Below are 95,712 nucleotides of genomic sequence, written 5' to 3' on the forward strand. Positions count from 1 at the left end.
TACGCCTCCCCCTCCCCCCCTTCCCCCCCCCCCCCCCCCCCCCCCCCCCCCCCCCCCCCCCCACCCCCCCCCCCCCCCCCCCCCCCCCCCCCCCCCCCCCCGCCCCGGCAGGAGCGCGTCCTTACTGCTTCTGCGACAGGCGCTTGTTGAGCTCGCCCTCGACCTGCTTGGCGGCGGCGTCGTTCGACTTACCGTTCAGCACCGCGGTCATGTAGCTCTTGATCGGGTTCGGCGGGTTCTCCACCGCCGCCCACTCCGGGATCAGCGGGGTGGTGCCGCCGCCGGCGGTCGCGGGGGCCATGGCCTCGGCGGCCGGGTTGCCCTTGAGCTGGGCCTCCAGAGCCTGCTTGTTCGGGATGACGCCGCCTTCCTTGGCGAGCGCACCCTCGAACTTGTCGTTCAGCGCGATCTTCAGGAACTCCTTGGCGAGATCCTGCTTCTTGCTGGTCGCGGCGACGGCGAGGTTCGAGCCGCCGAGGAAGACGCCCTCGGGCTTGTCGGCCGTGGCACCGGGGATGGTGAAGTAGCCGATGTTGTCCTTGAACTTCTTGTCCTTGCTGGCCTCGATCGCGGTCGCGGCCTCCCAGCTCATGCCGATGAAGGCGCCGGTCTTGCCCTTGGCGAAGACCTCGGCCTGCTGCGGGGTCGCCTCGTCCTTGTTCTTGGGGGCCTTGGAGAGGTCGGCGAACTCCTTGTACGTCTTCATGGCCTTGGCGACCTTGGGGTCGGTCAGGTTGGAGACGTACTTGTCGCCGTCCTTCTTGACCAGCTCGGCGCCCTCACCAATGGTCAGGCCGACGAAGTGGTACCAGTTCTGGCCCGGCAGGTAGATCGGCTCGGCGTCCGTCTTGGAGTCGATCGCCTTGAGGTCCTTGAGGAACTCGGCGCGGGTCTTGGGGGTCTCCTTGATGCCGGCGTCGGCCCAGACCTTCTTGTTGTAGATCACCACGCGGTTCAGGACGAACCACGGGGCCGCGTACTGCTTGCCGTCCACGATCGAAGACTTGTTGATCGACTCGGTCCAGTCGGCGCCGAGCCCTTCCTTGAGGTCGCTCAGGTCGGCGAGGCCGCCGGTCTTGGCGTACGCGGCGGTCTGGGTGTTGCCGATCTCGAAGACGTCCGGCGGGTTCTCCTCGGAGAGGGCGGTCGTCAGCTTCTGCTGGATGCCGTTCCACTGCTGGACTTCGAGCTTCAGCTTGGCGCCGGTCTTCTTCTCGAAGGCGGCCTTGACGTCCTTGGTCCAGCCCTCGGGCGTGGAGCCGTCCATCGCCCAGAGCGTCAGGGTCTCCCCCTTGAAGCCGTCCGCTCCGGCCTTCTTGTCGTCGCTGTCGTCGCTGCCACAGGCCGCGATCGAGACCAACATGCCAGCGACACCGATGGCCGCTATGAGCTTGCGCTTCACGTCACCCTCCTCAAGGGATGCCAGTCAACCCCCCACCCGCAGCGACCAATAGGACCGAGATCTGCCCGTGGGACTGGAACCTGGTCTTTAATGGTGTAGACCAGTACGGGGAGCTTGGCCTAGACCTTTAGGGGTGTCAAGGGTGTATAAGAAGGGCTGTCAGGTCCGTTATCGGACCGACACCTGAGCGGGCACGGCCCCCTCAGCCCGGTACGTGCCACGATGTGAGCCGCGACAGACGGAGGAGCCGGTGACGGCAGCAGCACAGGAGCCGGGAAGGCAGCGGATGGGCACTGACGCAGGGAGCACAGAGACCGACGCGGGCGGCGCCCCGAGCGTCGGCCGCACCGCGCGCGTGCCCAAGTACTACCGCCTGAAGCGGCACTTGCTCGACATGACGGAGACGCTGCCGCCCGGCACCCCGGTCCCTCCGGAGCGCACACTGGCCGCGGAGTTCGACACCTCGCGCACGACGGTGCGCCAGGCCCTGCAGGAGCTGGTCGTCGAGGGCCGCCTCGAGCGGATCCAGGGCAAGGGCACCTTCGTGGCCAAGCCCAAGGTGTCCCAGGCGCTGCAACTCACCTCGTACACCGAAGACATGCGGGCCCAGGGCCTCGAACCCACCTCCCAGCTCCTGGACATCGGCTACATCACCGCCGACGACACCCTGGCCGGACTGCTCGACATCAGCACGGGCGGCCGGGTGCTCAGGATCGAGCGGCTCCGGCTCGCCAACGGCGAGGCCATGGCCATCGAGACGACGCACCTCTCGGCCAAGCGCTTCCCGGCCCTGCGCCGCTCCCTGGTCAAGTACACCTCGCTCTACACGGCACTCGCCGAGGTGTACGACGTCCACCTCGCGGAGGCCGAGGAGACGATCGAGACCTCCCTGGCGACCCCGCGCGAGGCGGGCCTGCTCGGCACGGACGTGGGCCTGCCGATGCTGCTCCTGTCGCGGCACTCCCTGGACGGCGGCGGCCAGCCGGTGGAGTGGGTCCGTTCGGTCTACCGGGGCGACCGCTACAAGTTCGTGGCACGCCTCAAACGCCCCACGGACTGACGCACCGCTCCGCTCCGATTGACCCACTTCACCCCACCGATCGACCCACTTCTCCTCATCGACCGGCCCACCGCTCCCCACCGACCGACGCCGCCCCGCCCACTGACCCTCGTCCGGGGTCTGGCGCCAGATCACCGTGCTGCTCTACGGTCCTCCCGTCATCGCATGATGAGCGTGATGAACGGGAGGACGACCCGGTGCGCACAGCGAATCCCCGATCCATCGTCATCTGGACCCTCGTCGCCCTTGTGGGCGCCGCGGGCTGGGCCGTGCTTGCGCTCTCGCGCGACGAGGAGGTGTCGGCCGCCTGGATGGTCGCCGCGGCCCTCGGCTCGTACGCCATCGCCTATCGCTTCTACTCCAAGTTCATCGTCAACCGGGTCCTGAAGGTCGACAAGAACCGGGCCACTCCGGCGGAGCGCCTGGACAACGGGATGGACTTCCATCCGACCGACCGCCGCGTCCTGCTCGGCCACCACTTCGCGGCGATCGCGGGCGCGGGACCGCTGGTGGGGCCCGTACTCGCCGCGCAGATGGGCTATCTGCCGGGCACGATCTGGATCATCGTCGGGGTGATCTTCGCGGGCGCCGTGCAGGACATGGTCGTCCTCTTCTTCTCCACGCGGCGCGACGGCAAGTCGCTCGGCCAGATGGCGCGCGAGGAGATCGGCCCCTTCGGCGGGGCCGCCGCGCTGCTCGCCGCGTTCGCCATCATGATCATCCTGCTCGGGGTGCTCGCGCTCGTCGTCGTCAACGCGCTCGCGGACTCGCCTTGGGGCACCTTCTCCATCGCGATGACCATCCCGATCGCGTTGTTCATGGGCTTCTACCTGCGGATCCTGCGCCCCGGGCGGGTCAGCGAGGTCTCCCTCATCGGGATCACGCTGCTCCTGATCGCGCTCGTCGCCGGGCGCTGGGTCGCCGAGTCGTCGCTCGCGGACACCTTCACGCTCGCGCCGTCGACGCTGGTCATCTGGCTGGTGGCGTACGGATTCATCGCCTCGATCCTGCCGGTGTGGATGCTGCTCGCGCCGCGCGACTACCTCTCCACCTTCATGAAGATCGGCACGATCCTGCTGCTCGCGATCGGCGTCGTCGTCACGCTGCCGACGCTGAAGATGGACCCGGTGACCGACTTCGCCTCGCGCGGCGACGGGCCCGTCTTCGCCGGATCGCTCTTCCCGTTCGTCTTCATCACCATCGCCTGCGGGGCCCTGTCCGGTTTCCACGCGCTGATCTCGTCGGGCACGACGCCGAAGATGGTCCAGAAGGAGACCCAGATCCGGATGATCGGCTACGGCTCCATGCTGATGGAGTCGGCCGTCGCGATCATGGCGCTCGTCGCGGCGAGCATCATCGACCCGGGGCTCTACTTCGCGATGAACGCACCCGCCGGGGTCATCGGGGACAACGTCCAGGCCGCGTCGCAAGCCGTCGCGGGCTTCGGATACTCCATCTCCCCCGAGGATCTGGCACAGGCCGCCAAGAACGTGGAGGAGTCCTCGCTGCTCTCGCGCACCGGTGGCGCCCCCACGCTCGCGATCGGTGTCTCCGAGATCTTCTCGAAGGTCACCGGCGGCTCCATGAAGGCGTTCTGGTACCACTTCGCGATCATGTTTGAGGCGCTGTTCATCCTGACCGCGCTCGACGCGGGCACGCGCGTGGGCCGCTTCATGCTCCAGGACATGCTCGGGAACGTCTACAAGCCCTTCAAGAGGGTCAGCTGGAAGCCAGGGCTCATCATCACGAGCGCGGTCGTCACCGGTCTGTGGGGGTACTTCCTCTGGGTGGGCGTGCACGAGCCGCTCGGCGGGATCAACCAGCTCTTCCCGATCTTCGGCATCTCCAACCAGCTCCTCGCCGCGGTCGCGCTCACCGTCTGCACGACGCTCCTGGTGAAGTCGGGGCGTCTCAAATGGGCCTGGATCACCGGGATTCCGCTGGCCTGGGACGCGACGGTGACGCTGACCGCGAGCTGGCAGAAGGTCTTCTCCAGCGACCCGCGCGTGGGCTTCTTCAAGCAGCGCTCGATCTACCAGGACGCGATCGACGACGGAAAGATCCTGCCGCCCGCCAAGTCCATGGACGACATGCACACCGTCGTCACCAACTCCACGGTGGACGGCGTCCTCTCGGCCGCACTCGCCCTGCTCATCGTCATCGTGATCGCCGACGCGGCCCGGATCTGCGTGAAGCACGTCCGCGATCCGCGGTCGTCGAGACTGAGCGAGGCCGAGTACGTGGAGTCGAAGCTGACCGCGCCGGCCGGGCTCGTGCCGACCCAGGAGGAGAAGGCGGAGCTGGCGGCGGCGAAGGCGGCGACCGACGCGAAGGTCCCGTCATGACGTGGGTGCTTCGCGGGCTGCGGTGGGTGCGGTGGTACGCACGGGAGTTGACCGACGAGTCCGCGTACGACCGTTATGTCGCGCACACACGGAAGACGCATCCCGGGGCATCCGTCCCCTCCCGGAGGGAGTTCGAGCGAATGCGCACGGATCGGCAGGAGTCGGATCCGCGGCAGGGGTTCCGCTGCTGCTGAACAGGCGCTGAACAGGTGTTGAGCAGAGGCTTCGACACGTCCGTTATCCGGACGGGGGTTCCATAGATCAACACTCTCGCTTAGATTTCCCGCACGTTAAAGGTGAGATAAGCGAGGGAGCGGAACCGCAAGTGTCAGATGCGCCTGAAGTGAGCAGACCGGTGATCACGCCGGTCCGCGTGGTCATTGCCCTCTGTCTCGCAGCGCCGTTCGTGGCGATGCTCTGGGTGAGCTCCTACGCGAAGGTCGAACCGACCTTCATCGGCATCCCGTTCTTCTACTGGTACCAGATGCTGTGGGTGCTCATCTCCACCGCTCTCACCATGATCGCGTACAAGCTGTGGCAGCGTGACCAGCGCGCCCGCAAGGCCGAGCAGGCCCAGGGGGGTGCGACCCGATGAACGAGCTCGCAGCGGACACGGGCGGCGTCAACGGCATCGCCCTCGCCGTCTTCATCTTCTTCTTCGTCGCCGTCACGGCGATGGGCTTCCTGGCCGCGCGCTGGCGCAAGGCCGAGACCGAGAGCCTGGACGAATGGGGCCTCGGCGGCCGGTCGTTCGGCACCTGGGTCACGTGGTTCCTGCTCGGCGGCGACCTCTACACGGCCTATACGTTCGTGGCCGTCCCCGCGGCGATCTACGCGGCGGGCGCGGCCGGCTTCTTCGCCGTGCCGTACACGATCCTCGTCTACCCGCTGATCTTCACCTTCCTGCCGCGCCTGTGGTCCGTCTCGCACAAGCACGGATACGTGACCACCTCCGACTTCGTGCGCGGACGCTTCGGCTCCAAGGGGCTCTCCCTTGCCGTCGCGGTCACCGGCATCCTCGCCACGATGCCGTACATCGCGCTCCAGCTCGTCGGCATCCAGGCCGTGCTCGACGTGATGGGCGTCGGCGGCGGTCCGGACACGAACTGGTTCATCAAGGACCTGCCGCTCCTGATCGCGTTCGCGGTGCTCGCCGCGTACACGTACTCGTCGGGTCTGCGCGCCCCCGCGCTGATCGCGTTCGTGAAGGACGGCCTGATCTATCTCGTCATCGCCGTCGCGATCATCTACATCCCGATCAAGCTCGGCGGCTTCGACAGCATCTTCCAGGCGGCGAACGAGAAATTCTCGGCGGCGAACGAGGCGGCGGGCAAGCCCGTTGCGGGTCTCGCGCCGGGCCACACCGGGCAGTGGACGTACGCCACGCTCGCGCTCGGCTCCGCGCTCGCGCTGTTCATGTACCCGCACTCGATCACGGCGACCCTCTCCTCCAAGAGCCGCAACGTGATCCGCCGCAACACCACGATCCTGCCGCTCTACTCCCTGATGCTCGGCCTGCTCGCGCTGCTCGGCTTCATGGCGATCGCGGCCGGGGTCAAGGTGGAGAACGGGCAGCTGGCGATTCCGCAGCTGTTCGAGAACATGTTCCCCGACTGGTTCACGGGCGTGGCCTTCGCCGCCATCGGCATCGGCGCCCTCGTGCCCGCCGCCATCATGTCGATCGCGGCAGCGAATCTCTTCACCAGGAACATCTACAAGGACTTCCTCAAGCCGGACGCGACACCCGAGCAGGAGACCAAGGTCTCCAAGCTGGTCTCGCTCCTGGTGAAGGTCGGCGCGCTCGCCTTCGTCCTCACCATGGACAAGACGGTCGCGATCAACTTCCAGCTCCTGGGCGGCATCTGGATCCTGCAGACCATGCCCGCGCTGGTCGGCGGCCTGTTCACGCGGTGGTTCCACCGCTGGGCGCTGCTCGCGGGCTGGGCGGTCGGCATGGTCTACGGGACGGTCGCCGCCTACGGTGTCGCCTCGCCGACGCAGAAGCACTTCGGCGGCTCGTCCGACGAGATCCCCGGAATCGGCGAGATCGGCTACATCGGCCTCACGGCGTTCGTCCTGAACCTGGTGGTCACCGTGGTCATGACGTTCGTCCTGCGCGCCGCCAAGGCACCTGACGGCATCGACGAGACCTCTCCCGGCGACTACACGGCGGACGCGGGCGACCCCGGCGTCGTGGAGGAGCTTCCGCCGGCCACGGTGGGGGCGCCGGGCGGGCACTGAGTCCCCCGCGTACACCGATCACCGTCTGACACGGGCCGCCGGTTCTCCGGCGGCCCGTTGGCGTTCCCGTGTCCTCACAAGGCCACACCGACACAAGATATGGGGCTGCCGCCCAGAGCCAGCACAAGATGTATGCTCGTGCTCGCTGTCGCCGCAGGGGAATCCGGTGCAAGTCCGGAACTGTCCCGCAACGGTGTATGAGTACGCATTTGTCGTGCCCACGAGTCCGAAGACCTGTCGACAGCGCACCCGTTCCGTCCGGTCCGGGTGCCGACGACGTCCGGGCCTCGTGGAATGGGCTGGTGGACGCGGAGCGCAGCCCTGCCCTGGGCGCCCCCGTGTGTCACTCACCCCTCCCCAAGGCCCAGAGCCGAGCGAGGGAGTGCTCCACGTGACCATCGCGCCAGCCGAACCTGCGTCAGCGCAGACCACCGACGGGCAGCAGACCACCGTTGGTCAGCAGACCGGCGACGGCCCGGGAACCGCGCTGCTGCGCACCCTGACCGACCTCACCGCCGACCTCCCCGACGCCGACCCCGGCCGGGTCGCCGCCGCCGCGCTGCGCGGCCGTTCGGCCAAGGCGGATCTGGCGGAGCTGCGGGAGCTCGCGACCGAGGCGGCCGCCGGGCTCATCTCCGAGGACCCGACGTACTCGCAGCTCGCGGCCAGGCTCCTCAGCCTCAGCATCCGGGACGAGGCCGCGTCGCAGGGCGTGCGCTCCTTCTCCGACTCGGTCGCCGTGGGGCACCGCGAGGGCCTGATCGCGGACCGCACCGCCGCGTTCGTCGTCGACCACGCGGACCGTCTGGACGGTCTCGTGGAGGACGCCCTTCAGGACGGCGCCGACTTCCGCTTCGGCTACTTCGGCCTGCGCACCCTGCACAGCCGCTATCTCCTTCGCCACCCGATCACCCGGCACGTCATCGAGACCCCGCAGCACTTCATGCTGCGCGTCGCGAGCGGTCTCGCCGAGACTGCATCTGATTCAACGACGGTCAGCGCGCGCTCGGTGGACGAGGTCGCATCCCTGTACCGCCTGATGAGCCGCCTGGACTACCTGCCGTCATCGCCGACGCTCTTCAACTCCGGCACCCGCCACCCGCAGATGTCCTCCTGCTACCTCCTCGACTCGCCCCTGGACGAGCTGGACTCCATCTACGACCGCTACCACCAGGTCGCGCGCCTCTCCAAGCACGCGGGCGGCATCGGCCTCTCGTACTCCCGCATCCGTGCCCGCGGTTCGCTGATCCGCGGCACGAACGGGCACTCCAACGGCATCGTGCCGTTCCTCAAGACCCTGGACGCCTCCGTCGCCGCCGTGAACCAGGGCGGCCGACGCAAGGGCGCCGCCGCGGTCTACCTGGAGACCTGGCACTCCGACATCGAGGAGTTCCTGGAGCTGCGCGACAACACGGGTGAGGACCAGCGCCGTACGCACAACCTCAACCTCGCGCACTGGATCCCGGACGAGTTCATGCGCCGGGTCGCAGCCGACCAGGACTGGTCGCTGTTCTCGCCCGCCGACGTGCCCGAGCTGGTCGACCTGTGGGGCGACGAGTTCGACGCCGCCTACCGCAAGGCCGAGGCCGCAGGGCTCGCCCGCAAGACCATCCCCGCCCGCGATCTGTACGGCCGCATGATGCGCACCCTCGCGCAGACCGGCAACGGCTGGATGACCTTCAAGGACGCCGCCAACCGCACCGCCAACCAGACGGCGGAGCCCGGCCACACCGTCCACTCCTCCAACCTCTGCACGGAGATCCTGGAGGTGACGGACGACGGCGAGACGGCCGTCTGCAACCTGGGTTCGGTGAACCTCGGCGCCTTCGTGGACAAGGCCGCCGGTGACATCGACTGGGAGCGGCTCGACGAGACCGTCCGCACCGCCGTCACCTTCCTCGACCGCGTGGTCGACATCAACTTCTACCCGACCGAGCAGGCCGGGCGCTCCAACGCCAGGTGGCGTCCGGTGGGCCTGGGCGCCATGGGGCTGCAGGACGTCTTCTTCCAGCTGAAGCTGCCCTTCGACTCCCCCGCCGCGCGCGCCCTTTCCACGCGCATCGCCGAGCGCATCATGCTCGCCGCGTACGAGGCCTCCGCCGATCTCGCCGAGCGCAACGGCCCTGTGCCCGCCTGGGAGAAGACGCGCACCGCGCGCGGCGTGCTGCACCCCGACCACTACGGCGTCGAGCTGACCTGGCCCGAGCGCTGGGCCGCGCTGCGGGAACGTATCGCCACGACCGGTATGCGCAACTCGCTGCTCCTCGCCATCGCGCCGACCGCCACGATCGCCTCCATCGCGGGCGTCTACGAGTGCATCGAGCCGCAGGTCTCCAACCTCTTCAAGCGCGAGACGCTCTCCGGCGAGTTCCTCCAGGTCAACGCCTACCTGGTGGAGGAGCTGAAACGGCTCGGCGTCTGGGACGCGCAGACCCGCGAGGCGCTGCGCGAGGCCAGTGGCTCCGTGCAGGGCTTCAGCTGGATCCCGGCGGAGGTGCGCGACCTCTACCGCACCGCGTGGGAGATCCCGCAGCGCGGTCTGATCGACATGGCCGCCGCGCGCACGCCGTTCCTCGACCAGGCGCAGTCCCTGAACCTGTTCCTGGAGACGCCGACCATCGGCAAGCTCTCGTCGATGTACGCCTACGCCTGGCAGCAGGGTCTGAAGACGACGTACTACCTGCGTTCGCGCCCGGCGACCCGGATCGCCCGCGCGGCGGCGGGCCGCACCGAGGCCGCCGAGCCCGCTCCCGCCAACGCCCCCGTACCCGCCCAGGTCTCGGCCGAAGAAGCCGTCGCCTGCTCCCTGGAAAACCCCGAGTCCTGCGAGGCCTGCCAGTAATGTCCAGCACCACCAACTCCGAGAAGAACCTCCTCGACCCGGGCTTCGAGCTGACCCTGCGTCCCATGCGCTACCCGGACTTCTACGAGCGCTACCGGGACGCGATCAAGAACACCTGGACCGTCGAGGAGGTCGACCTCCACTCGGACGTCGCCGACCTCGCCAAGCTCTCGCCCGGCGAGCAGCACATGATCGGCCGCCTGGTCGCGTTCTTCGCGACCGGCGACTCGATCGTCTCCAACAACCTCGTGCTCACGCTCTACAAGCACATCAACTCCCCCGAGGCCCGGCTCTACTTGAGCCGCCAGCTCTTCGAGGAGGCCGTGCACGTCCAGTTCTATCTGACGCTGCTCGACACCTATCTGCCCGACCCGGAGGACCGCGCCGCGGCCTTCGACGCGGTCGAGGAGATCCCCTCCATCCGCGAGAAGGCGGAGTTCTGCTTCAAGTGGATGGACTCCGTCGAGAAGATGGACCAGCTGGAGAGCAAGGCCGACCGGCGCCGCTTCCTGCTGAACCTGATCTGCTTCGCGGCGTGCATCGAGGGGCTCTTCTTCTACGGTGCCTTCGCCTACGTCTACTGGTTCCGCTCGCGCGGTCTGCTGCACGGCCTGGCGACCGGCACGAACTGGGTGTTCCGTGACGAGACGATGCACATGAGCTTCGCCTTCGACGTCGTCGACACCGTCCGCAAGGAGGAGCCGGAGCTCTTCGACGACGCGCTCCAGACGCAGGTCACCGACATGCTCAAGGAGGCCGTCGAGGCCGAGCTGCAGTTCGCGCGCGACCTCTGCGGTGAGGGCCTGCCCGGCATGAACACCGACTCGATGCGTGAGTACCTTCAGTGCGTCGCCGACCAGCGGCTCCAGCGGCTCGGGTTCGCGCCGGTCTACGGCTCCTCAAACCCGTTCTCGTTCATGGAGCTCCAGGGAGTCCAGGAGCTGACCAACTTCTTCGAGCGGCGCCCGTCGGCCTACCAGGTCGCGGTCGAGGGTTCGGTCTCCTTCGACGACGAGTTCTAGCCCCACCGAGCTGCGGGAGACGGCGGACGCCGCCTCCCGCAGCTCGCGGTCGATCCGGCGGTCGTGGACGTACCCGACGAGCGAGGGTACGGCCAGGAGGAGGAAGACGGTCAGGACGGTCGCGTAATCGAGGATTGCGTTCATGTCCTTACTGTCCTGCGGTCCCGGCGGAAGCGTCAGTGGCAGGACTGCCACACACCATCGACTTACTGCCAGCCCTGCGGCACACTGGCAGACATGCTGAGGAACGTGGCCGTCGTGCTGCTCGACGGTGTGAATCCCTTCGAACTCGGCGTCGTCTGCGAGGTGTTCGGCCTCGACCGGAGCGACGCGGGTCTTCCGGTGTACGACTTCGCGGTGGTCGCCGCGGAGGACGGACCCCTGAGCAATCACGCGGGGTTCACGATCACCACTCCGTACGGCCTCGACCGGCTCGAAGAGGCCGACCTCATCGCCGTGCCCGCGGGCCAGGAGTTCGTGGACCGCGCCTACCCCGAGGATCTGCTCGCCGCCCTGCGCCGCGCGGTGGACCGCGGGGCCCGCGTCCTCTCCGTCTGCTCCGGCGTCTTCGTGCTCGGCGCCGCGGGGCTGCTCGACGGCCGCCGTTGCGCCGTGCACTGGCGGCACTCCGCAGAGCTCGCGGTGCGTCATCCGCGGGCCCGGGTGGAGCCCGACGTCCTGTACGTGGACGAGGGCCCGGTCATCACATCGGCCGGCACCGCCGCCGGGATCGACGCCTGCCTGCACATCGTGCGCCAGGAGCACGGCATCGAGGTCGGCAACGCCATCGCACGGCGCATGGTCGTACCGCCCCATCGCGACGGCGGCCAGGCCCAGTTCGTGGAGCGCCCGCTGCCGCGCACGTCGTGCGACACCGTGGGCGGGGTGCTCACCTGGATGGAGCGCCATCTGGACAGGGACATCACCGTCGAGCTGCTCGCCGAGCGCGCGCACATGTCACCGCGCACCTTCGCCCGCCGCTTCCAGCAGGAGACCGGCACCACGCCCTACCGCTGGCTCCTGCGCCAACGGGTTCTTCTGGCACAGGAGTTGCTGGAGGGATCGGACGAGACGGTGGACGCCATCGCCGGGCGTGCCGGGTTCGGCAACGCCGCGGCGATGCGCCACCAGTTCCTTCGGGCGCTCGGCACCACACCGAACGCCTACCGCCGCACCTTCCGCGGACCGGTGGCCATCAGCGCCTCTCGGCTTTCAGAACCAGCCTCTTCGGTTGCAGGGTGATGCCGATCTTCGTGTCGGCGTCGGTCTCCGCGATCGGCGCCAGGTGCCACTTCGGAGCCACCGTGGCCAGAATGATGGCGAGTTCGGCCAGGCTGAAGTGGTCACCCGGGCACTTGCGGTTGCCCGTACCGAACGGCATCATCGCGAACTCCGGCACATCTGAAGCACGTTCCGGATTCCAGCGGTCCGGGTCGAAGCGGAGATGCTGCTCGAAGGAACGCGGATCGCGTTGCATCGCATACACGCTGTAGACGATGTCCGCATCGGCCGGAATGCGGTAGCCGCCCAGAGTGGTCTCTCCCACCGACCGGCGCGTGAATATCCAGGCAGCGGGTTGTATGCGCATCGCCTCGGTGACGACATTCCGGGTGTGCGGAAGGTCCTTGAGGTCGGCGAATGTGATCTCCCGGTCCGGTGCGACGGCATTTACCTCTTCAACCAATCGCCTTTCCTGCTCGGGGTGTTCGGCCAGCAGATGGAACGTCCACGCCAAGGTCGACGCGATATTCTCGGCGCCCGCCACGACAAGGGAGATCACATGGTCATGGACCTCCTGATCACTGAGCGGCTGACCTGATTCATCGTGCGCCCGCAGCATTTCGGCCAACAGGTCGTCCCGGTCCGCGCCCGCCGCCCTTCCTTCGGCGATGATCTCGTCGACCAGGGCGTGCAGATCGGCGAGCGCGCTCTGGAAGCGGCGGTTGCCCTGGGTCGGCACGCGGTACAGCGGCCCGACCGAGAGCACCATCCTGCGGTAGAGCCCCTCGAAGACGGTGTGCAGCGAATCGGCGATGCGGTCCGCCTTCTCACCGATCGCGTCGACCTCCAGGAGCGAGCGGGACACGACGCGCACGGCCGTACGGAACATGTCCGCGTTGATGTCGACCGTGTCGCCCTCGCGCCAGCGCGCGGCCGTGGCGCGGGCCTCCTCCTCCATCACCTTGGCGTAGTCGGCGATCCGCTCGCGCCTGAACGCGGGCTGCATCATGCGCCGTTGACGCTTGTGCAGCTTGCCGTTGCTGGTCGCCACGCCCTTGCCGAGCAGCACTTCCAGGGTGTCCCAGAGGGGCCCTCCGACGATGTAGTCGGGGCTCCGCAGGAGCTGCCCGACCAGCTCCGGGTCGCAGACCGCGTACGCCGTCTTGGGGCCGAGCCTGATGCGGACGAGATCACCGTGGTCCCGCAGCGCGGCGAAGAAGCCGAGCGGGTCGCGTACCAGGTTCCAGGCGTGTCCGATGAGCGGGGCACCACCGCTGACAAGCGGTGGCGTTACCGCGGGAGTCGCGGGTATCGCGGATTCGACGCTCATTCCTCACCTACCAATTCAATTTCAGCCAAGTCGCTCATTCCCGCGTCACTCACGTACGGAGGAATGGACCGGTCGTCCCAGCTGTCCACCCGATAGCGACCGGATTCGTGGTGGAACCAGTACACGGAAGAGAACCAGTTCCGCATGTTTGCGACGCACGACTCCACCGCGTCCGAGATTTCCTTGCCGTACGCACTTCCGTCGGCCAGCTGACCTGCGAGACGCAATACCTCTTCCTCCGCCACGAGGAAATCCGATATGCATCCGGTCACCCGCCTGTGGACTTCCGCCACGGCCTCTTCGAGGGAAAGTCCCTCGTGCTGGATCAGACTGATCCCGAGATTGTGCAGTTCATCTCCCGCGAGTTCTTTGGGAAGTGAGCACAGGTCGTTGTACCAGGCGGAGAAATCCTGCGTGGCGAGCGCCGCCCGCCGATATGCGGGATGCTTCCGCACGTCCTGCGGCAGCTCGCGCCGCGCCGTGGGTTCGAGCAGGTCGATCCACGTCCAGTGCGCGAACGTCAGCCTGCGCAGCTCGATGTAGGCCTCGACCGTCGGCACCGTGCCGGTCCTGCGGTTCCTGAACTCCAGGTCGTAGGCCTCGATCACGCTGTGGAAGTGCCGGGCGAACCGGGCGTTCCAGCTGGCCCCCAGCTGCGAGTACAGCCGAAGGACGCAGTCGGCGAACCCCGCGACCAGAGGGTCGCGGTGGTGCAGTTGTTGCCGGGGTGCCCGGAGTGTCTCGTGGAGGCCGCGGCACAGGCGGCGCCACTGCGCGGCCCTGCCGTGCACCGAGTCGCGGTCGTGCCGGTCGTCCCACGCGAAGAACCAACTACTGAGGTCGGCTATCGCGCTGAGCAACTCATCGGACGCGCCAATGTAGTAGCCCGCCACCAGGTCCGTGTAGCACAGGCTGTCGGCGTACCGCTCCACCTTGTCCGCGGGCATGAGGCGCATTTCGCGCAGCCATGTCCTGGATTTTTCCTGAAGCTCCGGCCAATACGGATGTAGTCGTCGCGGAAAATCTGCCTCGATCACCGGGAGCGCCAACGCCGGCGGCACGGATACCGCCGGGGTCTGTGACTGTGTCGGTGAAGTGCCAAATGAATATGCAGGCACGAACTGGCCCCTCTCAGTCGCTTGAGGACGTACGCCCCTCCCGCCGTACCGGGCGCGCGCCGTTGCGTTTCCCCGCGCTTTCCATTCAGCACCACAACTGACCGTTCAGGGAACAGATTTGCGCCATTCACTACCCCCCAGTGCCGAAAAAATCCACGTACGTGACTAATTTTGGATCATCATGAGCCTGTTTTGCTCGCACAGTTGACCGGTCCTTGCGAACAGCGCATGCGAACGGCCCCTGGACGGGAGGGAGATCCCGACCAGGGGCCGCAGGTGGCTCGCTTGCTCGCTGTGCTCAGTCGTTCGGCACCACGGGGTAGCGCGGAGTGCCCTCTTCCATCTGCCGCAGCGCGTCCTTGCGGTCGCGCTTGGAGAGGCGGTCGATGTAGAGGTAGCCGTACAGGTGGTCCGTCTCGTGCTGGAGGCAGCGCGAGAAGTAGCCGGTGCCCCGCACCTTGATGGGGTTGCCCTTCTCGTCCTGCCCGGTCACCTCGGCGTAGTCCGGGCGGGCCAGGTCGGCGTAGGCGGTGGGCACGGAGAGGCAGCCCTCGCCCGCCTCGTCCAGGCGGCGGCGCTCGGCGGGGAGCTCGCGCACCACGGGGTTGCAGACCACGCCGACGTGCCGCTTGCCCTCGTCGTCCATGCAGTCGTAGACGAAGACCTTCAGGTCGACGCCGATCTGGTTGGCGGCAAGGCCCACGCCCTCCGCGGTCCGCTGGCTGGCGAACATGTCGTCGACGAGCCGCGCGAGCTCGTCGTCGAAGGCGGTGACGTCCTTGCACTCCTTGTGCAGCACAGGGTTGCCGACGACCGTGATGGGCCGGGACGTGCCGCGCTCGCGGTAAGCCGTCTCCCGCTCCTCGCAGTCCTCCGTGTCGATGACGAAGCCCTCGTCGTCCACGGGGAGGACCCCGCCCGAGGTCTGCTTCTCAGTGTCCTGCGCCATTGTCCGACGTACGCCTTCCTGGGAACCCACAAGAGATGTGCCGGTACAGCCTACGGCCAGGAGTCAGCAGACCTCTTCCAGATCCCGCCAGTCACGGGAGTCCGGGCTGTCCGCGACCCAGCCGTCCAGGAGCCCGCGCACCAGTGCGGCGGGTGCCGCGATGCCGCACTCGCGCTCGGGCACCCACAGGGCGCCGGGGCTGCGGTGACCGAGCGGTCCTGGGTGACCGGGCTCGCTGTGGTCGTGCGGGTCCAGGTGTTCGCCGTCGCCCTCGTCGCTCGGCATGCGGCTCTCGGAGCACATGCGGCAGAGCAGCCGTACGGACGACGACCAGTCCTCGGCGGCGAAGCCCGCGTCCGCGGCGAGCCGCTCCAGGGCGTTCCTGTCGTCCTCGGTGGCCGCCTCCAGGAGGACCACCCAGGTGGGGACCGGCGAGGGCGCCCACAGCTCGATCTCGTCGAAGACGGGGTACGAGTCCCCGGCCCCCGTCGTCCGCTCGCCGTGCGGGACGCCGTCGTGCAGCACGACCTCGCCCCAGCGGCGCCCGGAGGAGGGCAGCGGGATGGAGAGGATCTCGATCCTCGCGGGGTCGAGCCTGCGCCCCCACACGACCTCGGCCTCACCCTCGGGCGAGAGCCGCACGGCGGCGCTGCCCAGGTCCATGCCGGTGGGCTCCCCCGAGGCGGCCACACCGCCCGGAACGCGCAGGCCGTACGCCTGCCAGGCGCGCCGGGCAAGGGGCCAGTCCTGCAAGGCCGTGGCGGCGATCCCCACGTTCCACCAGTCGGGGGCTCCGGCCGACCGGTCGAGCAGCGCGACGGCCCGCAGGCCCGCGGCGCGCGCCTGCTCCCAGTCGTGCCGGAACTTGTGGAGCAGCGCGAGGTTGAACCAGGACTCCGAGAGCCACGGCTCGAGATCCGCCGCGCGGGTAAGCAGCGCACCCGCGTCCTCGTACCGCCCGTCGCCGATCAGCGTGAAGGCGCGGTCGGTGGCCTGCCGCCATGAGGCGGAGGGCCGATGCCGTCCCTTGCCGAAGATCCTCACGATTCCCGCCTGCCGATTACTGAGTTCCTGTGGTCCCGCCGTGCCCCTGAGGGCCCTCTTCGCATCCAACCACGTACGGTCGGACGGCCGCTCATTACCCATGGGTTACCCAACCGGAGGCAAGCTATGACCGCCCCGCGCAAGGACCCGGGCCAGGGCTTCCACCACTTCGGGCTGGTAGTCGCGGCCGGTGCCCAGGCGCAGCCGCTCCAGGGCGTTGAGCGGGCCCCCAGGACCTTCTCCCCTCGCCATCTCGTCGTACGCGTTGGCAGCTCGCACGATACGGGCGGTGAGCGGCTGCTCGCGATAGGGGTCCGCCTGCCGCTCCACGACCACGGCGACGTCGCCGTTCACCCCCGTCTGACGCACGACGGCGCCCCCGAGCAGGGCGATGCGCCGCTGTTCCGCGTCCGGCAGGGCCGCGGTGGCGCCCGCGGGCACGGGGTCGATGAGGGAGAGCTGCCCGATGTCGTGCATCAGCGCCGCGTACTCCAGGACGGCGAGGTCCGGCGCGGAGAGACCCAGCTCACGCCCGACCGCCCTGCTGAGCGCGGCGACGCGGCGGGCATGCCCCTGGGGGGTGTACCCGGCGATCTCGGTGGACCGGGCGAGCGAGGTGATGGTCTGCCGGTAGGTGGTCCGCACGGCGGCGTACCGCCCGAACGACAGCTGGGTCAGGAGCAGCGGCAGGCTGAACACCGGAAGCGCCCAGAGCCCCGCGACGGCGACCGCGAGCGCCATGACGGCCCCCGTCGCGCACACGGCGGACCCGATGCCGAGCATGGCCCGCAGCTCGTCGCGCAGGAGCGGGCCGAACGGCCAGCGGGTACGGGCGTGCGCCATGGCCGCGGCGAGGACCGCGTCGCACAGGGCGGTCAGGACGAGCAGCGCGACGATGACGACGGCGAAGGCGGGCCCCTGCCCGGCCCACTCCTCCAACTTCCCCGCGTTGTAGAGCGGTTGGAAGCACGCGGCGGCGAAGCCGACCGTGAGCACGCGCCGCGCCACATGGTCGAGAGCGGGCCCCTTGCCGAGCGCCACACTCGGCACGGCCCCGACGAGCGCGGCGGCCACGACGACGGCGATCACCTGGCACACACCGTGGTGCGTGGGCCGTCCCCCGACCTCCCCGAGCAGCGCGTACGCCAGCGCGCCCGCGGCACCGAGCGGCGCGGGCTCCCGATCGCTTCCACCGGCGCCCCACCGGGCAAGCTCCCCCACCACCACGAGCCCCCCGAAGGCCAGCGCGACCCCGCCTTCGGCGACACCGCGCCAGAGGGTCCAGCAGAGGGCGAGCAGGGTGAGAATTCCGGCAGATCCGTAGACCAGTGCCGCCACCGCCGTGGGCAGACGTTCCGCGGGGCGAGCGGGGCCTCCCCTGCCCGGGCGAAGCCGAGAGCTCGGGGAAGGGTGGGCGCGACCGTCTGCGCCGGGTTCCGACAGAGCGGCGCTCATCGTGCTCCCGCCCCCGGGGCCGCGGGAACGCCGGGCTCCCCCCGGCGGGGCGAGGGCACGCCCCCCGCCGCGACGTCGGCAGTCACCTCGGGGTGCCACCCGTGCCGGCCCAGCGCCCGTCGCAGCGCGGCGACCATCACGGGGTCGAACTGCGACCCCGCGCACCGCGCCAACTCGGCCACGGCGGCATCGACAGGCCGCCCCCTCCGGTAGGACCTCGTGGACGTCATGGCGTCGAACGCGTCCGCGACGGCCACCACCCGCGCGAACTCCGGAATCTGCCGCCCCACGAGCCCGTACGGGTAGCCGCTCCCGTCGATCCGCTCGTGGTGGTGGAGGATCGCCGCCCGCGCCTCCCCGAGAAACCCGATCCCCCGCACCATCTCGTGCCCGTACTCGGGATGCAGCTCGATGACCCGCCTCTCCTCCGGGGTCAGCGGCCCGTCCTTGCGCAGCAGCCGGGTCGGTACGCCGAGTTTGCCGACGTCGTGGAGGATTCCGGCGAACCGCAGGCTCTCCACCCTCTCGTCCGCCATTCCCAGCTCCCGCGCGATCAGCACGGAGGCCCGTCCCACGCGCTCGCTGTGCCCGCGGGTGTAGCGGTCCTTGATGTCGACGGCCTGCACGAGCGCCCGGATCGTGGCCTGGTGGGCGGCCCGCTCGCGGTGGTACTGCGCGAAGACCCAGCAGGAGACGCCCATCGGGAGCAGCACGAGGAGCGCGGCGAGCGGCCCGTACGGACTGCGCCAGAGGACCGCCATCATCAGACCGGCGAGGCCGTGCACCGCGACCGGCGCGAACGACCGCAGGAAGAGCCCCCGCCAGGCGGTCCGCACCGGCACCCGTTCCGCGGTGGCCAGGATGCCGCCGTCCAGGGCGGTCAGTACGGCGGAGAAGGCGAGGACGGCTGCTCCGGCGGGCACGAGGGCGTACGGAAAATGGGGCGCGGCCACCGCCTCGTTCCCGCCGAGCGCTCCGTACACCCACGCCGAAGCCCAGGCGGCCAGGACCAGTTGGGCCGCTCGCCAGACCCTGCGCACCCACCGGGGACTCCGCTCGACGCGGGCGAGCAGCGCCCCCGGCACCGCGACGAGCGCGGCGGCGGCGGGCGGCAGCAGGAAGACGGCGGCGAGCAACACGGGGAAGAAGGTGCCGAGGCCGTTCGGGCCGCGGCGGCCGATGACCCGGCACCGCGATGCCTGCTCGCACCCCGCGTAGAGCGCGGCGAGGAGCCCGAGCGCGGCCCACGGCGTGCGCGAGGTCACCGCGGGCGCGGCGCAGGCGACCGCGGCCAGGGCGGCGCACAGGATGTAGGCGCGCGCCCACGGAGCGATGGACCGCATGGCACCGCCTCCTCCCCCATGACTCCCCGGTGGCCGCTCCCGGGGACCACGGTCCTCAGGAATCGCGTTCCAAGGTCCGGAGACTAGAACGGCCGCACCCCGCTCCGAGCCCCGCTCGCGGAAATTGGCACGTACGAGTGATGGAGGACAGAAAAAAGCAGGCCGTGACGGAGTCCCGTCACGGCCTGCTCAGACTCAACCGCCTCAACTGGCGAAAGTTCAGGCTTCCTTGGCCCGCAGGCCCTTGGCCGGCGCACTGCTCTCGGAGGCCACCGTCTCCACCGTCACGTCGTGCTCGGGCACGGCCTCGCCCGAGCGGATCAGGTCGATGCGTCCCATGACCTTGGAGCGCAGGTCGACCGGCACGTCGTCCTGACCGCAGCAGCGCTTCACCAGTTTCTTGACCGCCTGCTCGAGGCCGTACTTCTCCAGGCACGGAGAGCACTCCTCGAAGTGCGTCTCGAACTTGGTGCAGTCGCTGTCCGGCATCTCTCGGTCCAGGAACTCGTAGAGATGGTCCAGGACCTCACTGCAATCCGTCTCGTGCGGCTCTCCGCAGCTCATGAGCCTGAGCCTTTCGCTTCGTTCGACGACTCTGACGCAGCGCCGGCGGGGACGAGGCCGCGGTCACGGGCGTAGTCCTCGAGCATGCCGCGCAGTTGGCGACGGCCGCGGTGCAACCGGGACATCACCGTACCGATGGGTGTCCCCATAATGTCCGCGATCTCCTTGTACGCAAAGCCCTCTACATCGGCGAGGTAGACGGCGATGCGGAATTCCTCGGGGATCGCCTGCAGCGCGGACTTCACGTCCGAGTCCGGCAGGTGATCGAGCGCCTGCGACTCGGCCGAGCGCAGACCGGTGGACATGTGCGACTCGGCGCGTGCGAGCTGCCAGTCCTCGATCTCCTCGGCGGCGCTGCGCTGGGGCTCGCGCTGCTTCTTGCGGTACGAGTTGATGAACGTGTTGGTGAGGATGCGGTACAGCCACGCCTTGAGGTTGGTGCCCTCACGGAACTGGTGGAACGACGCGTACGCCTTGGCGTAGGTCTCCTGCACCAGGTCCTCCGCGTCCGCCGGATTGCGCGTCATGCGCAGCGCCGCCGAGTACATCTGGTCGAGGAAGCCCAGGGCGTCCCGCTCGAAGCGGGCCGTGCGCTCCGCCGATGTCTCAGCGCTTCCGTCGGGTCGCTCCGCCTGGCCGTGCTCGGCCCCTGCGTCGGTCCCAGTGACCGGACCCACCTCCTCCGAAGACGTGGTGAGACCGAAAGCAGTCCCACTCGAATCGGAGGATAGACGACGATCCGGTCCCGCCGCCGCTCGAATAGGGGCGGTCTTGGGCGCGCTCAGCACCGTCCACTCCAGGTCAGAGGCGCTGGAGCGGGGAAAAGAAGAGGCCGGGCTCTGCCCGTCCGCAGAAGGGCGGTGGTGGGAGACGGGCGGGCAGATGGTCGAACCCATGCGGCGGACTTCCTCTCGTACGAACAGCGTTCATCGTCTGTTCCGCACAACAGAGGTCACGCACCCAACATTCCCGCCCACTGGATGACGCCATCCGTGATGAGCGTCATGGCATCGCTCTCGGTGATGTCCGCGCGTTTCGGAATGGCGAAGCCATGATCGCCGTAGGGGATCTCCACCAGTTCGTACGTCCCGTCGGGGAACTCGGCGGGCTTCCCGAAGGGGTCGTTCCCGCCCTGCACGACGAGCGTGGGCACCCCGGAGCCGAGCAGCTCGTCCGCGCGCGACTTCTCCGGCTTGCCCGGCGGGTGCAGGGGGAAGCTGAGGGCCAGTACGGCGGCTGCGCCGAGCTCCGTGGCGGTACGGCAGGCGACGCGGGCCCCGGCGCTACGGCCGCCCGCGATCACCGGGAGGCCTGGCTTGGCGAGCGCGGGCCACAGGCCACGCCAGCCCGTGTCCAGCGTCTTCGGGGCGGGTGCCAGCTTCTTGCCCGCCACCCGCCAGGGCTGCTCCACGAGGGCGACGGTGACGCCGTGCGCGGGCAGGGCGGCGGCGATGGCCCGCAGGTCGCGGGCCTCGATACCGCCGCCTGCGCCGTGGCTCACGGCGAGCACCATGCGGGCCTTGTTCTTGGGGGCGGGGTGCCAGGTGATGCGCGCCTCACCGGCGTCCGTCTCGACGATCTCGCTCTTCACCATGTGCTGGGTCACATCAGAAGAGTGTGCCCTCCTCGGGCCCCTCAAGCTCCTTCAGCAGCTCAGGGCCGTTGTTGCGTACGTTGCTGACCGCCGTCGACACCGGGTAGGCCCGCATCAGGCCGTGCGGCGGCGGCTCCAGGAGCGTCCGCAGGTCCTCGGGGTCCGTGCGGGACGGGTCGAGCCAGGCGTCCCAGCGGTCCGGCGTCAGCATGAGGGGCATGCGCGGGTGGATGTCGGCCAGCGAGCGCGGGCCTTCCGCAGGTGCCTTCGCCAGGGGCGAGTTCTCCGCCTCCGTGGTGATCACCGTGCACGTCACCCACCAGGCGAGGGGGTGCTCGTCGGGGAGCGTCTTGTCGCGCCAGAACTCGTACAGGCCCGCCATCGCGAAGACCGAGCCGTCGGCGGGCGTCACGAAGTACGGCTGCTTGCGGGGGCGCTTCTTCTTGCCCTCGACCTCCAGATCCCGCTCGCCGGAGCCGGTGACCCACTCGTAGTAGCCGTCGGCCGGGATGACGCAGCGACGGGACGTGAAGGCCCGGCGGTACGAGGGCTTCTCGTGCACGGTCTCCGCGCGGGCGTTGATCATCCGGGCGCCGCCCTCGGGCGTCTTCGACCAGGACGGCACGAGACCCCACTTGAGCGTGCGCAGCTGGCGAACCGGGCGGCCCGTGACGGAGGAACTAGGAGAAACGGTTTCGGCGTCTTTCACCGGACGGTCCAGAACCGCGTAGACCTCCTTCGTGGGGGCCACGTTGAAATCGGGGGCGAGCGCCTCTTTTGGCTCCCACTTCTCGATCTCAAAGATTCCTGCGAGATCCTCGGGCCTACGACTCGATGCATACCGTCCGCACATACGTGCCAGACTGCCAGACCCCGTACACCCAGAGGAGCCGGTCCCGACCATGGCCAGAGCAATGGAAGCCACCGCGAACGCCAGCCTGACCGACCTCTGGGACCGCGTCTTCGGCACACAGGCCGCCCCCGACGAGTGGCTGGTGATCATCACCGGCCTCGTGGCGCTGGCTGTGGTCGTCCCGCACGGCGTCTGGCGGATAGCCCGCAACGCGATCACCATCGCGCACGAGGGCGGCCACGGCCTGGTCGCCCTGCTCACGGGGCGCCGCCTCGACGGCATCCGGCTGCACTCCGACACCAGTGGCCTCACCGTCTCGCGCGGCAAGCCCACCGGGCTCGGCATGATCCTCACGGCGGCCTCGGGCTACACCGCGCCGCCCCTGCTCGGCCTGGCGGGCGCCGCGCTCCTGGCCGCCGACCACATCACGGCGTTCCTGTGGATCGCGACGGCGCTGCTCCTCGTGATGCTCGTCATGATCCGGAACGCGTACGGCGCACTCACCATGGTCATCACCGGTGGCGCGTTCCTGCTCGTCTCCTGGCTGACCAGCTCGCAGGTGCAGGCGGCGTTCGCGTACGCGGTGGTGTGGTTCCTGCTCCTGGGAGGCGTGCGGCCCGCCTTCGAGCTGCAGTCCAAGCGCAGGCGCGGCGGCGCGGGCGACTCGGACGCAGACCAGCTGTCCCGGCTCACGCACGTTCCCGCGGGGATGTGGCTCTTCCTCTTCCACGCCGTCTCGCTGTGCTCGCTGATAGGCGGCGGTCGCTGGCTGCTCGACCTCTGAGCAGCGCCGACTGCACCATTACCGTGAGCCACTAAAGTGTGGGCATGACCGTAAACCCAGCGCACAGCACCCTCTGGCCAGCCCCGCACGCGAGCGGAGCCGTCGCCGCGACGGTCCATGTGCCCGGGTCCAAATCGGTCACCAACCGCGGCCTCGTCCTCGCCGCCCTCGCCGCCGAGCCCGGCTGGCTGCGCCGCCCGCTGCGCTCCCGCGACACCCTGCTGATGGCGGGTGCCCTGCGCGCCCTCGGCGTCGGCATCGAGGAAGGCGTGGGCCCGGACGGCTCCGGTGAGGCCTGGCGGATCATCCCCTCCCGGCTGTACGGCCCCGCCACCGTCGACGTGGGCAACGCGGGCACGGTCATGCGCTTCCTGCCCCCGGTCGCCGCCCTCGCCGACGGAGCGATCCGCTTCGACGGCGACCCCCGTTCCTACGAGCGTCCGCTGCACGGCGTGATCGACGCCCTGCGCGCCCTCGGCGCCCGCATCGACGACGACAGCCGAGGCGCTCTGCCGCTGACCGTGCACGGCAGCGGCGCCCTCGACGGTGGCCCGGTCGAGATCGACGCCTCATCGTCCTCCCAGTTCGTGAGCGCCCTGCTGCTCTCGGGCCCCCGCTTCAACCAGGGTGTCGAGGTACGTCACACCGGCTCCGCCCTGCCCTCCATGCCGCACATCCGGATGACCGTCGACATGCTCCGCGCGGCCGGCGTCCAGGTGGACACCCCGGAGTCGGGCGGCGAGCCGAACGTGTGGCGGGTCACCCCCGGCGCCCTGCTCGGCCGCGACCTGACCGTCGAGCCCGACCTCTCCAACGCTCAGCCGTTCCTGGCCGCCGCGCTGGTCACCGGCGGTCAGGTGACCATCCCTGACTGGCCCGCGCACACCACGCAGCCCGGCGACGAGCTGCGGCGGATCTTCACCGAGATGGGCGGTTCCTGCGAACTGACCCCGCAGGGGCTCACGTTCACCGGCTCCGGCTCCGTCCACGGCATCGACGTGGACCTGAGCGAGGTCGGCGAGCTGACCCCGGGCATCGCGGCCGTCGCGGCCCTGGCCGACTCCCCCTCGACCCTGCGCGGCGTCGCCCACCTGCGGCTGCACGAGACGGACCGCCTCGCGGCCCTCACCAAGGAGATCAACGCACTCGGCGGCGACGTCACCGAGACCTCCGACGGCCTGCACATCCGTCCGCGCCGCCTGCACGGCGGGATCTTCCACACCTACGACGACCACCGCATGGCCACCGCCGGCGCCATCATCGGCCTCGTGGTGGAGGACGTACAGATCGAGAATGTCGCGACGACGGCGAAGACGCTGCCCGACTTCCCCGCCCTCTGGACCGGAATGCTCGGGAACTGACGGGCGGATCCAGAACATGCGCCGCTACGGAAAGAACCCCGACGAGGACGACATCCGCGTCCGCCCCAACCGCAAGGGCAACCGCCCGCGCACCCACATCAGGCCCAAGCACGAGGACGCGTCCGACGGCATGGTCCTCACCGTCGACCGGGGCCGCCTCACGGTGCTGGTCGACGACCGGATCGTCCTGGCCATGAAGGCCCGCGAACTGGGCCGCAAGGCCGCCGTGGTGGGCGACCAGGTCTCACTCGTCGGTGATCTCTCCGGCAAGAAGGACACCCTCGCGCGCATCGTGCGCATCGCGCCGCGCACGTCCGTCCTGCGGCGCACGGCCGACGACGACGACCCGTACGAGCGGGTGGTCGTCGCCAACGCCGACCAGCTCGCCATCGTGACCGCCCTCGCCGATCCGGAGCCCCGCACGCGCCTGATCGACCGCTGCATCGTGGCGGCGTACGACGGCGGTCTCACGCCGCTCCTCGTCCTGACCAAGTCCGACCTGGCGTCCGCCGACAAGATCCTGGAGACGTACTCCACGCTCGACATGCCCTATGTCGTCACCAGCCGCGAGGAGTTCACCGACGGCGCGGAGCTCGCCCGGGTGCACGAGGTGCTCGACGGCAAGATCACCGCGTTCGTCGGCCACTCCGGAGTGGGCAAGACGACGCTGGTCAACGCGCTGGTCCCGGAGGATCGTCGGCGCAGCACCGGGCACGTCAACGCCGTCACGGGCCGCGGCAGGCACACCACCACGTCGGCGCTCGCGCTCCCCCTTGCGGGCTCACAGGGCGGCTGGGTGGTCGACACGCCCGGCGTACGGTCCTTCGGCCTGCACCACGTCGACCCGTCCCGCGTCATCCTCGCCTTCCCCGACCTGGTGCCCGGCACGGAGGACTGTCCGCGCGCGTGCAGTCACGACGAGCCGGACTGCGCGCTCGACGCGTGGGTGGCGGAGGGGCACGCGGACCCCGCGCGCCTCTACTCACTGCGCAGGCTGCTCGCGACCCGTGAGCGACGCGAGGGCGACTGACCCCGCCGTTGTGTGCGCCCCGAGCGCCGCGGCAAGGGCATAATCGCACCAAGCCTGATTCAAGCCAGACGAAGCGGTCACCGAACGTACAGATGCGGGAGGCAGATACATGGCGTGGCTGCTGGTCATCGTCGCGGGGTTCCTGGAGACCGGGTTCGCGGTCTGCCTCAAGCTCTCGCACGGCTTCACCCGGCTCTGGCCGACGATCACTTTCGCCGCCTTCGCGCTCGGCAGCTTCGGTCTGCTCACGCTCGCGCTGCGCAAGCTCGACGTGGGACCGGCGTACGCCGTCTGGACGGGTATCGGCGCCGCAGGGACCGCGATCTACGGAATGATCTTCCTCGGCGACGTGGTCTCCACGCTCAAGCTCGTGTCGATCTCGCTGGTGATCGTCGGCGTCATCGGCCTGCAGCTCTCGGGCTCCGCCCAGTAGCCGCACGTCTCGTCAGGCGTTGATCCAGCGCCCGAGCACCCCGCGCACCAGCTCCACCGGATCCTCGCCCGCGGGTGAGGGCGCGACGACGTACGACAACGCCATCCGCACGGCGCTCTCGCAGGCCATGGCCAGCTCTTCCGTGTCCTTGGGGCGTGCTCTGCCGTCCAGCGCGTTCACCGCCTTGTCCCGGACGAGGACGAGCAGTTCGGCGGGCGAGGGGACACCCGCGTCCGCGCGCCTCTGCGCCGGTACGGGCGAGGCCGAGACCCCGGGCCTGCTCGGCGCGGGCAGGCGTTCGCCCCAGCAGCCGGTGAGCATGGCCCGGGTGAGTGCGTTCCCGCGCGCGGTGGCGATCGTCCACGCGCTCACGGCGGCGAGCCGGTCCACCGGGCCGCCCTCCACGCCCAACGCCCGCTCCACGCCGTGCAGATAGGCGTCGGTCTCCCGCCGGAGCAGGGCGCGCGCGAGGCCGTCCTTGCTGCCGAACTCGTTGTAGAGGGTCTGCCGGGACACTCCGGCGGCGGCCGCGACATCGACCATGCGGACTGCCGGCCACGGTCGGCGGGCGAGCGCCGTACCAGCCGCGTCAAGTAGGGATTCCCGTGCTGCAGGCATCGTCGCCTCCCGGAGCCGAAGCGGCCCTGCGGCCAGAGTTGACGGGCTCGGAGGCGGTGTCAATAGCCTCGGCGCGACCTGGCACCGGATACGTCAGGTCCCGGAACAGCCCGGACATACGGCGCTGTGGCTCAGGTACAACGAGATCGATACTGTTCACTCATGCCCGACTACCACGATGATCTGCGTCTTGCCCATGTCCTCGCGGACGCCGCCGACGCCGCGACGATGGACCGGTTCAAGGCTCTCGACCTCAAGGTCGAGACCAAGCCGGACATGACGCCGGTGAGCGAGGCGGACAAAACGGCCGAGGAGCTGATCCGGTCGAACCTGAAGCGGGGGCGGCCGCGCGACGCGATCCTCGGCGAGGAGTTCGGCGTCGAGGGCACGGGCCCCCGCCGCTGGGTGATCGACCCGATCGACGGCACCAAGAACTACGTACGCGGGGTGCCGGTCTGGGCCACGCTGATTTCCCTGATGGAGGCGGGCGAGGGCGGCTTCCAGCCGGTGGTGGGTGTCGTGTCGGCGCCCGCGCTCGGCCGGCGCTGGTGGGCGGCGAAGGGTGCGGGGGCGTTCACCGGACGCAGCCTGACCTCCGCGACCCGGCTCAAGGCGTCCAAGGTCTCGCGGCTCCAGGACGCGTCCTTCGCGTACTCCTCGCTCTCGGGCTGGGAGGAGCAGGGCCGCCTCGACGGGTTCATGGACCTCACGCGCGCCGTCTGGCGTACGCGTGGATACGGCGACTTCTGGCCGTACATGATGGTCGCCGAGGGCTCCATCGACATCTGCGCGGAACCCGAGCTCTCGCTGTGGGACATGGCGGCGACCGCGATCATCGTGACCGAGGCGGGCGGCACCTTCACCGGCCTCGACGGCGCCCCGGGCCCGCACAGCGGCAACGCGGCGGCGTCGAACGGCCTGCTCCACGACGAGCTGCTCGGCTATCTCAACCAGCGCTACTGAAGCGACTTACTTCCTGACCTGCGCGTTTCCCCCATTCTCAACCCCCCTGGGCCGTCGTGGGGCCGTCATCGGTCTTGGGGTCGTCCTCAAAGGCGCGGTTCACCGCCTCCCGCGTGCGCTTCTCACTGCTCGGCATCAGGTGCGTGTACGTCCGCAGTGTGAAGCCGGGATCATGGTGCCCCAGGTACTCCGACAACGCCTTGATGCTCTCTCCCGCATCCAACAGAACGGACGCGTAGAAGTGCCTCAGCGCGTGCATGCCGTTCTCCCTGCCGCGCGGGATACCCGTCTTGTCGAGAGCGGGCCGCCACGCCTTGAGGTTGAAGGTGAAGCGATTCACCGCGCGCCCCTCGGCATTGGGAAAGAGCAGGGGCGTCGTGACCGGTGAGCCGTCGACCGACCGCCACGGCAGCGTCACCGCCAAGGGCGGATGCTGCGCGATGTGAGCCTCAAGCGCGCGAGCGACGCTCTCCGGCAGGGGGACCGTACGCGCCTTGCCGCCCTTGGGAAGCGCGAACACCTGCTTCGCGGCAATGAGCTTGACTTGGCGGACGATGTGAACGACTCCTTCCGCAAAGTCCACATCGTCGACGGCCAGGCCGAGCACTTCGCCCTGCCGCATACCGCACCCGCCCGCCACGTCCACCATGGCCCGATACCGCTCCGGTAGTGCCGAGCGCACGGCGAGGACTCGCTCAGGCCTCCACGGCGCAATCCGACGAGGTTCAGGTTTGGGCGCCTTCACGGACGACGAACGGCACGGGTTGTGCGGGATGAGGCGATCGTCGACGGCGGCCGCCAACATCGCGTTGAGGTTCGCGAAGATGACCCGCTGATAGGCGGGGGCCAATCCCGCGTCTTCGAGCTTCCGCAGCCACTCACGGACGTGAATCGGCCTCAGCGAGTCGAGCGAGCAGCCGCCCAGATACGGCAGGACATGCAAGCGAACACGCATCTCGGTGCCCACGAAGGTGCCGGGGTCCATCGTGAGGGACGCCAACCAGCGTTCAGCGTGCTGCCGCACGGTGAGGCGACCAGCCCGAGGGTCGATGTACTGCCCGCGCGTCATGTCCGCGTCGATCTGGGCCAGCCACTTCTCAGCGAGTCGCTTCTGTCCATCGGGGAAGCTCTTGGACTTCTCAGTGCCGTCAGGGCCGATGTACCGGGCGCGGTAGCGCATGCCGGTTCCGTGGCGGTCGGTTTTGACGCGGATGGTCTTGCCGTCAGCGTTGATCTCGGTCTTGAACCAGCGGTCTTGGATGTGGCCTGCCATGTGGCGGTGGTCCTCTCGATACGCAGCAGGGGGAGCCGCTGGGTAGCGGCTCCCCCTGCTGTCTGTGGTGGGTGTTGTGCTAGGCGGCGTCTTGGTCGGCGCTCTTGCGCTGGGTGATGTAGGCCCCCACGTCGGCGGGGTCGTAGCGGATGTACTTGCCGATGCGGAAGCCGGGTGGACCGGTGCGCTTCTTGCGCCACTGGTAGACGGTCTCCTTGGGCACCTCGAACATCTCCGCGATGTCGTCGGGGGTGAGGTACCGGTCGGGGAGGCCGCCCCGGAGGGTGGCGCGGGGGTCTGGTCTGGCGGGGGCGGGTGCGCTCACGGGAGTCTCCGTACTGGTGGCAGGGCCGCATTCCGCTGACAGAACTGACAGAACCTAGCCGTTAAGCCGCTGAACTGCAGTTTTGATGGGTTCTGGATCTTTGACAGAACTGAATTAAAACCTGACAGAACCTCGCCGGGGGAGGTTCTGTCACAGGACACCCGGCGACGGGGTCGGGAGTTCTGTCGAGTTTTAATTCAGTTCTGTCAGAACCGCGATCATGGTCGTTTATGCAGGTCAACGGCTTGCGTGGGGGGTTGTGTCAGTTCTGTCAGTGGTCTGGGGGTTGTGTCAGGCTCCGCGTGCGATGCGCGGGTGGCTCTCGTAGCGGGGCGAGGGCGGTCGGCCGCCGCGACCGGTGCGCGGGGGCGGTGGCTGCTGGCGGATCCAGCCGTGTTCTTCGAGCAGGGTCAGGGCGGGGTCCAGGTCGCCGATGGCGGGGAACTCTGCCCGGCGCAGCATCCGGAACAGCTCCCGCTTGGTGAACTGTGCGGGGTTGCTGGAGACGAGCTGCGCGAGGACGGTCACGGCGGATTCGTGGGCGGGGTCGGCGCTCATGACGCTGAACACGTCCAGGGCGTGCGCGGTGAAGTAGACGCCCAGTTCGGTGGCGGCGGCCATGGTGGACGCCTCGATGGGCTTGTGCCACCCGTCCTCGGGGTGAGCGGCCAGGTGCAGGAGTCCGGCGATGCGGGCCACGGCGCCGTCTCGCTTGGACGCCCATTTCACGATCGGTGCGAAACTCCCGTCCGGACCGAGCCGGGACTCGGTGACCTTCTGGAAGGCCAGCAGGACCGCGTCTGCTTCCGGGGTGAGCTGGATGAGGGCGGGGTCGGTCCAGTCCGCCAAGGCGAGCGTCAGGCCCGCGAGGTGCTTGGCGTAGGTGGCGGCCACCTGCTCGTCCAGGAGGGCGGGGGTCAGGTTGCGGGAGCCGACCAGGGACAGGGGCTTGGAGTAGAGGAAGCGGGCGAGGAGCCCGCGTCCGTCTGCTCCGTCGATGCGACTGAGCGCGTCCAGGACTTCCGGCTGCACGGCCAGACCGATGGTGACCGCCGGGGAGTCGACGTGCTGGGCACTGCGGCCTTGGCGGTTGACCCGGAGCATGTCCCCTGCGTGGCCCTTGAGGAACATCCCCATGTTGGGCTTGCCCGTGTAACGCCCGGCGATGATGTCGAACAGTTCCCCCTCGGCGCTCAGACAGGAGATGCGCCCGCCCTGCTCGTCCAGGAGCGTGCCGACGTTTTCCGGCGTCACGTCGTCCGCGACGAGCTGCGGTTCGGCGGGAACCCTCATGGTGTCCGCGTCCTGGGCCAGTTGGACGGCTTCGGCGGTCAAGGTGTCGCGGTGTTCGGGCTCCGCACTGGCTGCCTTGCCTGCGGCCTTCTCGGCTGCGGACTTGGCCAGCCTCGCCAGGGTCTCCGCCTCCGCCCTCACCGGTCCGGAGAGTTCGATCAGGGCCTTCTCCGCATCGAGCAGCGGCTGAACCATCAGGTCGAACACGGCAGACTTGCGGTTGCCGGGGGGCAGGGCGATGGCGGTGTAGATGTTCACGGGCTCACGCCAGTGGCCGCGTACGCACACCTTGACCCGCCCGCCAGCAGCGGTGGCCAGGACCGCCAGGGCCAGGCATCCGGCAAGGTCCGCCGGGGTCTGGGTCTCCTCGGCCACACCACGCACCATGCTGCCCAACCAGGCGGGCAGGGCCTCCACGGGGAAGTCCGGGAGCGGCGGACGGGCCTTCAGGGGTACGGGTTCGTCCCAGGCGGGGCCGGTGATCTGCTCGGGTTCGATGTGCTCGAACCCTTCCCACAGATCCGCGTTGGCGTCGTTGGTCGTCATGCGGCGGCCCTGCCTTCCGGGGTGTCGTTCAACAGCGGGCATGCGGTGCGGTGTTCGCCATGAGCGGCGACCAGTTGCAGGACGGCGGCGCGGCCGATGGCGTGGCGCTCATAGCCGCAGGTGCACCAGGAGCGGGCGGAGGGGGTCACGCCCCAGGACGGCGGCGCGACTATGTCGAGCCAGGCCGCAGGGCGGCGCCCGTCATCCCAGCGCGGGTCAGGACGAACAGCAATGGGGACGCCTTCGGCGACGCCCGTCGACTCGCCCACGGCAGGACCGTCCACAGGCTGTGCAGCGTCCTGCGGGCCGTCCGGGGTGGTGGTGATGCTCTTCAGGGAGGGGCGGCGAGGGGTGCTCATGCCGCATCCCGGCGGCGCTGGTTGTGGGCGATGGACCAGTTCAGTGCGCTGCGCAGGGTGGCGCGGCACTGGGACGACGGCAGTCCCGCCGCCCCGCCCGCCTCCTGAAGAGCGTCCTCGACCGTCGATCGGGGGAGGTCGCCCCACGCGATGAACCGCCCCAGGGCTCGCGCTGCCGTGAACAACTTCGCCTCACGCTCGCCTGGTTGAGCGCCAGAGACGTTGCGGACTTCATTGACGAGCGCGATGTCAGCGTATCGACGGGATTGCGCCGTTACCGCCACTGAGGGGGCCTGTGACGGCTTGGGGGCGGGCTTAAGGATGCTCAACAGCCACGCGGGCAGTGGAGCCGCTACAGGGGCTCCTACGGCTTCATAGTCTCCGGCAGGGGTGATGCTGCCCGCCGCGACGACGTATCCACCCCATGCCCGGGTGTCGACCAACGGGGCGATCGTGCCTGCCGTGTTGGTCAGCCGCACACCGGGCGGAGCAGCGAAGTACAGGTGCTGTCCACCGCTCGCGGTCCGCGTCCGGCACGTGTCAGGGACGCTGTGACCGGTGCGCTCGCAGAGCGCCTTGAAGGTCGTCACGCCGCAAGGCGTGTCCCCATTGCTGTTGTCCTTGGGCATGTCGAGATCGACGACCAGGAGCCCGGACGGGCCGGTGGCGATGCCGACGTTGAAGACGCCGTGCGACCAGGTGGCGCGGATGCGGCTCGCGTCGGTGGTGGCGCGCTGCTCCCACTTGCGGTGACCGCTCGCGCAGACTCCAGCGCGGGGGCAGGCAGCTTCGCCGTGCAGGGCGGGGCGCTTGGTCCCGGGGCGAAGCGGGAAGACGTGCCAGCCGCGAGCGGCGGCATCCAGGGCGGCTGTTAACAGGCCCTCTCGCCGGTTGGCGGTCGGTTGCGTCATGCTGGGTTCCTCCACAGTTCTGGTTGGGACTGGAGACAAGGGCGGCCCTGGACTTTGGCGAGACGGGGGCCGCCCTTGGCGTAGCTAGTGGTTCTTGGCCCAGAGGGCGTACTGCTGGCGGACGTAGTGGCGTGAGTCGCAGATGACGGGCGTGTCATCCAGGTCCATCAGGTGCAGCGCTGCGGCGTCGGCGGCGTCCGTCGCGTCGGTGCGTGGGGTGGCGGGGTCGTCCTGGAGCGCGATGCGGTCCAGGACTGCGGCCTTGCGCAGGTAGAACTCCCGCTCTAGTTCGGTGAAGCACTCAGCAGCGGCCACGGTGCGGGCGGTGCGGGCGGTCCAGCCGATTTCGCTGACGATGCTGGGGGCGTCCGTGTAGGCCTGCTCGGGGGTGGGCCAGTGGTTCTGGTCGGTCGGTGTGGCGGTGGGCAGGTGGTCGGCGTGCAGGTAGAGGCGGTGCTGCGTGCTGTCTGGGTTGGGGTAGACGGTTACGGTGCCCGCCTGGAAGGTGCGATCCAGGGCGGCGACGACGTGGTCGGTGTCGGCGGGGGCGCAGATGACACGGATCTCGAACACGGGGGCTCCTGTCAGCCGAAGTGGTTGCGCTTGATGACGGCCTTGCGGATGTTGAAGGTGTTGCCGCCGGAACCACGTGGGGCGAGGACCTGGGCGGCGATGAAGCCGCCGAAGATGACGGCGGCCAGGATGATGAGTTGGGTGATGAGTGCGGTGAGTGCGGCGATGAATGTGGTGAGCAGGAGCAGGCCGCCGCAGATGGCGCCGAAGCCGATGCCGCCGAGCGCGATGTTCACCGCCGCCCGCGAGACGAGCGGCTTGGCGACGGCCGGTTCGGGCTTGGCGGCGTCGATGGCGTAGCCGGTGACCACGCGGCCGTCGGGCAGCACGATGGACTGCACGGCCGCCACCTGGCCGTTGGCCGGAGCGGGCACGAGCGGCGCGGCCTGTACCGGGGTGATGGAGGTGGGTTGGTGGACGGTCACGGCCCGTTCCATGGGCACGTGCGGGCGGTGTTCGGGTTGCATGCGGAATCCCTTCCGGGGCGGGGTCAGGGAGGCGGAGGCACCCCCTGCCGGGGTGCGTGTGGAGGGGGTTTCAGGGGTGCTGACCTGCGGGCCTCCCTGCCTCCCTGAACGATCATTCGTGCAGGTCAGGGCCAGGGAGGCGGGTCAGGGAGGCGGTCAGGGAGTTCTCCCTGCCTCCCTGACCCGAGAGAGTGCGCCTCCCTCTACTTCGCGGTGGAAGCGGAACCCTCGTCGTCGCGGTTGGCGAGGGCGCGGGCGAGGCGGTCGGCGGCGATGACCCTGCGGCCATCCGACTTGTAGGGCTCGGCCCCGGTGCCGTCCAGAACGCGCGTCAGGTCGACGAACGACCAGCCGCCGTAGGCGTCTTCGCTCAGTGCGGTGAGCCGCTTGAGGACGTCTTGGGTGAGCAGCCGCGGGGCGTCGCCGAGCACGGCGGCGATGTCGGCGAGCGGGTCGCGCTGCTCACCGCGCTCGATGACGTGCAGGGTGGTGACCCCGTCGCGCAGCCGCTTGGCGCGCTCGGCGATCTCGAAGGCCTGCGGGTCGGTGTCGATGAAGTGCGTGCGCACCGTCACCGATGCCTGCCCGTCGGGGATCTCGATGCCGTCAGAGGCGACCACGAGAGTGCCCTTGTCCTTGCCGGGGCGCAGCAGGTGCGGGGCGGCCCCGCCGTCCACGGCCTTGTCGCCCAGCGCCATGCGGGCCTGGGGTTCGCTGCCCAGGGCGAGCGAGGCACGCGTGTGGGCGCCCTCGCGGACCAGCTTGGGCAGGTTCTGGTCGGTGGGGTCCTGGGTGCCCTGCCACAGCAGGACGTTGACCGCGCGCCCCTGGTTATGAATCTTGCGGGCGGCCATGTAGTAGCGGGAGGTGGCCTTGGAGCCGCCGTAGGGCTTCTTGTGCTCGTCCACGGCCGGGCACATGAACGCCACCTGTGCCTCGTCCACGATGATGACCAGGGGCGGGAACTGGGTTCCGGGCGGTGCCTGGATGCGGCGGTTCATCTCCTGAACCCCGTCCTCAACCATCTCGGTCACCTCGATGACGTGGTCATCGGTCGGCCCTTGCATGAGCCTGGTGGCCAGGCCATCGAACATGGCCCAGTCACCCACGCCCTTGAGGTCACCGACCCAGAACTGAACCGTGCGATCCAGCGCGAGCCACAGCGCGAGCGCCCGCAGGGCGGCGGTCTTGCCCTGGTTGGACAGCCCCGTGACCAGCACGTGGCGCTGATACAGGCTCAGTGCGGCGGCATCCCCGCGCAGGTCCTGGCCCCAGGGGGCGCGGCCCTTGGTGTAGTCGGCGGTCATCGTCTCGTCCGTGGCCAGCGGGGAGGGGCCGATCGGCTCGTCCAGCGCGCCGGAGTCGGCGACCCACAGCCGGACCGTACGGGCGGCCTGGGGGATGGTGATGAACACTTCGTGCTCGTGCCGGGCCAAATTTTCGGCGAGCTTCTGCCGGCGCTTTTGGACCTCGATCGTGGAGACCCCGGAGGGGAGGGTGACGTCGACCTCGACGCCGCATCCGGCGATCGTGATCGGGCCCAGCATCGCGGCCCCGGCATCGCCCATCTCCTTGATGGCGTTGCGCAGTGCGGGCACTCCCAGATCCCGCAGTGCCTTGACCACGATCGAGGGGGTGATGGGCTCACCGTCGCCGTTGCGCACCCGTTCCGGCAGTGCCCAGTTCGGGGCGGCCTGCTGATGACGGCCCACACCCCACAGGGCGAGCAGCGCCATGAACGGGCCGAGGGTGACCAGTGGTCCCCAGACGACGGTGACGATGGTGATGAGGAGCTTGATGAGGCCGATGACGGCCATGAGCGGCGTGAGGGTGTCGGCGACGTCCTCGTTGGCGATCGCCAGGGCCACGCCGAGTGCGATCAGGGCGCCGATGCTCATGCCGGTGCCGACCGCCACACCCTTGGCCGCATCCACCGGGGAGCGCAGCAGGTCCATGCGGCGCTGGTGGCGGGCGGCGCGGAACTGGCGCCCGCGCTCCTCCCACTCGGCCGCCACCTCGTAGTTCCCGGCCGCTTCGGCGGCGCGGAGCATGCGTTCGTAGCGGGCGGCGGTCTTGCCGTCCCAGGTGCGGCGGGCCACGATCCGCGTGCCGCCCGCGACGTACATGGTGTGGCGCACCGCCAACCGGCCCGCACCCTTGGTGCGTTCGTGGGTGGCCGCCTGCCGCAGGGCGCGTCCGGAGCGCACCCACAGCGGCACGATCGGCACGGGCGAAGCGTCCGGCATGGGCGGGACGACGGTCAGTGTCGGTGGGGTGTCGGTGGTGGGAGGGTCGGGGTTCTTGTGCAGGTGAACGACGTTCTCGCTCATGACGGAGCGACTCCTGACTACCCCTGTCGGGGCGGGAAGTTGAGGGGCACCGGGGCACCGGTGAAGGAGGGGCCGCCCCGGCGGGGGCACGCTCACCACCAGCCGGAAGACTTCTTGGCGGCCTTGGCGGCGGCGGCCTCGTTCACGACGCGCTGCCGCTCGACCTGCAGGGCGGCGATCTCGGCGTTGAGGCGGGTGGCGGCCGCGCCCCAGGTGGTGTCGGCCTGCTCCTCGCTGCGGGCTCCGCTCTTGCCGCGTGCGACCTTCACGGAGCCGCTCGCGGCGGCGGCGAGCAGGGCACGCCGCTCACGGCCGGTCAGCGGCCACATCTGGCGCTGCTCGGCCGCTTCGAGCTTGCGGGTCGTCGCCCGGATCTCGCGGTCAAGGCGGCGGGTATCGGGCTTGCCCATGGTCAACCCCTCCTCAGAGGCATGCGGGTGACGGACGAGTACGGGGTGGCGGGCATCAGGCCACCGCCCCAGCGCGCTCGGCGCGCAACGTCTCGCGCAGGGTGCGGGCGTTCTTCGGCGACGTGCGCACCGCCAGGCGGATGCCTTCGGCCGTCAACTTCGCCTCCGGCCATCCGGCCGTCACCGTGCGCGCCTCATCGAGCAGCTGCTCCGGGGTGCGCCTGGGCCGGGGCGATCGGGCGACATCGGGGACCCGACCAGTGGCCCGACGCGATCGGGGCGACTCGGCGGCCACCGCCCGCGACTCGATCGGCCCGACCGGGCTCAGCTCGATCGCCGGGACGGGCTTGAGCGGCAGGGCCGACTTCAAGAAGCCGACCGATACCGGATCCGGCAGCGACACGGGGTTCGCGGTGATCGGCTTAGGGGTCGATACCGGCAGGTCAGCGGTAGACCGATTCCTCATGGTCTCGGTAGATTCCTCCGCAATCGCGGTCGGCTGCTCGATCGGGGCGGGGCGGTGGTGCAGGACCTTGGCGACCAGATCGGAGCCGAAGTAGATCGACCCGACCGGCAGCGACGTCGCCAGCAGCACCAGCGCCCAGTTGGCGGGGTCCCAGTCGGCGAGCCGTCCCCAGTCGACCGTGCGGCCGTGCAGCTCGGGAACCAGTCCGTGCACGTAGTTGAGGACGAGTGAAGCGAGCGTGTAGGTGCCCAGCACCCGCAGCGCAAAGGTCCGGTCCCGACCGGCGAGGACAAGCGTGGCGACCAGGGCCAGCGCCATCAATCCGTCGACCACGAACGGGTAAAGCGTCGCAGCCGTGTGGTCGGCGCCCACCGCGCCCGCGATGTCGCGCAACGCGTTCCACGAGACGCGAAAGGCCATGGCGACCACCGCGACGAGTGCGGCGACCAGGAGGATCTTTCCCTTGCGGTTCATGCCGCGCCCCCGATCGCGAGCAGTGCGGCGAGGACGAGCAGCGCGCCGCCCGCACAGGTCAGGTCGACCGCCCGCTTCAGCCCGGTGAACTTGGCGACGGCGATGCGGGACAGGCCCGCGATGTCCGCGCTCAGGTCCGTGGCCAGGGTGGCGCTGATCTCCTCAGCGGTGAGCGTGGCCCACAGCGGGAAGCCGTGACGGCCACCCAGGTTGGGGCGCACCGACCGCAGCAACAGACCGGCCGCAGCGAGCAGCAGCGCCGTACCGAGCCCGCCCACCAGATAGGCGGGCGGCGTGAGGGGCGTGTCCTTGGCGACCGTCCAGGTTCCGGCGAGCAGCGCGCCCACGAAGGCGAGCAGCAGACTGGTCTTGGTGTCGGTCCGCGCGATCTCGGCCTTCACCTCGGCGTGCGCGGCCGTCAGCTTCGACTCGATGGCACTCACGCGCCCACCCCCGCACCGACCGTGGCGGCGGCGTTGGCGAGGGCCACGCGGGCGGCGAGGGCCTGGCGGCGGGCCCGGCGAAGGCGCCGCGCATCCAGCTCGGTGGGCGTGCGGTCGATGGTGATGATCTGCGCGTCCAGCAGCTCGACATCGGCCAGGATGACGGGCATCTCCAGCTCGATGGAGTCCAGCTCAGCGACCGTGGGCTCCCTCCACGGCTCGAAGGCGGTAACAGCGTCCTGAACAGTGACGATGTGCTTCATGGGTCGTGTTCTCCCTAGCAGGTGGCAACGGCCCCAAAAGCACCCCCGGAGTTACAGCTCCGGGGGTGCGCGCCGTTGAAGAGAAGCCGCTCAGAGTGCGGCGATGCGGTCAGCGAGTGCGACCGCCGTGCCCCGACCGGGAGTCGAACCCGGCCTTGCGACCATCGGGGCGATCGTGCGGGGGCGGCGGTCTAGCGGTTGAAGGTCATGTTGAGTCCGCCGTGGTGGTCGCCGTTGATCACGTGCGCGGTGCTGTTCTCGCCGGTGACCACGACGCTGTTGTTGATGACCTGGCCACCACCCGTACTGACGACCTGGGCGCCGTTGGCGTCGGTGACCGTTCCCGCGTCGCCGTTGTGGATCTCGTTGTGCTGGGCCATGAGGTATCTCCATCTCAGAGGTGCGGTGCATGAATGAGCAGTGCAGTGCGAAATGCCGGGGCGGGGGGAGGCTGGCTTAGATCGGGTGGTTGGGCTGCCAGGTACCGGCCTTGGCCCGCGCCAGCTCGTCGAGGTACTCGTCGGTGGCCTCTCGCATGCTCTGCGCGCGGGGCGCACCGACCTCTTCCAACGCCTTCGCGGCACCGTGCGCCGAGACGATGTCCGCCTTGATGTCGGCGATCAGATCGGCCTGGGCGATGCTTCCGGGCTTCATGAAATGGCGTGCGGTCACAGCGGCCTCCTTGGCTGAAGGTGCGGAGCGGGCGGGCTGACGGCTCCCCTTGCCGCCCGGGTCACCGGGCGACGCGGGCAGCCGTCAGCGCTGCACGACGGCCTTGGCCAGGTCCCGGTGCAAGACGGTCACGGAGTGCCCGGCGGCGGTGAGCTGCTCGGCCAGGGCGCGGGCGAAGGTGGGGGCGCGGTGGCGGCCACCCGCACATCCGTCGGCGACGGTGATGGTTCCGGCGCTCGGCCCGGAGGCGAACGCGGCGACCGCCGTGGCGGTGGCGTTCACCAGGTCGGTGATGCCGTGCGTGCCGAGCACGGCGGTACGTACCGGCTCGTCGTCGGCGGTCATGTACCGCAGTTCCGGCGAGACGTGCGGGTCGCGGAAGTGGTGGCGCAGGTCGATGGTCAGATGCGCGGCGGGCGGGGCGTCGTGCAGGTAGCCGAACGAAACGATCTCAACAGCACTCATGAAGGTCTCCCAGGAAGCGAAGGGGTGTTCCGGCTCCCCTCAGCGCTGCTCGTACGAGACGAGCAGCGGAGGCAACCGGCGCAGCGCTGAACTGCGGGGATGCGAGGTCTTGCGGATGTCTCCTTCCGGGAACACGAGCTCCCGGTGCAGGCGTATGGAGACGTGACCTTTCGGTCTAAGCCCTCCGGCTGACAAGGCGCCGGGAACCTCCCCCCGTCCGATGCGGGGCTCCTGGATGTGCACCACCGCCGGAAGCGAGTCCGCCATCTGGTGCGCACCAAAATCATGCAACTGGTGCGCACCAGAGTCAAGAAGCTTCGCCGATTCGAGTGGCGCTCGACCCTGCGGTGCATCTACAGAAGACCGGTTCGGGGAAGGGTCCCGGTAGTCAACAGGGCTTAACTTCCTTTCTGTTAACCCCTGTTGACCTGCGGCGATGTAAGGCATGCTGAAAAGATCAGTGAGTGGATCTATCGCCGGAGGGCGGCCTGTGAGTTCAGGACTTCGGAGTGCACGAACGGCGCGAGGCTGGTCTCAGGAGCGACTGGTTCGCGAGATCGAGCAGTACGCCCGATGGCACATCACCGATGTCGCCTCGACTGCGAGTCTGCGCGTGTACGTCTCCGAGTGGGAGAACGGCAAGCGCACCATCTCGGACCGATACGCGACAGTCCTGCGGCAACTTCTCGGGATCACTGACACAGAGTTGAGGGGTGGTCCGCTCGCGGCCGCTCCATCGACGACCGACGGGTACGACGACCTGTTGAGCAGGATCGACTCGGCTCACAGCGTCGGGGAATCGATGGTGAAGACGTTCAACGATCAGACCGAGCTACTGCGCACCATGGACCGCCAGATGGGCGCCGCCGGTCTCGTGGACCAGATGGCGGGGCATCTCGCAGCTCTTGAAGACGCGCTGAACTTCGCAGTGCTCCCTAGCGCGCGCCGACCGGTGGCGCTTGCGCTCGCCGGAGCGTCGACGCTTGCCGCATGGCAGGCCATCGACTCAGGGGCCGTCGAGCGGGCCTGGAAGCACTACGAGCTCGCCAAGCGGGCAGCGCGCGATGCCGAGGCTCCGATGTACCTCGCTCACGCGATGGGAGAGCAGGCGTACGTGCTCTGCGAGGCGGGTCGGCCGGCACTCGGGCTGGAGCTCGTCCGTGATGCTCAACGTGCCCTTGGTCAGAACGGGTCGCCTCGCCTTTGGGCGTGGTTGTACGCCGCTGAAGCAGAGCTGTGCGCTCATGCTGGAATGCCTGATGACTGCCGACGCGCACTCGACGCGGCGGCGGCGAGCATCCCAACGGGGGCTGGGGACAGAGATCCGGACATGCTGAGCATCTTCCTCAACGGCGGTCACCTCGCCCGATGGCGAGGCAACGTCCTTGGCCTGTTGGGTGACGCCGAAGCGGTCACCAGCCTGTACGGGGCCCTAGAGGTGGTGGACCCGACCTTCGTCCGTGCGCAGGCCGGACTCCACACAGATCTCGCTCAAGCTCACTTGGCGCGGGCCGAGTACGACGACGCGAGCACCAATCTGAGAAAGGCGCGGCTACTGGCGAGCCGCACCGGTTCGGTGCGGCAGCGCCGCCGTGTCGACCTCCTCAGCGAGCGGCTGTAGCCCCCTGCTTGCCCCGGCTCGCGAGGATGTGGAGCAAGGCCACGAGGGTCCCAGAGCCCATCAACTCACCTCGGGCCATGAGCCCCGGAATGTCGGCCAGTGGTACCCACTCGATGTGGCCCGCTTCTTCGAGATCCGTCGGAGCGCCAACCCGCTCGGCGCCGTGGCCAACGAAGATCTCATGGGGCGAGTCGACCATGCCGACCATGGGCTGATAGGTGACGACGTGTTCGACAGACTTCGGGCGCCACCCTGTCTCTTCCTCGACCTCCCGGAGCGCCGTGGCCGCAGGGTCTTCCCCCTCGTCCACGATGCCGCCCGGAAGCTCCCATCCCCACTGCTGCGGAACGAAGCGGTAGCGCCACATCATCAACACTCGGTCCTGGTCGTCCAGAACCGCAGTGACAGCTACATGGTGCAGCTTCACCACGTGATGCTCGAATCGCTTCACACCAGGCGGCTCCACGTCCCAAAGCTGGAGCTTGACCCAGCGGTTGTCGTAGAGATCCCGCTCACCGTGGATGATCCACGGTTCCAACCCCTCAGGCGTCTCGACACTCACCGCGCCGGGCACGCGGTACGAACTCCTGCCTCGAACCTCCAAGGCGCCTTCTGTCACGAGTCGGGCGAGGACCTGTCGGAGCGCCGTCCGGCCGATGCTGAGCTCATCCGAGAGCGTTCGCTCTGAGGGCATCTTGTCGCCGGGGGCGTAGTCGCCTGAGGCGAGTCGAGCACGAATCGTCTCGTAGACCTTGGCCGTCTTCGGTCCCATCCGTGGAGCACTCTCCATTCTGAGGTGGTGCGTACCAGCGTAACGGGCAAGGGCCGCGTCACTTCCGGGTGCGTTTATGAGCGAACCTCCTGAGGTTCTCAAGGTCGAGGCGAGCCATGGAGTGGAATCGCCTACCTGATGTCGATGACGTGGGCACGACGGGCGCGAACAGGTCAGCCCCGACTCAGGGGAGATTTGGCCGAATTGCCTGGAATGGCCCCCATGCGATGTTCGCCCCTCTGCCAACCCCTAGGGTATTGAATTCAACACTCCCATTAGTCACCTGCATTTCCCTAAAAGATATATCACCAGCTTCAAATCGAGCATTTTCAAAAGTGAATATCCCGCCGTCGATTCGCGCTCCAACGAATGAAAGTTTCGCTCCTTCCGCCACCTGTGCACTTCGGAATGAAACCTCACACCTTTCGAAGTGTGGGGAATTGAAGACAATCCCGCCACCGCGAATCTTGATTCCATCGAATGATATATCGCTACCCCCGAAACGCGTAAGGTGAAAACGCACCGCCCCATTCACGAAATGAGCGCGAGAGAAGTTGACTGTATCGCAATCAAAAAATGCTATAAAGAATACAACTTCACCCCCCAGGAACTTCGCATCGCTAAAGTCGAGATACCTTCCGATGAACCGAGTATTCACGAACGAGACGCTCCCCGAATCTCCCCCTTCGAAGCGCGCTCCCTTAAAAGAGAAATTGCCTAAGAATCGAACAGCGCTAAAGGAGACCTCACAGTCAGTGAACCACGATCCACCCAGGTCACCGCCGTCAAAAATAGCTCCACTGAAGTCCAGAGGGCGGCCACACCACGTTGTCGGAGATTCTGGATCATTAAGATGGTCACGGATACTTCGAATTATGGTAAGCCGCACCTCCTGCTCACCTTCTTTGAATCCATCCTCGACAGGATCAAAGACATAAGGCATGCGTAAGTAGGCACAAAATACATCGATGCAGACCTGTCGCTGTTCCGGCCAGTCATCTGCTAGACGTGCCATCGCATAGACACCTGCAAGCCTTACCGCTGCTCGCTCATGACCTAGCTGTTCAGCCGCTGTGGAATACCGATCGGCAAGCTGACCGGCGTCCGCCCTGTGTGAATCACCTTCACTCAGGAGTTGCTTTCGGTAGGCATAGACGCCAGCCAGCACAGCACCTACCAGCGTTAACGCCGTGACCGTCGCTTTAATGGCATCATTAACGTCAACCGACTTACCGCTCTCCTTTCCCGTTTCGAGTAGTGCATAGACGCCTTGATAGATGCCGTAGGCGAGTAATCCCGCGACGATCAAGACCCCGGGGGCTACAAGCCACACCGGCCATAGGTTGGGGGTGTGCCGACCTTGCTGCAATTGTCGACGTCGTCGGAAACCAGGCATGTTCCGAAGCATGAAGCACCCAGCCGCTGTCCGGAACGGAGAGTCAGGGTCGATGACGGCAGTCGATGACGCCAACAGAGGTGAACATCGCGGGATCTGAGCGGGCACTCGCACACGCTGTGGAGCCGGGATCCACCCCTCAGGGCAGGTCGGTGGACACCGGGCCGAAACTTGTAAGGCAGGTGTCAACGGTTCGGCCTATCCACGATCCAACACGAGAGGGGCTCGACCGATGGCGGCCGAGGCGGATTGAATTCGGACTCTCACCAGCAACGGCAACCCTCCATCGCCGGGCCGTCCGTGGGCCGTCCGAGGGTGGCCCAGGACGACCAAGAACGACCAACGACAACGGCTACCGAGCAGCTCCGCAGCGGGATGCCGGGCAGCACTGCATCCCGCTGCAAGGGCAGTTCAATACCAGCGCTACTGAGGCGCACGTCCCGCACACCCCTCGCGCGCACACGCCCTGAACCGGCAGCACGCGCCCCCTTGTTGACGCACCGCATGGCTGCGACTCTGAGAGTCCCCCCACTTGTGAACTTGTGAATCGCTTCTCTTGCGGTCCACTCAGGAGGTGGCTCAGCCCATGCTCGTCCGCGACGCCATGAGCACGACGGTCCTCACCATCGGCCCCGCCCACACGCTGCACCAGGCGGCCCGTCTGATGTCGACGCGCCGCGTCGGCGCTGCCGTCGTCCTCGACCCCGACACCTACGGCCTCGGAATCCTGACCGAGCGCGACGTCCTCATCTCGGTCGGCCTCGGCCAGAACCCGGACACCGAGACAGCCGGCACGCACACCACGACCGATGTCGTCTTCGCCGCACCGTCATGGACCCTGGAGGCGGCGGCCGACGCCATGTCGCACGGCGGCTTCCGCCATCTGATCGTGCTGGAGGGGAACGAACCGGCGGGCATCGTCTCGGTCCGCGACATCATCCGCTGCTGGGCCCCGAGCAGGCAGCGCGTGGCGACACTCACCGGGTGAACGAAAGGTGGGCCGGACCCCCGAAGGGGCCCGGCCCACCTGCTCTCCCCTCAGCCGCGAAGGGCCTGGACCGCGGCTTCGAGGCGCTTGCCGAAGTCACCGTCCGCCTGACGGAAGTTGTTGATCGCGCGCTCGGCGATGTCGTCGCGCGAGACACCCGCGATGTTGCCCGCGAGGTTCTCGATCAGACGGCCCTTCTCGTCCTCGGACATCTTGCGGTAGAGGTTGCCCGCCTGTACGAAGTCGTTGTCCTCGGCGTGCGAGGGGGCTTCGTGGTTGCCGGTGCCACCGCTGACCGGGGTGGTCACCCAGAGCGGCCGGTCCGTCTGGAAGGGGCCGCCGAAGGAGTTCGGCTCGTAGTTCTTCGTGCCCTTGTGGCGGCCGTCGTACAGCGCGCCGTCACGGGAGTTGGTGCGCGCCTCGGTGGCGTGCGGGCGGTTCACCGGCAAGTGGTCGGCGTTGATGCCGACGCGGTAGCGGTGGGCGTCGCCGTACGCGAAGAGGCGGCCCTGGAGCATCTTGTCCGGGGACGGGCCGATGCCGGGAACGAAGTGCGCGGGCGAGAAGATGCTCTGCTCGACCTCGGCGAAGATGTTCTCCGGGTTGCGGTTGAGCTCCAGCTTGCCGATCTCGATCGGCGGGTAGTCCTCGTGCGGCCACACCTTGGTGAGGTCGAACGGGTTGAAGCGGTAGTTCGCCGCCTCGGCCGCGGGCATGATCTGCACCTGCACGGTCCAGGACGGGAAGTCGCCGCGCTCGATGGCCTCGCGCAGGTCGCGCTGGTGGGAGTCGGCGTCCTCACCGGCGAGTACGGCCGCGTCGGCGGCGGTGAGGTTCTTGATCCCCTGGTCGGTCTTGAAGTGGTACTTGACCCAGAAGACCTCGCCGGCCTCGTTGTTCCACTGGTACGTGTGCGAGCCGTACCCGTTCATGTGGCGCAGCGTCGCCGGGATGCCGCGGTCACCGAAGAGCCAGGTGACCTGGTGGGTCGACTCGGGGCTCAGGCCCCAGAAGTCCCAGACGTTGTCGGCTTCCTGCGAGCCCGTGTACGGGTCGCGCTTCTGCGTGTGGATGAAGTCGGGGAACTTGATGGCGTCCTTGATGAAGAAGACGGGGGTGTTGTTCCCGACCAGGTCGTAGTTCCCCTCCTCCGTGTAGAACTTCAGCGCGAAGCCACGCGGGTCGCGCACGGCGTCGGCGGAGCCGAGGTTGCCTGCGACGGTGGAGAACCGGAGGAAGGTCTCCGTCTGCTTGCCGACCTCGGAGAGGAACTTCGCACGCGTCCACTGCGAGACGTCGCGGGTCAGCGTGAAGGTGCCGTACGCACCGGCGCCGCGCGCGTGGACGATGCGCTCCGGGATGCGCTCGCGGTTGAAGTGCGCGAGTTTCTCAAGCAGCGCCTGATCCTGGACGAGTACCGGACCGCCGACACCAGCGGTCTCGCTGTTCTGGTTGTCGGCGACCGGCGCGCCGGCCTCCGTGGTGAGCGGTCCCTGCGTCACGTGCGCCTCCTGCGTCATTTCCTGCAAGTCCTGTCCTTTGGCGACTGCCCTCGGCGTTGGCCTGGGGCGTTTGCCCTTGGCTTCCGCCCAACCCGATCCTACGATGGACTTTGTCTAAGTCAAGTAAACATCCAAAGTCACACATCGTCGGGACTTAGGTCCCCCACCTGTTAGGCTGGTTCTCATGAGCGACCTGTTGGAACGACTGCGCGGACGCGGCTGGCGCATGACCGCGCAACGACGCGTCGTGGCCGAGGTGCTCGACGGGGACCACGTACACCTGACCGCGGACGAGGTGCACGCCCGCGCCGTGGGCAGGCTGCCGGAGATCTCCCGCGCGACCGTCTACAACACCCTGGGCGAGCTGGTGACCCTCGGCGAGGTCCTCGAGGTCTCGACGGACCGCAGGGCCAAGCGGTACGACCCGAACGCCCACCGCCCCCACCAGCACCTGGTGTGCGCCCAGTGCGGCACGATCCGCGACGTCCACCCCACGGGCAACCCCTTGTCCAGCCTCCCCGACTCGGAACGCTTCGGCTTCACGATCGAGGGCGCGGACGTCACATACCGAGGCACCTGCCCGAACTGCGCGGCGGCGTAGCACTCCTTCTTCGTACGTTCACGAGAGCCCCCGGAGCCACGAGGCACCGGGGGCTCTCGTGGTTCACGGGCAGGCATTCCGCGCGGCGGGACGGGTGGACACACGCCACCCACGGCCCGCGGGTGACCGCGAATCCCGGCCAGGCCCCACCCCTTCCGGAATCTGACGGTGCGTCATATCGTCGGCGGGCCCATATCCGCCCGCCCTCCGCAAGGAGAACCCCGTGGGAGATCCGCACCCCAAACTAGAAGCCCACGCAGTGACAAGAACGTTCGGCCGCGGCGCCAAGGCCGTGGACGCGCTGGGCCCCGTGGACCTGGAGATCGCTCCAGGAGAATTCACCTGCGTAGTCGGCCCCTCCGGCTGCGGGAAATCAACCCTGCTCCGCATAGCCGCAGGCCTCCTGCGCCCCAGCAACGGGGAGCTGAAGATCCGCACCGCGGACCCGCGCCCCGCCGCGATGATCTTCCAGGACTACGGCATCTACGACTGGAAGACGGTCCAGGCCAACGTCCGCTTCGGCCTGGACATCCAGAAAGTCCCCCGCCGGGAGGCGGACGCCCGGGTCGAGGACTGGCTCACCCGCCTGGGCCTCGCCGACTTCGCCGACGCCTACCCCGCCACCCTCTCCGGCGGCATGCGCCAACGCGTGGCCATCGCCCGCGCCCTGGCCGTGGAGCCCGAGATCCTCCTGATGGACGAGCCGTTCGCGGCCCTGGACGCCCAGCTCCGCACGATCCTCCAGGACGAACTCCTCGACCTCACCCAGACCACCCGCACCACCACCCTCTTCATCACCCACAGCCTCGAAGAGGCGATCGTGCTCGGCGACCGCGTCCTGGTGATGTCCGCACGTCCGGGCCGCGTCATCGCCGAACGCCGCCCGCCGTTCCCGCGCCCTCGCTCCGGCGACGTACGCGCGTCCCCCGAATTCACCGCCCTCAAGGGCGAGTTGTGGGAGCTGCTGCGCGGCGAGGTGGTCCGCGAGGACGAGGCGGCCCTGGCATGACGACGGCCACCCCACGCAGAGCGACCGACTCCGAGGACGGTGTGCTCGTCCGCAGGCCAGGCCCTCAGGAGCTCCACCCCACCCGCACCCACCGCAGGCGCCGCACCCTGGAGATCGGCCTCGCCGTCGCCGTCCCCCTCGCCCTGATCCTCCTCTGGCAGCTCGCCGCCACCCAGAGCTGGATCGACGACCGCGTCTATCCCGCTCCCCAGACCATCGTCGAGGACGGCTGGCAGCGCGCGGCGGACGGCGATCTGTGGCCGGACGTCCGGGCCACGCTGGGGCGCGTGCTCGCCGGCTACGCGATCGGCACGGTCAGCGGCTACGCGCTCGGCCTCCTCATGGGCTCCCTCTCCCTCGTACGCGCGGCCCTCGAACCACTTCTGGACGCGCTGTACGTCGTACCGAAGCTGGCCCTGCTGCCCGTCTTCCTGAACATGTTCGGCCTCGGTGAGGGCCCGCAGATCGCGCTCGTGGCGGCGACCGTCTTCTTCTTCGTCTGGATCTCGACGATGGCGGCGGTGCTTGCCGTACCCTCCGGCCACCGCGACGCGGGCCAGGTCTTCGGCGCGTCGCCGTGGCAGATGTTCCGCCACGTCCTGCTGCCCGCCTCGCTGCCCGCCGTGCTCGTCGGCGCGCGGATCGCGGCGGGCGTCGCCGTGCTGGTGATCGTCGCGTCGGAGCAGATCGCGGCGGCGAACGGCCTCGGCCATCTGATCTTCGACTCCCGGGCGCTGTTCCAGAACGACGTGATGTTCGTCGGCATCGTCTGCGTCGCCGTACTCGGCGTCGTCTTCTCCGAACTGGTGCGGATCGCGGGACGGTTGCTCACTCCCTGGGCTCCGCGCGACCGCGGCCGAAGCCAGTCATGAACTGCCATGAACCGCCATGAACCGTCATGAGCCAGTCATGAGTCCGTCATGAACCATTCGTACGCGTACGGAGGCTCCATGCACACCCGCACCCGGTTCTCCGCCCTGACCCTCGTCGTGGCGGGCTCGCTGCTCGCGGCCGCGGGCTGCGCGAAGGAGGACGACAACATCACGGACCCGGCCGCGCCCGCCAAGCCCCGCACCGTCAAGGCGGTCGCCGGCTGCGGCAAGGGCAGTTGGACGGACCCGTCCGACCTCGCAGAGGACCGCGCGCCCGCCCGCTGCGACAAGGGCGCCCCGGCCCCGCGCCCGCTGTCCGAGGAGCGCAGCGTCACCATCGCCACCGGCACACTGAGCGCCGAGTACGTAGCGCCTCTCCAGATGGCCGTGGAGAAGGGCGAGTTCAAGAAGGAGGGCCTGAACGTCCACCTCAAGGTGCTCCCGACCCCCGACGCGCTGCCGCTCCTCGCCAAGGGAGACATCGACGCCCAGTGGGCCGCCCCCGAGGCCGCCGTCATGAACGGCATCACCAGCGGCTTCACCATCAAGTGGGCGGCCGGGAACTTCTCCCCCGACCCCCGGTCCAAGAGCGGCCTGTGGGTGAAGCTGAAGAAGGGCGAGAGCGCGGACCACGTCCCGATGGCGGGCCGCAGGCTCGGCACCATGATCGGCAAGGGCTCGGTCATCTCGTACCCCATGGGCACGACCCTGAAGAAGCACGGCGGCGGCCTCGACAAGATCCAGTTCCAGCAGCTGGGTTCGGCCGACGTCCTGACCGCCCTCCAGAACGGCGGCACCGACTCCGCCTGGCTCCTCGACCCGGTGTGGCGCAAAGTCGACGGCGACAGGCAGTACGCCTTCCTCGGCGGCCAGCCCCAGGGCGAACCGCTCGGCGGCCTCCTGTTCGGCCCCGGTCTCCTGACGAAGGACCCGGACGCGGGCGTCGCGCTGCTGCGCGCGTACATCAGGACCGTGAACACGTACTTCGCCGGTGACTACAAGGCGGACAAGGCCTTCGTCTCCGACCTCGCGAAGCTCCTGAAGACCGACGAGGCGGTCCTGAGGTCGACTCCGTCGCTGCGCATGGACTGGGAGATCCGCTCCGGAACCACGGACCGGCTCCAGGCGGCGTACGAGACGGCGGGCGTGGCCGAGGGCGAGAAGGTCCCGGAGAACAAGGCGGTGGACCGCAAGCTGTACGAGGAGGCGGTGGGCCACAAGCCGTCCTGATCGAGCGCACCGAACACACGCGCCGAATACACGCGCCCAACGCACGCGCCGAACACGCACACCGAACGCACCAGAGGCCGGGAAGCTAATGCTTCCCGGCCTCTGGCCTTTAGTAGCGGGGACAGGATTTGAACCTGCGACCTCTGGGTTATGAGCCCAGCGAGCTACCGAGCTGCTCCACCCCGCGCCGTTGTGTTGTAACCGTACGTCAAACGCTACGACCAGCGCAAATCCGTTCCCGGTGCGGCCGTGGGCAACGTTCCGCAGGGCACACACCTCACCCTGGACGCCCCGATGTGGGCAGGCTTTCCGGCAGGGCGGAACGAGTGGGCACAGCCCACCGACGACCTGCCTCCCCCACCTCACGACCGCACGTCAGAACAAGCGCGGACGCAGGGCGGGAAGCAGCAGAAGCAGCAGGAGCTACGCGGTCAGCTCCTGCTGCAACGCCTCACGCAGCCGAGCCGCCCGCTCACTGACCTCCGCAGGCCCGAGCTCTACCGCGCGGGAGGCCCACCGCTGCCCCTCGACCAGCTGCCCGCGGCGGGCGTAGAGCAGCGCAAGCCGCAAGGCGGCCCGCCCGTGCCCCGCGTCAGCGGCCCGCGTCCACCAGAGCGCCGCCTCGGGCTCGCTGCCCTCACGCGCGAGCAGCAGCCCCAGGTTGAACGCCCCGTTCCGGCTCCCGGCATCCGCCGCCAGGCGGTACCAATGCGCCGCCTCCACGACGTCGCCGCGCCCCGCGGCCAGCATCCCGACCCGGACCTGCGCACGCCGGTGCCCCTGCTGAGCAGCCCGCTCGTACCACTCCTCGCACTCGGTCTTCTCGGCGGCGGGCTCGCCGAGCGCGGGCGTGCCCGCAGGAGGCCGCCGCGCGTCGAGCACGGTGCCCAGGCGGTACGCCGCCTCCGCGCTGCCGCCACCCGCCGCGCACCGCAGATGCCGCTCGGCCTCCTGCTCGTCCCCGTCCCGCAGCCGCGCCGTGCCGACCTGGAGCGCGGCCTCGGTGTGCCCGGCCGCCGCCGCACGCTCGTACCAGGGCAGGGCGGAGTCCTCGTCGTCGCGGGACGCGTACAGGATTCCGAGGTTGAAGGCCGCGTCCACGCTGCCCGCCTCGGCGGCCTTGGAGAACCACGGCTCGGCGCCCGCCGCGTCGCCGCCCTGGAGCAGCAGCACGGCGAGCGCGTTGGCGGCCTCGCGGTGACCGGCGTACGCGGCACGCCTGTACCACTGGTCGGCCTGCGCGGTCCGCCCCTGCTCGGCGCAGAGCAGACCGAGGTTGTACGCGCCGTTCACGTCCCCCGCGTCCATCGCGGCGCGGTACCACCGCTCGGCGGTCTGGGTCTCGCCCCGCTCGGCGTGCAGCGCGCCCAGGGCGTTGGCGGCGTTCCCGTCGCCGTCCTGGGCTGCTTTCAGCCACCAGACGGCTGCGCTCTCCTCGTCGCCCGCGTCGCGCAGCAGGAAGCCGAGGGCGCAGGCGGCACGCGCCTCCCCGTCCTTCGCGGAGTTGAGGTACCAGCGCCCCGCCTCCTTCAGCTCGCCGCGCTGCTCCAGGATCGCGCCGAGGTGCAGCGCGGCCCGCCGGTGCCCGCGCGCGGCGGCCTGGCGGTACCACTGCTCGGCCTCGGCGGCGGGCTCGGCGGCGGGCTTGGCTCCCGTACGGTTCGTGCGCTCGGCCGTGGCCCGCCGGTCAGTGGCCCGCCGGTCGAGGGCACGGGCTATCCGGTACGCGGCCTCGCGGTGACCGCGCTCGGCCGACGCCCGCATCCAGCGCTCGGCGCCCGCGTCACCGCGGTGCTCGAGAAGATCGGCGAGGGCGTACGCCCCCAGGGCGTGGCCCTGCTCGGCGGACTGCCGCAGCCAGTACTCGGCGGCGGGCTCGTCGCCGCGCTCGCGGTGGTGGCGCCCGAGCGCGTGCGCGGCCGCGGCGGAACCGGCGACGGCGGCGACCCGCCACCACCCGGCCGCCTCGTCGGCGTACCCACGCTGGAGGAGGAGGACTCCGAGGTTGTTGGCCGCTGCGCGGTCGCCCTCGGCGGTCGCCGCGCGCAGCATGGATTCGGCCTCGTCGAGATCACCGCGGCGCAGCAGAAGGCTTCCCAGGACGCTCATGGCGTCGACGTCGCCGGCCTCGGCGGCCAGCCGATGGCGCAATTCCTCCGCGGCCGTCCCGGGATCGTCCCGGTCGGCCGACTGCACAAACCGCCCTGTCTCCAACAGAGTTGCCTTGTCCCCCATAACGTCCATCGTCGCACCACCTGCAACCTGGGTATACCTGATATACCGCAGCCAGTGAGGTCACTACAGCGTTTTGTCGACTTGCCCACAGAGAGATAAGTCAAACACAGTTTTCCCAACTCCCCCCGGGCGGAGCAGGGTTCGCACAGACCAGCGCACGCCGCCACGACCCCAGGCACACACGACGAAGGCCCGGATCCGATAAGGATCCGGGCCTTCGCCTTCTAGTAGCGGGGACAGGATTTGAACCTGCGACCTCTGGGTTATGAGCCCAGCGAGCTACCGAGCTGCTCCACCCCGCGCCGTTGTGTTGCAACCGTACCACGGCGCGGGGAGGGTGTTTCGCAGCTGGTCAGCCGCCCTTCTTGTCGCCCTTGTCGGCGCCCTTGCCGTCGCTCGCCTTGTCGCCCTTGCCGCCCTTGTCGGCCGCCTTGGCCTGGGCGTCCTCGGCTCGCTGCAGGGACTCCTGGAGCTTGTCCTGCGCCTTGCCGTAGGCCTCCCAGTCGCCGTCCTTCAGGGCCTGCTGCCCGTCCTCGAACGCCGTCTGGGCGTCGTCGAGGGCCGCCTGCACCGTCGGGTCGCTCGACTTGGGCGGCTCGGTCGGCTGGTCCGTGTCGTCGGCCGGTGGCTTGGTGGTCCCGTCGGCACCGAAGACCTCGTTGAGGCCGTCGCTCAGGGAGTCCGCGAACGCGGTCTCCGTGCCGTACGACACAGCCACCTTCTTCAGGAGCGGATACGCGGACTTGCGCCCTTGTACGTACACGGGCTCCACGTAGAGGAACCCGTCGTCCAGTGGCACGGTCAGCAGATTTCCGTAGAGGACGTCGGAGTCGGCGCCCTTCATGTCCCGGACGAAGTTACCGACCTGCGTCATCGAGTTCAGCTTGTTCTGGACCTGTTCCGGGCCGTCCACGTCGCCCGTGACTCTCAGCAGTTTCATCGTGCCGAAGTTCTTGCTTCTGGCGTCGGCGTCGACCGTCATGAAGGCCCGTAGGTTGGGGCGCCCGCTCGGGGTGAACGTCGTCGTCAGTGAGAACTGCTGCTGCGTATCACCCGGCGTCTTCATGGACAAGTAGTACGGCGGGACCGCGCTGTTGTCCTTCTTCGTCGGGTCGTTCGGCACCTGCCACGCGTCGGACGCGTTGTAGAACTGGCCGGGGTCCGTGACGTGGTAGAGCGTCAGGAGCTCGCGCTGCACCTTGAACATGTCCTGGGGGTAGCGCAGGTGGTCCATCAGGGCCTTGGGGATCTCACCCTTGTCCTTGACGGTGTCCGGGAACGCCTTCTTCCAGGTCTTCAGGACCGGGTCCTTGTCGTCCCAGGTGTAGAGCTTGACCTCTCCGGTGTACGCGTCGACGGTCGCCTTCACCGAGTTGCGGATGTAGTTGACCCGGTTCTGCTGGGCCACCACCGCGCGCTGGTCGTCGGCCTCCGACAGCGAGTCGGCCGTCGTGTCGCCGAGCGTGGTCCGCGAGGCGTACGGATAGCCGTTGCTGGTCGTGTAGGCGTCGACGACCCACTGGATCCTGCCGTTGACCACCGTCGGATACGTGTCTCCGTCGATGGTCAGCCAGGGAGCCACCGACTCGACGCGCTCCTTGGGAGTGCGGTTGTAGAGGATCCGCGATCCCTCGCCGATCGCCCCCGAGTACAGCATCTGCGGTTCGCCGAAGGACACCGCGTACGCGGCGCGGTTGATCGGGTTGGAGAGGTTGACCCCGCTCTTGCCCTTGTAGCTGTAGGTCTTCTGACCCCCGCCGTCCTCCTCGTAGTCGAGCTCCTTCTGGGGCCCGCCCACGATCGAGTACTGGGTCGTCTTCTCGCCGTAGTAGACCCGCTGCTCGTACTCACCGAGGCTGCCGGAGGTGGGCAGGCCGGACTCCGTGAAGTCCGGGGCGCCCTTGGAGCCCTTCTTGGTCTCCGTGCCCTTGGCGGTGACCATTCCATAGCCGTGGGTGTAGGCGAAGTGGTCGTTGATCCAGTTGCGCTTGTCGAGCTTGTCGAGGCTGAGCTCACGCAGACCGACGATGGTGTCCTGGCCGTTGTAGCGGTCCACGTCCAGGGTCGTCGGGAAGCGGTAGTACTCGCGCTCCTGCTCCAGCTGCTGGAACGTCGGCGAGACGATGTTCGGGTCGTTCAGCCGGTAGTTGGCTGCCGCGTCCGCGTCGTCGCGCTTCTTCTCGGCGTCCTCGTCGGCCTTGCCCGCGCCCTTGTAGTCCTGGGGCTTCACACCGCTGATGCCGTACGCGTCGCGCGTCGCCTTGATGTTCTTCTGGATGTACGGCGCTTCCTTGGCCTGCTCGTTCGGCGAGACCTGGAACTTCTGGACGATGGCCGGGTACAGACCGCCGATGAGGATGGCGGAGAGGACCATCAGGCCGAAGCCGATGACCGGCAGCTGCCAGGTGCGCCGCCACAGCGTCCCGAAGAAGAGCAGGGCGCAGATGACCGCGATGCAGAACAGGATGGTCTTCGCCGGCAGGTACGCGTTCGCGTCCACATAGCGAAGGCCCGTCCAGTCGCCCGTCGCCTTGAAGTCACTGGACTTCACCGCGAGGCCGTACCGGTCGAGCCAGTACGCCACGGCCTTGAGCGTCACGAAGACGCCGAGCAGCACCGACAGATGCCCCGTCGACGCCGCCGTGGCCCGCGCGCCGGGGCTGGTGATCCGCAGCCCGCCGTACAGGTAGTGGGTGAGGGCCGCGGCGATCAGGGAGAGCACGGTGGCCGCGAAGCCGAAGCCGAGCATGAAGCGGTACCAGGGAAGGTCGAACGCGAAGAACGACACGTCCAGGTGGAACTGCGGGTCCTTCTGGCCGAAGGAGACGCCGTTCACCCACAGCAGCCACGTGCGCCACTGTCCCGCCGCCGACGCGCCCGCGATGAGGCCGACGAGCGTGGCGATGCCGAGCAGCAGCCACTTCTTGTACGGCGCGATGCTCATGCGGTACCGGTCGAGGCTCTGCTGCTCCATCGACATGGCGCTCAGCGGCGGGCGCAGCCGGTGCGCCAGCCAGATGTTGAGTCCGACCGCGGCCGCCATCAGGAGGCCGAAGACGAAGAACAGGCCGATCTTGGTCCACAGGGTCGTCGTGAAGACCGACGAATAGTTGACCGAGCGGTACCAGAGCCAATCCGTCCAGAACCCCGCGAACATGACGAACACCATGGCGAGTACAGCCAGGATGCCCAGTGTCATGAGCAGGGTCCGGACGCGACGGGACGGTCGGCCCACTCTGATCCGTGGCCCCGTCGGGCCTCCGCCGCGGTCCGGCATCTGGAAAGCCAAGGTGCGCACCTCGAAGTTCGATGTTGATTCTGTTGATCCGTCAGGGCCCTTAGATCGTGGACCCACACCTATGCAACTTACTCACGCTTTACTCGGTTCCCGTTTTGCGGGACTAACGAGGCAGGATTGTGACCATGTCCAACACTCCCATGGCAGCGAGCCCCCTCACCCGTGCCGTGCTCGAGATCGATGAGTACGCGTCCGGCCTCGGCTGGGACCAGCCCGCACGCCTTTTCGCGCTGGTCGACACGGCGCGACTGCGTACCCAGGAACCCGGCCTCGCCACCCAGCTCGGCCTCGACAACTCCCCCGAGGAGACCGCCCTCACCCCCATCGAGCAGGAGGAGATTCCGGCGGGCAAGCCGCTGGACGAGTTCCTCGGCACCATCGCCTGGCCGGACGCCGTGGCGGGCTGCGCCCTCACGGTGGAGCGCCTGATGCTTCCGCCGTCGGCGGAGACGTCCGTCCCCGAAGGGCTCGGCGAGGCGCAGCTCGCGAAGTGGGTGGCCGAGCACCCGGACCGCCAGGAGGTCCGCATGACGGTCGCGGTGCTCCGTGACGGTGCGCGCGACTCGGCCCTGCGGCTGCGCGAGAAGGACTCGCCGACCGAGGTCCTCACGGGTTCCGACCTGGTTCCGGGGCTCGCGGAGGCGCTGGCGGCCACGTTCGCCGACTGACACCACGCTGTTGTTCTCGTACGCGGGTGGGGTCGCCCCCATCCGCGTACGTCCGTCCCTGTGCTCCGTGCCGCGTTCCGTGCCGCGCTCTATAGCTTTGGCCGCTACTTCTTCGCGGTGCACTGCGGCAGGTCCGCGGTGTCGCCCTTGCGGATGTCCTTGAGGGCGGCGACCGCGTCGTCGATGGTGTTCACCTTGACCAGCGTGAGCCCGTCCGGGACGTCCTTGGCGGCGGTGGCGCAGTTCTCCTTCGGCGTCAGGAAGTACTCGGCGCCCTTGTCGCGCGCGCCGACCGTCTTCATCCCGATGCCGCCGATGGGGCCGACCTTGCCGTCGTCGGTGATCGTGCCGGTGCCGGCCACGAAATGGCCGCCGGTGAGGTCGCTCGGCGTCAGCTTGTCCACGATGCCGAGCGCGAACATCAGCCCGGCGCTGGGGCCGCCGACGTCGGCGAGCTTGATGTCGATGTCGAACGGGAACGTGTGATCGGTGCCCGCCTCGATGCCGACGATCGCGCGGCCGTCGTCCTTCGCCTTCTCCGTCGTCATCTTGACGTCTTCCGTCCCGGTCGGCTCCTTGCGCGCCTTCTCGGCGGCGGCGGCCTCCTTGACGGGGACGATGGTGAAGACGACGTCCTGGCCCGGCTTGCGCTTGGTGACCAGCTTGGAGACGTCCGTCATCTCCTTCACGGGCGTGCCGTCGACCTTCTTGATGACGTCGCCCGCGTGCAGCTTGCCCTCGGCGGGGCTGTCCTTGGAGACGGTGCGGGCGATGACCTGGGACTTCACCGGGATCTTGAGATTCCGCAGCGCGGCGACCTTGGCGCTCTCCTGGGACTCGCTGAACTCTTCGGCGTTCTCCTGGCTCGACTGCTGCTCGGTCTTGCCGTCCGGGTAGAGGGTCTCGTGCGGCACCACGATGTTGTCGTGGGCCAGCCAGCCGTACACGGCCTCCGCGATGTTCATGTTGTAGTCGGCGCTGGTGACCCTGACCGTCGTCATGTTGAGGTGACCGCTGGTCCGATACGTCTTGCGGTCGGCGATCTGCAGCACCGGCTCGCCGCCGTGGTCGCCGAGGGTATTCACCGTGGGGCCCGGGGACATCACCGAGTACGGCACTTTGATGAGGACTCCGGCGCAGAGCAGCGCGATCAGCATCAGGGTGGAGGCGAGCATCGTCGCGGTGCGGCGTGGCATGGAACGACAGTACGGGACCTGCCTGTCAGTGCACCGCTGGGGCCAGTCCGTACGGGGCCCGCGGGCCTGTCGGGGGCCGTCGGGCCCCCGGACCTCACGTGCCGGAGCGGGACTTGTCCATCGCCTCGCGGAAGGCCGCGTAGCCGTTCAGCTCGGTGTGGTCCCCGGTCTTGCCCGACCTGCGATTACGCGCGGCCCAGCCACCCCAAAGACCCGCACCGACAGCTGCCGCGAGTGGAATCAGCAACCAGGCAAGTGATGCCATGTCGACCTCCCGACCCCATATGCGACCGCAACTGACTGATCAGCAGATTAACCATCCGCTCCGTCAACGCTCACGGCAGGGGTCGGGTTACGCAACCGGAAGCTCTTGGTCCAACTGGCCCGGCGGGGACGGGAAGAGGTCGGCGCACCTTGGCCCGAGGAGTCAGCAGGCGCCGACCCACTCCTCCTGGCCGTCGGAGAAGCGCTGGTGCTTCCAGATCGGCACCTCGTGCTTGAGGTCGTCGATCAACTTGCGGCAGGCGGCGAAGGCCTCCCCGCGGTGCGGGCAGGAGACGGCCACGACGACCGCGAGGTCACCCACCGCGAGGTCGCCGACGCGGTGGACGGCGGCCAGGGCGCGGACCGGAAATTCGGCGACGACCTTCTCGGCCACCCGGCGCATCTCGGCCTCGACCGTCGGGTGGGCCGAATAGCCGAGCTCGTCGACGTCCGCACCGCCGTCGTGATTGCGCACCGTCCCCACGAAGAGCGCCGTGCCACCAGCGGCGTCGTCACCGACGGCCCGGAACACCTCGTCCAGAGAGAGCGGTGCGTCGCGGATCGCGAGCAGCCGAATGGGGTCCTGAGCGGCCTGCTCGCCGGGGTGATCGTTCGTGGTGCGTGCCATGCGGCCATGGTGCCGCACGGCACGGACATCACGGAATAGCGCTTTCACCCGGCACGCGCACGTGCCGCGTTGGAGCTCTCTACAGGCCCACCGGGGCTCGCGGCGATCTCGGCGGGTCCCAGCGGGTCCCAGCGGGTCTCAGCGGGTCTCAGCGGGTCTCAGATCCGGCGTCGCGCCTTCCGGGCGCGCCGCACCACCGCCGCCGCGCCGAGGAGCGCGACCGTCGCACCGGCGGCACCCGCGGCCGTGGCGTCCTTGCGCCCGAGCCTGCGTCCCGCCACCGTCCGGCGCCCCGCGACCTCTTCGAGCAGCTCCGCGAGGACCTCCTCGTTGGTCCACTGGGGCCGCCATCCGGCGTCGTGCAGCCTGCTGACGCTGACCACCCACGGATACATCGTGTACGCGAGGTCACCGGCGGGGGAAGGAGTGAGACCGATCCGGTGCAGTCGGGCCGCCGCGCCGAGTGCCACCGTGGAGGGCAGCTCCATGCGACGGATCTCGCTGAGCTCCTCGACCTCTTCCTGCTCAAGCCATCCGTCGCAGCCGACGGCGAGCTCCCCGTCGACCTTCTCCAGGACGGCGTACTCCAGGGCGCTGCACAGGTCCTCGACGTGGCAGAACTGCCAGGCCGGACGCGAGCCCGCCACCACGAGCAGCCGGGGCGACTCGAAGTACCGCGTGAGCGCGGTGTCCGTGCCGCCCACCAGGACGGCCGGCCGCACCACGGTGACGTTCAGACCGGGGTGGGCACGGGGTGCGCGCCGGGCGAGCCGCTCGACCTCAAGAAGATCACCGACACCGGTCGCCTCCGCGGTGGCACGCAATTCGGAGTCTTCGGAGAGGGGCAGTTCGTTGTCCGACAGCGCTCCGTAGACCATCGCCGACGTGCAGAGCACGACACGGTGGACACCGGCCGCCGCCGCGGCCGTGAGCACGGTCTGTGTGCCGCGTACGTTGTACGCCGTACGGGCGGCGGCGTCGGTCTCCAGGTCGAGATCGAGCGCGAGGTGGACCACGACGTCCGCGCCACGCAGCTTCTCGGCGATGGCCGGATCCCTGACGTCCAGGATGTGCCACTGGGCCTGGGCGCACTCGCCCCGCCGCTCGTCGATGGCGACGACCTGCTTGATCTCTTCGGACGCGGCGAGGCGCTCGGTCAGCAGAGCGCCCACGCCGGACGCGGCGCCGGTGACGGCGACCACGGGCCCCCGGACAGGAGCCGGTGTAGAAAGGTTTCGCGCTGCGCGAACCTGTGGATCTGGGGAACTCACCAGGCGTCTCCAGCGGTTGTCTTCAGTAGATACGCAAATGACGCGTACGTACCAGGTGGCATCCATCCTGCCGCAGGCCATGAGTCGGCGAAGCACTGAGGCCCGATCCCGTCACGGTGTCTACGCTGGGTGGTGTTGTAAGGCAGCCGCCGCCGGAACAGTACCGGTGGCCTGACGAGCCGAGGAATCCCGTGAGTGACACCCCATTCGGATTCGGCCTTCCGCCGGAGGAGCCGGAGAACGGCGACGAGGGCAAGAAGAAGGACAGCCCCGGAGGGGGACAGGGTGCAGGTGGTGGCCCTGGGAACCCGTTCGGCTTCGGAGGCCTGCCCGGCGCGGGCGGTCCGGGCGGCCAGGGCGGTGACAATCCGTTCGCCGCGATGTTCGGTTCGATGAATCCGAACGACCTGGGCGCCGCGTTCCAGCAGCTCGGCCAGATGCTCTCGTACGAGGGCGGCCCGGTGAACTGGGACATGGCCAAGGACATCGCCCGCCAGACGGTCTCCCAGGGCACGCCCGACGGCACCAAGGACTCCAGCGTCGGTCCCACGGAGCGCGGCGCGGTCGAGGAGGCAGTCCGCCTCGCCGACCTGTGGCTCGACGACGCGACGTCGCTGCCGTCCGGCTCCGGCGTGGCCGTGGCCTGGAGCCGCGCCGAGTGGGTCGAAGCGACCCTTCCGGTGTGGAAGGAGCTGGTCGACCCGGTCGCCGAGCGCGTCGGCCTCGCCATGGGCGACGTGCTGCCCGAGGAGATGCAGGCCATGGCGGGCCCGCTGATCGGGATGATGCGCTCCATGGGCGGCGCCATGTTCGGCCAGCAGATCGGCCAGGCCGTGGGCGTGCTCGCGGGCGAGGTCGTCGGCTCCACCGACATCGGCCTGCCGCTCGGCCCGGCCGGCAAGGCCGCCCTCCTTCCGGTGAACGTCGAGGCCTTCGGCAAGGACCTGGGAATCGCCCAGGAGGAGGTCAGGCTCTACCTGGCGCTGCGCGAGGCCGCTCACCAGCGGCTCTTCGCCCACGTGCCGTGGCTGCGCTCGCATCTGTTCGGCGCGGTCGAGGGCTATGCCCGCGGCATCAAGGTCGACACGGCCAAGCTGGAGGACGTGGTCGGCCAGCTCGACCCGCAGAATCCCGAGCAGCTTCAGGAAGCACTCCAGCAGGGCATGTTCCAGCCGGAGGACACTCCCGAGCAGAAGGCCGCCCTGGCGCGTCTGGAGACGGCTCTCGCGCTCGTCGAGGGCTGGGTGGACGCAGTCGTCCACGCGGCGGCCAAGCCCCGCCTGGCGTCCGCGGACGCCCTCCGCGAGACGCTGCGCCGCCGCCGTGCGACGGGCGGCCCCGCGGAGCAGACCTTCGCCACGCTCATCGGCCTGGAGCTGCGCCCGCGCAGGCTGCGGGACGCCTCACGCCTGTGGGCCTCGCTCACGGACGCGCGTGGCGTGGACGGACGCGACGGCCTGTGGGCGCACCCGGACATGCTGCCGACGGCATCGGACCTGGACGACCCGGACGGCTTCGTGCACCACGAGCAGCTGGACTTCTCCGAGCTGGACAAGATGCTCGGCGAGGCGGCGGGCGGCTCCGCCAAGCCGGACCTCAAGAAAGACACCGAGGACGACGGCGACGACAGCGACGACAAGGGCGACAGCGAGAAGTGAGCCTGTATGACGACGCGGTCCTCGTACTGAAGAGCTACGAGGACCAGGAAGAGCTGCGCCAGTACTACCTGGACCACTTGGCGGCCCATCCGGACGACGGCATGTGGAAGGCCTGCACGGACGGCCATGTGACGGCCAGCGCCCTGGTGATCGACCCGGTGCGCGGGCGCGTCCTGCTGACCCTGCACAAGAAGCTGCGGATGTGGCTCCAGATGGGCGGGCACTGCGAGCCGGGTGACCCGACACTGGCCGCGGCAGCGCTGCGTGAGGCGACGGAGGAGTCCGGCGTACCGGGCCTGACGCTCCTTGCGGGCGGCCCCGTCCGCCTGGACCGGCACCCGATCCCGGGCCCGTGCACACAGCACCTCGACGTGCAGTACGCCGCCCTCGCCCCGTCCGGAGCGATCGAGGCGATCAGCGACGAGTCCCTCGACCTGCGCTGGTTCGCCTACGACGAGGTGGCGGGGGTGGCGGACGAGTCGGTGGTGCGCCTGGTGGAGGCGACGAGGGCGCGGCTGTAGGCAGCGCCCCGTAAGGGGCGCGGGGAACTGCGCGACCAGCCACTACTGGCCCGCAGATTCCCCGCGCCCCTTCTGGTTCTGTCCCGCCCGGAGAGGGTTCAGCTCCAGACGTTGCCCTGGTTCTGCCCCCGGGCACCCTGCTGTCCGACGCCGAATTGGGCGCGCGCGCCCTGCCCGATGACCGCGTTCTGGGGCGGCAGCATCTCGCTCGGCTGGACGAGGGCGTAGCCCTGACCCATGAAGCTGAGCTCCCAGCCCTCACCGGTGTTGCCACGGCGCCGCCACACGCCCGATGAGTGCGTCTGGGCCTGCATCTGCACCCGCAGGCCGTTCGACCAGGCGACGATCGCGTCGGCGTCGGCGTTCACGTACTGGTCGGGCGTGACCTGCAACATCAGCGGCTGGCCCGAGGTCATCAGGGCGACCTTGCCGCGGCCCGTGATGTTGAGCTGGTACTTGCCGGAGCCGGAGATGCCGTACTGGCTGTCCACGGCGATGACCTGGTGCGTCAGCGACGAGTCGAGCGCGAGGACGTAGCTGCTGTCCACGGTCAGACCGTCCTGGTCCACATCCACTACGTGGATGTACTGGGCGAGGTTGGCGAGGTAGACCGTGCCCTGGCCGTGGCAGCGCATCAGGTCGAGGCCCTCGCCGGTGTGCGCACGGGCCCGCTGGTTGCCCTGGCTCTGGTACTCGGCGTCGAACTCCATCAGACCCTGGTAGGCGACCATGGACCCCTTGCGGGCCAGGATGTCGTCGTGGCCCGCGAGGGCCACCCGAAGGAGCTGCGGGTTCTGGACGGTGTAGCGCTCCTGAGTCTGCTGCTCGGAGTGCGCGAAAAGTGGGCTCTGCATGGTGTGTTGCTCCCCCTCAGCCCCGGGCTCGGAGACGGTCGGTGCTGTCCTCGCTGGGCTGTACGACGACGATGCCCTCCCCGGAGAAGCCCATCTGGTAGGCCTCGCCGCTGCCGCGCCCGATGAGCGAACCGGCCTTGAAGCTGCGCTTGCCCTTCACCTTGAGGTTCGGGGACCAGGCGATCAGGGCGTCCGGGTCGACGTACGTCTCGTCCTCGCCGCGGCCGCAGTCGACGACGACCGGGGTGCCGCGGGAGGTCAGCGCCACCCAGCCCTGGCCGGAGAGCTTGATGTTCCACAGGCCCTGACCGGCGAACTTGGCCATGCCCTTGACCCGCTCGACGCCCCACTGGAGGGATGTGTCGAAGGCCAGCAGGTTCGTGCCGTTCACCGAGAGCGAGTCGCCCGCCAGATTGATGACGACGACGTCGGCTCCGTAGTCGGCGAGATAGAGCAGGCCGTCTCCGGAGCACTTCATCAGAGGTGCGCCCTCGCCGGTCATCCACTCCTTCGCGATCTGGCGGACGGCGGGCGGATTGGGCTCGTACTGCACGAACCCTTCGTAGGCGACCATCGAGCCCACGCGCGCGAGGAGGTCGTTTCCGGTCTGCATCGCCACCTTGAGCATGTGGTGGCCGTGGTTCTCCATACGGGCAGCGACAGGCGCCGCGGCGAAGCCCGCGAGTTGCTGATTCATGACGGGCTCCCTCAGACCTCGAACGGCTGGACGATGATGAAGTTGCCGGGTGCGCCCCGGAACTGCAGGTTCACGCTCTCCCCCGTGGAGCCCGCGTACGCGTTGCTGCGCAGCCGGACCTGGCTGGAGACGATCGCCTGAGCCGCCGCCGACCAGGCGACCACGGCGTTGCAGTCGGCGAACGTCGTCGGCGTGACGGGCAGGACGACGGGCACACCGTGCGTCTTGACGATGACCGTGCCGGTGCCCTGGAACTGCATCACGAACAGCGCGCCACCGGGGATCCCGTGGCCCTCGATCCTGCGCACCTCGTGCTGGAGGGACTCGTCGAACGCGAGGACGTTCTCCGCGGAGACACAGATCGCGTCGCCCTGGAGCTCGATGGGGTGCAGATGCGTGGCTTCCTCGGCGAGGAAGACCTGGCCCCGGCCGGAGCAGCGCATCAGCTGCATCTCCTGGCCGGTGGAGTTGCCCACGACGCGGCCCGCGAAGCCCGCGCCCTTGTAGCTGAACTCGACCTTGCCCTGGTAGAGCACCATGCTGCCCTGGCGGGCGAGCACGGCCTGCTCGCTGACGCCGAGGTCGACGCGGATCAGCTTCTCGTTCTGCTGTGTCCAGCGCTGCCCGGTGGGGGCCTCGCGGTACGCCGCGAGAGCCGCGGTCACGCCGCCGGCCTGCGGGGAACCCTGGGGGACGCCGGCTCCGTACGGGGACGGGGCGGCGGGCTGACCGGGGAACTGCCCGGAGGGCTGCTGGCCGTAGCCGGGAGGCATCGGAGCGCTGGGCTGCTGGCCGTAACCGGGCGGCGGGGGCGCCGACTGACCGGGCACCTGGCCGAACTGCGGCTGCTGCTGCGGCGGTTGCTGGCCGGGCTGTCCGTACGGCGCGGGGGGCGGCGGGGGCGGAACCGTGCCGCCCTGCGGCTGGTTCGGCTGATGCATCGGCGCGACGATGGTCTGTGCGGCGTGTATCGACGGATCGAAGTTCTGGGCCGGAGCAGGGGCCGGAGCAGGGGCGGGCGCGGGGGCCGGAGCAGGCGCGGGGGCCGGGGCCGGGGTCTGTGCGGGGGCCGCCGGGGCGCCGAACGCGGGCGGGGCTGCGGCCTGGCCGGGCGGCGCGAAGGACGGCGCACCGGTGGCCTGCGGTGCCTGCGGCGCGGGCTCCTCCTCGGCGACCTCGCCGCCGAAGTTCTTCAGGAGCGCGTCGAGACCGCCGTCGAAGCCCTGGCCGATCGCGGCGAACCGCCAGACGTCCTTCATATAGAAGTCGCCCAGCATCACGGCACGTTCCGTGGAGAACTCCGCGCCGTTGAAGGAGTAGCGGGCCACTTCCTCGCCGCCCGCGACGATCCGGATGTAGCCGGGGGCGACCTGCGACATCTGCCCCGCGCCGTCGATCGTCGCGGTGAACGACAGCTTCTTGATCTGCGACGGGATCCGGTCGAGCGTGACCCGGAAGGACTCCGTGTCACCGGCCTGCGCCCCGAGGAGCTGGATGGACTCCTCGGGCGACTTCGGCTGGTTGAAGAAGATGAAGTAACTGTCGTCCGAGAGCCGCTCGTCCGCGTCCAGGCCGAAGCAACTGATGTCGAAGCTCAGTCCGGGGGCGGAGATCTGCACGCCTACGTACAGATCGGTGCCCGCGGTGAGGTCACTGATCTTGGCCTTGTGGCCGCGTTGGAATTCCCTGGCCATACGTAACGACCGTCCCCCATCCCGAATGTAAATGCGTCGCGTCAGGCTAACCGCAAAGTCCGACAGCGGGCCAAGCCGGTACAGACCCGGTACACAACATCCGAGGGGGGCGGAAGTTCACTCGTCGCGCGCGGCGGGCTGGTGGGGCAGCCGGTCGGCCGCGACCACACCTTCGAGGTACCCACGAGCCCGCTCCGTCCGGGGGTAGGCCTCCAGGAGCTGCCAGAAGTCGGATCCGTGTCCGGGTACGAGGAGGTGCGCGAGTTCATGGACGAGTACGTAGTCGACGACGTACTCGGGCATGCCCTGCAGCCGGTGCGAAAGCCGGATGCTGCCCTCCGCCGGGGTGCACGATCCCCATCGGGTGTTCTGGTTCGTGACCCAGCGAACGGACGCGGGCCTGGCCCGACCGTCGAAGTACTGCTCGGAGAGCCGCTCGGCGCGCTCGACCAGCTCCGCGTCGCCCAGGACCCGCTTGCTCTCCTGGGCCGCGAGCTTGTCGAGCATGACGTTGACCCAGCGCTGTTCCTCGGCCTCGGACATGCGGGCGGGGATGAGCACGACGGTGCGATCGCCCTCTCGGTACGCGGAGACCGTTCGGCGGCGGCGGGCGCTCCGTCTGACCTCGACCGCGCTCGCCCCGTAGCCGGGTGACGGCGGGCTGGTCATGCTGCGCTGTGGGTTTCCGGCGCGGTGCAGTGGGTCGGCGGGCACGCCCCGACGTTACCCGCTGGGCAGGGGGGAAGTCCCGCCTCCGGATCGGTTCGGCGGGGTATCGCTCCCCGTCCGATCGATTAGTACGACGAATACCCCCTGCCTGTGGACAACGCTCGGCGGGTATCCGTCGGAGCGGGCATTCTGGCTGACGACCGGCGATGCGGACGGGGATCGACAGCGCCGGACGACCACGGGGGGCGACCATGCATCCGATCTTGAAACCGGCGTTGCGGCGCGGCTGGCGCGATCTGAGCACCATCCAGTTCGGCGTGGCGCCCGCACACGCCCAGGTGCTCGGTCCTGTCGACACGGCGACGGGCAGTTTCCTCCAGCTCCTGGACGGGACACGCGGGCTGCCGCTCCTTCGCGACGAGGGAAGACGAATGGGGCTGCCCGACGATCATGTGGACAAGCTGGTGCGTCGGCTGTCCAGGGCCGGGCTGCTCGACGATGCGACGGGAGGCGGCGCTGCGGCCGACGCCCTGCGCAAGCGGGGCCGGGCCATGGACCGGCTGCGCCCGGATCTGGCCTCTCTGTCGGTCGTGACGCGCGAGCCGGGCGACGGAATGAGGAAACTGGCCGCGCGCCGCGCCATGCGGGTCCAGGTCCGGGGCGCGGGCCGGGTGGGTGCGGTGGTGGCCTCGGTCCTTTCCGGGGCAGGCGTGGGGCAGGTCGATGTGATGGAGGGAGGAGTCGTCGAACCCTGGGATGTGGCGCCGGGCGGTCTGCCCGCCGACACGGTCGGCGATCGCAGGGACGCGGCGGCCCGGCGGGTCGTGCGGCAATCGGCTCCGGACCAGCCGCCCCGTCGGGGACGGAAAGGAGCGGGGGCACCAGGAGAAGGGGAGCCGGGACTCTCCCTGGTGATCATCGCCCCGCGGGACGGTCTTGACGTTCATGCTCCCGACCCGGTCGCCGCGGAGCCGTTCGTCTCGTCCGGAACACCGCATCTTTACGCGGGCGTGATCGAGGGAACCGGAGTGGTGGGGCCGCTCGTCCTGCCGGGGACGACGGCCTGTGCGGGCTGTCTGGCGCTGGAGCGTGCGGACCGGGATCCCACCTGGCCACGGATGCTGGCGCAGTGGCGTTCGGGACGCGCGCGCCATGTCACCGCGTGCGATCTGGCCCTGTCGACCACCATCGCCGGCCTTGCCGCGGCGCATGCCCTCGCTTTTCTGGACGGGGCGGCACCGGCGAGTGCGGGAGCCCGCTGGGAGGCGTCGGTGCCCGGGTTCGACTGGCACGCACGGCCGGTTTCACCACATCTCGCGTGCCCGTGCGGGGCGGGAGTGGTGGATAAGGGGGAACACCCCGCCGGGGACAGAGAGCCGCACGACACAATGGCCGGGTAACCGCCTGACAAGGCGTGGCTGTCTGGGATTTGGAGGGGCGCATGTCTGATCTTCCCCGGAAGGCGGTAACCCGTACCGCCAAACTGGCCGCGCTGCCACTCGGCTTTGCCGGGCGGGCGACCTGGGGTCTCGGCAAGCGGATCGGAGGGAAATCGGCGGAGATCGTCGGCCGTGAGCTTCAGCAGCGCACGGCGGACCAGCTGTTCAAGGTGCTCGGCGAGCTCAAGGGCGGCGCCATGAAGTTCGGCCAGGCCCTTTCGGTCTTCGAGTCGGCGCTGCCGGAGGAGGTCGCGGGGCCCTATCGCGCCGCGCTGACGAAACTGCAGGAAGCGGCACCGCCGATGCCCACGCGCACCGTGCACGCCGTGCTCGCTGAGCGGCTCGGCGATGACTGGCGCGAGCTGTTCCTGGAGTTCGAGGACAAGCCGGCCGCCGCCGCTTCGATCGGCCAGGTCCACCGGGCGGTGTGGGGGGACGGGCGCGAGGTCGCGGTCAAGGTGCAGTATCCGGGGGCGGGCGAGGCACTGCTCTCCGATCTGAACCAGCTCAGCCGGTTCGCCAGGCTTCTGGGGCCGTTGATTCCGGGGATGGACCTCAAGCCGCTCATCGCGGAGCTGCGCGACCGCGTCTCCGAGGAGCTCGACTACAGCCTTGAGGCCCAGGCGCAGCACGCGCACGCCGAGGAGTTCGCGGACGATCCGGATGTCGTGGTGCCCGATGTGGTGCACCAGAGCGAGCAGGTCCTGGTGACGGAGTGGATCGACGGGGTGCCCCTGTCGGACGTGATAGCGGACGGCACGCAGGAGCAGCGGGACCGGGCGGGACAGCTCCTTGCCCGCTTCCTCTTCTCGGGTCCGGCGCGCACCGGCCTGCTGCACGCCGATCCGCACCCGGGCAACTTCCGTCTGCTGCCCGACGAGAAGGGCGGCTTGCGGCTCGGCGTCCTGGACTTCGGCACGGTGGACCGGCTGCCCGGCGGACTGCCCCCGACCATCGGCCGCTCCCTGCGGATGACGCTCGACGGCGAGGCCGACGCGGTCTACGCGATGTTGCGCGAGGAGGACTTCGTCCAGGAGTCCATCGAGCTGGAGCCGGACGCGGTCCTCGACTATCTGCTGCCGATCATCGAACCGATGCTGGTGGAGGAGTTCACCTTCACCCGCGGCTGGATGCGCGGCCAGGCGGCGCGGGTGGCCGATCCCCGCTCCCCCGCCTATCAGTTGGGCAAGCGGCTGAACCTCCCGCCGTCGTATCTGCTGATCCACCGTGTGACGTTGAGCACGATCGGGGTGCTCTGTCAGCTCGGGGCGACGGTGCGGATGCGGGACGAGCTCGAGGAGTGGCTGCCGGGCTTCGTGGAAGAGGAGCCTCAGGAGCAGGAGGCGGACGATCCGGCGGCCGGGGCCTGAGGCTGTGGCCCGCCTCACCGTCGGCTCGCCCTCGCCGTCGGCTCGCCCTCACCACCAGGGTGAGTCGAGTCGTCCCTCGATGGCTCTGATGTTCTCGCGGGCGCAGGAGTCACAGAAGTAGCGGCGGGCGCCGTTCTCCACGGAACAGGTCCAGGTGGGCGGCGCGCCTTCGGCGACCGCTCCGCAGCGGGAACACACGAGATTCTCGGCGCCCGCGGGCTGAGGATTCTGCTGGTCCACCCAGCGACCATATCGCCGCTTCCGGAGCTTCGCCCGGCACAACGCACCGCGGGGGCCGGTCCGTTCGGACCGGCCCCCGCGGGCATCGTGGTGAAGCTCAGGCAACGCTCCGGCTCGTCACTGCATGACGGCCAGGGCGAGCGCGCGCTTGGCGCGCAGCGACGCGCGCTCGGCACGACGCTGCATCCGTCGAGCCGCCATCACACGGGCGGCCGGGCGCTGGGCCTCGGCTTCCAGCATGCGTTCGTGCATATGCGCACGAGCCAAGGCTTCTGGGATGAGTTGCATCTCGCGGGTCCTGTTCTGGCGCGAGTCGTTCGCACCGGTGGTGGTGAAGTCCTGGGGGGCGGCGGAGCCTGCGGGCTCGGCGGTGGCTGTCTTCATCGGGGCCTGCTTCTTGGGGTCGTGCGTCAGGGGGTGATCGATCGTTCCGATGGCGTTCATGCGGCAACAACCGGGTTCTTGCGCGGACGGCCACGGGGCCGCTTGCGGGCAACGACGACACCCTGGACGAAGAGCTCGCCGCCCCAGACGCCCCACGGCTCGCGCCGCTCCTTGGCGCCGGCCAGGCAGGCCTCCATCAGCGGGCAGGTACGGCAGAGGGACTTGGCGTACTCGACGTCCGCCGGCGACTCGGCGAAGAAGACCTCCGGGTCGTAGGCACGGCAGGGGACGGGTACGCCGAGGTTCTCGATGGCGTCGTCGAGCGCGGTGAGCGCGGTGAGGGGAGTCAAGGTCGGGTCCTCCGTGGGAGCGGGCGGGGGGAGAGTCTCTGAAGGCGGTACGGACGGGGCGTGCGCTTCGAGTTGCACGGTGGTGTTTTCCTCGTCTGGTCGTGCCGGCCTGGGTCGGCCGGTTGGCGGCTGGTACCGGGTCTTGCTCGGCCCCTTCGCTCCGTCATCCCGTTTTGGGGAAAACAGAAGGGCCGCGGATCCCGGGTGGGGTTCCGCGGCCCTGAAGGCGCCGGTCTGATCGAGGATCAGACTGGATCACTCCAGGGTTCGAGCCCACGGAAGGCCCACATCATGTGGTGGTGCTTCGTCGTCTGCTGCTTCGTGGATGCGGCACCGGCTGCGGCAAAGGCATAGGCCTTGGCCTGTCCTGTCGCTACTGCTTCCGGTGCCTTGGTCGCTCGCTCGTCGCCCTCATTGACCTCACGCGTCGGAAGAACGTTGAGACGCGGGAGGGACAGAGGCAGGACGGAGGACTCCGGACGGACGGCGGCGGCAGCGATGCCACCGGACAGACCGGTGCCCAGGTTCGAGAAGCCGAGCAGGCAGGAAGCGACGACCGAGCGATCGGTCATTTTCACGGTGCTGATGAAGCTCTCGTTGATGCTGATCACTGGAATCGCCTCCTCTCGGCGTCTATGGGATCGGCCGGAACCGATCCTGCGGGCTATTAAGTACAGCACGGGGCGAGGGCTTCGGAGAAGCCGCCGTTCCCGTGCTTAAGAACCTATGGGTCTTCCTTGCGCATGCGCAAACTATTTTTTCGACGAGTTTGAATCAGTTGCCATCGGCGCCCCTTACACCCTCTCCACCTGCACAAATGGCGAGGACATCAGATCCATAGCGGTTGAGCTTGCGCACACCGACGCCCGGGATCCGGGCCAACTCGCCCTCCTCGTCGGGTGCGGCCTCCGCGATGGCGATCAAAGTCTTGTCCGTGAACACGCAGTACGCGGGCTGTCCCAGCTGCTGCGCCTGGCCCGATCGCCACTCCCGCAGCCGCTCGTAGAGCCCCTCGTCCATGTCGGACGGGCAGTCCTCGCACCGCATCAGTTTCATCTCGCCCGCGTCCGTCAGGCTCCGTCCGCAGACGCGGCACCGGGCCGGGGACCTGCTCGTCCGCCGACGGCTCCTGGCGCCGCCGCTCTCCTCGCCGCCGCTGCCGTAGCCACGCTCGACACCGCCGGGCCCGCCGCCCGCGGCGCGCGATCCCGTGCCCGCTCCCGAGCCCGGGCGCAGCCCGTCCAGGAAGCGGCTGGGGCGGCGTCCCGCGCGACCGCCCGGTGAGCGGGAAAGGGCCCAGGAGAGGGAGAGGTGGAGGCGGGCCCGGGTGACGCCCACGTACAGGAGGCGGCGCTCCTCCTCGACCTGCTCGTCGGTCTTGGCATAAGTGATCGGCATCATGCCCTCGGCGAGGCCGACCAGGAAGACGGCGTCCCACTCCAGGCCCTTGGCGGCGTGCAGCGAGGCGAGGGTGACGCCCTCGACGGTCGGCGCGTGCTGGGCGCTCGCGCGCTCGTCGAGCTCCCCCACGAGGTCGGAGAGCGTCGCCCCGGGCTTGGCACGCTCGAAGTCCTCGGCGAGACGCACCAGGGCCGCCAGGGACTCCCAACGGTCGCGGGCCGCGCCGGAGCCCGCCGGGGGCTGTGTGGTCCAGCCCTTCGTGGAGAGGACGGCACGCACCTGCGAGGGCAGGTCGACGACGTCGTCGAGCAGGGAGTCGTTGCCTCCGAAGCGCGCCGCGCCGCGCAGGGCCGCGCCCGCCTCCCGGACCTCGGTGCGCTCGAAGAACCGCTCGGCGCCGCGCAGCTGATAGGGCACGTTGGCGTCGGCGAGCGCCTGTTCGTAGATCTCGGACTGGGAGTTCGTGCGGAAGAGGACCGCGATCTCGCTCGCCGGGACGCCGTCGGCGATGAGGGCCCTGATGCGGCGGGCGGCGCCTTCGGCCTCGGCGGGCTCGTCCGCGTACTCCGTGTAGACCGGCTCGGCCCCGGCGTCGCGTTGCGAGATCAGTTCGAGGCGGTGATCGGCGGCGCGGCCCCGGGCCTGGGAGAGCAGGCCGTTGGCGAGGTGGACGACCTGGGGCGTCGAGCGGTAGTCCCTGACGAGCTTGACGACCGTCGCTCCGGGGTGGCGGGTGCGGAAGTTCAGCAGGTGGTCGGGGGTAGCGCCGGTGAAGGAGTAGATCGTCTGGCTGGCGTCGCCGACGACGCAGAGGCTGTCGCGGTCGCCGAGCCACAGCTCCAGGAGGCGCTGCTGGAGCGGGCTGACGTCCTGATACTCGTCGACCACGAAGTGCTGGTACTGGGCGCGGACCTGGTCGGCGATGTCGTGGCGGTCCTGGAGGATGCCGACGGCCAGGAGCAGGACGTCTTCGAAGTCGATGACGGCGCGGTCCCGCTTGAGGTCCTCGTACGCCCCGTAGATCTGGGCGATCTCCGCCGCGTCCCGGGGGATGAGGCGGCCCGATTTCGCGGCGGCGGCCGCATAGTCCGCGGGGACGGTCTGGGTGACCTTGGACCACTCGATCTCGCTGGTCACGTCGCGCAGTTCATTGCGGTCGAGGCGAATGCGGGAGGCGGCCGCCGCGTCCGCGACGAGTTTGATCTTGCGGTCGACGATCCGGGGCAGCTGGCCACCGACTGCTTTCGGCCAGAAGAACTGGAGCTGGCGCAGGGCTGCGGAGTGGAACGTGCGTGCCTGGACTCCGGAGGCGCCGAGCTGGCGCAGGCGTCCGCGCATCTCGCCCGCCGCGCGGTTGGTGAACGTGACGGCGAGCACGCTGGCGGGCTGGAGGATCCCGGCGCGCACGCCGTAGGCGATCCGGTGGGTGATCGCCCGTGTCTTGCCCGTCCCGGCGCCCGCCAGGACACACACCGGTCCGTGCAGGGCCGTCGCCACCTCGCGCTGCTCGGGGTCGAGCCCGGCGAGCACCGCGTCGGCAGAGTCCGGGACCTGCGGGAAGAGGGTGGAGTGCGTTGCTGCTGTCACCCCGCCATGCTGCCAGGTCGCCGGAGACGCGTGAGCCCGTTGTCCACAGGGAGGCCCGCGCGGTCGTACTAATACGGGAATGGTGGCCGGGTCACGTACGTTCAGGTCATTGCGATGACGCACCCCGAGCAACAAAGGAGCGCGAGACACATGCCGGGCACTGTGACGATGTACAGCACCACGTGGTGCGGCTACTGCCGCCGGCTCAAGGGCCAGATGGACCGCGAGGGCATCACGTACAACGAGATCAACATTGAGCACGACCCGGATTCCGCGGCCTTCGTCGAGAAGGCGAACGGCGGAAACCAGACGGTTCCCACCGTTCTCTTCCCTGACGGCTCGACGCTGACGAACCCGTCGCTCGCACAGGTGAAGCAGAAGCTGACCGCCTGAGCGGCTGGCAGGGCCCCTTCCGCCGGAGGCGGTCCTAGCCGACAGTGCCCGGCTTAGGCAGGGGCTTGCCGTACCAGAGCTCGATCAGTCGGGCCGCAATCGAGATTCCGTACGGAGGCAGAACCTCCCCGGACTCGAATGCGGCCCGCAGGTCTTCCCGGGAGAACCAGCGGGCCTCGGAGATCTCCTCGCCGTCCACGTTGATCTCCGACGACGTGGCGTCGGCCATGAAGCCGAGCATCAGGCTGGAGGGGAACGGCCAGGGCTGGCTCGCGACGTACTCGACGTCGCCGACCACGACACCGGCCTCCTCCCAGACCTCGCGCCGCACCGACGTCTCGATGGACTCGCCCGGCTCCACGAAGCCCGCCAGCGTCGAGAAGCGCCCCTCGGGCCAGTGCACCTGGCGGCCCAGGAGCGCGCGGTCCTGGTCGTCCGTCACGAGCATGATCACGGCCGGATCCGTACGCGGGTAGTGCTCGGCGCCGCACGCCTGGCAGCGGCGGATGTGGCCGGCCGCCGCGATGACGGTGCGCTCGCCGCAGCGCGAGCAGAAGCGGTGCAGGCGCTGCCAGTTCTCCAGGGCGACGGCGTGCACCATCAGGCCCGCGTCACGGGGCGACAGGAGAAGGCCTGCCTCGCGCAGGCCCGCGGGGCGCGCCTGCTGGTCCATGCGGCCCGGCAGGGAGTCCTTCTGCAGTGCGAAGTAGCTGACGCCGTCGTCGTCCGTGCCCAGGAAGTAGCGGTGGGCCTCGGTGAGGGGCGCTTCGAAGGTCGGGGTCATCACCAGTTCGGTGTTGCCGTCCGGCGTCTCGTCGATGAGTACCTGTCCGCCGGAGACCACGAAGACCCGTGTCGTGGGGTGGCTCCAGGCGGCGGCGAGCCAGGCCTCGTCGAGGCGGTGGTGGGCTGCGCGATCGATGCCGCTCGGTGCGGTGAGCGAGACGGGACGGTCAGCGGTGCGGTCGGTCCAGGTGGTCACAGGTGCTTCCAACTCCCCCGATGGAATGGGTGGTTCAGCAGGATCATCAGGTCGGGTGGTCTCAGTGTGCGGCGCGCCAGTGCTCGGCGAGGTCGCCCCACAGGTAGGCCGTCGTCTCGACGCCCTTGAGGAGCAGATCGATTTCGACCTTCTCGTTCGGCGCGTGCCAGCCGTCGGACGGCACGGAGATGCCCAGGAAGAGCACGGGGGCGGCGAGTACGTCCTGGAGATCGGCGGCCGGTCCCGAACCGCCCTCTCGGGTGAAGCGGATCGGCTGTTCGAAAGCCTTGCCCATCGCCCGTACGACTGACTGCAGGGCGGGGTGGTCGAGCGGCGTCAGGCACGGGCGCGTGGCGGAGCCGAAGGTGATCGTGTGGCTGATTCCGTTCGGCAGCTGGCCGGCGACCCAGGTGCGCACGGCTTCTTCGACACGGTCCGGGTCCTGGCCCGCGACCAGCCGGAAGGAGAGCTTCAGGAAGGCGGACGACGGGACGATCGTCTTGCCGCCCGGTCCTTGGTAGCCGCCGCCGATGCCGTTGACCTCGGCGGTGGGGCGGGCCCAGATGCGCTCCAGGGTGGTGTGGCCCGCTTCTCCGTGGGTCGCGTGCGACTTGGCCGTGCGCAGCCAGCTCTCCTCGTCGAAGGGCAGCTCGGCGAAGAGCTCGCGCTCGCGGTCGGTGAGTTCGGTGATGCCTTCGTAGAAGCCGGGGACGGCCACGCGCGCGTGCTCGTCGTGCAGCGCGGCGACGAGGCGCGCGGCCGCGGTCGCCGGGTTCGGTACGGCGCCGCCGAAGGAGCCCGAGTGGATGTCCTGGTCGGGTCCGCGCAGCTCGATCTCGCAGTCGGCGAGGCCGCGCATGCCGGTGCAGACCGTCGGGGTGTCCTCGGCCCACATGCCGGTGTCCGAGACGATCACCGCGTCGGCCGCGATGCGCTCCTTGCGCTCCTCGATCAGCGCGCGGAAGTTCGGGGAGCCCGACTCCTCCTCGCCCTCGATCAGGAGCTTGAGGTTCACCGCGGGGGCGGTGCGGCCGGTGGCGGCGAGGTGGGCGCGGACGCCGAGTGTGTGGAAGAACACCTGGCCCTTGTCGTCGGCCGCCCCGCGCGCGTAGAGGCGGTTTCCCTGGACGACGGGCTCGAAGGGGTCGGTGTGCCAGCCGTCCTCGCGGGCCGCGGGCTGCACGTCGTGGTGGCCGTAGACGAGGACCGTGGGGGCCTCGGGGTCCCCGGAGGGCCAGTCGGCGAAGACGGCGGGAGCGCCGGCCGTCGGCCAGACCTCGACGGTCGGGAAGCCGGTCTCCTTGAGCTGGGCCGCGAGCCAGTCCGCGCTGCGCCGCACGTCCTGTCCGTGATCGGGCTGTGCCGACACGGACGGGATGCGCAGCCACTCGGCGAGATCGTCGAGGAAGGCGGCACGGTGGGTCTGGATGAACGTACGGACGGCGCTGCCGCCACTGACGTCGCTGTCAACGGACTGGCTCATGGTCACGAGCCTATCCGCCTCCGGGAGCCGACTCGTCCGCTGGTTCATCCCCCGGACGCCCGCCCGGTTCCTCCAGGAGAATCCGCTCAAGATCGGCCCGGCCCGGCAGGTGTGCGGGGCGGGAGATCTCACCGCTGCGCACGTACAGGAACGACGCCTTCACGGACTCCGGGGGCACGTCGTGCAGCTCGGCCCAGGCCAGACGGTAGACGGCGAGCTGGAGGGGGTCGGCGGTGCGGTTGCGGCTGGTCTTCCAGTCGACGATCTCGTACGTCACGTCATCGCCGTCGACCTCCTTGTAGACCGCGTCGATCCGGCCGCGGACGACGCGGCCCGCGAGCGTCAGCTGGAAGGGCACCTCGACGCGGTGAGGAGTGCGGTGGGCGTACTCGGTGCGCTCGAAGGCCTCCTTGAGTGCGTCCAGATCGCGTTCGTCGGCGATCTCGGCCTCGCCGGGGCCGCCGCCCGGCAGGTCCTCGGGGGCGAGCAGCGGGAGGCGCAGCTCCTCGAAGCGGGTCTCGATCCAGGCGTGGAAACGGGTGCCCCGGCGGGCCGCGGGCTGCGGCGGGCGTGGCATGGGGCGCGCGAGCTCCTGCGCGAAACCCTCGGGGTCGGCGGCCAGGCGCAGCACTTCGGACGCGGTGAGCGACGCCGGTACGGGAATGTCCCTGATCGCCTCTCGGGCGCGCAGGAGTTCGCCGGTGAGGGCGTCCAGGTCTCGGTCCCAGGAGGCGAGCGTGCGGGCCTCCTCCGGGGTGAGACGGGGCTCCTCCGGAGTGAGGCCGGGCTCCTCAGGGATGGTGTCGGCAGGGTGCGGGTGGGCGGTCGCGGAGGGCAGGGGGGCCACCTGGTGCGGGATCGCCGGACGGGCCGATGTCCAGGAATCCCACTCCTCGGAGTCGGCGTCGGACGGCTCGGCCTCTCCGTAGGGCGGCTCTTCGTCCTCCTCCGGAGGGGGCGGCCAGTCCGGGTCGTCGGACGGGGGCACGTCGTCGTACGCCGAAGGGTGGGGCTCTTCGTGCGAGCGGGCGTCGCCGCCCGGAGCCACCGCCCCCTCCCCCGTCAGGCTGTCCAGATGCGTGAGGACCGTCTGTGCGGCGGCCCGGCGGCGGGCCAGGGACATGTCGTCCAGCGGGAGCGGCCACGCGTGTTCGGCCGCGGCCTCCGCAAGGGCGGGGTTCTCCTCACCCTCCTCCGGTTCGTCCGCCCAGGCCTCGATCTCTCCGTGGCCCACCGCGCAGTGGTCGTACAGCGCCTTGAGGAAGTCCGAGGGGCCGCGCGGCTTCTTCTGCGAAGGGCCCCACCAGTGGCCTGAGCCCAGGAGCAGCGAGCGGGGGCGGGTGAACGTCACATAGCCGAGGCGGAGCTCCTCGGTGCGCTGGTGGTCCTTCATGTCCTCGTGGAACGCCTTCATGGACCGGGAGTCCCACGCCTCGATGTCGGGCAGGGTCGCCGCGTCCCCGCGCAGCGCGTGCGGGACGACCTTGCCCTGCGCCGTCCACTTCTCGCGGCCCTGGGTACTGGGGAACGTCCCGGTGACCAGGCCGGGGACGGCCACGACGTCCCACTCCAGGCCCTTGGACTTGTGCGCGGTGAGCACCTTGACGGTGTTCTCGCCGCCGGGCAGGGCGTTGTCCAGACCCTTCTCGTACTGCGCCGCCGTCCGCAGGAAGGCGAGGAAGGCGAGGAGGCTCGCCCCGCTGTCGTTCGCGGCGAAGGACGCGGCGACGTCCAGGAAGTTCGACAGCGTCTCGCGGCGGCGGGCCGCGAGGGCGTGCGGTGACGCGGAGAGCTCGACTTCGAGCCCCGTGACGGCGAGCACCCGGTGCAGCACGTCCATCAGCGGGTCGGCAAGGGAGCGGCGCAGGTCGCGCAGTTCGGCGGCGAGGCGGGCGAACCGCACCCTCGCCTCCGGCGAGAAGGGCAGACCGTCGTCCTGTGTGTCCTCCTCCAGAGGCGTCTCCAGGAACGTGTCGAGCGCGTCCGCGAGCGATATCACCTCGGCCGGGTCGACCCCCTCGACGGCTTCGGCGAGCCGCCGGTCCGGGTCGTCGGGGGCCGCGTGCCCGTGCCGTACGAGAAGGCGTGCGCGGCGGCCCAGGAGGGCGAGGTCGCGCGGGCCGATGCGCCAGCGCGGGCCGGTCAGCAGGCGCACCAGGGAGGCGTTCGCGCCCGGGTCCTGGAGCACCTCGCAGACGGCGACGAGGTCGGCGACCTCAGGCAGGTGCAGAAGCCCGGAGAGGCCCACGACCTCCACGGGGACGTCGCGGGCGACCAGCGCTCCCTGGATCTGTGCGAAGTCCGTCGCCGTGCGGCACAGGACCGCGATCTCGCCGGGGGCCTTTCCGGTGCGCACGAGGTGCGCGATGGAGTCGGCGATCCAGTCGATCTCCTCGGCGTGCGTACGCAACAGGGCGCAGCGCACCATGCCGTCGCGCTCGGCGCCGGGCGCGGGCCGCAGGGCCTCCACGCCCGCGTGCATCGCGCGCAGCGGCTCCGCGAGGCCGTTCGCGAGGTCCAGAAGGCGGCCACCGCTGCGGCGGTTCTCGCTGAGCGCGTGGCGGGCGGCGGGGCGCCCGTCGGCGTACGCGAAGTGCTCGGGGAAGTCGTCCAGGTTCGCCACGGACGCGCCGCGCCAGCCGTAGATCGCCTGGCAGGGGTCGCCGACCGCCGTCACGGGGTGGCCCGTGCCGCCTCCGAAGAGGCCTGCCAGGAGGATGCGCTGGGCGACCGACGTGTCCTGATACTCGTCGAGCAGGACGACCCGGAACTCCTCGCGCAGGATCTCGCCGACCTCCGCGCGGGTACGGGCCAGTGTCGCGGAGAGGGCGATCTGGTCGCCGAAGTCGAGGAGGTCGCGGGAGCGCTTCGCCTCCCTGTAGCGGCCGACGAGCTCGGCCAGTTCGAGCCGGGCCGCCGCCGTCTCCGGCACCTTGCGCAGGTCCGCGTTGGAGAGCTTGGCGCCCTCCAGGGCGTGCAGCAGTTCCGTGTCGTACGCCCGGAGCCTGTCGGGGCGCACGAGGTGCTCCGCGAGCTCGCTGTCGAGCGCGAGGAGGTCGCTGACGAGGTCGGGGAAGGAGCGGGTCAGCGCGGGATACGGTCCTGGCGCCTCGCGCAGCACGCGCGCTGCGAGCTGGAAGCGGGTGGCGTCGGCGAGCAGCCGGGCGGTGGGTTCGAGCCCTATGCGCAGGCTGTGGTCGGTCAGGAGGCGGCCCGCGAAGGCGTGGTAGGTGGAGATGACGGGCTCGCCCGGAGGGTGGTCCGGGTCGAGCGCGTCGGGGTCGGTGACCCCGGCCTTGATGAGCGCCTGCCGCACGCGCTCGGCGAGTTCGCCCGCCGCCTTGTTCGTGAACGTCAGGCCGAGGACCTGCTCCGGGGCGACCTGGCCGGTGCCGACCAGCCAGACCACGCGGGCCGCCATCACCGTCGTCTTGCCCGACCCGGCTCCGGCCACGATCACCTGCGGGGCGGGCGGCGCGGTGATGCAGGCCGTCTGCTCCGGGGTGAACGGGATACCGAGGAGCTCTTTGAGCTGCTCGGGGTCGGTGATACGAGGTGGCACGTCAGAGAGGCTAGCGGCGACCACTGACAACCGGGGCGTACCCGGCCATCAGGGGCCGCAGCCAGGGAGCCGTCAGAGGCCGCGGCCAGAGGGCCGTCAGGGGCCGCCGCCGCGAGGCTGCCGGCGGCCGCTGCCGGGACCGGGGCCGGAACGGACGGTCAGGAGCCCATCAGCTTCTTCAGGTCGTCCTGCTCGACGACGTCGTCGGCGGCCGGAGCCTTGACGACGACGGGCTTGCCGTAGTCGCTGAAGTTCAGCTTGACGGGGTCGTCGCCGCCCTTCTTGTCGATCTGCAGGAAGTACGGCTTCCCCTCCAGAGCGACGTGGTACGTGAGGGTCTGGCCGCCGTCCTTCTTGGTGAGGACAGCCGTCTTCTTGCCGTCGATCTCGGCGTCGTCCCCGCGCTTGAGACCCTTGAGCTCCTTGGACTCGAACATCTGGTCCCGGTCGCAGGTCTTGGCCGTCTGGCCCTGCGGCGACTTCATCCAGCGGCCCTTGAGCTTGGCGCCCAGGGCGGAGCTGCCCGTGCTCTTCCAGAACTTGTCGTCGCCCTTGAAGTACGAGGACTTGCCGGACACGAGGATCTCGCCGGTGCCGGTGGACGGAGAACCCGTCTTCCCCTTGCAGTCGTCGGACTTGGCGACGGCGAAGTCGACCTGCATCGGCTTGCCCTGCTGCTCGCCCTTGCCGGTGACCTTGAAGGAGCCCGCGCCCTTGGAGGCGTTGACGGCCTTCTTGGCGATCTGGTCGGCACTCTTCCCCTTGAAGGGGTCGTTGCCGCCGTCGTTGCTGCAGCCCGTGACGCCGACGACTGCGGCGGCGCAGACGACTGCCGCGGCCAGGAGCTTCCGGTTGGCTGCCATGTGTGTTTCTCCTCGAAAGACGTTGAGCTTTGCCGCGACCTTAGATGGCCTGTGCGGCTGCTATGTGCAGGGGCGCGGGAAGGTGACGTTGGCCACTGGCGTCCCGGTTGGTGCCCATTGGTGTCATTCCACCACCTGCCGGCCCTCGGGCCGCGCACTGCACGAGGCACGGAAGGCGCAGTGCGTGCAGTGCTGGCCGGTGGTGGGTGAGAAGCGCTCGTCGAGGACCTTGCCGGCCGCGGTGGCGAGGAGGTCGCCCACCCACTCCCCGGAGAGCGGCTCCTGGGCCTGCACCTTGGGCAGGGACTCACCGCCGTCCTTCTTGGCGGCGCCCTGGCGCAGTTGCACCAGTTCCGCGCCGCCCGCCTCAGGACGTACGCCTTCGAAGACGTCGTCGACCGCGCCTTCGCGCAGGGCGAGCTGGTAGACGGCGAGCTGCGGGTGGCGGGCCACCTCGGCGGCGGTGGGGGTCTGTTTGCCCGTCTTGAAGTCGACTACGTAGGCACGGCCCTGCGCGTCCGTCTCGACCCGGTCCATGGAGCCGCGCACGCGTACTTCGTACGGCCCCGCTTCGAGGGTGACGTCGAAGTCGTGCTCACTGCTGACGGGGGTACGGGTCGCGCGGTCCGTCACATGCCACTGGAGGAAGCGTTCGAGCGCCACGCGCGCGTGCTCCTTCTCCTGCGCCGACTTCCAGGGGGCGTCGAAGGCCAGCGCGTCCCAGACCGAGTCGAGGCGCTCCATGAGGACGGCGAGGTCGGCGGGTGTCGTGCCGGACGCGACCTCGTCGGCCAGGACGTGGACCACGTTGCCGAAGCCCTGGGCGGCGGTCGAGGGGGCATCCGCCTTCACCTCGCGGCCCAGGAACCATTGCAGGGAGCAGGTGTTGGCGAGCTGGTCCAGGGCGCTTCCGGAGAGGACGACGGGCTTGTCGCGGTCCCTCAGGGGGACCTCGCTCGCCGTCGGTTCGTACATGCCCCACCAGCGGTACGGGTGCGCGGACGGCACCAGGGGGCGCCCGTCGGCGTCGCTCAGCGCGGCGAGCCGGGCCAGCCGGTGGGCGGCGGCCTCGCGCAGGGGCTCCGAGACCCGGGGGTCGACGGTGGTGGAGCGCAGCTCGGCGACGAGCGCGGAGACGGACAGGGGGCGGCGCGGGCGGCCCGTGACGTCCTTGGGCTCCACGCCGAGTTCGGTGAGGAAGCGGGACGGCTGGTCGCCGTCGTCCGCTGGCGCCTTGACGGCGGTGACGACGAGGCGTTCACGCGCGCGCGTGGCGGCCACGTAGAACAACCGGCGCTCTTCGGAGAGGAGCGCTCCGGGGGTGAGGGGCTCGGCAAGGCCGTCGCTTCCGATGCGGTCGGCCTCCAGGAGGGAACCGCGACGACGCAGGTCCGGCCAGACGCCTTCCTGGACTCCCGCGACCACCACGACCCGCCACTCGAGGCCCTTGGAACGGTGCGCCGTCATCAGGCGTACGGCGTCGGGGCGTACCGCCCGGCGGGTGAGGGTGTCGGCGGCGATGTCCTGCGCCTCGGTCTCCTCCAGGAAGTTGAGGGCGCCGCGCCCTCCGGTGCGTTCCTCCGCGCGGGAGGCGTACGCGAACAGGGCGCAGACCGCGTCGAGATCACGGTCCGCGTTCCGCCCGGCGGCGCCGCCTCGACGCGCGGTCCGCTCCAGGCGGCGCGGCCACGGTGTGCCGTCCCACAGCTCCCAGAGCGCCTCCTCAGCGGTGCCGCCGCCCGCGAGACACTCACGGGCCTTACGAAGCAGCGCACCGAGCCGCTGGGCGCCGCGCGCGTACGCGGGGTCGTGCGCGACGAGCCGCTCCGGTTCGGCGAGCGCGCGGGCGAGCAGCTCGTCGGAGGGCGCCGGAAGATGGTTCCCCGCAGCCCGTTCCTCCGCCCGAAGCGCCCGCCCGAGCCGACGGAGGTCGGCGGCGTCCATACCGGCGAGGGGCGACGTGAGGAGGGTCAGGGCGGTCTCGGTGTCGAGCCAGGCGGGGGCAGTGGTGGGGGCGGGAGCGGTGGTGGCTGCGGGGTCGGCATCGGCAGCCTCCGGCGCGGCCCCGGCCTCAGCCCCGGACGCCCCGGACGCGCCCTCCGACCCGGCCCCGGGCTCACTCTCGCCCTCGGCGTCAGACCCAGATGCGGGCCCACCCTCCGACTCAGGCCCGGCATCAGCCCCGTCCCCATCCCGGTCCCCGACCCCGTCCCCGACCCCGTCCCCGTCCCCGTCCCCATAAGGCGAAGCCTGCGACACCACCGCCTCCGCCACCGCCCGCAGCGCCGTCAGCAGAGGCGTGACCGCCGGCTCGTGGCGCAGTGCGATGTCGTCGCCGTCTATGTCCAGGGGGACGCCCGCCGCGGTGAGGCTGCGGCGGAACGCGGGGATCGTGTGGGCTCCCGCGCGGACCAGGACCGCCATCTCGTTCCAGGGGACGCCGTCCTCCAGGTGCGCGCGGCGCAGGATGTCCGCGATGTTGTCGAGCTCGGCACCGGATGTCGGATAGGTGTACGTATCGACGCGGCCGCCGTCCCGGACCGCGGTCAGCTCCCGGTGGGCCCGTACCTTCTCCGCGGGGAGCCTGGTCAGCGGCATGCGCCGGGTGAGCAGGCGGGTGGCCGCGAGGAGAGTGGATCCGGACCTGCGGGAGGTCGTCAGGACCTCGACCGGCGCCGGAGTGCCGTCCGCGCGCGGGAAGTCGGAGGGGAACTCCAGGATGCCGTTCACATCGGCGCCCCGGAAGGTGTAGATCGACTGGTCGGGGTCGCCGAACGCGACGAGGGAGCGCCCGCCCCCGGCCAGCGCGTCAAGGAGCCGCACCTGCGCCGGATCCGTGTCCTGGTACTCGTCCACGAACACCGCGTCGTACTGCGCGCCGAGCGCCCGCGCGACCTCGGGACGCCGCGCGAGCAACACCGCGCGGTGCACGAGTTCCGCGTAGTCGAGCACTCCTTGCATGTCGAGTACGTCCAGGTACTCCGCGAGGAACGCCGCCGCCGCACCCCAGTCCGGGCGCCCCGCGCGGCGGGCGAAGGCGTTCAGGGCGTCGGGGCCGAGGCCCAGTTCACGGCTCCGGGCGAGCACCGCGCGCACTTCGTCGGCGAAGCCCCGCGTCGTCAGGCAGGCCCGCAGTTCGTCCGGCCAGCGGATGCGGGAGCGCCCCTCGCCCGCCAGGTCGATCTGGCCCGCGAGCAGCTCCCGTACGGCCACGTCCTGCTCGGGACCCGAGAGGAGCCGGAGCGGCTCGACGAACAGGTCCGCGTCCTGGTGGGCGCGGATGAGGGCGTAACAGAAGGAGTGGAAGGTCGTCGCCTGCGGGGCGTCGGCCGCGCCCATGCGCAGCGCCATGCGGTCGCGCAGTTCCACCGCGGCCTTGCGGCTGAAGGTGAGGACGAGGACCCGCTCCGGCTCCGTGCCCTTCGCGATCCGGGCGGCGACGGACTCCACGAGCGTCGTCGTCTTGCCGGTGCCGGGCCCCGCCAGGACGAGCAGCGGCCCTCCGGGGTGGTCAACCACCGCACGCTGTCGTGCGTCAAGACGAGGGGGAGCCACGTGGACCGGCGGGGTACGCACCAGCCGATAGGCACCCTGGGACCCCTGCCGCACCTGGAGGTGCGACGGGTGTCGGGTGTGCCGGGCGGAAGAAGTGGAGCTCACGTGGGTCGCCGGTCCTGGTGGGTGTACGGGTCGAAATTCAGCTGCGCGATGGCTGCGGGGTGAGAGAAATGCGTGCTGTCGACGCTACGCCAGCGGGCGTGTGTGACGCGTGGCTTCCCTCGTACGGGCCAGCAGGCATGCGTGACGCGTGGCTTCCCCCGTACGGGCCAGCGCGCGTGCGTGACGCATGGCTTCCCCCGTACGGGCCACCGGCCCCCCACGACGCCCCGGGATGGCCGAAGCTGTCAGGTGTGAGCCCCCGGAGCCTGCGGGCGAGCGGCACCGCCGCTGCCCGCCCCGCCGCCACTCGCCGCGGCACCACCACTCGCCGCGGCGCCGTCCCAGCGCGCCCGCCGCATGTCGAGGCGGGGCACATGCCCCTCGGACGCACGGCCCGCCGCGCGCAGCGGCGTGCCCTCGTCGCGGTAGTGGCCGAGCGCCCGCAGCTCATGGCCCGGCAGCAGCCGACCGTCCGCGCGCACCACGCGCCACCACGGAACCGCGTCCCCGTAGAGGGCCATCACCCGGCCGACCTGTCGGGGGCCGCCCTCCTCCAGCCACTCGGCGACGTCCCCGTACGTCATCACCCGCCCCGGAGGGATCAGCTCCGCGACCTCGAAGACCCGCTCGGCGTACTCCGGGTACCTCGAGAGCTCCTGCTCCGGTCCGTTCTCCTCGCTCATCCGGTCCATCCTGCCGTACCCCACCGACACCGTGACGGGCCCGCGACAGAGTGTGCGGTACGCGACAAACTGGAGCTCTGTGCATACTTCGCGCCCCCGCATTGCACCCTGATGCCCCCCTCTGTCGGTGGAGCATGCCACCATCGTGCGGGCGGTGACTGGTGATACGAGATCAAGAAGAGGCGACGGAGCAGCAGGACGTGCACCCCGATGAGACGGCGGGCACCCCTGCGGCCGAGGCGCACCCGGACACCGGTGGGCACCCCCTGACGAAGAACGAGAAGAACGAGACGTACGAGCGGAGCGGGAAGCCCGAGCGGAGCGAGAAGCCCGAGCAGGACGCCCACGCCGACTTCGTCCCCGACGACCACGCCATGGACCAGGCCGTGGATCACGCCGAGGACCACGCCGAGGACTGCGCCGAGAGCGACGGAGCGCACAGCGACCGCGTCGCAGGTGACGAACCGCTGCTCGCCGCGCGCGTGCACCGCCCGTCGGACCTGATGCGGCTGCTCGTCGGCATCCTCGGGATCGTCGTGGTCCTCGCCATCGCCGCGTTCGCGCACGGCACGACGTCGGGGCTCGCCCAGGACATCGACAAGGGCACGGACCAGGCGCCCGACCTCCTGATCAAGTTCGCGGGCCTCACCGCGAGCATCGGCGTCCTGCTCGTCCCCGTCGCGTTCGCCATCGAGCGCCTGGTCAAACGGGACGGCCTGCGCATCGCCGACGGCGTCCTCGCGGCCGTTCTCGCGCACGGCGTGACGCTCGCCACCGACCTCTGGGTCGCCAAGGCCGCCCCGGGCTCCATCCAGGAGGCGCTGACCCGGCCGTCCCCCGGCGATCTGCACGCGCTCACCGACCCCGTGCACGGCTATCTGGCCCCCGTCATCGCCTATATGACAGCCGTGGGGATGTCCCGCAGACCGCGCTGGCGCGTGGTGCTGTGGGTGGTGCTGCTGCTCGACGCCTTCACCATGCTGGTCACCGGCTACACGACGCCGTTCTCGATCCTCCTGACGGTCCTGCTCGGCTGGAGCGTGGCCTACGGAACGCTCTACGCGGTCGGCTCGCCGAACGTCCGGCCCACCGGCCAGACGCTGCTCGCCGGTCTGCGGCACGTCGGCTTCCACCCGGTGAGCGCGGCCCGCGAGGACGCCCCGGACAGCGAGCACGGCGACCGGGGCCGCCGCTACTTCGTCACCCTGGAGGACGGCCCGCCCCTGGACGTCACGGTCATCGACCGCGAGCAGCAGGCGCAGGGCTTCTTCTACCGCGTATGGCGCAGACTCACGCTGCGCGGCATCACCCAGCGCCGCAGCCTGCAGTCGCTGCGCCAGGCCCTGGAGCAGGAGGCCCTCCTGGCGTACGCGGCGATCGCGGCCGGGGCCAACGCGCCCAAGCTGATCGCCACCTCCGAGCTCGGCCCCGACGCGGTGATGCTCGTCTACGAGCACACGGGCGGCCGCACCCTGGACTCCCTGCCCGACGACGTCATCACCGATGAACTGCTGTGCGACACCTGGCGGCAGGTGCAGGCGCTCCAGTCGCGGCGGATCGCGCACCGCAGGCTCGCGGGTGACGCGATTTTGGTGGATCGTTCCGGCACGGTCATCCTGACCGATCTGCGGGGCGGCGAGATCGCCGCCGGTGACCTGGTCCTGCGGATGGACGTCGCCCAGCTCCTGACCGCCTTCGGTCTTCGCGTGGGCGCCGAGCGCGCGGTCGCGACCGCGCTCGACGTGCTCGGCCCCGACACGGTCGCCGACTGTCTGCCGCTGCTCCAGCCCATCGCCCTGACCCGCTCCACCCGCGCGACCCTGCGCAAGCTGGCCAGGGAGCGGTCGCAGCGCGAGCGCGACGCGGTGCTCGAGGCCTCCCGCAAGGACAAGCTGGCACGCGCGGCAGAAGCGGACGCCGACGTGGCGGCGGCGGAAGCGGCGGAGACCGCCGACGGCACCAAGGGTCTCGACCGCAAGGCCGTGCGCGCGGAGAAACAGGCCGAGAAGCAGGCGATAGACGTGGCGCTCGATCAGGCCCGCGAGGAGGACCTGCTCACCCAGATCCGCCACCAGGTGCTGCTCATCCGCCCGCAGGCGCCCGTCGAGCCCGCACAGCTGGAGCGCATCAGGCCGCGCACGCTGATCAGCTTCATCGCCGGTGCCATCGGCGCGTACTTCCTGCTCTCCCAGCTCACCCACGTCGACTTCAACACGATCGTCAGCGAGGCCGAGTGGGGCTGGGTCCTGGTGGCCGTGGCGTGCTCGGCGCTGAGCTACTTCGCGGCGGCGATGAGCCTGCTGGGCTTCGTGCCGGAGCGTGTGCCGTTCCTGCGGGCCGTCCAGGCGCAGGTCGCCGGATCGTTCGTGAAGATCGTGGCACCGGCCGCGGTGGGCGGCGTCGCGCTCAACACGCGCTTCCTGCAACGCTCCGGGGTCCGTTCCGGCCTCGCGGTGGCGAGCGTCGGCGCCTCACAGCTGTTCGGGCTCGGCTCGCACATCATGCTGCTGATGATCTTCGGTTATGTGACCGGTACGGAGAAGACGCCGTCCCTGTCACCGTCCCGCACGGTCATCGCCGGTCTGCTCTCGGTCGCGGTGCTCGTGCTCGTGGTGACCGCGATCCCGTTCCTGCGGAAGTTCGTCGTCACGCGCGTGCGCTCGCTGTTCGCGGGCGTCGTGCCGCGCATGCTGGACGTACTGCAGCGCCCGCAGAAGCTGCTCACCGGCATCGGCGGCATGCTGCTCCTGACGCTCATGTTCGTGCTCTGTCTCGACGCCTCGGTACGGGCCTTCAGCACGACGGAGATGAAGCCGCTGACCCTGGCGAGCGTCGCCGTGGTCTTCCTCGCCGGTAACGCGCTCGGCTCGGCGGCGCCCACGCCCGGCGGTGTCGGGGCGGTGGAGGCGACGCTCACGTTCGGTCTGATCGCGGTGGGCGTGCCCAAGGACGTGGCGGCGCCCGCGGTGCTGCTTTTCCGGCTGCTCACGCTGTGGCTGCCGGTGCTTCCGGGGTGGCTGTTCTTCAACCACCTGACGAGGAAGGGCCTTCTGTAGGAAGGCGGCCGCTCCACGGAAGAGAAGACGGAAGAGAAGGCGGCCACTCCACGGAAGGCCGAGCCAGCCGTGCGCCCCGTCTGCGCCCCCCGCAGGATGGGGAGCATGCCCAACCTCAAGGCGCGTGCCGCCGCCACCGTCGTCCTGCTGTCCGCAACCCTCGCGGCCTGCGGCGGTGACGACTCCAAGGAGTCCACGGCCTCCAAGGACACCGACCTGTCGGCTCAGGAACTCAGCTGGAAGGACTGCCCCGCGCCCGACTCCTCCGAAGGCGGCGGTGAGGCCCCGTCCCCGCTGCCCGGCGGCGCGACATGGCAGTGCGCCACCATGAAGGCCCCTCTCGACTGGGACAAGCCCAAGGGGGACACCCTCGACATCGCCCTGATCCGCGCCGCGGCGAGCGGCGAGAAGGACCAGCGGATCGGATCGCTCGTCTTCAACTTCGGCGGCCCCGGCGGCTCGGGCGTCACCACGCTGCCCGCCTTCGGCGAGGACTACGCCAAACTGCGCACCCGCTACGACCTGGTGAGCTTCGACCCCCGCGGCGTCGGCCGCAGCGCGGGCGTGCGGTGTGAGGACGACAAGAAGCTCGACGCGTACTTCCAAGCGGACTCCACTCCCGACGACGACGCCGAGCAGAAGAAGCTCGTCGACAACGTGAAGGGCTTCAACGGCGCCTGCGAGAAGAACTCCGGCAAGGTGCTCCCCCACGTACGCACCACCGACGCGGCCCGCGACATGGACCTGATGCGCCAGGTGCTCGGCGACGACAAGCTGCACTACTTCGGCATCTCGTACGGGACCGAACTCGGCGGCGTCTACGCACACTTGTTCCCCAAGAAGGTGGGCCGCGCCGTCTTCGACGCGGTCGTCGATCCCACCGAGACGGCCGAGCAGGGCTCCCTCGGGCAGGCCGAGGGCTTCCAGCTCGCGCTCGACAACTACGCCAAGGACTGCACGTCGAAGGTCGATGACTGCCCTGTGGGCGACACCGAGCAGGACGTCAAGGACAAGATCGCGGGTCTCCTCAAGAAGCTGGACGCCAAGCCGCTGCCTGCCCAGGACTCGCGCGAGCTGACGCAGACCGCCGCCACCAACGGCATCGCGCAGGCGCTGTACTCCAAGGACTTCTGGCCGTATCTCACCGAGGGCCTCGACCAGGCGTACGACGGGGACGGCAAGATCCTCATGGCGCTCTCCGACTCCATGAACGGCCGCAACGAAGACGGTACGTACAGCAATATCCAGGCCGCCAACATCTCCATCAACTGCGCGGACGACAAAGCCCGCTACACGCCGGAGTACGTCGAGAAGAAGCTCCCCGAGTTCCGTGAGGCGTCGCCGCTGTTCGGCGACTATCTCGCGTGGGGCATGGTCGGCTGCACCGACTGGGCGGTGGACGGCGCCGCCGACCACCCGGACGTCAGCGCGCCGGACGCACCGCCCGTCGTCGTCATCGGCAACACGGGCGACCCGGCCACACCGTACGAGGGCGCGAAGAAGATGGCGGACGCGCTGGGCAAGGGCGTCGGCGTCGAGTTGACGTACAAGGGCCAGGGGCACGGGGCGTACGACAGCAAGAACAAGTGCGTGCGGAACGCGGTGAACGGCTATCTGCTGGACGGCACGGTGCCCAAGGAGGGCACGGTCTGCTCGTGACGCGGCAGGGGCCACTCGGCCCCCCGGAGCCACTGCAAGTGACCCCACCTACTATGGCCTGATTGTCTTACGAGGGGGGAACCGCTCCATGCCGCGTCTCGTACGGTCAGCAGCTCTGGCCGCCGCAGGAATTCTGGTGGCGGGGCTAGCCGCCGGCTGCGGCGGGTCCGACGGGGACGGGCGCGACGACGCGAAGTCCGCGCCGACCGGCCCCGAGCAGTCACCGAAGCCCGATGCCTCCTCCGCCCTGCCCGCCTCGCTCATCAGTCAGAAGCTCGACTGGGGCGGCTGCAAGGCGACCGGCAGCGACCCCGCACCCGGCTCCGAGTGGCAGTGCTCGACCCTCAAGGTCCCCTTGGACTACAAGAAGCCGGACGGCGAGACGATCGACGTCGCGCTGATCCGTGCCAGGTCCACCGGCAAGGGCGAGCGCATCGGCTCGCTCCTGTTCAACTTCGGCGGGCCCGGCGGCTCCGGCGTCTCCATGCTGCCGTCGTTCGCCGACGGGTACGAGAAGCTGCGCGAGCGCTACGACCTGGTGAGCTTCGACCCGCGCGGGGTCGACGGCAGCGAGGGTGTGCGCTGCCGCAGCGACAAGAAGACGCAGGCCGCGGAGTCCGTCGACCTCACTCCTGACACTCCGGCCGAGGAAGCGGCGTACTTCAAGGACGCGGCCGACTTCGGCGCGGGCTGCGCGCGCGACTCGGGCAAGCTGCTCGGCCATGTCTCGACGGCGGAGGCCGCCCAGGACATGGACGTGATGCGCCAGGTGCTCGGCGACGAGAAGCTGCACTACATGGGCATCTCGTACGGCACCGAACTCGGCGGCGTCTACGCACACTTGTTCCCCAAGAAGGTGGGCCGCCTCACCCTGGACGCCGTCGTCGATCCGACCGCGGACTCGGTGGGTCACTCGAAGAACCAGGCGCGGGGCTTCCAGCGCGCCCTGGAGAACTACCTGAAGTCCTCGGGCCAGGACCCCGAGGCGGGGTCGCGGAAGATAGTGCGCCTCCTCAAGCGCCTCGACGCGAAGCCGCTGCCCGCTTCGGGCGGCCGGAAGCTCACCCAGTCCCTGGCGACCACCGGCATCACGGTCACCCTCTACAGCAAGACGAGCTGGCCCGCCCTGACCCGCGGCCTCGAGCAGGCAGAGAAGGGCGACGGATCGCAGCTGCTCCAGCTGGCCGACCTCTACAACGAGCGCTCGCCGTCCGGCCGTTACAGCACGCAGAGCCACTCGCAGCGCTCGATCTCCTGCCTCGACGACAAGGCGCGTACGACGCCCCAGGAGGCGAAGGCGAGTCTTGGCGAGTTCCGTGAGATATCGCCGGTCTTCGGGGAGTTCATGGGCTGGGACACGGCCGGCTGGTGCTACGACTGGCCGGTGGCCGGGCTGCACGACTCAACCGACGTGAGCGCCCCGGGCGCGGACCCGGTCCTGGTCGTCGGCAACACCGGAGACCCGGCGACGCCCTACGAAGGCGCCCGCAAGATGGCGGACGAGCTCGGCAAGGGGGTCGGCGTCGAGCTGACCTGGAAGGGCGAGGGCCACGGGGCGTACGGCAGCGGCAGCGACTGCGTGGACGACACGGTCAACGACTACCTGCTGAACGGAACCCCGCCGAAGGACGGCAAGGTCTGCGAGACCTGAGACCGCGGCCCGCTCCAGCCCGTCCGGCGTTTGAGGACGAGCCCTTGAGGCGATAAGGCCCGCACCTCAAGCGACAGGGCCCGCACCTCAAAGGTGCAGGCCCTGTCTCCGTTCAGGCGCTACGCCTAGTAGATCGGCTTGTCCGGCTCGATCTGGTTGACCCACCCGATCACGCCGCCGCCCACGTGCACCGCGTCGCTGAAGCCCGCGGACTTCAGGACTGCGAGGACTTCCGCGGACCGGACACCGGTCTTGCAGTGCAAGACGATCTTCTTGTCCTGCGGAAGGCTCTCCAGGGCGGTGCCCATGAGGAACTCGTTCTTCGGGATCAGCTTGGCGCCGGGGATCGAGACGATCTCCCACTCGTTCTGCTCGCGGACGTCGATGATCTCGATCTTCTCGTCCGCGTCGATCCACTCCTTGAGCTGCTTGGGAGTGATCGTCGAGCCGAGCGCCGCCTCCTGGGCCTCGTCGGACACGACGCCGCAGAAGGCCTCGTAGTCGATGAGCTCGGTGACGGTGGCGTTCGGGCCGCAGACCGCGCAGTCCGGGTCCTTGCGGACCTTGACCTGGCGGTACTGCATCTCCAGGGCGTCGTAGATCATCAGGCGGCCGACCAGCGGGTCTCCCACGCCGGCCAGGACCTTGATCGCCTCGGTGACCTGGATGGAGCCGATCGACGCGCAGAGCACGCCAAGGACGCCGCCCTCGGCGCAGGACGGGACCATGCCGGGGGGCGGGGGCTCCGGGTAGAGGCAGCGGTAGCACGGGCCGTGCTCGCTCCAGAAGACGGAGGCCTGGCCGTCGAAGCGGTAGATCGAACCCCACACGTACGGCTTGTTGAGCAGCACGCACGCGTCGTTGACCAGGTACCGGGTGGCGAAGTTGTCCGTGCCGTCGACGATCAGGTCGTACTGGCTGAAAATGTCCATCACGTTCTCGGCCTCGAGCCGCTCTTCGTGGAGGATCACGTTCACGTACGGGTTGATGCCGAGGACGGAGTCCTTCGCCGACGCCGCCTTGGAGCGGCCGATGTCGGCCTGGCTGTGGATGATCTGGCGCTGCAGGTTCGACTCGTCGACCTCGTCGAACTCCACGATGCCGAGCGTGCCGACGCCCGCCGCGGCGAGGTACATCAGCGCCGGTGACCCGAGGCCGCCGGCGCCGACACACAGCACCTTGGCGTTCTTCAGCCGCTTCTGCCCGTCCATCCCCACGTCGGGGATGATCAGGTGGCGGGAGTACCTGCGAACCTCGTCGACGGTGAGCTCAGATGCTGGCTCGACCAGGGGTGGCAGCGACACGGGGACTCCGTTGGTCGGTATTTCGGATCGGTGGTTCTCTCCGTAACACTGCCACGCCCTTCTTCATTCCGAGACACCCGTTCCGATGCGCGAGACGATTTCGTCCCAGTAGCCGGGCATCGACTCCCACGGGTCGTCCGCTCCGCCGCTGTCCACGCGGTCGGTGAAGTAGATCGTCGACGCGCCCTGCCAGCGTGCGATGCGCAGCGCCTCGTCGAGGTGGCCGCGCGGCATGCCGTGCACGAAGTGGCAGAAGCGCTCGGGCGGATAGTCGGCGGTCCACTCGGCCACCTGTGACCAGCGGTAGTCGCTCCACGGCCCCGAGAAGGTCACCAACTGGTCGCCGGATTCGGCGTACCCGGGATACGGATGGGTGCCGTGCCCCAGGACGATGTGGGCGTCGTCGCAGAGCGCGCGCAGGGTCGTGACCGTCCTGCGCACCTCGGGGAGCGACGCCCGTTCCGTGGGACAGCGGTCCAGCGAGAAGCCGTCGACCTGGTACCAGTCGAGGTAGCGGTGCGCGTCGGAGACGAGCTCTCCGAAGCTGCGGGCGCCGTACAACGCGTCGAGGTGACCGAGAACACGCACGCCCGCGTTCCGCAGCCGCCCCGCCGCCTCCAGGCAGTGCGGGTCGGGCCGCTCCCCCGGCCCCCTGCTCACGTTCAGGACGACCCAGTGCAAAGGGGCCCCGGGACGGGTGAGTTCGGACCATTCGGCGGGCGCGACGAGGGGGTGCGCGAAGCCCGGAATACCGAAGCCGAGACGTACGTCGGTGTGCGCGGTGCCTGTGGCTGTGCTGGTCAGATGCGGCATGCCGCCTCCATCCAGATGTCGGCGAGTGATTCTTCGAGGTTGATGCGGGGGCGCCAGCCGAGCCGGTCGCGCGCGGTGCGCACATCGGCCTGCTGCCAGCTGCCGCACCCGTCGGGATAGGGGTAGGCGGCCGGGCTCCCGTGGTCGGATTCGGAGCGCGGGTGCCCGATGGATTGCCGCAGACCGCCTTGGTCGAGCTCGTGCAGGGCTCCGCCGTACCCGGCGACGCGTGCCAGGACGGCGGCCGCGTCACGCAGCCTCACCGCTCGGCCCGCGCCGATGTTCACGACCCCCTGGGCCGCGGAGAGCGAGGCGGCGTGCACGGCGCGCGCCACATCGCGTACGTCGATGAAGTCCCGCTGCACACCGAGGCCGCCGAGCTTGAGCTCGCCGTCACCGGCCTGCATGGCCCGGCGCATGGCCTCGGCGAGCCGCCCGAGCGGCGATCCGGCCGGGGTGCCGGGCCCCGCGGGCGAGAACACCCGCAGGACGACGGCGTCGAGACCCGCCCCGAGCACCAGCTCGGTGGCGGCCAGCTTGCTGACTCCGTACGGTCCGCCGGGCCTGGGCACGGCGTCCTCCGCGGTGGAGGACCCCGGCTGGCTCGGGCCGTACTCCGCGGCGCACCCCAGCTGCACGAGGCGCGCCCCGCATCCGCTGCGGCGCAGGGCCTCGCAGATCGTGGCGACGGCGACGGTGTTGTGCCGGGTCAGCTCGCGGGCGCCGCCGCGGGTGGCACCGGCGCAGTTGATGACGACGCCCGGGTGCACGGCGTCCAGGAAGCGGGTGAGCGCGCCGGGGCTGCCGCTCGCGAGGTCGAACCGTACGTCCGAGTCGTCGCCGCGGCCGAGCGCGGTGAGCTGCACCGCCGGGTCGGCGAGCAGCCGGTCGGCGACGAACCGGCCGAGGTATCCGTTGGCTCCGATCAGCAGCACCCTCATCGGGCGGCTCCCGGGACGGATTCTCGGATGCTGAGGGTGCTCATCTGGCGTTCTCCTTCAGGGGGTTGCCGTAAATCACGGGGTAAGGCCCGCGGTGTCGGCCCCGCGGGAGAGAGAGTTCTCGGAGTGAAGTGGAGTGGCATGAAATGCCGTGGAGAGGGGCGGGCAGGAACGCTCAAGGCGCCCCGCCCGCATGCGCGGAGGCCCGGCTGAGCACCCGCAGGGAGTGGAGCAACAGCACGCCCGCGGCGGCGCCACACGCGACGACGGGGACGACACCGGGCCCCCAGGCCCGCGCCGCCCCCTCCACCGGGGCCGCGAGCCACGCGAACCCGGGCAGGCGCCCGGCGAACACGCAGGCGATCGAGCCCACTTCCACGGCTCCGGCGGCCCCCAGCATCAGCAGGGGCGCACGCACGAACCCGTACGAGGAGAGGAGCCGCGAAAGCAGCAGCAGCGCGCCGAGCGCTCCGGCACCGGCTGAGGCAGAGACAGAGGCACCGGCAGAGGCCCGCACTCCGTAGACGGCCGCGGACCCCACGAGCAGGCCCCCCAGGGCGCAGAGGTACAGCGCGACCACACCCAGGAGCAACGGCCTTACGGCGGAGGTGAATTCAGCGAGCCCCCGGCTGAGCGACAACCGCCTTCGGGCCCCCACGGCGAACAGCCGCACGCACCACAGCGCGGGCGCGACGGCCAGCGAGAGCCCGAGGGCGGCAGCGGTCGACGGCGCCCACGGGCCATCGGGCCCACCGGAGACGGCGGCCCGCAGCAGCCCGTCTCCGAAGAGGGCGTACGCGACGAGAAGGCACACCCACGCGCGCGTGGCCGGCATGACCTCGTGCGCACAGCGCAGCGGGCCGTACCGAAGAGCCACCCGCAGCGCGACGGCGACGGCGAGCGCTCCGCCGAGTCCCACCGCGAGCCGCGCACGCCCCTCGCTCAGTTCGAGCCCCACAGCTGCGAGCCCGCACACCACACCCGGAAGCAGGGCGAGCAGCGCCCATCCGGTGGATAGTCGGGGATCTCCTGCCGAGGGAAGCGCCACAGGGACGCCGCGCTCCTCCTCGTCGCGCGGCACGCGCGCGTACATCTCCTCGGCGAGCGCGAACACGTCCCGGTGCCTGAACCGCGCGGCGGTCCTGTCGGTCACTCCGTGCGCCTCGAGTCCGGCGGCGATCTCCAGCGGGTCGACGGCGCGTTCGCACAGCTCCCGGTGCCGGTGCATCAGCGTCTTCACCGGATCGACGCCACCGCGCCGTACGGGCTTGGGGCAGGTCCCGGTGCCCGTGCTCGTCCCACGCCAAGCAGCAGGTTCCCCTACCAGTGCCGCGTCGGCGACCAACTCCTCGGACCGCACGTCCCACCCGCCAGGGCTCGCCGGAGCCCGCGGCGCATCCACCTTCTGCTGCTTGCTCATACGCCCGCCCCCTTCAGCTGCTCCGGCCTGTCCGCCTGGTCCGGCCCGTCCGCCTCGCGAGCCCAGCTGGGCGCACCGCCCGAACCCGAACCTGAACCCGAACCCGAACCCGCGCCCGCGTCCCCGCCGCCCGCGGCGACCGCCCACCTGCCCGGCACGTACGCCTCCGCCGGATTGCCGAACGGCACCGGCTCGCCCGCGTCGTCGACCGCCTCTCTGCGCACCGGACAGTGCGAGACGATCTCCAGGTAAATGCCGCGAAATGCCTCGATGTTCTGCTCGACGGTGAACAGTTCGAGCGCCCGCGCACGCGCCGCCGCTCCGAGCCGCTCGCGCCGCCCCGCGTCGCGCAGCAGCGCCACACACGCCTCGGCGAGCGCCCGGGGATTGCGCGGCGGCACCACGAGCCCGGTGCCGCCGATGACCTCGACGACCGCGCCGACATCCGTGGAGACCGTCGCGCGCCCGCAGAACATCGCCTCGACCAGGCTGATCGGGAACCCCTCGACGACGCTCGAAAGGACGACGACGCTCCCCGCGGCGTACGCGTCCTCGAGTTCGGGCGCCTCGGGCGCGCCGATCTCCTCGAAGGACACGGGGTTGTCGCCGACGGCGTGCGCGCCCCGCGCCTCGTCCGGGAAGAGCTGCGCGGCGAGCGCCCTGCAGTGCGCGAGGTACGCGGCCGCCTCCGGGCCCTCCGCGGGCGCGCCGACGATGCGAAGACGCGCCTTCGGCTCCTCCTTGCGGACCTCCGCGAAGGCGTGCAGGAGGGAGATCAGGTCCTTGGCGGGCTCGATGCGCCCGACCCAGAGCAGGGTGTCCGGGTCGCCCGGGTCCTCGCACTCGCCGACCTCGGCGAAGCGGGACGCCTCCATGCCGGGATAGACCGTGCGCAGCTTCGCCCGCTCGGCTCCGCACCGCTCCTGCCAGCGGCGGGCGTGCGTGTTGCCGGGGGTGATGATCGTGGCCTGGCGGTACACCTCGGCGGCGAGCTTGCCGTGGAAGGAGGTGAGCAGCGCCCGCGCCGGCGCGCTCAGCGCGTCGTCGCCGGTCGCGAGGTAGTGCGCCCGCAGTTGCACGCCGTACCCGGTGACCAGGAGCGGCACTCCGGAGAAGTGCTTGGCGAGGAGACCGGGGAGCGCCGCAGGGCCGCCGGACGTGGCGTGGCACAGGTCCACCGCGCCGAGGCCGTCGTCGCCGTACCAGTCGAGGGAGAGCGGTCGCAGCGAGCGCTCCAGGTGGCCCGCCACGGCGAGCAGGTCGGGAACCCGTGCGGTGCGCGCGGCGCGCAGTGCGCCCGGCGCGCGGCACGCGCGCTCCAGGGCGCGCACGGCTCCTTCGGAGCGCAGTGCGGCGACGAGGCCGCCCTCGTCCCTGGCGAGTTCGGCGAGGCCGTGGAGCGCACTGCTGAAACGGTCCGCCAGCGCATCGGAGGATCCCAAGCCCCCGGAGACAGAAGAGACACCCGCGGCACCAGAGACACCGGAGGCGCACACCGCCGCGGCGAGTTCACCGAAGTACTCCGCGAAGCGCCGCCGCGCCCGCCGTCCGTACCGGGCCCCGAAGGCCGCGTCGTCGTCGACCATCCACAGGGGCGCCGTCCGCACCCGGTTCACCTGGGGCGGCAGCTCGATCCATCCCTGTGCCTCCTGCCGCTCGCTGCGGCTGAGTGCGTAGATGTCGAATTCGTGCTGCCCGAGCCCGCGCACGAGCCGGTCACACCAGAGCCTGGCGTCACCGCTCACATACGGATAGCCACCCTCCGTAAGCAGTCCGATGCGCACGCGTACACCCCCGATCTCCCATATGGAGAGCCGCCGTTGAACCAGCGGCTCGCAGCGGGACGAACGTATGCGGACATGCCGGTGGGGGGGGGGGGGGGGGGGGGGGGGGGGGGCGAGGGGGGGGGGGGGGGGGGGGAGGGGAGGGGGGGGGGGGGGTGGGGGGGGTGGGGGGGGGGAGGGAGGCGGTTTGTTTTGTCGACG

84 protein-coding genes, 2 tRNA genes and 1 riboswitch are annotated in these 95,712 nt (G+C 69.8%); of the genes, 28 read left to right on the top strand and 58 right to left on the bottom strand.

Going from position 1 to position 95,712, the window contains the following annotated elements; genetic code table 11:
- Positions 1 to 121 precede the first annotated feature (121 nt).
- Entirely contained in the window at positions 122 to 1,402 is a 1,281-nt protein-coding gene (locus tag ACZ5CR_RS12715; protein ID WP_468856623.1) for an extracellular solute-binding protein, read from the bottom strand.
- A 286-nt stretch (positions 1,403 to 1,688) separates the two neighbouring features.
- Between ACZ5CR_RS12715 and ACZ5CR_RS12720 the strand changes: the two genes are divergently transcribed.
- From ACZ5CR_RS12720 to ACZ5CR_RS12755, 8 genes are all read left to right on the top strand, one after another.
- Positions 1,689 to 2,462, top strand: coding sequence for a GntR family transcriptional regulator (locus tag ACZ5CR_RS12720; RefSeq protein WP_468856915.1), 774 nt, complete (start codon positions 1,689 to 1,691; stop codon positions 2,460 to 2,462).
- 197 nt (positions 2,463 to 2,659) lie between these two features.
- Entirely contained in the window at positions 2,660 to 4,807 is a 2,148-nt protein-coding gene (locus ACZ5CR_RS12725; protein WP_468856627.1) for a carbon starvation CstA family protein, read from the top strand.
- Positions 4,804 to 5,001, top strand: a complete 198-nt coding sequence (locus ACZ5CR_RS12730) for a YbdD/YjiX family protein (protein ID WP_383332556.1) — start codon at positions 4,804 to 4,806, stop codon at positions 4,999 to 5,001. The genes ACZ5CR_RS12725 and ACZ5CR_RS12730 overlap by 4 nt, the downstream gene beginning before the upstream one ends.
- Before the next feature lie 131 nt (positions 5,002 to 5,132).
- Positions 5,133 to 5,402: a DUF3311 domain-containing protein gene (locus tag ACZ5CR_RS12735; RefSeq protein WP_468856630.1), complete on the top strand. Its 270-nt coding sequence runs from the start codon at positions 5,133 to 5,135 to the stop codon at positions 5,400 to 5,402.
- Complete coding sequence (gene mctP / locus ACZ5CR_RS12740) at positions 5,399 to 7,048, top strand: monocarboxylate uptake permease MctP (RefSeq protein ID WP_468856632.1); 1,650 nt, start codon at positions 5,399 to 5,401, stop codon at positions 7,046 to 7,048. Before ACZ5CR_RS12735 ends, mctP begins: the two co-directional genes overlap by 4 nt.
- 132 nt (positions 7,049 to 7,180) lie before the next feature.
- Positions 7,181 to 7,304, top strand: a riboswitch (cobalamin riboswitch).
- A gap of 135 nt (positions 7,305 to 7,439) precedes the next feature.
- Complete coding sequence (locus tag ACZ5CR_RS12745; protein ID WP_468856635.1) at positions 7,440 to 9,890, top strand: ribonucleoside-diphosphate reductase subunit alpha; 2,451 nt, start codon at positions 7,440 to 7,442, stop codon at positions 9,888 to 9,890.
- Complete coding sequence (locus ACZ5CR_RS12750; RefSeq protein ID WP_468856637.1) at positions 9,890 to 10,912, top strand: ribonucleotide-diphosphate reductase subunit beta; 1,023 nt, start codon at positions 9,890 to 9,892, stop codon at positions 10,910 to 10,912. Before ACZ5CR_RS12745 ends, ACZ5CR_RS12750 begins: the two co-directional genes overlap by 1 nt.
- 237 nt (positions 10,913 to 11,149) lie before the next feature.
- Positions 11,150 to 12,154 (top strand): helix-turn-helix domain-containing protein, encoded by a 1,005-nt coding sequence (locus tag ACZ5CR_RS12755; protein ID WP_468856639.1) that lies wholly within the window; start codon positions 11,150 to 11,152, stop codon positions 12,152 to 12,154.
- Here ACZ5CR_RS12755 and ACZ5CR_RS12760 read toward each other — a convergent pair.
- From ACZ5CR_RS12760 to ACZ5CR_RS12805, 10 genes are all read right to left on the bottom strand, one after another.
- Complete coding sequence (locus ACZ5CR_RS12760; protein ID WP_468856642.1) at positions 12,108 to 13,463, bottom strand: bifunctional albaflavenone monooxygenase/terpene synthase; 1,356 nt, start codon at positions 13,461 to 13,463, stop codon at positions 12,108 to 12,110. The genes ACZ5CR_RS12755 and ACZ5CR_RS12760 overlap by 47 nt on opposite strands.
- On the bottom strand, positions 13,460 to 14,581 hold the full coding sequence (gene cyc1 / locus ACZ5CR_RS12765) for an epi-isozizaene synthase (RefSeq protein ID WP_468856644.1): 1,122 nt from the start codon (positions 14,579 to 14,581) through the stop codon (positions 13,460 to 13,462). Before cyc1 ends, ACZ5CR_RS12760 begins: the two co-directional genes overlap by 4 nt.
- Positions 14,582 to 14,879: 298 nt before the next feature.
- On the bottom strand, positions 14,880 to 15,530 hold the full coding sequence (gene def, locus ACZ5CR_RS12770; RefSeq protein WP_468856647.1) for a peptide deformylase: 651 nt from the start codon (positions 15,528 to 15,530) through the stop codon (positions 14,880 to 14,882).
- A gap of 63 nt (positions 15,531 to 15,593) precedes the next feature.
- Positions 15,594 to 16,574 (bottom strand): tetratricopeptide repeat protein, encoded by a 981-nt coding sequence (locus tag ACZ5CR_RS12775; protein WP_468856648.1) that lies wholly within the window; start codon positions 16,572 to 16,574, stop codon positions 15,594 to 15,596.
- 105 nt (positions 16,575 to 16,679) lie between these two features.
- Positions 16,680 to 17,912 (bottom strand): HD-GYP domain-containing protein, encoded by a 1,233-nt coding sequence (locus tag ACZ5CR_RS12780; protein WP_468856649.1) that lies wholly within the window; start codon positions 17,910 to 17,912, stop codon positions 16,680 to 16,682.
- Positions 17,913 to 18,025: 113 nt separating this feature from the next.
- Positions 18,026 to 19,372: an HD-GYP domain-containing protein gene (locus ACZ5CR_RS12785; protein ID WP_468856651.1), complete on the bottom strand. Its 1,347-nt coding sequence runs from the start codon at positions 19,370 to 19,372 to the stop codon at positions 18,026 to 18,028.
- Between the two features lie 219 nt (positions 19,373 to 19,591).
- Positions 19,592 to 19,936, bottom strand: a complete 345-nt coding sequence (gene rsrA, locus ACZ5CR_RS12790; RefSeq protein ID WP_468856652.1) for a mycothiol system anti-sigma-R factor — start codon at positions 19,934 to 19,936, stop codon at positions 19,592 to 19,594.
- Entirely contained in the window at positions 19,933 to 20,613 is a 681-nt protein-coding gene (locus tag ACZ5CR_RS12795; protein ID WP_453531782.1) for a sigma-70 family RNA polymerase sigma factor, read from the bottom strand. Before ACZ5CR_RS12795 ends, rsrA begins: the two co-directional genes overlap by 4 nt.
- Before the next feature lie 275 nt (positions 20,614 to 20,888).
- Positions 20,889 to 21,530, bottom strand: coding sequence for an alpha/beta hydrolase family protein (locus tag ACZ5CR_RS12800; RefSeq protein ID WP_468856918.1), 642 nt, complete (start codon positions 21,528 to 21,530; stop codon positions 20,889 to 20,891).
- A 13-nt stretch (positions 21,531 to 21,543) separates the two neighbouring features.
- Entirely contained in the window at positions 21,544 to 22,383 is an 840-nt protein-coding gene (locus ACZ5CR_RS12805) for an SOS response-associated peptidase (protein ID WP_468856656.1), read from the bottom strand.
- A 61-nt stretch (positions 22,384 to 22,444) separates the two neighbouring features.
- Between ACZ5CR_RS12805 and ACZ5CR_RS12810 the strand changes: the two genes are divergently transcribed.
- From ACZ5CR_RS12810 to ACZ5CR_RS12825, 4 genes are all read left to right on the top strand, one after another.
- Positions 22,445 to 23,167, top strand: coding sequence for a M50 family metallopeptidase (locus tag ACZ5CR_RS12810; protein ID WP_468856920.1), 723 nt, complete (start codon positions 22,445 to 22,447; stop codon positions 23,165 to 23,167).
- A gap of 44 nt (positions 23,168 to 23,211) precedes the next feature.
- The gene (gene aroA / locus ACZ5CR_RS12815) at positions 23,212 to 24,528 is read left to right on the top strand and encodes a 3-phosphoshikimate 1-carboxyvinyltransferase (protein WP_468856659.1); all 1,317 of its coding nucleotides are present in this window, start codon (positions 23,212 to 23,214) and stop codon (positions 24,526 to 24,528) included.
- Between the two features lie 16 nt (positions 24,529 to 24,544).
- Positions 24,545 to 25,558 carry a ribosome small subunit-dependent GTPase A gene (rsgA, locus tag ACZ5CR_RS12820; RefSeq protein ID WP_468856661.1) on the top strand — a complete coding sequence of 338 codons (1,014 nt, stop codon included), beginning with the start codon at positions 24,545 to 24,547 and terminating at the stop codon, positions 25,556 to 25,558.
- Positions 25,559 to 25,667: 109 nt separating this feature from the next.
- Positions 25,668 to 25,991, top strand: coding sequence for a DMT family transporter (locus tag ACZ5CR_RS12825; protein ID WP_383273912.1), 324 nt, complete (start codon positions 25,668 to 25,670; stop codon positions 25,989 to 25,991).
- 12 nt (positions 25,992 to 26,003) lie between these two features.
- Here ACZ5CR_RS12825 and ACZ5CR_RS12830 read toward each other — a convergent pair whose 3' ends face one another.
- Positions 26,004 to 26,609 (bottom strand): TetR/AcrR family transcriptional regulator, encoded by a 606-nt coding sequence (locus ACZ5CR_RS12830; RefSeq protein WP_468856664.1) that lies wholly within the window; start codon positions 26,607 to 26,609, stop codon positions 26,004 to 26,006.
- Positions 26,610 to 26,771: 162 nt separating this feature from the next.
- Between ACZ5CR_RS12830 and hisN the strand changes: the two genes are divergently transcribed.
- Positions 26,772 to 27,572 (top strand): histidinol-phosphatase, encoded by an 801-nt coding sequence (gene hisN / locus ACZ5CR_RS12835; RefSeq protein ID WP_468856667.1) that lies wholly within the window; start codon positions 26,772 to 26,774, stop codon positions 27,570 to 27,572.
- A 37-nt stretch (positions 27,573 to 27,609) separates the two neighbouring features.
- Here the strand turns inward: hisN and ACZ5CR_RS12840 are convergent, their stop codons facing one another.
- From ACZ5CR_RS12840 to ACZ5CR_RS12910, 15 genes are all read right to left on the bottom strand, one after another.
- Positions 27,610 to 28,845, bottom strand: coding sequence for a tyrosine-type recombinase/integrase (locus ACZ5CR_RS12840; RefSeq protein ID WP_468856669.1), 1,236 nt, complete (start codon positions 28,843 to 28,845; stop codon positions 27,610 to 27,612).
- 79 nt (positions 28,846 to 28,924) lie between these two features.
- Positions 28,925 to 29,170: a helix-turn-helix domain-containing protein gene (locus tag ACZ5CR_RS12845; protein ID WP_468856672.1), complete on the bottom strand. Its 246-nt coding sequence runs from the start codon at positions 29,168 to 29,170 to the stop codon at positions 28,925 to 28,927.
- A gap of 291 nt (positions 29,171 to 29,461) precedes the next feature.
- Positions 29,462 to 31,009 carry a YfjI family protein gene (locus tag ACZ5CR_RS12850; RefSeq protein ID WP_468856674.1) on the bottom strand — a complete coding sequence of 516 codons (1,548 nt, stop codon included), beginning with the start codon at positions 31,007 to 31,009 and terminating at the stop codon, positions 29,462 to 29,464.
- A complete protein-coding gene (locus tag ACZ5CR_RS12855; RefSeq protein WP_468856676.1) occupies positions 31,006 to 31,368 on the bottom strand; it encodes a hypothetical protein in 363 nt (120 codons plus the stop codon). Before ACZ5CR_RS12855 ends, ACZ5CR_RS12850 begins: the two co-directional genes overlap by 4 nt.
- Positions 31,365 to 32,279 carry a bifunctional DNA primase/polymerase gene (locus tag ACZ5CR_RS12860; protein ID WP_468856679.1) on the bottom strand — a complete coding sequence of 305 codons (915 nt, stop codon included), beginning with the start codon at positions 32,277 to 32,279 and terminating at the stop codon, positions 31,365 to 31,367. The genes ACZ5CR_RS12855 and ACZ5CR_RS12860 overlap by 4 nt, the downstream gene beginning before the upstream one ends.
- Before the next feature lie 84 nt (positions 32,280 to 32,363).
- Positions 32,364 to 32,852: a hypothetical protein gene (locus tag ACZ5CR_RS12865; RefSeq protein ID WP_468856682.1), complete on the bottom strand. Its 489-nt coding sequence runs from the start codon at positions 32,850 to 32,852 to the stop codon at positions 32,364 to 32,366.
- Between the two features lie 11 nt (positions 32,853 to 32,863).
- Positions 32,864 to 33,319, bottom strand: coding sequence for a hypothetical protein (locus ACZ5CR_RS12870; RefSeq protein WP_468856684.1), 456 nt, complete (start codon positions 33,317 to 33,319; stop codon positions 32,864 to 32,866).
- A 203-nt stretch (positions 33,320 to 33,522) separates the two neighbouring features.
- On the bottom strand, positions 33,523 to 35,649 hold the full coding sequence (locus ACZ5CR_RS12875; protein ID WP_468856687.1) for an ATP-binding protein: 2,127 nt from the start codon (positions 35,647 to 35,649) through the stop codon (positions 33,523 to 33,525).
- Between the two features lie 92 nt (positions 35,650 to 35,741).
- Positions 35,742 to 36,059, bottom strand: coding sequence for a hypothetical protein (locus ACZ5CR_RS12880; protein WP_468856689.1), 318 nt, complete (start codon positions 36,057 to 36,059; stop codon positions 35,742 to 35,744).
- Positions 36,060 to 36,114: 55 nt separating this feature from the next.
- Positions 36,115 to 36,999 (bottom strand): DUF2637 domain-containing protein, encoded by an 885-nt coding sequence (locus ACZ5CR_RS12885; RefSeq protein WP_468856692.1) that lies wholly within the window; start codon positions 36,997 to 36,999, stop codon positions 36,115 to 36,117.
- Entirely contained in the window at positions 36,996 to 37,442 is a 447-nt protein-coding gene (locus ACZ5CR_RS12890) for a Pycsar system effector family protein (RefSeq protein WP_468856694.1), read from the bottom strand. Before ACZ5CR_RS12890 ends, ACZ5CR_RS12885 begins: the two co-directional genes overlap by 4 nt.
- Complete coding sequence (locus ACZ5CR_RS12895) at positions 37,439 to 37,705, bottom strand: DUF6284 family protein (RefSeq protein WP_468856696.1); 267 nt, start codon at positions 37,703 to 37,705, stop codon at positions 37,439 to 37,441. Before ACZ5CR_RS12895 ends, ACZ5CR_RS12890 begins: the two co-directional genes overlap by 4 nt.
- A 191-nt stretch (positions 37,706 to 37,896) precedes the next feature.
- The gene (locus tag ACZ5CR_RS12900; RefSeq protein ID WP_468856698.1) at positions 37,897 to 38,085 is read right to left on the bottom strand and encodes a hypothetical protein; all 189 of its coding nucleotides are present in this window, start codon (positions 38,083 to 38,085) and stop codon (positions 37,897 to 37,899) included.
- Positions 38,086 to 38,161: 76 nt separating this feature from the next.
- Positions 38,162 to 38,377 (bottom strand): hypothetical protein, encoded by a 216-nt coding sequence (locus tag ACZ5CR_RS12905; protein WP_468856700.1) that lies wholly within the window; start codon positions 38,375 to 38,377, stop codon positions 38,162 to 38,164.
- Between the two features lie 84 nt (positions 38,378 to 38,461).
- The gene (locus ACZ5CR_RS12910; protein WP_468856702.1) at positions 38,462 to 38,842 is read right to left on the bottom strand and encodes a RapZ C-terminal domain-containing protein; all 381 of its coding nucleotides are present in this window, start codon (positions 38,840 to 38,842) and stop codon (positions 38,462 to 38,464) included.
- Positions 38,843 to 39,332: 490 nt separating this feature from the next.
- On the opposite strand from ACZ5CR_RS12910, the gene ACZ5CR_RS12915 reads away from it, so the two are divergent.
- Entirely contained in the window at positions 39,333 to 40,463 is a 1,131-nt protein-coding gene (locus tag ACZ5CR_RS12915) for a helix-turn-helix domain-containing protein (RefSeq protein WP_468856704.1), read from the top strand.
- Here the strand turns inward: ACZ5CR_RS12915 and ACZ5CR_RS12920 are convergent.
- Positions 40,447 to 41,235, bottom strand: a complete 789-nt coding sequence (locus ACZ5CR_RS12920; RefSeq protein ID WP_468856706.1) for an NUDIX domain-containing protein — start codon at positions 41,233 to 41,235, stop codon at positions 40,447 to 40,449. The genes ACZ5CR_RS12915 and ACZ5CR_RS12920 overlap by 17 nt on opposite strands.
- Positions 41,236 to 41,419: 184 nt before the next feature.
- Positions 41,420 to 42,568 (bottom strand): pentapeptide repeat-containing protein, encoded by a 1,149-nt coding sequence (locus ACZ5CR_RS12925; RefSeq protein ID WP_468856708.1) that lies wholly within the window; start codon positions 42,566 to 42,568, stop codon positions 41,420 to 41,422.
- Positions 42,569 to 43,217: 649 nt separating this feature from the next.
- On the opposite strand from ACZ5CR_RS12925, the gene ACZ5CR_RS12930 reads away from it, so the two are divergent.
- Positions 43,218 to 43,619, top strand: coding sequence for a CBS domain-containing protein (locus ACZ5CR_RS12930; protein WP_468856922.1), 402 nt, complete (start codon positions 43,218 to 43,220; stop codon positions 43,617 to 43,619).
- Positions 43,620 to 43,669: 50 nt separating this feature from the next.
- On the opposite strand, the gene ACZ5CR_RS12935 is transcribed toward ACZ5CR_RS12930, so the two are convergent.
- Positions 43,670 to 45,139 carry a catalase gene (locus ACZ5CR_RS12935; RefSeq protein ID WP_468856925.1) on the bottom strand — a complete coding sequence of 490 codons (1,470 nt, stop codon included), beginning with the start codon at positions 45,137 to 45,139 and terminating at the stop codon, positions 43,670 to 43,672.
- Positions 45,140 to 45,305: 166 nt separating this feature from the next.
- Between ACZ5CR_RS12935 and ACZ5CR_RS12940 the strand changes: the two genes are divergently transcribed.
- The 4 genes from ACZ5CR_RS12940 (at position 45,306) to ACZ5CR_RS12955 (ending at position 48,833) form a co-directional block, all read left to right on the top strand.
- The gene (locus tag ACZ5CR_RS12940) at positions 45,306 to 45,722 is read left to right on the top strand and encodes a Fur family transcriptional regulator (RefSeq protein WP_389903415.1); all 417 of its coding nucleotides are present in this window, start codon (positions 45,306 to 45,308) and stop codon (positions 45,720 to 45,722) included.
- A 223-nt stretch (positions 45,723 to 45,945) separates the two neighbouring features.
- Positions 45,946 to 46,731 carry an ABC transporter ATP-binding protein gene (locus ACZ5CR_RS12945; RefSeq protein WP_468856711.1) on the top strand — a complete coding sequence of 262 codons (786 nt, stop codon included), beginning with the start codon at positions 45,946 to 45,948 and terminating at the stop codon, positions 46,729 to 46,731.
- Complete coding sequence (locus ACZ5CR_RS12950; protein ID WP_468856713.1) at positions 46,728 to 47,603, top strand: ABC transporter permease; 876 nt, start codon at positions 46,728 to 46,730, stop codon at positions 47,601 to 47,603. Before ACZ5CR_RS12945 ends, ACZ5CR_RS12950 begins: the two co-directional genes overlap by 4 nt.
- A gap of 78 nt (positions 47,604 to 47,681) precedes the next feature.
- Positions 47,682 to 48,833, top strand: a complete 1,152-nt coding sequence (locus ACZ5CR_RS12955; protein WP_468856926.1) for an ABC transporter substrate-binding protein — start codon at positions 47,682 to 47,684, stop codon at positions 48,831 to 48,833.
- Positions 48,834 to 48,946: 113 nt separating this feature from the next.
- Here the strand turns inward: ACZ5CR_RS12955 and ACZ5CR_RS12960 are convergent.
- The 4 genes from ACZ5CR_RS12960 to ACZ5CR_RS12975 form a co-directional block, all read right to left on the bottom strand.
- Positions 48,947 to 49,020, bottom strand: a tRNA-Met gene (locus tag ACZ5CR_RS12960).
- A 236-nt stretch (positions 49,021 to 49,256) separates the two neighbouring features.
- Entirely contained in the window at positions 49,257 to 51,077 is a 1,821-nt protein-coding gene (locus ACZ5CR_RS12965; RefSeq protein WP_468856716.1) for a tetratricopeptide repeat protein, read from the bottom strand.
- 219 nt (positions 51,078 to 51,296) lie between these two features.
- Positions 51,297 to 51,370 (bottom strand) — tRNA-Met (locus tag ACZ5CR_RS12970).
- A 50-nt stretch (positions 51,371 to 51,420) separates the two neighbouring features.
- Entirely contained in the window at positions 51,421 to 54,345 is a 2,925-nt protein-coding gene (locus tag ACZ5CR_RS12975; protein WP_468856928.1) for a UPF0182 family membrane protein, read from the bottom strand.
- A 146-nt stretch (positions 54,346 to 54,491) separates the two neighbouring features.
- Here ACZ5CR_RS12975 and ACZ5CR_RS12980 point away from each other — a divergent pair, with 146 nt between their 5' ends.
- Entirely contained in the window at positions 54,492 to 55,034 is a 543-nt protein-coding gene (locus ACZ5CR_RS12980; RefSeq protein ID WP_389903423.1) for a PPA1309 family protein, read from the top strand.
- A 104-nt stretch (positions 55,035 to 55,138) separates the two neighbouring features.
- On the opposite strand, the gene ACZ5CR_RS12985 is transcribed toward ACZ5CR_RS12980, so the two are convergent.
- From ACZ5CR_RS12985 to ACZ5CR_RS13000, 4 genes are all read right to left on the bottom strand, one after another.
- Positions 55,139 to 56,230, bottom strand: a complete 1,092-nt coding sequence (locus tag ACZ5CR_RS12985; RefSeq protein WP_468856718.1) for a YlbL family protein — start codon at positions 56,228 to 56,230, stop codon at positions 55,139 to 55,141.
- A gap of 94 nt (positions 56,231 to 56,324) precedes the next feature.
- A complete protein-coding gene (locus tag ACZ5CR_RS12990) occupies positions 56,325 to 56,495 on the bottom strand; it encodes a hypothetical protein (RefSeq protein WP_468856719.1) in 171 nt (56 codons plus the stop codon).
- Positions 56,496 to 56,657: 162 nt separating this feature from the next.
- Positions 56,658 to 57,122 carry a molybdenum cofactor biosynthesis protein MoaE gene (locus ACZ5CR_RS12995; protein WP_468856721.1) on the bottom strand — a complete coding sequence of 155 codons (465 nt, stop codon included), beginning with the start codon at positions 57,120 to 57,122 and terminating at the stop codon, positions 56,658 to 56,660.
- 158 nt (positions 57,123 to 57,280) lie between these two features.
- Positions 57,281 to 58,393 carry an SDR family oxidoreductase gene (locus ACZ5CR_RS13000; protein ID WP_361050367.1) on the bottom strand — a complete coding sequence of 371 codons (1,113 nt, stop codon included), beginning with the start codon at positions 58,391 to 58,393 and terminating at the stop codon, positions 57,281 to 57,283.
- Positions 58,394 to 58,584: 191 nt separating this feature from the next.
- On the opposite strand from ACZ5CR_RS13000, the gene ACZ5CR_RS13005 reads away from it, so the two are divergent.
- A complete protein-coding gene (locus tag ACZ5CR_RS13005; protein WP_468856724.1) occupies positions 58,585 to 60,051 on the top strand; it encodes a zinc-dependent metalloprotease in 1,467 nt (488 codons plus the stop codon).
- Positions 60,048 to 60,572 (top strand): NUDIX hydrolase, encoded by a 525-nt coding sequence (locus tag ACZ5CR_RS13010; RefSeq protein WP_468856727.1) that lies wholly within the window; start codon positions 60,048 to 60,050, stop codon positions 60,570 to 60,572. The genes ACZ5CR_RS13005 and ACZ5CR_RS13010 overlap by 4 nt, the downstream gene beginning before the upstream one ends.
- 98 nt (positions 60,573 to 60,670) lie before the next feature.
- Here the strand turns inward: ACZ5CR_RS13010 and ACZ5CR_RS13015 are convergent, their stop codons facing one another.
- From ACZ5CR_RS13015 to ACZ5CR_RS13030, 4 genes are all read right to left on the bottom strand, one after another.
- Positions 60,671 to 61,426 carry an AIM24 family protein gene (locus tag ACZ5CR_RS13015; protein WP_468856730.1) on the bottom strand — a complete coding sequence of 252 codons (756 nt, stop codon included), beginning with the start codon at positions 61,424 to 61,426 and terminating at the stop codon, positions 60,671 to 60,673.
- Positions 61,427 to 61,442: 16 nt separating this feature from the next.
- A complete protein-coding gene (locus tag ACZ5CR_RS13020) occupies positions 61,443 to 62,123 on the bottom strand; it encodes an AIM24 family protein (RefSeq protein WP_453531842.1) in 681 nt (226 codons plus the stop codon).
- Positions 62,124 to 62,134: 11 nt separating this feature from the next.
- On the bottom strand, positions 62,135 to 63,817 hold the full coding sequence (locus tag ACZ5CR_RS13025; RefSeq protein WP_468856732.1) for a TerD family protein: 1,683 nt from the start codon (positions 63,815 to 63,817) through the stop codon (positions 62,135 to 62,137).
- Positions 63,818 to 63,934: 117 nt separating this feature from the next.
- On the bottom strand, positions 63,935 to 64,531 hold the full coding sequence (locus ACZ5CR_RS13030; protein WP_389903440.1) for a M48 metallopeptidase family protein: 597 nt from the start codon (positions 64,529 to 64,531) through the stop codon (positions 63,935 to 63,937).
- Positions 64,532 to 64,737: 206 nt separating this feature from the next.
- Here ACZ5CR_RS13030 and ACZ5CR_RS13035 point away from each other — a divergent pair, with 206 nt between their 5' ends.
- Both ACZ5CR_RS13035 and ACZ5CR_RS13040 read left to right on the top strand, forming a co-directional pair.
- A complete protein-coding gene (locus ACZ5CR_RS13035) occupies positions 64,738 to 65,886 on the top strand; it encodes a ThiF family adenylyltransferase (protein WP_468856734.1) in 1,149 nt (382 codons plus the stop codon).
- Between the two features lie 41 nt (positions 65,887 to 65,927).
- Entirely contained in the window at positions 65,928 to 67,295 is a 1,368-nt protein-coding gene (locus ACZ5CR_RS13040) for an ABC1 kinase family protein (protein ID WP_468856737.1), read from the top strand.
- Between the two features lie 48 nt (positions 67,296 to 67,343).
- On the opposite strand, the gene ACZ5CR_RS13045 is transcribed toward ACZ5CR_RS13040, so the two are convergent.
- The 5 genes from ACZ5CR_RS13045 to ACZ5CR_RS13065 all read right to left on the bottom strand — a co-directional run bounded on the left by ACZ5CR_RS13045 (position 67,344) and on the right by ACZ5CR_RS13065 (position 71,362).
- Entirely contained in the window at positions 67,344 to 67,535 is a 192-nt protein-coding gene (locus ACZ5CR_RS13045; RefSeq protein ID WP_389903444.1) for a hypothetical protein, read from the bottom strand.
- A 117-nt stretch (positions 67,536 to 67,652) separates the two neighbouring features.
- On the bottom strand, positions 67,653 to 67,979 hold the full coding sequence (locus ACZ5CR_RS13050; RefSeq protein WP_468856739.1) for a hypothetical protein: 327 nt from the start codon (positions 67,977 to 67,979) through the stop codon (positions 67,653 to 67,655).
- Positions 67,976 to 68,347 (bottom strand): WhiB family transcriptional regulator, encoded by a 372-nt coding sequence (locus ACZ5CR_RS13055; RefSeq protein WP_344522157.1) that lies wholly within the window; start codon positions 68,345 to 68,347, stop codon positions 67,976 to 67,978. The genes ACZ5CR_RS13050 and ACZ5CR_RS13055 overlap by 4 nt, the downstream gene beginning before the upstream one ends.
- Positions 68,348 to 68,514: 167 nt before the next feature.
- Positions 68,515 to 68,880, bottom strand: coding sequence for a hypothetical protein (locus tag ACZ5CR_RS13060; RefSeq protein WP_468856742.1), 366 nt, complete (start codon positions 68,878 to 68,880; stop codon positions 68,515 to 68,517).
- A gap of 163 nt (positions 68,881 to 69,043) precedes the next feature.
- A complete protein-coding gene (locus ACZ5CR_RS13065; protein ID WP_468856930.1) occupies positions 69,044 to 71,362 on the bottom strand; it encodes an ATP-dependent DNA helicase UvrD2 in 2,319 nt (772 codons plus the stop codon).
- A 45-nt stretch (positions 71,363 to 71,407) separates the two neighbouring features.
- Here ACZ5CR_RS13065 and ACZ5CR_RS13070 point away from each other — a divergent pair, with 45 nt between their 5' ends.
- A complete protein-coding gene (locus tag ACZ5CR_RS13070) occupies positions 71,408 to 71,650 on the top strand; it encodes a mycoredoxin (protein ID WP_468856744.1) in 243 nt (80 codons plus the stop codon).
- A gap of 34 nt (positions 71,651 to 71,684) precedes the next feature.
- Here the strand turns inward: ACZ5CR_RS13070 and nudC are convergent, their stop codons facing one another.
- From nudC to ACZ5CR_RS13100, 6 genes are all read right to left on the bottom strand, one after another.
- A complete protein-coding gene (nudC, locus tag ACZ5CR_RS13075) occupies positions 71,685 to 72,632 on the bottom strand; it encodes an NAD(+) diphosphatase (protein ID WP_468856747.1) in 948 nt (315 codons plus the stop codon).
- 61 nt (positions 72,633 to 72,693) lie between these two features.
- Positions 72,694 to 74,115 carry a dipeptidase gene (locus ACZ5CR_RS13080; RefSeq protein ID WP_468856750.1) on the bottom strand — a complete coding sequence of 474 codons (1,422 nt, stop codon included), beginning with the start codon at positions 74,113 to 74,115 and terminating at the stop codon, positions 72,694 to 72,696.
- Between the two features lie 10 nt (positions 74,116 to 74,125).
- The gene (locus ACZ5CR_RS13085) at positions 74,126 to 77,677 is read right to left on the bottom strand and encodes an ATP-dependent DNA helicase (protein WP_468856752.1); all 3,552 of its coding nucleotides are present in this window, start codon (positions 77,675 to 77,677) and stop codon (positions 74,126 to 74,128) included.
- Positions 77,678 to 77,835: 158 nt separating this feature from the next.
- On the bottom strand, positions 77,836 to 78,540 hold the full coding sequence (locus tag ACZ5CR_RS13090; RefSeq protein WP_468856753.1) for a hypothetical protein: 705 nt from the start codon (positions 78,538 to 78,540) through the stop codon (positions 77,836 to 77,838).
- A 123-nt stretch (positions 78,541 to 78,663) separates the two neighbouring features.
- Entirely contained in the window at positions 78,664 to 82,200 is a 3,537-nt protein-coding gene (locus ACZ5CR_RS13095) for an ATP-dependent helicase (RefSeq protein ID WP_468856756.1), read from the bottom strand.
- Positions 82,201 to 82,445: 245 nt separating this feature from the next.
- Positions 82,446 to 82,892, bottom strand: coding sequence for an MGMT family protein (locus tag ACZ5CR_RS13100; protein WP_468856758.1), 447 nt, complete (start codon positions 82,890 to 82,892; stop codon positions 82,446 to 82,448).
- A 152-nt stretch (positions 82,893 to 83,044) separates the two neighbouring features.
- On the opposite strand from ACZ5CR_RS13100, the gene ACZ5CR_RS13105 reads away from it, so the two are divergent.
- From ACZ5CR_RS13105 to ACZ5CR_RS13115, 3 genes are all read left to right on the top strand, one after another.
- Positions 83,045 to 85,939 (top strand): lysylphosphatidylglycerol synthase transmembrane domain-containing protein, encoded by a 2,895-nt coding sequence (locus tag ACZ5CR_RS13105; protein ID WP_468856760.1) that lies wholly within the window; start codon positions 83,045 to 83,047, stop codon positions 85,937 to 85,939.
- A gap of 105 nt (positions 85,940 to 86,044) precedes the next feature.
- Positions 86,045 to 87,598, top strand: a complete 1,554-nt coding sequence (locus ACZ5CR_RS13110) for an alpha/beta hydrolase (RefSeq protein WP_468856763.1) — start codon at positions 86,045 to 86,047, stop codon at positions 87,596 to 87,598.
- An 88-nt stretch (positions 87,599 to 87,686) separates the two neighbouring features.
- Positions 87,687 to 89,249, top strand: a complete 1,563-nt coding sequence (locus tag ACZ5CR_RS13115; protein ID WP_468856765.1) for an alpha/beta hydrolase — start codon at positions 87,687 to 87,689, stop codon at positions 89,247 to 89,249.
- Positions 89,250 to 89,374: 125 nt separating this feature from the next.
- Here the strand turns inward: ACZ5CR_RS13115 and moeZ are convergent, their stop codons facing one another.
- The 5 genes from moeZ to ACZ5CR_RS13140 all read right to left on the bottom strand — a co-directional run bounded on the left by moeZ (position 89,375) and on the right by ACZ5CR_RS13140 (position 95,511).
- Positions 89,375 to 90,553, bottom strand: coding sequence for an adenylyltransferase/sulfurtransferase MoeZ (gene moeZ / locus ACZ5CR_RS13120; protein ID WP_389903471.1), 1,179 nt, complete (start codon positions 90,551 to 90,553; stop codon positions 89,375 to 89,377).
- Positions 90,554 to 90,616: 63 nt separating this feature from the next.
- The gene (locus tag ACZ5CR_RS13125; protein ID WP_468856768.1) at positions 90,617 to 91,366 is read right to left on the bottom strand and encodes a spherulation-specific family 4 protein; all 750 of its coding nucleotides are present in this window, start codon (positions 91,364 to 91,366) and stop codon (positions 90,617 to 90,619) included.
- Positions 91,354 to 92,307, bottom strand: a complete 954-nt coding sequence (locus tag ACZ5CR_RS13130; RefSeq protein WP_468856770.1) for an NAD-dependent epimerase/dehydratase family protein — start codon at positions 92,305 to 92,307, stop codon at positions 91,354 to 91,356. Before ACZ5CR_RS13130 ends, ACZ5CR_RS13125 begins: the two co-directional genes overlap by 13 nt.
- A 175-nt stretch (positions 92,308 to 92,482) precedes the next feature.
- On the bottom strand, positions 92,483 to 93,727 hold the full coding sequence (locus ACZ5CR_RS13135; RefSeq protein WP_468856773.1) for a hypothetical protein: 1,245 nt from the start codon (positions 93,725 to 93,727) through the stop codon (positions 92,483 to 92,485).
- A complete protein-coding gene (locus ACZ5CR_RS13140; protein WP_468856776.1) occupies positions 93,724 to 95,511 on the bottom strand; it encodes a glycosyltransferase in 1,788 nt (595 codons plus the stop codon). The genes ACZ5CR_RS13135 and ACZ5CR_RS13140 overlap by 4 nt, the downstream gene beginning before the upstream one ends.
- Positions 95,512 to 95,712: the final 201 nt, after the last annotated feature.

It is taken from the genome of Streptomyces sp. NPDC031274 (assembly GCF_055570235.1).

Coding starts and splice junctions, on each gene's coding strand:
- ACZ5CR_RS12760 (WP_468856642.1), bottom strand. CDS start 13,463: ATGAGCGTCGAATCCGCGATACCCGCGACTCCCGCGGTAACGCCACCG.
- ACZ5CR_RS13100 (WP_468856758.1), bottom strand. CDS start 82,892: ATGGACCGGATGAGCGAGGAGAACGGACCGGAGCAGGAGCTCTCGAGG.
- ACZ5CR_RS12825 (WP_383273912.1), top strand. CDS start 25,668: ATGGCGTGGCTGCTGGTCATCGTCGCGGGGTTCCTGGAGACCGGGTTC.
- ACZ5CR_RS13135 (WP_468856773.1), bottom strand. CDS start 93,727: ATGAGCAAGCAGCAGAAGGTGGATGCGCCGCGGGCTCCGGCGAGCCCT.
- ACZ5CR_RS12975 (WP_468856928.1), bottom strand. CDS start 54,345: ATGCCGGACCGCGGCGGAGGCCCGACGGGGCCACGGATCAGAGTGGGC.
- rsrA (WP_468856652.1), bottom strand. CDS start 19,936: ATGAGCTGCGGAGAGCCGCACGAGACGGATTGCAGTGAGGTCCTGGAC.
- ACZ5CR_RS12730 (WP_383332556.1), top strand. CDS start 4,804: ATGACGTGGGTGCTTCGCGGGCTGCGGTGGGTGCGGTGGTACGCACGG.
- ACZ5CR_RS12880 (WP_468856689.1), bottom strand. CDS start 36,059: ATGGGCAAGCCCGATACCCGCCGCCTTGACCGCGAGATCCGGGCGACG.
- def (WP_468856647.1), bottom strand. CDS start 15,530: ATGGCGCAGGACACTGAGAAGCAGACCTCGGGCGGGGTCCTCCCCGTG.
- ACZ5CR_RS12885 (WP_468856692.1), bottom strand. CDS start 36,999: ATGAACCGCAAGGGAAAGATCCTCCTGGTCGCCGCACTCGTCGCGGTG.
- ACZ5CR_RS13080 (WP_468856750.1), bottom strand. CDS start 74,115: ATGAGCCAGTCCGTTGACAGCGACGTCAGTGGCGGCAGCGCCGTCCGT.
- ACZ5CR_RS12855 (WP_468856676.1), bottom strand. CDS start 31,368: ATGAGCACCCCTCGCCGCCCCTCCCTGAAGAGCATCACCACCACCCCG.
- ACZ5CR_RS12785 (WP_468856651.1), bottom strand. CDS start 19,372: ATGCGGTCCATCGCTCCGTGGGCGCGCGCCTACATCCTGTGCGCCGCC.
- ACZ5CR_RS13110 (WP_468856763.1), top strand. CDS start 86,045: ATGCCCAACCTCAAGGCGCGTGCCGCCGCCACCGTCGTCCTGCTGTCC.
- ACZ5CR_RS12875 (WP_468856687.1), bottom strand. CDS start 35,649: ATGAGCGAGAACGTCGTTCACCTGCACAAGAACCCCGACCCTCCCACC.
- ACZ5CR_RS12935 (WP_468856925.1), bottom strand. CDS start 45,139: ATGACGCAGGAGGCGCACGTGACGCAGGGACCGCTCACCACGGAGGCC.
- mctP (WP_468856632.1), top strand. CDS start 5,399: ATGAACGAGCTCGCAGCGGACACGGGCGGCGTCAACGGCATCGCCCTC.
- ACZ5CR_RS12720 (WP_468856915.1), top strand. CDS start 1,689: ATGGGCACTGACGCAGGGAGCACAGAGACCGACGCGGGCGGCGCCCCG.
- ACZ5CR_RS13020 (WP_453531842.1), bottom strand. CDS start 62,123: ATGAATCAGCAACTCGCGGGCTTCGCCGCGGCGCCTGTCGCTGCCCGT.
- ACZ5CR_RS12860 (WP_468856679.1), bottom strand. CDS start 32,279: ATGACGCAACCGACCGCCAACCGGCGAGAGGGCCTGTTAACAGCCGCC.
- ACZ5CR_RS12800 (WP_468856918.1), bottom strand. CDS start 21,530: ATGGTGAAGAGCGAGATCGTCGAGACGGACGCCGGTGAGGCGCGCATC.
- ACZ5CR_RS13035 (WP_468856734.1), top strand. CDS start 64,738: ATGCATCCGATCTTGAAACCGGCGTTGCGGCGCGGCTGGCGCGATCTG.
- ACZ5CR_RS12895 (WP_468856696.1), bottom strand. CDS start 37,705: ATGAAGCACATCGTCACTGTTCAGGACGCTGTTACCGCCTTCGAGCCG.
- ACZ5CR_RS12980 (WP_389903423.1), top strand. CDS start 54,492: ATGTCCAACACTCCCATGGCAGCGAGCCCCCTCACCCGTGCCGTGCTC.
- ACZ5CR_RS13090 (WP_468856753.1), bottom strand. CDS start 78,540: ATGGCAGCCAACCGGAAGCTCCTGGCCGCGGCAGTCGTCTGCGCCGCC.
- ACZ5CR_RS12750 (WP_468856637.1), top strand. CDS start 9,890: ATGTCCAGCACCACCAACTCCGAGAAGAACCTCCTCGACCCGGGCTTC.
- ACZ5CR_RS12965 (WP_468856716.1), bottom strand. CDS start 51,077: ATGGACGTTATGGGGGACAAGGCAACTCTGTTGGAGACAGGGCGGTTT.
- aroA (WP_468856659.1), top strand. CDS start 23,212: ATGACCGTAAACCCAGCGCACAGCACCCTCTGGCCAGCCCCGCACGCG.
- ACZ5CR_RS13115 (WP_468856765.1), top strand. CDS start 87,687: ATGCCGCGTCTCGTACGGTCAGCAGCTCTGGCCGCCGCAGGAATTCTG.
- ACZ5CR_RS13015 (WP_468856730.1), bottom strand. CDS start 61,426: ATGCAGAGCCCACTTTTCGCGCACTCCGAGCAGCAGACTCAGGAGCGC.
- ACZ5CR_RS13070 (WP_468856744.1), top strand. CDS start 71,408: ATGCCGGGCACTGTGACGATGTACAGCACCACGTGGTGCGGCTACTGC.
- ACZ5CR_RS12920 (WP_468856706.1), bottom strand. CDS start 41,235: ATGGGACCGAAGACGGCCAAGGTCTACGAGACGATTCGTGCTCGACTC.
- ACZ5CR_RS12990 (WP_468856719.1), bottom strand. CDS start 56,495: ATGGCATCACTTGCCTGGTTGCTGATTCCACTCGCGGCAGCTGTCGGT.
- ACZ5CR_RS13130 (WP_468856770.1), bottom strand. CDS start 92,307: ATGAGGGTGCTGCTGATCGGAGCCAACGGATACCTCGGCCGGTTCGTC.
- ACZ5CR_RS12930 (WP_468856922.1), top strand. CDS start 43,218: ATGCTCGTCCGCGACGCCATGAGCACGACGGTCCTCACCATCGGCCCC.
- hisN (WP_468856667.1), top strand. CDS start 26,772: ATGCCCGACTACCACGATGATCTGCGTCTTGCCCATGTCCTCGCGGAC.
- ACZ5CR_RS12810 (WP_468856920.1), top strand. CDS start 22,445: ATGGAAGCCACCGCGAACGCCAGCCTGACCGACCTCTGGGACCGCGTC.
- ACZ5CR_RS12830 (WP_468856664.1), bottom strand. CDS start 26,609: ATGCCTGCAGCACGGGAATCCCTACTTGACGCGGCTGGTACGGCGCTC.
- ACZ5CR_RS12805 (WP_468856656.1), bottom strand. CDS start 22,383: ATGTGCGGACGGTATGCATCGAGTCGTAGGCCCGAGGATCTCGCAGGA.
- rsgA (WP_468856661.1), top strand. CDS start 24,545: ATGCGCCGCTACGGAAAGAACCCCGACGAGGACGACATCCGCGTCCGC.
- ACZ5CR_RS12995 (WP_468856721.1), bottom strand. CDS start 57,122: ATGGCACGCACCACGAACGATCACCCCGGCGAGCAGGCCGCTCAGGAC.
- ACZ5CR_RS12870 (WP_468856684.1), bottom strand. CDS start 33,319: ATGCAACCCGAACACCGCCCGCACGTGCCCATGGAACGGGCCGTGACC.
- ACZ5CR_RS13125 (WP_468856768.1), bottom strand. CDS start 91,366: ATGCCGCATCTGACCAGCACAGCCACAGGCACCGCGCACACCGACGTA.
- ACZ5CR_RS12955 (WP_468856926.1), top strand. CDS start 47,682: ATGCACACCCGCACCCGGTTCTCCGCCCTGACCCTCGTCGTGGCGGGC.
- ACZ5CR_RS12755 (WP_468856639.1), top strand. CDS start 11,150: ATGCTGAGGAACGTGGCCGTCGTGCTGCTCGACGGTGTGAATCCCTTC.
- ACZ5CR_RS12910 (WP_468856702.1), bottom strand. CDS start 38,842: ATGAGTGCTGTTGAGATCGTTTCGTTCGGCTACCTGCACGACGCCCCG.
- ACZ5CR_RS13050 (WP_468856739.1), bottom strand. CDS start 67,979: ATGAACGCCATCGGAACGATCGATCACCCCCTGACGCACGACCCCAAG.
- ACZ5CR_RS12840 (WP_468856669.1), bottom strand. CDS start 28,845: ATGGCAGGCCACATCCAAGACCGCTGGTTCAAGACCGAGATCAACGCT.
- ACZ5CR_RS12900 (WP_468856698.1), bottom strand. CDS start 38,085: ATGGCCCAGCACAACGAGATCCACAACGGCGACGCGGGAACGGTCACC.
- ACZ5CR_RS13040 (WP_468856737.1), top strand. CDS start 65,928: ATGTCTGATCTTCCCCGGAAGGCGGTAACCCGTACCGCCAAACTGGCC.
- ACZ5CR_RS13025 (WP_468856732.1), bottom strand. CDS start 63,817: ATGGCCAGGGAATTCCAACGCGGCCACAAGGCCAAGATCAGTGACCTC.
- ACZ5CR_RS12985 (WP_468856718.1), bottom strand. CDS start 56,230: ATGCCACGCCGCACCGCGACGATGCTCGCCTCCACCCTGATGCTGATC.
- ACZ5CR_RS12950 (WP_468856713.1), top strand. CDS start 46,728: ATGACGACGGCCACCCCACGCAGAGCGACCGACTCCGAGGACGGTGTG.
- ACZ5CR_RS12940 (WP_389903415.1), top strand. CDS start 45,306: ATGAGCGACCTGTTGGAACGACTGCGCGGACGCGGCTGGCGCATGACC.
- ACZ5CR_RS12850 (WP_468856674.1), bottom strand. CDS start 31,009: ATGACGACCAACGACGCCAACGCGGATCTGTGGGAAGGGTTCGAGCAC.